The organism is Alphaproteobacteria bacterium, from assembly GCA_017308135.1.
In the GTDB taxonomy this organism is placed as follows: domain Bacteria; phylum Pseudomonadota; class Alphaproteobacteria; order CACIAM-22H2; family CACIAM-22H2; genus Tagaea.
In genome coordinates this window covers 504,192-614,560 of the sequence record JAFKFM010000009.1, presented here as the reverse complement: position 1 = coordinate 614,560, position 110,369 = coordinate 504,192, and the positions used below count along the sequence as shown (strand labels likewise).

The 110,369-nt window shown below is 65.5% G+C and carries 118 protein-coding genes and 2 tRNA genes (2 of these 120 cut by a window edge); 62 read left to right on the top strand and 58 right to left on the bottom strand.

Annotated features, from left to right (window positions below):
• The 3 genes from J0H39_16290 to J0H39_16280 all read left to right on the top strand — a co-directional run.
• On the top strand, positions 1 to 215 hold the final stretch of the coding sequence (locus J0H39_16290; protein MBN9498315.1) for an acetyl-CoA C-acetyltransferase. The gene continues 961 nt to the left of window position 1, outside the view; only the last 215 of its 1,176 coding nucleotides appear in the window; its start codon lies beyond the left edge, outside the window; its stop codon occupies positions 213 to 215.
• A 79-nt stretch (positions 216 to 294) separates the two neighbouring features.
• Positions 295 to 1,023 carry an acetoacetyl-CoA reductase gene (gene phbB / locus J0H39_16285; protein MBN9498314.1) on the top strand — a complete coding sequence of 243 codons (729 nt, stop codon included), beginning with the start codon at positions 295 to 297 and terminating at the stop codon, positions 1,021 to 1,023.
• 79 nt (positions 1,024 to 1,102) lie between these two features.
• Positions 1,103 to 1,972, top strand: coding sequence for an EamA family transporter (locus J0H39_16280; protein ID MBN9498313.1), 870 nt, complete (start codon positions 1,103 to 1,105; stop codon positions 1,970 to 1,972).
• Here the strand turns inward: J0H39_16280 and J0H39_16275 are convergent.
• Positions 1,962 to 2,387: a cupin domain-containing protein gene (locus J0H39_16275; GenBank protein MBN9498312.1), complete on the bottom strand. Its 426-nt coding sequence runs from the start codon at positions 2,385 to 2,387 to the stop codon at positions 1,962 to 1,964. The genes J0H39_16280 and J0H39_16275 overlap by 11 nt on opposite strands.
• The gene (locus J0H39_16270; protein MBN9498311.1) at positions 2,384 to 2,995 is read right to left on the bottom strand and encodes a glutathione S-transferase N-terminal domain-containing protein; all 612 of its coding nucleotides are present in this window, start codon (positions 2,993 to 2,995) and stop codon (positions 2,384 to 2,386) included. Before J0H39_16270 ends, J0H39_16275 begins: the two co-directional genes overlap by 4 nt.
• Before the next feature lie 90 nt (positions 2,996 to 3,085).
• Between J0H39_16270 and J0H39_16265 the strand changes: the two genes are divergently transcribed.
• The 5 genes from J0H39_16265 to J0H39_16245 all read left to right on the top strand — a co-directional run bounded on the left by J0H39_16265 (position 3,086) and on the right by J0H39_16245 (position 6,874).
• The gene (locus J0H39_16265; GenBank protein MBN9498310.1) at positions 3,086 to 3,829 is read left to right on the top strand and encodes a methyltransferase domain-containing protein; all 744 of its coding nucleotides are present in this window, start codon (positions 3,086 to 3,088) and stop codon (positions 3,827 to 3,829) included.
• A complete protein-coding gene (locus tag J0H39_16260) occupies positions 3,826 to 4,665 on the top strand; it encodes a 4-(cytidine 5'-diphospho)-2-C-methyl-D-erythritol kinase (GenBank protein ID MBN9498309.1) in 840 nt (279 codons plus the stop codon). Before J0H39_16265 ends, J0H39_16260 begins: the two co-directional genes overlap by 4 nt.
• A gap of 82 nt (positions 4,666 to 4,747) precedes the next feature.
• The gene (gmd, locus tag J0H39_16255) at positions 4,748 to 5,818 is read left to right on the top strand and encodes a GDP-mannose 4,6-dehydratase (protein MBN9498308.1); all 1,071 of its coding nucleotides are present in this window, start codon (positions 4,748 to 4,750) and stop codon (positions 5,816 to 5,818) included.
• Positions 5,802 to 6,761 (top strand): GDP-L-fucose synthase, encoded by a 960-nt coding sequence (locus J0H39_16250; GenBank protein ID MBN9498307.1) that lies wholly within the window; start codon positions 5,802 to 5,804, stop codon positions 6,759 to 6,761. Before gmd ends, J0H39_16250 begins: the two co-directional genes overlap by 17 nt.
• A 38-nt stretch (positions 6,762 to 6,799) precedes the next feature.
• A tRNA-Gln gene (locus J0H39_16245) sits at positions 6,800 to 6,874 on the top strand.
• Positions 6,875 to 6,896: 22 nt separating this feature from the next.
• Here the strand turns inward: J0H39_16245 and J0H39_16240 are convergent.
• From J0H39_16240 to J0H39_16225, 4 genes are all read right to left on the bottom strand, one after another.
• Complete coding sequence (locus J0H39_16240; protein ID MBN9498306.1) at positions 6,897 to 8,954, bottom strand: DUF945 family protein; 2,058 nt, start codon at positions 8,952 to 8,954, stop codon at positions 6,897 to 6,899.
• A 130-nt stretch (positions 8,955 to 9,084) separates the two neighbouring features.
• Positions 9,085 to 9,402, bottom strand: coding sequence for a DNA-binding transcriptional regulator (locus J0H39_16235; protein MBN9498305.1), 318 nt, complete (start codon positions 9,400 to 9,402; stop codon positions 9,085 to 9,087).
• Complete coding sequence (locus tag J0H39_16230; protein MBN9498304.1) at positions 9,392 to 9,769, bottom strand: type II toxin-antitoxin system RelE/ParE family toxin; 378 nt, start codon at positions 9,767 to 9,769, stop codon at positions 9,392 to 9,394. Before J0H39_16230 ends, J0H39_16235 begins: the two co-directional genes overlap by 11 nt.
• An 84-nt stretch (positions 9,770 to 9,853) precedes the next feature.
• Complete coding sequence (locus J0H39_16225) at positions 9,854 to 11,146, bottom strand: glucarate dehydratase (protein MBN9498303.1); 1,293 nt, start codon at positions 11,144 to 11,146, stop codon at positions 9,854 to 9,856.
• Positions 11,147 to 11,247: 101 nt separating this feature from the next.
• Between J0H39_16225 and J0H39_16220 the strand changes: the two genes are divergently transcribed.
• Positions 11,248 to 12,345, top strand: a complete 1,098-nt coding sequence (locus tag J0H39_16220) for an ionic transporter y4hA (GenBank protein MBN9498302.1) — start codon at positions 11,248 to 11,250, stop codon at positions 12,343 to 12,345.
• Between the two features lies 1 nt (position 12,346).
• On the opposite strand, the gene J0H39_16215 is transcribed toward J0H39_16220, so the two are convergent.
• The 4 genes from J0H39_16215 to J0H39_16200 form a co-directional block, all read right to left on the bottom strand.
• A complete protein-coding gene (locus J0H39_16215; protein MBN9498301.1) occupies positions 12,347 to 12,868 on the bottom strand; it encodes a DedA family protein in 522 nt (173 codons plus the stop codon).
• 60 nt (positions 12,869 to 12,928) lie between these two features.
• Positions 12,929 to 14,512: a DEAD/DEAH box helicase gene (locus J0H39_16210; GenBank protein MBN9498300.1), complete on the bottom strand. Its 1,584-nt coding sequence runs from the start codon at positions 14,510 to 14,512 to the stop codon at positions 12,929 to 12,931.
• 271 nt (positions 14,513 to 14,783) lie between these two features.
• The gene (locus J0H39_16205) at positions 14,784 to 15,518 is read right to left on the bottom strand and encodes a FadR family transcriptional regulator (protein MBN9498299.1); all 735 of its coding nucleotides are present in this window, start codon (positions 15,516 to 15,518) and stop codon (positions 14,784 to 14,786) included.
• Positions 15,519 to 15,555: 37 nt separating this feature from the next.
• On the bottom strand, positions 15,556 to 16,116 hold the full coding sequence (locus J0H39_16200) for a tetratricopeptide repeat protein (GenBank protein MBN9498298.1): 561 nt from the start codon (positions 16,114 to 16,116) through the stop codon (positions 15,556 to 15,558).
• A gap of 48 nt (positions 16,117 to 16,164) precedes the next feature.
• Here J0H39_16200 and J0H39_16195 point away from each other — a divergent pair, with 48 nt between their 5' ends.
• A complete protein-coding gene (locus J0H39_16195) occupies positions 16,165 to 17,070 on the top strand; it encodes a sugar kinase (GenBank protein MBN9498297.1) in 906 nt (301 codons plus the stop codon).
• Here J0H39_16195 and eda read toward each other — a convergent pair.
• Entirely contained in the window at positions 17,054 to 17,698 is a 645-nt protein-coding gene (gene eda / locus J0H39_16190; protein ID MBN9498296.1) for a bifunctional 4-hydroxy-2-oxoglutarate aldolase/2-dehydro-3-deoxy-phosphogluconate aldolase, read from the bottom strand. The two genes, J0H39_16195 and eda, sit on opposite strands and share 17 nt — an antisense overlap.
• A gap of 81 nt (positions 17,699 to 17,779) precedes the next feature.
• Here eda and J0H39_16185 point away from each other — a divergent pair, with 81 nt between their 5' ends.
• The 5 genes from J0H39_16185 (at position 17,780) to J0H39_16165 (ending at position 24,912) form a co-directional block, all read left to right on the top strand.
• Complete coding sequence (locus J0H39_16185; protein ID MBN9498295.1) at positions 17,780 to 21,943, top strand: PAS-domain containing protein; 4,164 nt, start codon at positions 17,780 to 17,782, stop codon at positions 21,941 to 21,943.
• Between the two features lie 35 nt (positions 21,944 to 21,978).
• Entirely contained in the window at positions 21,979 to 22,230 is a 252-nt protein-coding gene (locus tag J0H39_16180; GenBank protein MBN9498294.1) for a hypothetical protein, read from the top strand.
• A gap of 13 nt (positions 22,231 to 22,243) precedes the next feature.
• Entirely contained in the window at positions 22,244 to 22,558 is a 315-nt protein-coding gene (locus tag J0H39_16175) for a YbjQ family protein (protein MBN9498293.1), read from the top strand.
• Positions 22,555 to 23,097, top strand: coding sequence for a hypothetical protein (locus tag J0H39_16170; GenBank protein ID MBN9498292.1), 543 nt, complete (start codon positions 22,555 to 22,557; stop codon positions 23,095 to 23,097). The genes J0H39_16175 and J0H39_16170 overlap by 4 nt, the downstream gene beginning before the upstream one ends.
• Positions 23,098 to 23,211: 114 nt before the next feature.
• Positions 23,212 to 24,912, top strand: coding sequence for an EAL domain-containing protein (locus J0H39_16165; GenBank protein ID MBN9498291.1), 1,701 nt, complete (start codon positions 23,212 to 23,214; stop codon positions 24,910 to 24,912).
• 1 nt (position 24,913) lies between these two features.
• Here J0H39_16165 and J0H39_16160 read toward each other — a convergent pair whose 3' ends face one another.
• The 4 genes from J0H39_16160 to J0H39_16145 are packed head-to-tail and all read right to left on the bottom strand — an operon-like array spanning position 24,914 to position 31,789.
• The gene (locus J0H39_16160) at positions 24,914 to 27,013 is read right to left on the bottom strand and encodes a hypothetical protein (protein ID MBN9498290.1); all 2,100 of its coding nucleotides are present in this window, start codon (positions 27,011 to 27,013) and stop codon (positions 24,914 to 24,916) included.
• Entirely contained in the window at positions 27,010 to 29,766 is a 2,757-nt protein-coding gene (locus tag J0H39_16155) for a DUF4159 domain-containing protein (GenBank protein ID MBN9498289.1), read from the bottom strand. The genes J0H39_16160 and J0H39_16155 overlap by 4 nt, the downstream gene beginning before the upstream one ends.
• Entirely contained in the window at positions 29,763 to 30,644 is an 882-nt protein-coding gene (locus J0H39_16150; GenBank protein ID MBN9498288.1) for a DUF58 domain-containing protein, read from the bottom strand. The genes J0H39_16155 and J0H39_16150 overlap by 4 nt, the downstream gene beginning before the upstream one ends.
• A 29-nt stretch (positions 30,645 to 30,673) precedes the next feature.
• Positions 30,674 to 31,789, bottom strand: a complete 1,116-nt coding sequence (locus tag J0H39_16145) for a MoxR family ATPase (GenBank protein ID MBN9498287.1) — start codon at positions 31,787 to 31,789, stop codon at positions 30,674 to 30,676.
• Between the two features lie 64 nt (positions 31,790 to 31,853).
• On the opposite strand from J0H39_16145, the gene J0H39_16140 reads away from it, so the two are divergent.
• From J0H39_16140 to J0H39_16110, 7 genes are all read left to right on the top strand, one after another.
• On the top strand, positions 31,854 to 32,414 hold the full coding sequence (locus J0H39_16140) for a DUF1285 domain-containing protein (protein MBN9498286.1): 561 nt from the start codon (positions 31,854 to 31,856) through the stop codon (positions 32,412 to 32,414).
• Positions 32,411 to 33,073, top strand: coding sequence for a CoA pyrophosphatase (locus J0H39_16135; protein MBN9498285.1), 663 nt, complete (start codon positions 32,411 to 32,413; stop codon positions 33,071 to 33,073). The genes J0H39_16140 and J0H39_16135 overlap by 4 nt, the downstream gene beginning before the upstream one ends.
• Complete coding sequence (locus J0H39_16130; GenBank protein ID MBN9498284.1) at positions 33,070 to 33,357, top strand: hypothetical protein; 288 nt, start codon at positions 33,070 to 33,072, stop codon at positions 33,355 to 33,357. Before J0H39_16135 ends, J0H39_16130 begins: the two co-directional genes overlap by 4 nt.
• Positions 33,358 to 33,369: 12 nt before the next feature.
• On the top strand, positions 33,370 to 33,777 hold the full coding sequence (locus tag J0H39_16125) for a DUF2237 domain-containing protein (protein ID MBN9498283.1): 408 nt from the start codon (positions 33,370 to 33,372) through the stop codon (positions 33,775 to 33,777).
• Positions 33,778 to 33,786: 9 nt separating this feature from the next.
• Complete coding sequence (locus tag J0H39_16120; protein MBN9498282.1) at positions 33,787 to 35,004, top strand: CCA tRNA nucleotidyltransferase; 1,218 nt, start codon at positions 33,787 to 33,789, stop codon at positions 35,002 to 35,004.
• A gap of 196 nt (positions 35,005 to 35,200) precedes the next feature.
• Entirely contained in the window at positions 35,201 to 35,740 is a 540-nt protein-coding gene (locus J0H39_16115; GenBank protein ID MBN9498281.1) for a hypothetical protein, read from the top strand.
• Positions 35,741 to 35,781: 41 nt separating this feature from the next.
• Complete coding sequence (locus tag J0H39_16110) at positions 35,782 to 36,945, top strand: hypothetical protein (protein ID MBN9498280.1); 1,164 nt, start codon at positions 35,782 to 35,784, stop codon at positions 36,943 to 36,945.
• 9 nt (positions 36,946 to 36,954) lie between these two features.
• On the opposite strand, the gene hemF is transcribed toward J0H39_16110, so the two are convergent.
• Together hemF and J0H39_16100 are read right to left on the bottom strand one after the other, a co-directional pair.
• On the bottom strand, positions 36,955 to 37,833 hold the full coding sequence (gene hemF, locus J0H39_16105) for an oxygen-dependent coproporphyrinogen oxidase (GenBank protein ID MBN9498279.1): 879 nt from the start codon (positions 37,831 to 37,833) through the stop codon (positions 36,955 to 36,957).
• Positions 37,830 to 38,294 carry a tRNA methyltransferase gene (locus J0H39_16100; GenBank protein ID MBN9498278.1) on the bottom strand — a complete coding sequence of 155 codons (465 nt, stop codon included), beginning with the start codon at positions 38,292 to 38,294 and terminating at the stop codon, positions 37,830 to 37,832. Before J0H39_16100 ends, hemF begins: the two co-directional genes overlap by 4 nt.
• A 401-nt stretch (positions 38,295 to 38,695) precedes the next feature.
• On the opposite strand from J0H39_16100, the gene petA reads away from it, so the two are divergent.
• The 3 genes from petA to J0H39_16085 are packed head-to-tail and all read left to right on the top strand — an operon-like array spanning position 38,696 to position 41,315.
• Positions 38,696 to 39,265, top strand: a complete 570-nt coding sequence (gene petA / locus J0H39_16095; protein MBN9498277.1) for a ubiquinol-cytochrome c reductase iron-sulfur subunit — start codon at positions 38,696 to 38,698, stop codon at positions 39,263 to 39,265.
• 41 nt (positions 39,266 to 39,306) lie between these two features.
• Entirely contained in the window at positions 39,307 to 40,548 is a 1,242-nt protein-coding gene (locus J0H39_16090) for a cytochrome b N-terminal domain-containing protein (GenBank protein ID MBN9498276.1), read from the top strand.
• On the top strand, positions 40,548 to 41,315 hold the full coding sequence (locus J0H39_16085) for a cytochrome c1 (GenBank protein MBN9498275.1): 768 nt from the start codon (positions 40,548 to 40,550) through the stop codon (positions 41,313 to 41,315). Before J0H39_16090 ends, J0H39_16085 begins: the two co-directional genes overlap by 1 nt.
• A gap of 85 nt (positions 41,316 to 41,400) precedes the next feature.
• On the opposite strand, the gene J0H39_16080 is transcribed toward J0H39_16085, so the two are convergent.
• On the bottom strand, positions 41,401 to 41,787 hold the full coding sequence (locus J0H39_16080) for a response regulator (GenBank protein ID MBN9498274.1): 387 nt from the start codon (positions 41,785 to 41,787) through the stop codon (positions 41,401 to 41,403).
• Positions 41,788 to 41,925: 138 nt separating this feature from the next.
• On the opposite strand from J0H39_16080, the gene J0H39_16075 reads away from it, so the two are divergent.
• The 3 genes from J0H39_16075 to J0H39_16065 are packed head-to-tail and all read left to right on the top strand — an operon-like array spanning position 41,926 to position 45,727.
• Positions 41,926 to 42,828 (top strand): S-methyl-5'-thioadenosine phosphorylase, encoded by a 903-nt coding sequence (locus tag J0H39_16075; protein MBN9498273.1) that lies wholly within the window; start codon positions 41,926 to 41,928, stop codon positions 42,826 to 42,828.
• Positions 42,829 to 42,836: 8 nt separating this feature from the next.
• Complete coding sequence (locus J0H39_16070) at positions 42,837 to 44,882, top strand: bifunctional aldolase/short-chain dehydrogenase (protein ID MBN9498272.1); 2,046 nt, start codon at positions 42,837 to 42,839, stop codon at positions 44,880 to 44,882.
• Positions 44,879 to 45,727 (top strand): VOC family protein, encoded by an 849-nt coding sequence (locus J0H39_16065; protein ID MBN9498271.1) that lies wholly within the window; start codon positions 44,879 to 44,881, stop codon positions 45,725 to 45,727. The genes J0H39_16070 and J0H39_16065 overlap by 4 nt, the downstream gene beginning before the upstream one ends.
• On the opposite strand, the gene J0H39_16060 is transcribed toward J0H39_16065, so the two are convergent.
• Positions 45,724 to 46,398 carry a dienelactone hydrolase family protein gene (locus tag J0H39_16060; GenBank protein ID MBN9498270.1) on the bottom strand — a complete coding sequence of 225 codons (675 nt, stop codon included), beginning with the start codon at positions 46,396 to 46,398 and terminating at the stop codon, positions 45,724 to 45,726. The two genes, J0H39_16065 and J0H39_16060, sit on opposite strands and share 4 nt — an antisense overlap.
• A 225-nt stretch (positions 46,399 to 46,623) precedes the next feature.
• Between J0H39_16060 and J0H39_16055 the strand changes: the two genes are divergently transcribed.
• The 3 genes from J0H39_16055 to J0H39_16045 all read left to right on the top strand — a co-directional run bounded on the left by J0H39_16055 (position 46,624) and on the right by J0H39_16045 (position 50,320).
• Entirely contained in the window at positions 46,624 to 48,930 is a 2,307-nt protein-coding gene (locus J0H39_16055; GenBank protein ID MBN9498269.1) for a trypsin-like peptidase domain-containing protein, read from the top strand.
• A gap of 2 nt (positions 48,931 to 48,932) precedes the next feature.
• Positions 48,933 to 49,652, top strand: coding sequence for a hypothetical protein (locus tag J0H39_16050; protein ID MBN9498268.1), 720 nt, complete (start codon positions 48,933 to 48,935; stop codon positions 49,650 to 49,652).
• Between the two features lie 290 nt (positions 49,653 to 49,942).
• Complete coding sequence (locus J0H39_16045) at positions 49,943 to 50,320, top strand: hypothetical protein (protein ID MBN9498267.1); 378 nt, start codon at positions 49,943 to 49,945, stop codon at positions 50,318 to 50,320.
• On the opposite strand, the gene ychF is transcribed toward J0H39_16045, so the two are convergent.
• The 7 genes from ychF to J0H39_16010 form a co-directional block, all read right to left on the bottom strand.
• Positions 50,317 to 51,417 (bottom strand): redox-regulated ATPase YchF, encoded by a 1,101-nt coding sequence (gene ychF, locus J0H39_16040; protein MBN9498266.1) that lies wholly within the window; start codon positions 51,415 to 51,417, stop codon positions 50,317 to 50,319. The genes J0H39_16045 and ychF overlap by 4 nt on opposite strands.
• Positions 51,418 to 51,425: 8 nt before the next feature.
• Positions 51,426 to 52,010 carry an aminoacyl-tRNA hydrolase gene (locus J0H39_16035; protein ID MBN9498265.1) on the bottom strand — a complete coding sequence of 195 codons (585 nt, stop codon included), beginning with the start codon at positions 52,008 to 52,010 and terminating at the stop codon, positions 51,426 to 51,428.
• A 36-nt stretch (positions 52,011 to 52,046) separates the two neighbouring features.
• Positions 52,047 to 52,766, bottom strand: a complete 720-nt coding sequence (locus J0H39_16030; protein ID MBN9498264.1) for a 50S ribosomal protein L25/general stress protein Ctc — start codon at positions 52,764 to 52,766, stop codon at positions 52,047 to 52,049.
• A gap of 75 nt (positions 52,767 to 52,841) precedes the next feature.
• The gene (locus J0H39_16025) at positions 52,842 to 53,774 is read right to left on the bottom strand and encodes a ribose-phosphate pyrophosphokinase (protein MBN9498263.1); all 933 of its coding nucleotides are present in this window, start codon (positions 53,772 to 53,774) and stop codon (positions 52,842 to 52,844) included.
• A 166-nt stretch (positions 53,775 to 53,940) separates the two neighbouring features.
• Positions 53,941 to 54,741 (bottom strand): pyrroline-5-carboxylate reductase, encoded by an 801-nt coding sequence (locus tag J0H39_16020; protein ID MBN9498262.1) that lies wholly within the window; start codon positions 54,739 to 54,741, stop codon positions 53,941 to 53,943.
• 97 nt (positions 54,742 to 54,838) lie between these two features.
• Positions 54,839 to 55,342 carry a YbjN domain-containing protein gene (locus J0H39_16015; protein MBN9498261.1) on the bottom strand — a complete coding sequence of 168 codons (504 nt, stop codon included), beginning with the start codon at positions 55,340 to 55,342 and terminating at the stop codon, positions 54,839 to 54,841.
• Between the two features lie 209 nt (positions 55,343 to 55,551).
• The gene (locus J0H39_16010; GenBank protein MBN9498260.1) at positions 55,552 to 55,818 is read right to left on the bottom strand and encodes an accessory factor UbiK family protein; all 267 of its coding nucleotides are present in this window, start codon (positions 55,816 to 55,818) and stop codon (positions 55,552 to 55,554) included.
• 65 nt (positions 55,819 to 55,883) lie between these two features.
• Here J0H39_16010 and rfaD point away from each other — a divergent pair, with 65 nt between their 5' ends.
• The 8 genes from rfaD (at position 55,884) to J0H39_15970 (ending at position 62,070) form a co-directional block, all read left to right on the top strand.
• Positions 55,884 to 56,873 (top strand): ADP-glyceromanno-heptose 6-epimerase, encoded by a 990-nt coding sequence (rfaD, locus tag J0H39_16005; GenBank protein ID MBN9498259.1) that lies wholly within the window; start codon positions 55,884 to 55,886, stop codon positions 56,871 to 56,873.
• Entirely contained in the window at positions 56,873 to 57,661 is a 789-nt protein-coding gene (locus tag J0H39_16000) for a prolipoprotein diacylglyceryl transferase (protein MBN9498258.1), read from the top strand. Before rfaD ends, J0H39_16000 begins: the two co-directional genes overlap by 1 nt.
• Before the next feature lie 35 nt (positions 57,662 to 57,696).
• Positions 57,697 to 58,692 (top strand): SAM-dependent methyltransferase, encoded by a 996-nt coding sequence (locus tag J0H39_15995; protein MBN9498257.1) that lies wholly within the window; start codon positions 57,697 to 57,699, stop codon positions 58,690 to 58,692.
• Between the two features lie 2 nt (positions 58,693 to 58,694).
• Positions 58,695 to 59,468, top strand: coding sequence for a peptidoglycan editing factor PgeF (pgeF, locus tag J0H39_15990; GenBank protein ID MBN9498256.1), 774 nt, complete (start codon positions 58,695 to 58,697; stop codon positions 59,466 to 59,468).
• Positions 59,465 to 60,313 carry a hypothetical protein gene (locus tag J0H39_15985; GenBank protein ID MBN9498255.1) on the top strand — a complete coding sequence of 283 codons (849 nt, stop codon included), beginning with the start codon at positions 59,465 to 59,467 and terminating at the stop codon, positions 60,311 to 60,313. Before pgeF ends, J0H39_15985 begins: the two co-directional genes overlap by 4 nt.
• A gap of 72 nt (positions 60,314 to 60,385) precedes the next feature.
• Positions 60,386 to 61,012 carry a hypothetical protein gene (locus J0H39_15980; GenBank protein ID MBN9498254.1) on the top strand — a complete coding sequence of 209 codons (627 nt, stop codon included), beginning with the start codon at positions 60,386 to 60,388 and terminating at the stop codon, positions 61,010 to 61,012.
• A 184-nt stretch (positions 61,013 to 61,196) separates the two neighbouring features.
• Positions 61,197 to 61,643, top strand: coding sequence for a phasin family protein (locus J0H39_15975; GenBank protein ID MBN9498253.1), 447 nt, complete (start codon positions 61,197 to 61,199; stop codon positions 61,641 to 61,643).
• An 85-nt stretch (positions 61,644 to 61,728) separates the two neighbouring features.
• Complete coding sequence (locus J0H39_15970; GenBank protein ID MBN9498252.1) at positions 61,729 to 62,070, top strand: tRNA-binding protein; 342 nt, start codon at positions 61,729 to 61,731, stop codon at positions 62,068 to 62,070.
• Here the strand turns inward: J0H39_15970 and J0H39_15965 are convergent.
• From J0H39_15965 to J0H39_15950, 4 genes are read right to left on the bottom strand one after another with little or no spacing between them, the layout of a single operon-like run.
• Positions 62,067 to 62,705 carry a 2OG-Fe(II) oxygenase gene (locus J0H39_15965; GenBank protein MBN9498251.1) on the bottom strand — a complete coding sequence of 213 codons (639 nt, stop codon included), beginning with the start codon at positions 62,703 to 62,705 and terminating at the stop codon, positions 62,067 to 62,069. The two genes, J0H39_15970 and J0H39_15965, sit on opposite strands and share 4 nt — an antisense overlap.
• Positions 62,706 to 62,709: 4 nt before the next feature.
• On the bottom strand, positions 62,710 to 64,035 hold the full coding sequence (locus tag J0H39_15960) for a HAMP domain-containing protein (GenBank protein MBN9498250.1): 1,326 nt from the start codon (positions 64,033 to 64,035) through the stop codon (positions 62,710 to 62,712).
• Positions 64,035 to 64,721, bottom strand: a complete 687-nt coding sequence (locus J0H39_15955; GenBank protein ID MBN9498249.1) for a response regulator — start codon at positions 64,719 to 64,721, stop codon at positions 64,035 to 64,037. Before J0H39_15955 ends, J0H39_15960 begins: the two co-directional genes overlap by 1 nt.
• A 36-nt stretch (positions 64,722 to 64,757) precedes the next feature.
• Positions 64,758 to 65,267 carry a MarR family transcriptional regulator gene (locus tag J0H39_15950; protein MBN9498248.1) on the bottom strand — a complete coding sequence of 170 codons (510 nt, stop codon included), beginning with the start codon at positions 65,265 to 65,267 and terminating at the stop codon, positions 64,758 to 64,760.
• A 141-nt stretch (positions 65,268 to 65,408) separates the two neighbouring features.
• Between J0H39_15950 and J0H39_15945 the strand changes: the two genes are divergently transcribed.
• The 3 genes from J0H39_15945 to J0H39_15935 all read left to right on the top strand — a co-directional run bounded on the left by J0H39_15945 (position 65,409) and on the right by J0H39_15935 (position 67,461).
• Positions 65,409 to 66,296 (top strand): branched-chain amino acid aminotransferase, encoded by an 888-nt coding sequence (locus J0H39_15945; protein MBN9498247.1) that lies wholly within the window; start codon positions 65,409 to 65,411, stop codon positions 66,294 to 66,296.
• A 4-nt stretch (positions 66,297 to 66,300) separates the two neighbouring features.
• Complete coding sequence (locus J0H39_15940; GenBank protein MBN9498246.1) at positions 66,301 to 66,570, top strand: hypothetical protein; 270 nt, start codon at positions 66,301 to 66,303, stop codon at positions 66,568 to 66,570.
• A 96-nt stretch (positions 66,571 to 66,666) separates the two neighbouring features.
• On the top strand, positions 66,667 to 67,461 hold the full coding sequence (locus J0H39_15935) for a MipA/OmpV family protein (protein ID MBN9498245.1): 795 nt from the start codon (positions 66,667 to 66,669) through the stop codon (positions 67,459 to 67,461).
• Here J0H39_15935 and J0H39_15930 read toward each other — a convergent pair.
• From J0H39_15930 to J0H39_15875, 12 genes are all read right to left on the bottom strand, one after another.
• A complete protein-coding gene (locus J0H39_15930; protein ID MBN9498244.1) occupies positions 67,458 to 67,928 on the bottom strand; it encodes a hypothetical protein in 471 nt (156 codons plus the stop codon). The genes J0H39_15935 and J0H39_15930 overlap by 4 nt on opposite strands.
• A 10-nt stretch (positions 67,929 to 67,938) precedes the next feature.
• Positions 67,939 to 68,397, bottom strand: a complete 459-nt coding sequence (locus tag J0H39_15925; protein ID MBN9498243.1) for a molybdenum cofactor biosynthesis protein MoaE — start codon at positions 68,395 to 68,397, stop codon at positions 67,939 to 67,941.
• Between the two features lies 1 nt (position 68,398).
• A complete protein-coding gene (moaD, locus tag J0H39_15920) occupies positions 68,399 to 68,650 on the bottom strand; it encodes a molybdopterin converting factor subunit 1 (protein MBN9498242.1) in 252 nt (83 codons plus the stop codon).
• A complete protein-coding gene (locus J0H39_15915) occupies positions 68,647 to 69,903 on the bottom strand; it encodes a molybdopterin molybdotransferase MoeA (protein MBN9498241.1) in 1,257 nt (418 codons plus the stop codon). Before J0H39_15915 ends, moaD begins: the two co-directional genes overlap by 4 nt.
• Positions 69,903 to 70,400 carry a molybdopterin-guanine dinucleotide biosynthesis protein B gene (gene mobB / locus J0H39_15910; protein MBN9498240.1) on the bottom strand — a complete coding sequence of 166 codons (498 nt, stop codon included), beginning with the start codon at positions 70,398 to 70,400 and terminating at the stop codon, positions 69,903 to 69,905. Before mobB ends, J0H39_15915 begins: the two co-directional genes overlap by 1 nt.
• A gap of 8 nt (positions 70,401 to 70,408) precedes the next feature.
• The gene (pgsA, locus tag J0H39_15905; GenBank protein ID MBN9498239.1) at positions 70,409 to 71,044 is read right to left on the bottom strand and encodes a CDP-diacylglycerol--glycerol-3-phosphate 3-phosphatidyltransferase; all 636 of its coding nucleotides are present in this window, start codon (positions 71,042 to 71,044) and stop codon (positions 70,409 to 70,411) included.
• A 33-nt stretch (positions 71,045 to 71,077) separates the two neighbouring features.
• Positions 71,078 to 72,985, bottom strand: a complete 1,908-nt coding sequence (uvrC, locus tag J0H39_15900; protein MBN9498238.1) for an excinuclease ABC subunit UvrC — start codon at positions 72,983 to 72,985, stop codon at positions 71,078 to 71,080.
• A 339-nt stretch (positions 72,986 to 73,324) separates the two neighbouring features.
• Positions 73,325 to 73,684: a dihydroneopterin aldolase gene (locus tag J0H39_15895; protein MBN9498237.1), complete on the bottom strand. Its 360-nt coding sequence runs from the start codon at positions 73,682 to 73,684 to the stop codon at positions 73,325 to 73,327.
• A complete protein-coding gene (locus J0H39_15890) occupies positions 73,681 to 74,436 on the bottom strand; it encodes an SDR family oxidoreductase (GenBank protein MBN9498236.1) in 756 nt (251 codons plus the stop codon). Before J0H39_15890 ends, J0H39_15895 begins: the two co-directional genes overlap by 4 nt.
• Positions 74,433 to 75,632, bottom strand: coding sequence for an MFS transporter (locus J0H39_15885; protein MBN9498235.1), 1,200 nt, complete (start codon positions 75,630 to 75,632; stop codon positions 74,433 to 74,435). Before J0H39_15885 ends, J0H39_15890 begins: the two co-directional genes overlap by 4 nt.
• Entirely contained in the window at positions 75,629 to 77,755 is a 2,127-nt protein-coding gene (gene uvrB, locus J0H39_15880; protein MBN9498234.1) for an excinuclease ABC subunit UvrB, read from the bottom strand. Before uvrB ends, J0H39_15885 begins: the two co-directional genes overlap by 4 nt.
• A 146-nt stretch (positions 77,756 to 77,901) precedes the next feature.
• On the bottom strand, positions 77,902 to 79,770 hold the full coding sequence (locus tag J0H39_15875; protein ID MBN9498233.1) for a potassium transporter Kup: 1,869 nt from the start codon (positions 79,768 to 79,770) through the stop codon (positions 77,902 to 77,904).
• A gap of 141 nt (positions 79,771 to 79,911) precedes the next feature.
• Between J0H39_15875 and J0H39_15870 the strand changes: the two genes are divergently transcribed.
• From J0H39_15870 to J0H39_15840, 7 genes are all read left to right on the top strand, one after another.
• On the top strand, positions 79,912 to 81,318 hold the full coding sequence (locus J0H39_15870; GenBank protein MBN9498232.1) for a DUF4118 domain-containing protein: 1,407 nt from the start codon (positions 79,912 to 79,914) through the stop codon (positions 81,316 to 81,318).
• On the top strand, positions 81,315 to 82,004 hold the full coding sequence (locus tag J0H39_15865) for a response regulator transcription factor (protein ID MBN9498231.1): 690 nt from the start codon (positions 81,315 to 81,317) through the stop codon (positions 82,002 to 82,004). Before J0H39_15870 ends, J0H39_15865 begins: the two co-directional genes overlap by 4 nt.
• 157 nt (positions 82,005 to 82,161) lie before the next feature.
• A complete protein-coding gene (locus tag J0H39_15860; GenBank protein ID MBN9498230.1) occupies positions 82,162 to 83,364 on the top strand; it encodes an aspartate transaminase in 1,203 nt (400 codons plus the stop codon).
• The gene (locus J0H39_15855) at positions 83,361 to 84,290 is read left to right on the top strand and encodes a 2-dehydropantoate 2-reductase (GenBank protein MBN9498229.1); all 930 of its coding nucleotides are present in this window, start codon (positions 83,361 to 83,363) and stop codon (positions 84,288 to 84,290) included. Before J0H39_15860 ends, J0H39_15855 begins: the two co-directional genes overlap by 4 nt.
• A gap of 9 nt (positions 84,291 to 84,299) precedes the next feature.
• Positions 84,300 to 86,033 (top strand): ABC transporter ATP-binding protein, encoded by a 1,734-nt coding sequence (locus J0H39_15850; GenBank protein MBN9498228.1) that lies wholly within the window; start codon positions 84,300 to 84,302, stop codon positions 86,031 to 86,033.
• Positions 86,030 to 86,794, top strand: a complete 765-nt coding sequence (locus tag J0H39_15845; protein ID MBN9498227.1) for a hypothetical protein — start codon at positions 86,030 to 86,032, stop codon at positions 86,792 to 86,794. The genes J0H39_15850 and J0H39_15845 overlap by 4 nt, the downstream gene beginning before the upstream one ends.
• Positions 86,795 to 86,922: 128 nt before the next feature.
• The gene (locus J0H39_15840; GenBank protein MBN9498226.1) at positions 86,923 to 87,390 is read left to right on the top strand and encodes a DNA starvation/stationary phase protection protein; all 468 of its coding nucleotides are present in this window, start codon (positions 86,923 to 86,925) and stop codon (positions 87,388 to 87,390) included.
• Between the two features lie 13 nt (positions 87,391 to 87,403).
• On the opposite strand, the gene pyk is transcribed toward J0H39_15840, so the two are convergent.
• A complete protein-coding gene (pyk, locus tag J0H39_15835) occupies positions 87,404 to 88,834 on the bottom strand; it encodes a pyruvate kinase (GenBank protein MBN9498225.1) in 1,431 nt (476 codons plus the stop codon).
• Between the two features lie 7 nt (positions 88,835 to 88,841).
• Complete coding sequence (locus tag J0H39_15830; protein ID MBN9498224.1) at positions 88,842 to 90,077, bottom strand: glycerate kinase; 1,236 nt, start codon at positions 90,075 to 90,077, stop codon at positions 88,842 to 88,844.
• A gap of 63 nt (positions 90,078 to 90,140) precedes the next feature.
• On the opposite strand from J0H39_15830, the gene J0H39_15825 reads away from it, so the two are divergent.
• The 3 genes from J0H39_15825 to J0H39_15815 are packed head-to-tail and all read left to right on the top strand — an operon-like array spanning position 90,141 to position 92,412.
• A complete protein-coding gene (locus J0H39_15825) occupies positions 90,141 to 90,941 on the top strand; it encodes an N-formylglutamate amidohydrolase (protein MBN9498223.1) in 801 nt (266 codons plus the stop codon).
• Positions 90,938 to 92,083, top strand: coding sequence for a carboxylate-amine ligase (locus J0H39_15820; GenBank protein MBN9498222.1), 1,146 nt, complete (start codon positions 90,938 to 90,940; stop codon positions 92,081 to 92,083). The genes J0H39_15825 and J0H39_15820 overlap by 4 nt, the downstream gene beginning before the upstream one ends.
• A gap of 35 nt (positions 92,084 to 92,118) precedes the next feature.
• A complete protein-coding gene (locus tag J0H39_15815; protein MBN9498221.1) occupies positions 92,119 to 92,412 on the top strand; it encodes a DUF1244 domain-containing protein in 294 nt (97 codons plus the stop codon).
• On the opposite strand, the gene rpoH is transcribed toward J0H39_15815, so the two are convergent.
• Both rpoH and J0H39_15805 read right to left on the bottom strand, forming a co-directional pair.
• Positions 92,409 to 93,302 carry an RNA polymerase sigma factor RpoH gene (rpoH, locus tag J0H39_15810; GenBank protein MBN9498220.1) on the bottom strand — a complete coding sequence of 298 codons (894 nt, stop codon included), beginning with the start codon at positions 93,300 to 93,302 and terminating at the stop codon, positions 92,409 to 92,411. The genes J0H39_15815 and rpoH overlap by 4 nt on opposite strands.
• A 45-nt stretch (positions 93,303 to 93,347) precedes the next feature.
• A complete protein-coding gene (locus J0H39_15805) occupies positions 93,348 to 94,298 on the bottom strand; it encodes an RluA family pseudouridine synthase (protein ID MBN9498219.1) in 951 nt (316 codons plus the stop codon).
• Here J0H39_15805 and J0H39_15800 point away from each other — a divergent pair.
• From J0H39_15800 to J0H39_15780, 5 genes are all read left to right on the top strand, one after another.
• Complete coding sequence (locus J0H39_15800) at positions 94,297 to 94,638, top strand: hypothetical protein (GenBank protein MBN9498218.1); 342 nt, start codon at positions 94,297 to 94,299, stop codon at positions 94,636 to 94,638. The two genes, J0H39_15805 and J0H39_15800, sit on opposite strands and share 2 nt — an antisense overlap.
• Positions 94,635 to 95,666, top strand: coding sequence for a low specificity L-threonine aldolase (locus J0H39_15795; GenBank protein MBN9498217.1), 1,032 nt, complete (start codon positions 94,635 to 94,637; stop codon positions 95,664 to 95,666). Before J0H39_15800 ends, J0H39_15795 begins: the two co-directional genes overlap by 4 nt.
• A gap of 77 nt (positions 95,667 to 95,743) precedes the next feature.
• Positions 95,744 to 95,819 (top strand) — tRNA-Glu (locus J0H39_15790).
• 57 nt (positions 95,820 to 95,876) lie between these two features.
• Positions 95,877 to 96,365, top strand: coding sequence for a DUF2938 domain-containing protein (locus tag J0H39_15785; GenBank protein ID MBN9498216.1), 489 nt, complete (start codon positions 95,877 to 95,879; stop codon positions 96,363 to 96,365).
• Between the two features lie 367 nt (positions 96,366 to 96,732).
• On the top strand, positions 96,733 to 97,089 hold the full coding sequence (locus tag J0H39_15780) for a PRC-barrel domain-containing protein (GenBank protein ID MBN9498215.1): 357 nt from the start codon (positions 96,733 to 96,735) through the stop codon (positions 97,087 to 97,089).
• A gap of 48 nt (positions 97,090 to 97,137) precedes the next feature.
• Here J0H39_15780 and J0H39_15775 read toward each other — a convergent pair whose 3' ends face one another.
• Positions 97,138 to 97,434, bottom strand: a complete 297-nt coding sequence (locus J0H39_15775) for a hypothetical protein (GenBank protein MBN9498214.1) — start codon at positions 97,432 to 97,434, stop codon at positions 97,138 to 97,140.
• 370 nt (positions 97,435 to 97,804) lie between these two features.
• Between J0H39_15775 and J0H39_15770 the strand changes: the two genes are divergently transcribed.
• Positions 97,805 to 98,011, top strand: coding sequence for a cold-shock protein (locus tag J0H39_15770; protein ID MBN9498213.1), 207 nt, complete (start codon positions 97,805 to 97,807; stop codon positions 98,009 to 98,011).
• A gap of 56 nt (positions 98,012 to 98,067) precedes the next feature.
• Here the strand turns inward: J0H39_15770 and J0H39_15765 are convergent, their stop codons facing one another.
• From J0H39_15765 to phaZ, 5 genes are all read right to left on the bottom strand, one after another.
• The gene (locus J0H39_15765) at positions 98,068 to 98,382 is read right to left on the bottom strand and encodes a BON domain-containing protein (protein ID MBN9498212.1); all 315 of its coding nucleotides are present in this window, start codon (positions 98,380 to 98,382) and stop codon (positions 98,068 to 98,070) included.
• Positions 98,383 to 98,408: 26 nt separating this feature from the next.
• Positions 98,409 to 98,591 carry a CsbD family protein gene (locus tag J0H39_15760; protein ID MBN9498211.1) on the bottom strand — a complete coding sequence of 61 codons (183 nt, stop codon included), beginning with the start codon at positions 98,589 to 98,591 and terminating at the stop codon, positions 98,409 to 98,411.
• A gap of 92 nt (positions 98,592 to 98,683) precedes the next feature.
• Positions 98,684 to 99,673: a hypothetical protein gene (locus J0H39_15755; GenBank protein MBN9498210.1), complete on the bottom strand. Its 990-nt coding sequence runs from the start codon at positions 99,671 to 99,673 to the stop codon at positions 98,684 to 98,686.
• A gap of 33 nt (positions 99,674 to 99,706) precedes the next feature.
• Complete coding sequence (locus J0H39_15750; GenBank protein ID MBN9498209.1) at positions 99,707 to 100,849, bottom strand: hypothetical protein; 1,143 nt, start codon at positions 100,847 to 100,849, stop codon at positions 99,707 to 99,709.
• Positions 100,850 to 100,966: 117 nt separating this feature from the next.
• Positions 100,967 to 102,178, bottom strand: a complete 1,212-nt coding sequence (phaZ, locus tag J0H39_15745) for a polyhydroxyalkanoate depolymerase (GenBank protein ID MBN9498208.1) — start codon at positions 102,176 to 102,178, stop codon at positions 100,967 to 100,969.
• A gap of 37 nt (positions 102,179 to 102,215) precedes the next feature.
• Here phaZ and J0H39_15740 point away from each other — a divergent pair, with 37 nt between their 5' ends.
• Positions 102,216 to 102,884, top strand: coding sequence for a glutathione S-transferase family protein (locus J0H39_15740; protein ID MBN9498207.1), 669 nt, complete (start codon positions 102,216 to 102,218; stop codon positions 102,882 to 102,884).
• Positions 102,885 to 102,893: 9 nt separating this feature from the next.
• Here J0H39_15740 and J0H39_15735 read toward each other — a convergent pair whose 3' ends face one another.
• Positions 102,894 to 103,805, bottom strand: coding sequence for a LysR family transcriptional regulator (locus tag J0H39_15735; GenBank protein ID MBN9498206.1), 912 nt, complete (start codon positions 103,803 to 103,805; stop codon positions 102,894 to 102,896).
• Positions 103,806 to 103,905: 100 nt separating this feature from the next.
• Here J0H39_15735 and J0H39_15730 point away from each other — a divergent pair, with 100 nt between their 5' ends.
• The 3 genes from J0H39_15730 to J0H39_15720 are packed head-to-tail and all read left to right on the top strand — an operon-like array spanning position 103,906 to position 106,278.
• A complete protein-coding gene (locus J0H39_15730; GenBank protein MBN9498205.1) occupies positions 103,906 to 104,562 on the top strand; it encodes a type 1 glutamine amidotransferase domain-containing protein in 657 nt (218 codons plus the stop codon).
• 18 nt (positions 104,563 to 104,580) lie between these two features.
• Entirely contained in the window at positions 104,581 to 105,228 is a 648-nt protein-coding gene (locus J0H39_15725) for a glutathione S-transferase family protein (GenBank protein ID MBN9498204.1), read from the top strand.
• 36 nt (positions 105,229 to 105,264) lie between these two features.
• Positions 105,265 to 106,278, top strand: coding sequence for an aldo/keto reductase (locus J0H39_15720; protein MBN9498203.1), 1,014 nt, complete (start codon positions 105,265 to 105,267; stop codon positions 106,276 to 106,278).
• Position 106,279: 1 nt separating this feature from the next.
• Here the strand turns inward: J0H39_15720 and J0H39_15715 are convergent, their stop codons facing one another.
• The 5 genes from J0H39_15715 to J0H39_15695 form a co-directional block, all read right to left on the bottom strand.
• Positions 106,280 to 107,302, bottom strand: a complete 1,023-nt coding sequence (locus J0H39_15715; GenBank protein MBN9498202.1) for an aldo/keto reductase — start codon at positions 107,300 to 107,302, stop codon at positions 106,280 to 106,282.
• A 76-nt stretch (positions 107,303 to 107,378) separates the two neighbouring features.
• A complete protein-coding gene (locus tag J0H39_15710) occupies positions 107,379 to 108,179 on the bottom strand; it encodes a phytanoyl-CoA dioxygenase family protein (protein MBN9498201.1) in 801 nt (266 codons plus the stop codon).
• Complete coding sequence (locus J0H39_15705; GenBank protein ID MBN9498200.1) at positions 108,179 to 109,015, bottom strand: carbohydrate ABC transporter permease; 837 nt, start codon at positions 109,013 to 109,015, stop codon at positions 108,179 to 108,181. Before J0H39_15705 ends, J0H39_15710 begins: the two co-directional genes overlap by 1 nt.
• Before the next feature lie 10 nt (positions 109,016 to 109,025).
• A complete protein-coding gene (locus J0H39_15700; protein MBN9498199.1) occupies positions 109,026 to 109,901 on the bottom strand; it encodes a sugar ABC transporter permease in 876 nt (291 codons plus the stop codon).
• Positions 109,902 to 109,971: 70 nt separating this feature from the next.
• A protein-coding gene (locus J0H39_15695) for a carbohydrate ABC transporter substrate-binding protein (GenBank protein ID MBN9498198.1) crosses the window boundary here: on the bottom strand, positions 109,972 to 110,369 show its end. The gene runs 973 nt beyond the window's last position; only the last 398 of its 1,371 coding nucleotides appear in the window; its start codon lies off the right edge, out of view; its stop codon occupies positions 109,972 to 109,974.

Sequence of the window (110,369 nt, the reverse complement as noted above, 5' to 3'; positions counted from 1 at the left end):
AAGCCATCGCGGTCAACAAGGATCTCGGCTGGGACACCAGCAAGGTCAACGTCAACGGCGGCGCCATCGCGATCGGCCATCCGGTCGGTGCGTCGGGTGCGCGCGTGCTGACGACGCTGCTCTACGAAATGGGCCGCCGCGACGCGAAGAAGGGCCTCGCCACGCTGTGCATCGGCGGGGGCATGGGAATCGCGATGTGCGTCGAGCGAGCCTAAGCGAACGAACCGGCGGACGGGGCGCGCCGGCGCCCCGTCTTCCGAAAAATAGAACCGGCATCGAACGGGAGATGGGAACATGGCGGGACGGGTTGCGATCGTTACGGGCGGCACGCGCGGCATCGGCGAAGCGATTTGCGTGGCGCTGAAAGACGCCGGCTACAAGGTAGCGGCGAATTACGGCGGTAACGACGCGGCCGCGGCGGATTTCACCAAGCGCACGGGCATTCCGTCGTTCAAATGGGACGTCGCCGATTTCGCGGCTTGCGCCGCGGGCGTGAAGGACGTCGAAGCCAAGCTTGGCGGGCCGGTCGAAATCGTCGTGAACAACGCTGGCATCACGCGCGATGGCACGATGCACAAGATGACCTTCGATCAATGGGAAGCGGTCATCCGCACCAATCTCGGCTCGTGCTTCAATATGAGCCGCGCGGTGATCGAAGGCATGCGCGCGCGCAAATTCGGCCGCATCGTTAACATTGGATCCATCAACGGTCAGGCGGGCCAGTACGGCCAGGTGAACTACGCCGCCGCGAAGTCGGGCATCCACGGCTTCACCAAGGCGCTGGCCCAGGAAGGGGCCGCCGCCGGCATCACCGTCAACGCGATCGCGCCCGGCTATATCGACACCGACATGGTGCGCGCGGTCCCGCCGAACGTGCTCGAAAAGATCGTCGCCCGCGTGCCCGTCGGGCGCCTGGGTAAGGCGTCGGAAATCGCGCGCGGCGTGCTGTTCCTGGTCGCGGACGAGGGCGGGTTCATCACCGGCTCGACGCTGTCGATCAACGGCGGCCAGCACATGTATTGATCCGCGATCCCGGATCGTGGATAGGAAGGGGCCGCCGGGCGACCGGCGGCCCTTTGATTTTGGAGCGCATGGGCGGGACATGAATATCCGGGTGGCAACATCGATCGGGGCGGGCGCCATCGCATTGTGGTCGTCGCTCGCGGTGTTGACCGCGATCGCCGCCCCGCCGCCGTTCTTCGCCTGCGCCGTCGCGTTCAGCATTGCCGCGGGGTTGGGTCTCGCCAAATGCCTGTGGCGGGGCGAAAGCGTCGTGGCGCCGTTTCGCCAGCGCCCCCAAGTCTGGGCGCTCGGGATTTACGGGCTATTCGGTTATCACGCCGCCTATTTTGCCGCGTTGGCGCTGGCGCCGCCGGTCGAGGCGAATCTGCTCAATTATCTTTGGCCGCTGCTGATCGTGTTGTTCGCCGGATTGCTACCGGGCGAGCGTCTGCGCTGGTTCCATCTCGCGGGGGCCGCGTTGGGCCTCGCCGGTTGCGTGCTGGTCGTCGGCGCGGGCGCAGGCGCCAGCGGTTTCGAAGCGTCGCAGCTTTGGGGCTATGGCTTCGCCTTCGCCGCCGCGATCATCTGGTCGAGCTATTCGGTCTTGTCGCGCCGGTTCGGCGACGTGCCGACCGATGCGGTCACGGCGTTCTGCGCGGGCACGGCGCTCCTCGCGGCACTCTGCCATCTGATCTTCGAAAGCGCCTATACGGGTACGGCCGCGCAATGGGCCGCACTGATCGGCATGGGCTTCGGCCCCGTCGGTCTCGCCTTCTATTTGTGGGATGTCGGCATGAAGAAGGGCGACATCAAAGCGCTGGGCGCCGCGTCCTATCTCACACCCATCCTGTCGACCGGCTTGCTGGTGATCGCGGGCGGCGGCCATGCGACGCTCACACTCGCCATCGCCTGCGCGCTGGTCGTGGGCGGCGCGGTGCTGGCATCGAAGGACGTAATTTTCAAACGCTAGGCGCCCAGCCCGGCGGGGCCATTTCGAAGCCCGCGAATTCGAAGGCGGGGCCCACGGTGCACCCGACCAGAGTCCACGCCCCCAGGCTGCGCGCGCTTTGCCAATGCGAGTCGGGTACGAGAAGCTGCGGCGCCTCGCCCTTGTCGAGTGCGGGCCCGAGGATCTGCGTCGTGCGCGTTTTGCCGTCGGCCGAGAGAGCGAGTTCCAGCGGCGCGCCGGCGTAGTAGTGCCAAATTTCCGCCGCGTCGACGCGATGCCAATGCGACACCTCGCCGTCGCGCAACAGGTAGTAGATCGCGGTCATGGCCCCGCGCGTGCCGTCCGGGGCCGCATGCCGGAACGTTTCGCGATAGGCCCCGCCCTCCGGATGGGGGGCGAGGCCGAGTTTCGCGACGATGTCGTCGGCCGTGATCATCCTTGCGGCACGGTCGCCTTGAACGAGGGGCGTTCCTCGAGCTTGGCGATCGCGGTGGCGAGTTTCGGGCGCGTGGCCAGCACGTCGCCGAACACGTTGCGGAACTTCATCCAGCCCAGGCCGCAAGCGACGGCGATCTGGCCGACATTGAGCGGACCGGACAGAACCGACGGATCGCTCTCCAATTGATCGAGGCCTTGCAGGACCTTCTTGGTCTGGCCGTCGATCCATTCCTTCCAATGCAATTCCTTGGGGCGCAAGCCCAGCTCGTAGCGCACCAGAATGCCCGCATCGGTGATGCCGTCGCCCAACGCTTCCAGGCACAGCACCTTCCAGCGCGCCGGGCCCGATTCCGGAATCAGTTTGGCGCCGGAATGGAGGCTGTCGAGATAGGCGCAGATCACGCGGCTGTCGAACAGCTTGTCGCCCGCATCGGTGACCAGCGTGGGCACTTTCATCAGTGGATTGTCGGGGGCGAGTGCCGCGTTGGGCTGGTCGGGGCGCACCGCCATCGGCAGTTTTTCGATCTTCGAATCGAGACCCGCTTCGATCGCGACGATCATCACCTTGCGGACATAGGGGCTGGCGGTGCTGTAGGCGAGCTTCATGGACGGTTCCTTATCGTTATTCGAAGGCGTGAAATTAGCGCGATCCGCGTCCGCTCTCAACGAGGGCGCAGTTCTGCTAAACTCGCGGCTATGTGGACCGACGTCGTCGATTTGCGCGATTTCTACGCCTCGCCTTTGGGCCAGGTGGCGCGCCGCCATGTGGCGGGGCATTTGCGCGCGGTATGGCCCGATGTCGCGGGACAATCGGTGCTGGGCCTGGGCTATGCCGTGCCATATTTGCGTCCGTTCAAATCGCAAGCCTCGCGCGTGCTGGCGATGATGCCCGGCCCGCAAGGCGTGATGCATTGGCCGCCCGAAGGCCCCAACGCGACGGCCTTGGTCGAGGAAGAAGGCCTGCCGCTGCCCGATATGTCGATCGATCGCGTTTTGCTGGTGCATGCGCTGGAACACGCCGAGTCCTTGCGCGTGCTGATGCGCGAGATCTGGCGCGTCTTGTCGCCCGCCGGCCGCGTGCTGATCGTCGTGCCCAACCGGCGCGGCATCTGGGCGCGGCTCGACCGCACGCCCTTCGGCCACGGGCACCCTTATACGGCCGGGCAGTTGTCGCGGCTGTTGCGCGAGAACCTGTTCGTGCCGCAGCAAACGCGGATGGGCTTGTTCATTCCGCCGCTCGGTGGATCGCTGTGGCTGCGCACGGCCAAGGCCTGGGAAGGCGCGGGGCGGCGATTTTTCCCGGCGCTTGCCGGTGTCGCGATCGTCGAAGCGACCAAGACGCTCTACGCGCCCACGCCGGTCAAAAAACGCGTGCTGCTCCGCCGGCCGTCTTGGGTGCCGGAGGGCATGCGCCCGATTCCCAGCCCGCGCCAGCGATGAACCCCCCGCCTTCATTCATACAAGAATTCGCGCCCGCGAAATTGAATCTGTCGCTCGCCGTCGTGGGCAAGCGCGCGGATGGCTATCACTTGCTCGAATCGCTCGTCGCCTTCGCCGATATCGGCGATCGGCTGACGGCCGAAGCTGCGCCGTCGTTTGCGCTGAATATCGACGGGCCGTTCGCCGCGTCGCTCGAGGCGGGTGCGGATAATCTCGTGGCGCGGGCGGCGCATCTTTTCGCCGAACGCCTGGGGCGTCGCGCGGATGTCGCTTTGCGCCTCACCAAGAATCTTCCCGTTGCCAGCGGCATCGGCGGCGGCTCTGCCGATGCGGCGGCCACGCTGCGGGCGTTGTCGAAACTCTGGGCCGCCCCCATTCCCGCCGATCTGCCCGCCAAGCTCGGCGCCGACGTGAAGGTCTGCGTCGCCGGCGTGCCGGCCTGGATGTCGGGCATCGGCGAGATCGTCGAACCCGCCGGCGCCTTGCCCGGCTGGGGCGTCGTGCTGGTCAATCCGGGCATCGCATTGGCCACGCCATCGGTGTTCAAGGCGCGATCGGGTGCGTTCTCCGTCGGGGGGAAGTTCGCGCCGAACCTCTCCAACCTCGCCGCCGCCGGGAACGATCTGGAAGCCCCGGCGATCGCCCTGGTCCCCGCCATCGCCGACGTGCTGGCGGCGCTGCGGGGCCTGCCGGACGTAAGGCTTGCCCGCATGTCCGGCAGCGGGGCGACGTGCTTTGGCCTGTTCGACCGGCCGGAAAGCGCCGCCCTGGCCGCCAAGGCCTTGAAAGCCCAAGCGCCTTCGGCCTGGTGGATCGCAGCGGGCAGGGTGGCATAAGCCCGGGCCCCGTGCCGTTGTCGGCGGCCCGAATGGGTGCTAAACCCCCGCCCCTCACCAGAGTTTTGGTCCGGAAAGCCCTATGTCCCAGAAAGTCGCGCTGATCACCGGTGTCACCGGCCAAGACGGCGCCTATCTCGCCGAGTTGCTGCTCCAAAAGGGTTACATCGTCCACGGCGTGAAGCGCCGGTCGTCCTCGTTCAACACGGGGCGCGTCGATCACCTTTACGCCGACCGGCACGAGCATGGCGTGCGCTTCTTCATGCATCACGGCGATCTGACCGATTCGACGAACCTCATCCGCCTGGTGCAGCAAACGCAGCCCGACGAGATCTACAATCTCGCGGCGCAAAGCCATGTCGCCGTCAGCTTCGAATCGCCCGAGTACACGGCGAACGCCGACGGGATCGGCACGCTGCGCCTGCTCGAAGCGATCCGCATTCTGGGCATGGAGAAAAAGTCGCGCTTCTATCAGGCGTCGACATCCGAGCTTTACGGCCTGGTGCAGGAGCGCCCGCAGCGCGAGACGACGCCCTTCTATCCGCGCAGCCCTTATGCGGTCGCCAAGCTCTACGGCTATTGGATCACGGTGAACTACCGCGAAGCCTATGGCATGCACGCGTCGAACGGCATTCTGTTCAACCACGAAGGCCCGACGCGCGGCGAGACGTTCGTGACGCGCAAGATCACGCGCGCGGTGGCGGCGATCAAGCTCGGCCTGCAAAAGAAGCTCTATCTCGGCAATATCGATTCCTCGCGCGATTGGGGCCATGCCCGCGATTACGTCGAAGGCATGTGGCTGATGCTGCAGCAGGACACGCCCGACGATTACGTGCTCGCGACCGGCGAAACGCAGACCGTGCGCCTGTTCGTCGAACTCGCCTTCAACGAGATCGGCCGCCCGATCGAATGGAAGGGCAAGGGCGTCGACGAAAAGGGGCTGGACGCCAAGACCGGCGAGGTTCTGGTCGAAATCGATCCGCGCTATTTCCGCCCGACGGAAGTCGATTTCCTGCTCGGCGATCCGACCAAGGCGCACACTAAGCTCGGCTGGAAGCACAAGACGACCTTCCCGCAGCTGGTGCAGGAAATGGTCGCGTCCGATCTCAAAATCGTCGAGCGGGAGCGCCACCGCAATGACCGCAGCGGCTGAGTTCGATCTTTCCGGCAAAAAGGTCTTCGTCGCCGGCCATAAGGGCATGGTCGGTTCGGCGATCGCGCGCCGCCTCGCGCGGGAAAACTGCACGATCCTGACGGTCGACAAGCGCGAACTCGATCTTGGCGATCAGGCCAAGGTCCATGCCTGGCTCGCCGCCAACAAGCCCGACGCGGTGTTCCTGGCGGCGGCGCGCGTGGGCGGCATCCACGCCAACAACTCGCGCCCGGCCGAGTTCCTTTACGACAATCTCGCGATCCAGAACGCGGTCATCCACGGGTCCTATCTCGCGGGCGTCAAAAAGCTGCTGTTCTTGGGCTCGACCTGCATCTATCCGCGCTTGGCGCCGCAGCCGATGCACGAGGACGCGCTGTTGACGGGCCCCTTGGAGCCGACCAACGAGTGGTACGCGATCGCCAAGATCGCCGGCCTGAAGATGTGTCAGGCCTATAAGAAGCAATACGGCGTCGATTTCATTTCGTGCATGCCGACCAATCTCTACGGGCCGCACGACAATTACGATCTCGAAATGGGCCATGTACCCGCCGCGACGATCGTCAAGGTGCATCGCGCGGTCACCACGAACGCGCCGACCGTGCCCGTGTGGGGCGACGGCACGCCGCTCCGCGAATTCCTGCACGCCGACGATCTGGCCGACGCCTGCGTGTTCCTGATGCAGCGCTATTCGGGCACGGACGCGTTCAACGTCGGCACGGGCAAGGAAGTCTCGATCCGCGAATTCGTCGAAACGGTCGCGAAAGTGGCGGGCTACAAGGGCAGACTGGAATTCGACACCAGCAAGCCCAACGGCGCCCCGCGCAAGCTGACCGACCCGTCGCGCCTGATGGCGCTGGGCTGGAAGCCCAAATACGACCTCGAAACCGGCTTGGCCCAGGCCTATCGCTGGTACGTGGAAAACCGGGCGCCGAAAGCGGCTTGATCGCGGACGCGTCCGGCGTTAGACAGTCGCGCGCCTGCTGGGGCGTCGCCAAGCGGTAAGGCACCGGTTTTTGGTACCGGCATTCCTAGGTTCGAATCCTAGCGCCCCAGCCACGCTCTCCTATATCGCCGACCGTCAACGCCGCCGTCCCGGATCGGTCGGCGTGATCCGCACGAGCGCTTCGGTGTGCGCGGGCTCGATCGTCGCGACCCATACGAGATAGCGCCCCGGCAAAGGTCGCGCGATCCGCACCAAAGGGTCGAAATCGCGGCCCGGCGCGTCGTCGTTGCAGAGCCAAGCCCCGCCGGGCGTGCGGACGATCAAGCCGATGTCGGCGCCCGACGACGTCGATGCGTGAATGAAGAACTCTTCGCCACCTGCGGCATAATCGACCGATAGAGTCGGGCGCGCCGCGTCGATATGACCCGTGCAATCCGGCCCCAATCGACCGTCCATGAGATCGTCACCGCCGGCTTGCACCAATTGCAGAAAAGGCGCCCCGGCCGAAAGATTTGCCTGGGTGAAGGCGCGCCTTGCGGTCGGAGCGCCTTGAGGGTTGGGGACTTCGCGCCGCGCTGCGGCGGTCGGCCACATCGCTTGTTTCAGCCCGTCAGCCGCCATCGCGCCGAGGGCAAAAGTTTGCAACAGATCGCCCGGCCGGCCGTTGAGACCGAACTGGCCGCGCGTGAGGCCCGCTTCGATGCGCAGAATGTCGCCTTCGATCGCGACGAGCGGCGTTTGCGCCAACACCGCCTTCGCCCGGGCGAAGCGTTCGCGGGCCGCCCGTTCCTCGGCGGTGCCAAAGCTGCGATTTTTGTCGAATGCCGTTTCGAGCCGCGCCGCCGCGACGAGCAACGCTTCCATCGCATCGAGGCTGGCGGTGAAGGCGAGACGCGCCTCCAGCCATTCGAACAACGGCGCGAAACGATCCTTGGGCAACACGACACCGGCCGCCGGCCGGGCTTGCATTGTCAGCTTCAGATCGTCGGGCGCTCGTACGGAGAGCGACAGCCGGTCGACCGCGAATTGCGGACCCGCGGCCACCAATCGCGCACTCAGTTGGGTCAACCGCTCGATCGCCGCCGGATCCGGTTTGCCGAGCGTGGCGACGACGGAATCGAGCGTTCCGATCCAGGCGTTGAACGCCTCGCCGTCCAGATCGCGCAGCGAGACGTCGAGTGCCAAAGCGGGCAGCGCGATGTCGGCGATGGTGGCGGGGCCGATCGTGATGGCGGTGGTCGTATCGACCTTTTCGCCTTTGCGGGTCGTGGTCGAACGAAGATCGAAGGCCGCCAACGTGGCCCGCAACTCTTGAAGCTTGTCGGCGCGCAAATCCGAGAGGTTGAAGGTCAAGCCCTTCAATTCCGATGCGAAGTCGCCGGTCCAGATGAAGGGCCATTCCTGCTTCGCATCGAACGTCAGGCGGTAGGGGCCTGCCGTGACGGTTCCCGAACTCGGCGTCTTCGCCTCGACCTTAAGCGCGCCGATCTCCAGCGCGCCGGTCAGGCGCTGACCATTCGCGATGTCGATCGTACCTTTCAGCTTCGCGTCGCGAATCTCCCCGAAACCGGGCAAGGCGCCGGCTTGAAGGCGGGAAAGCGTCGTTTCGAGCGTGGCGCGCGCCGCGTCGCCGGCGATCCACACAAAGCCGCGATAGCCTTCGATGGCGGCGACGGGCTCGTCCGCGTCGTCGAGTTCGCCGATCCGGCCGTCATAGTCGACGAACCGGAACGCCGCGCCGACCTCGCCCGTCCATTCGACGATCGCGTCGACCGTCAGCCAGGGCGCTTGGCCGGGATATTTCGGAAAATACTTCCGTTCCTCGTCCGGCAGAGGCTTCTTGAAGTCGATGCGCGCGGCGGCGAATTTCCCGACCCACGGGCCATGGCGAACGGGGATGCGTCCGGCGAGGCGGATCTCCTTAAAGCCTTCCTTCTTCGCGATCTCGTCGAATGCGGCGCGCAACGGGTGCTCGCGCGACGGGCGCCATGCGATGTCGTAGATCAGTTCGCCGTCGAAAAGCCGCTTGTCGTAGGCGAAACGCGTGACCGACACGCCGTCGATTTCCAGCAATCGCCGTTCGTACAGTGCGACCTGGGTCGATACCAATCCGCCGATGAAATGCGAGACCCCAAGATAGGCCGCAATGGCGGCAATAACGAGTGTGACTCCGCCGATCAACGCTTTCCGCATTCGATCCCCCGAATCCGTTCCGGATAACCTTAGGGAAATCGATATAATATTTAAATCGAATAATGGTGCGCGGCCGCGGCCACCACCGCCTACCAGCGCGGGCGTTCCAGGCGGCCAAGCGCAGCCGGATTCAAGCGACCGCCGAGAGGCCTTTCTTGGCGACCAATGTCAGCAGTTTCAGCGACGGACCGGCCGGCCGCTTCTCGCCGCGTTCCCACTTGCTGACGAGACCGGTCGTGACGTTGAGGTAACGCGCGAACACCGCCTGGCTCGCGTGTTCTCGCGTACGGATACGGCGAATCTGGGTCGGCGACAATTCCTTGACCGGCGTCAGGCACAATTCGTCGAAGGCCGCCATCGTCCGCTTGTCGACGATTCCGGCGTCCGCGAGGCCGAGCGCGGTTTCATGAACGCTCGCCATGGTATTGCTTCGATAGCTACGCTTCACGGCACTTTACCTCGGTGATTGTTCGGTTCTTTAGCGCGGCTTTGATCTGTTCATCGGACATGGCGAGCATGATATCGGCCAAATTACGAATTGCTCTCAGCTCTTTCGAGTCGATGTTGTCTTTGTCCTTCTTGGCAAATCCGTGAACGAAGAACGCCTTGTCGCCGCGACGATACAAGATGATGCTTCGAAAGCCGCCCGATTTGCCCTGACCCGCACGCGCGATCCGCTGCTTGATGACCCCGCCGCCGAGATCGGCGTCGATAGTTCCCGCTTCCGCGCGCTTCACGACCTCGCAAAGATCGGAATCGGCGATGTCCTCGGCATTCGCAAAGCGGGAAAATGGCTTTGTCTTAAAGACACGCATCCCAGGCCGCTTTCGACGATATAGCACCTAGAGCTATAGCACTAAGGGCCAGATCTGACAATGGCGAGCCCGTGGATGCGTGGCCTACCAGCGCGGGCGTTTGGGGTTCCAGTCGGGCCAGTATTTGCGCATCTCGGTCACGTCGTCGCGCTTGCGCAGGCCGCATTTCTTCCAATTCTCGTGCATCCGCGCGAGTGCGCCGCGATCGAGCGTCACGCCGAAGCCCGGCTTGTCGGTGACGCGCACGCAGCCGTCATGGAACTGGATCAAGCCGCCTTCGATCACGTCGTCATTCGCCCACGGGTAATGCGTGTCGCACGCGTAGGAAAGATTGGGCGTGGCGGCGGCCAGATGCGCCATCGCCGTCAGGCTGATGCCCAGATGCGAGTTCGAATGCATCGACAGGCCGATATCCCAGGTCCGGCACATCGCCGCGAGTTCGACCGTCGCGCGCAAGCCGCCCCAGAAATGATGGTCGGCGAGGATGACCTTCACCGCCCCCTTGGCGATCGTCTCGGGCATATGCTCGAACGCGACCGTGCACATATTGGTCGCGAGCGGCAGCTTCGTCTTGTTCTGCACCGAAGCCATGCCCGAAATCGTCGGCGTGGGATCTTCGAGATATTCGAGAATGCCTTCGAGCTGCGGCAGCAGCTTCAGCGTCGTCTCGACCGTCCAGGCCGCGTTGGGATCGATGCGCAGCGGCATCTGCGGGAAGGCGGCGTGCAGCGCCTTCGACGTTTCGACCTCCAACGCCGGATCGAACACGCCGGCTTTGAGCTTCAATGAGCCGAAGCCGTAGCGCCCGGTCATCTCGCGCGCTTCGCGCAACATTTCCTCGGGCGTTTGCACGTTGCCCCAAGGATCGTTCCAGCCGTCGTCGAAATCCTTATGCCCGGCGAATTTGTAGAACAGATACGCGCTGAACGGCACGTCGCGCCGGCAAGCGCCGCCGAGCAGATCGTAGACCGGCCGCCCGACGACATGGCCCATCGCGTCGAACGCCGCGACCTCCAACGCGCCGAACACGCGCGGCAACATGGTGACGAGGGCTGTACGCGGCGAACCATCGGCGGTGGGCGGCGAGAGCCGGGCGAGCGTATCGCGCACCTGCGCTTGCATGGCGTTGATGTCGAACACGTCGATCCCGGCCAGCGCGTTTCCGCATTCGGCGAGCAGTTTTACCGTCGGATCGTCGCCATAGGTTTCCGACAGGCCGATCGTGCCGTCGTCGAGCACCATCTCGATGACGGAGCGCAAGGCCCAGGGTTCGTGCAGGCCGCCGGCGTTGAGCAGCGGCGGATCGCGGAAGGCGATCGGCGTGACGGTCACGTTTTTGATGCGGGACAAGTGCGTTTCCTCGTGGATGATCGGCATGCGCGTTGTTATTCGGCTTGATCATCCACCCGGCGTGCCGCAAATTCCAGATCAATTCCACGGCGCCGCGCATGCCCCGTGCGCAACAAGGGTCCCCCGCCATGGCGCTGCACAATATCGACTCCGTTTCGCTCCCGTCGGTCGTCACGCCGCTGCTCGCTTCCGTGCTGATCGTCCTGAAGACGACCGGGATCGTGTCGGATAGCGCAGCCCTGGTGCTGATCGTCGCGGCGGTGCTGCTGGGGGCTTGCGTCTTCGCCGCCGTGCATCATGCCGAAGTGCTGGCGGCACGGGTTGGCGAGCCGTTCGGGTCGATCATCCTGGCGGTCGCGGTGACGATCATCGAAGTGGCGCTGATCGTGTCGATCATGCTGGCCGCGGGGCCGGGCGGCGAGGTCGTGGCGCGCGACACGGTGTTCTCGGCGCTGATGATCGTGCTCAACGGCGTGATCGGCCTGTGCCTCGTGTTCGGCGGCAAGCGCCATCACGAGCAATCCTTCCAGCTCAACGCCGCCGCCGCGTCGCTCGCCGTGCTGGCAACGGTCTCGATCCTCGTGCTCGTCCTGCCCAATTACACGCTAAACGGCAAGGCGGGCGGCTATGCCGCCGTTCAGCTGCTATTCGTCGGCGCGGTGTGCCTCGTCATCTACGGCGTGTTCATCTTCATCCAGACGATTCGCCATCGCGACTATTTCATGGACGAAGCGGACGATCCCGAAGCCGGCGTGCCGCATAAGCCGCCCGTCAAGGTCACGCTCGTCAGTGTCGTGTTCCTGCCGTTGTCGCTGCTGATGGTCGTGCTGCTCGCCAAGACGCTGTCGGGGCCGCTCGAGGCGGGGATCGCCGCCGCCGGCCTGCCGCAGGCTTTCATCGGCGTGGTCATCGCCGCGATCGTGCTGCTGCCCGAAGGTATCGCCTCGGTGCGCGCGGCCCAGCTCAACCGGCTGCAGAACGCGGTCAATCTCGTGCTGGGTTCGGCCCTCGCCAGTATTTCGCTGACCGTGCCGGTCGTCGCGGTTCTGTCGGTCGTCGGCGGGCTCGACCTCACGCTCGGCCTGCCGCCCGAACATATGGTGCTGCTGATCCTGACGCTGTTCGTCTCGACACAGACCTTGGGCACGGGCCGCACCACGGTGCTGCAAGGGGCCGTGCATCTGGGCATCTTCGCCGTGTTCGTGTTGCTGGCGGCGCTGCCGTAACTCAGTCGAACAGGAATTTGATTCCGAAGGCGCCGGGCGCGAGCAGGCCGGTCGCCCAGATGAACGCCGAGGCGACGTTCGCGGCCTGGAACGGCCAGAACTTCATCCGGCAGGTGCCCGCGACGATGGGCACGGCGGCGCGCAACGGCCCGAAGAAGCGGCCGAAGAAAACGCTGAGCGTGCCGAAACGTTCGAAAAAGCGCATGCCGCGCGGCAGCAATTCGGGCTGCTTGGTGAACGGCCAAACATGGGCGAGGCGGTCGCCGTAATGCCAGCCGACCCAGTACGAAACCCAATCGCCGAAGATGGCACCCAACGCGGCGGCGGCCCAGATCGGCCAGAAATTAAGGTCGGTCGCGCCGATCAACGCGCCGATGCCCACCAGCATCACCGTGGCGGGAAACAGCAGCGATAGAAAAGCGAGGGATTCGCCGAAGGCGAGGACGAACACGATGGGGGCGGCCCACACACGGTTCGTCTCGACGAAATTTACGACCAGGTCGGCGAACTCGGCGATCGTCATGATCGCCGAGTGTGCCGTGCGTTCGGTCGCGGGACAATTGTCTCTTTGCTTGGCGTCCCGTTACTTGGTCAAGCTGCGGACGAAATCCGCATGCGCGCCGGCGTGGCCGCCATGGCCGCCGCCCTGGTGACCGCCGGTGCGCTTGCCTTGGCCGCGATGATTGCCGCGCTTCGGCCCGCCGCGATGCGGACCCTTGCCGTGGCCCTGATGGCCATGGGGGGCATCGGCGCGGCGATGATGTTCGTGACGCTGGCCCTGCGGCTGCTGGCCTTGAGCCGGTTGACCTTGCGTCTGCTCGGCGCGCGCTTCTTGCGGCCGGGCTTCGCCTTGAACCTGGGCGTGACGCGGCTCGCCGTGACGTTGCTCGCCGTGACGGGGACCGCCGCGATGGCGTTGGCCGCCATTGCGATGCGGGCCGCCATGGCCGTGGCCGTGGCGACCGCCACGGAACGAACGCGGGTCGCGCTCGGCCGGTTCGTTCAGCGAAGCGCCTTCCGGCATCGCGGGCATGGGGATGCCTTCGGGGGCGGCGACGAACGGCACTTGCAGCTTGGTCAGGCGTTCGATGTCGCGCAGGAAGGCGCGCTCGTCCGGCGCCACCAACGCGATCGCGATGCCCGACTTGCCCGCGCGCGCCGTGCGGCCGATGCGGTGCACGTAAGCCTCGGGCACGTTCGGCAGTTCGTAGTTGATGACGTGCGACACGCCGTCGACGTCGATGCCGCGCGCGGCGATATCGGTCGCGACCAGCACCTTGATATGGCCGTCGCGGAACGAATCGAGCGCGCGCTCGCGCTGGTTCTGGCTTTTGTTGCCGTGGATGGCGGCGCACGGGATGCGCGCGAAGTCGAGGAACTTCGACACGCGATCCGCACCGCGCTTGGTGCGCGTGAAGACGATCGCGCGCGTGCAATCCGGCGATTGCAGGATGGCGCCGAGCACGCCGCGCTTGGCTTGGTTGTCCAGCGCGATGGCGCTCTGTTCGATGCGCTCGATGGGCTTCGACGCCGGGGCGACCGCGATTTCCTGCGGGTTGCGCAGGAAGTTCGACGCGAGCTGGCGGATTTCCTTGGGCATCGTCGCCGACAGCAGGATCGTCTGGCGCTCGCGCGGCAGCATCGCCATCAGGCGGCGGATCGCCGGCATGAAGCCGAGATCGAGCATCTGGTCGGCTTCGTCGAGCACGATGACTTGCGTGTGCGCGAGCGTGGCGGCACCCGTGCTGATATGGTCGAGCAGGCGGCCGGGGGTGGCCACCAGAATGTCGAGGCCGTTCGCCATCGCGCGGATCTGGCCGCCGGGCGCCACGCCGCCGACCACGACCGCGGTGCGCGGACGGACATAGGCGCCGTAGCTGCGCACCGAATCCTCGATCTGCGAGGCGAGTTCGCGCGTGGGTGCCAGGATCAGCACGTGATTGGCGCGTGCCGGGGCGCGCTTGTTCTCGGCCGCGAGGCGCGCGAGCAGCGGCAGCACGAAGGCGCCGGTCTTGCCGGTGCCGGTCTGCGCGATGCCGACGACGTCGTTGCCGGCGAGAATTGCGGGGATCGCCGCTTCCTGGATTTTGGTGGGGGTGACGTGCTTTTGGTCGGCGAGGGCCCGCAGAATGGCTTCGGGCAGGCCGAGATTGGTGAAGTCGGTCATTAGGTACAAAAACTCTCGTTCGCCCGGCGCGCGGAATCATCCGCGCGGGGCAGGGTCGTTCGATGGAAGCGTGACGTGGAACAGCCGCCGGGGAATGGTCCCTGAAAGGGACTCGCGAAAACCGGGGCTAAACGAACGAGACCCGAAAATCGAAACCGCGACCCCGGGCGCAACGAGGCGCCATCCACGTTGGGTCCGCGGATGGCGCGTGTATGAGGTATCGCCGTGCGAAAGGCAAGCGAAAGCCGCGCATGGCCGCTGCGCGTTCCGGCTAATCGTCTGCGGCGGCTTGGTTTTGGGCGTGTTTGAGCGCCGTTTTTATGTCGCTGCGGGCGTCCTGGATCAGGAAACGCAGCGCTTTTTCCGCCGCCGCCGGTTTGCGGCCCGCGATCGCGCGCAAGACCGCCCGATGCAGGCCGACCGCTTCATGGGCCCCCTCGGCCGAGCGGACGGAATGATGGAAGGATACGTTGAGCAACGCGCCCAGCAGCGGGGCGAGCGAGGCGACGAACTGATTGCCCGCCGCCGCCAAGATCGATTGATGGAACTCGAGATCGGCGGCGACGTAATGGCCTTTGTCGTCGACGGCGTCGGCCATCAAGGTCAGCGCCGCTTCGATCCGCGCGATATCGGCCGGCGTGGCGCGCTGCGCGGCCAAGCGCGCCGCCATCGGCTCGATCGTCAAGCGCAGCTCCAGCAGATCGTCGAGGAAGCGCGCATCCACGCCGGCGGCGACGCGAAACGCGACCACGTCGGGATCGAATTGGTTCCAATCGGCGAAGGGCCGCACGCGCGTGCCCCGGCGCGGGCCGGTCACGACCATGCCCTTGGCGGCGAGCGTCTTGATCGCCTCGCGCACTACGGTGCGGCTCACGCCCAATTCGGCGCCGATTTCGGGTTCGGTGGGCAAGGCGGCACCCGCCGCCATGCGGCCGCGGATGATTTTGCGCGCGATCTTCGCGACCGCATCGCCGTGAATCCCGGCCGCGCGTTTTCCCCCGGACATGACGCGATGATGACCGGTGCGGCGCGCGGTGTAAATGTCAGTTCGGCCGTGCCTGAAACAACTCGCGCAAATCGTCGGCGGCCAGCGCCAGATCCGAGAGATGCGGATTGAGCGCCAGCGCTTTCTCCCACGCGGCGAGCGCCGCCGCCGGCTGGCCTTGGCGCAAGGCGATCTGCCCGAACCCGGCGAGCGCCCCGTAATGGCGCGGCTCGCGCGCCAGCGTTTCCAGAATATCGGCGACCGCGTCGGCGTCGCGCTCCTCGATGAAGGCGAGGGTGGCGCGCTTATTATAGGCCTCCGCCCAATCCGGCCAGCGCGCGCACAGATCGTCGAGCAGTTCGCGCGCGGTGCGCCCGTCCTTGGCGATGATCTTGCCGATCGCCTCGTGCATCGTGTCGACGGCGCTGGCGTCGGGGTGATCGGTCCAGATGCCCCAGATCAGATCGCCGATATCCTCGGCCGAGCGCTTCAGCTTGCGCGCGGCGATTTCCTCGAACAGCCGGTCCAGGCGTTTCGAGACACCGCGCGGCGGCGGCTTTTCGCACAAAGCGATCAGCCGTTTCAGGGCGGCGGCGATATCGGGCTTGGTCTCAGGCATCGACGGAAATCGTAGCATGCGCGCGTTTCGGGCTATAGTCGCGTGCGTATGACAATTCCACGACTCGTCTCCGTCGGGGCGACCTGCCTCACCACCATCTACCGCGTCGATGCGATCCCGGCCGCCCCGGGTAAGGCGTTGGCCCATCAGGCCGCGCGCGTTACCGACGGGATGGCGATTTCCGCGGCCTGCGCCTTCCAGCGCCTGGGCGGGAACGCCGCGATTTGGGCGCGCGTCGGTGCGGACGCGCAAGGCCGGGCGATGAAGGCGGAACTCGCCGAGACCGGCGTGAATGTCGATGCGATCCGCGAATGCCCGGGCGGCAATTCATCCCATGCCAGCGTGACGGTCGATGCCAAGGGCGAGCGTATCGTGATCGTCTATCACGATCCGGGTCTCGATCCCGATCCGGCCTGGCTGCCGCTCGCCGATCTGGCGAAGGCCGATTTCGTCCATTCGGATGTGCGCTGGATCCAAGGCTCGGTCCATGCGTTGACGGCGGCGCGCGCGCGCGGGCTTCGCGTGATGGTCGATGCCGAGACGACCGCGCCCGATATTCTCGCCACCCTCGTGCCGCTCGCCACGCATGCGGTGTTCTCCGATGCCGGCCTCGCCGTGCATACGGGCATCGCGGACGTGGAAGAAGGTTTGCGCGCGGTCGTTGCGCGCAAAACCCATGCGCATGTCGGCGCGAGCTGCGGCGCCAAGGGCTATTACTGGATCGAAGACGGCGCCTTGCGCCACGTGCCCGCCCCGCGCATCGACGCGGTCGACACACTGGCGGCGGGCGACGTATTCCACGGCGCGCTCGCCTTGGGCTTGGCGGAAGGGCGCAGCATCGCGCAAGCGGCGCAGCTGGCGTGTGCGGCCGCCTCGCTCAAATGCACGAAATTCGGCGGGCGCCTGGGTTGCCCCACGCGCGACGAAGCCGAAGCGTTTATGCGGGGCGCTTGAACGACGCGGCTTGACGGGCCAGCGTTTCGATCGCTTTCCAATCGCCCTTGGCGATCGCGTCGCCCGGCGTCACCCACGATCCGCCGACCTGCAGGCAGTTGGGCTGCGAAAGATGGGCAAGCACGTCGCCCGGCTTCACGCCGCCGGTCGCGCAGAACACGAGATCGGGGAACACCGGCTTGATCGCCGCGAGCCACGGGATCGCACCGATCACGTTGGCCGGGAACAGCTTCAATTCCTTGAAGCCCATTTCGCGCGCGAACATCGCTTCGCTGGTCGTCTCGATGCCCGGCAGGAACGGGAAATTCGCCTGGCGGACGGCCTTCAGCAATTCGGGCGTCATGCCCGGCGACACCCCGAATTGGGCGCCGGCCCCCATCGCGCGATGCAGGTCGGTGGCGTTGAGGATCGTGCCCGCGCCGACGATCGCCTCGGGTGCCGCGACGCGCATCGCTTCCAGCCCTTTGAGGGCGGCCGGCGTGCGCAGCGTGATTTCGAAGACCTTGATACCGCCCGCGACCAGCGCCTTGGCGATATCCCCGGCGGCGACCGGATCGGCCACGGTCAAAATCGGCATCACCGCGCCCTGGGCCATAATTTCGCGCATCGGCAAATACTTGGCGGCCATCGCCTGCGTTCCTTCCCTCGATGTTTGCGGGCGGACCCTAGGCGCCGCCCGGTCCGCTGTAAAGTGCGGGAACGTCCGCGAATGTCTGACGACCGGAACTTTTCGCGTTATCCTTGGACCGCGATGGAACCGTCCGCCCCGCCGCCCCGTCTTGCCGGAACCCGGCCGCGCCGTTTGTTGGCGGGCGTGATCGGCGTGTGTTTGGCCGCACTGGCGGGCACCTGGACGATCCGCGAATGGTATGCGGATCACGCGATCCGGCGCGCGGCTGAAGAAGCCGCCGCCGAGGTCGAGCGCGCCGTCCGTCTCTACGCGGCCAGCATCGAACGGACCGTCGCCGTCGCGGACGCCGCCGTGCGCGCGACGCGCGGCGCGCTGCGCCGCGAAGGCGACGCGATCGATCTCGATCGCGTGCTCGCCGGTTACATCGACGGACCGGGCGGGATTTTCGACATCGTCGCTTTGGACGCGAACGGCAGGGTGATCGCGATTTCGGAATCGCCCGACGCGCGCGGGCGGGATCTCTCGGATCGCCCGAGCGTCAGGGCGCTGGCGCAAGCGCAAGGCGACCCGCTGTATGTCGGTCCGCCCGCGACGGGCGTGGACGGCGATCCGCGCGTGCCCGTCGCGCGCCGGATGCTCGACGACAAGGGCGCGCAGATCGGTACCGTCATCGTCGAACTGACGCCCGAGACCTTCGTGCGGCCAATCGACCGTACGGCGTTGAAGCCAGGCTCGACCGCCAATGTCGCGGGCGTGGACGGTATCGTGCGCGGGCGCATCGATTCCGAAGGCCGGGTCAGTTTCGGCCAGGATGTTTCCGCCTCGCGCGTGTTCAAGGAAGCGGTGGAACGCGGCTTCGCGGTGGGCGAGGTGATCGGCGCTATCGACGGGATACGCCGCCAGACCGCGTGGCAGCGCATTACCGGGGCCGAACTCGTCGCGCATTTCTCGGTCGATCTCGATCACGCGATCGCGCAAACCGTGCCCGCGCGGCGCGAGGCGACATGGCTGGCCGTCGCGGCCAGCGCGTTCATTCTTCTGTTGGGCGGGCTGCTGCTGCGCGCGATCGCGGGGTTGACGGCCACGCAAGCGCGTTTGGCCGACGGCGAAGCGCGGTTCCGCGATTTCGCGTCGTCGTCGTCCGATTGGTTCTGGGCGACGGACGCCGTCGGGCGTGTCGCCTATATTTCCGGCAACGCGCGCGACTACGGCATCGATATCGAAGCGCATCTGGGCAAGCGCGGCCAGGATATCGCGGCGCCCTTGCCCGGCGCCGCGCACGACGCGATGCGCGACGCGGCGCTGGCGCGCAAACCCTTCCGCAACGTGGTGCGCGAATTGGCGCGGCGCGACGGCACGAAGATCTTGATCTCGTTCTCGGGCATGCCGGTTATCGACGCCCACGGCAGTTTCGGCGGCTATCGCGGGGCCGCGCGCGACGTGACCGACGAAGCGGCACAGCGTCAGCGCATCGAATCGCAAGCCCGTCAGCTCGCCGAATTGTCGGCCTTCGTGCCGGGCGTGCTCTACCGTTTGGCGCGCGCGCCCGACGGCACGATCTCGTTCCCCTATATGTCCGGCCGCGCGCTCGACCTGCTGGGGATCGAAGCCGATGCGGTGATGCGCTCGGCGCGCGTGTTGTTCTCGGTCGTGGCGCGCGAGGATTTGCCGCGCGTGCGCCGTTCGATTTCCGACGCGACCGCGCAAGGAACCGAGTGGATCGCGGAATTCCGCGTCGAGCCCAAGGGCTTCGGCCAGTCGCGCTGGGTGCGCGGCCACGCGACACCCACGCGCCGCGACGACGGCACGATCGTGTGGGACGGTTTGCTGCTCGACGTGACGGCGGAGAAAATGGCGCTCGAAGCGCTCGCCGCCAGCGAGCAGCGCTTCCGCGACGGCATCGAAAGCATGAGCGACGGTTTCGCGCTCTACGACGCGCAAGACCGCCTCGTCGTGTGGAACCGGCGCTACGAGGACATCTTCCCCTATATTCGCGGCCGGCTGCGCGAAGGCATTCCCTATGCCGAGATCGTCGGCTGGGCCGCCGAATGGCCGGGCTACGGTTTCGACGCATCCCAGCGCGCCGAGTTCATCGCCGCGCGGCTGTCGCGCCGCGAGCGTCTGGGCCAAGTATTCGAGCTTTCCTCGGCCGGCGGCACATGGCTGCAACTCGTCGAAACGCCCGCGCGCGAAGGGGCGCTGGTCGCCATTGCGCGCGACGTGACCGACCAGCGCGCGGCGCTGCTCACCGCCGCCTTGGCCGAACGGCGCTTCCGCGACGGGATCGCGGCGATGGGCGAAGGCTTCGCGCTTTACGACGCCCAGCGCCGCTTGATCGCGTGGAACCAGCGTTTCGAGGAGATGTTCCCCTATCTCAAAGGCCGCCTGGAAGCGGGTATGTCGCACGAGACGCTGCTGCGTCTCGATCACGAAATGGGCGAACTCGAGGAAACGGTCAGCGTCGATTCGTGGCTCGCCGCCGCCGACCGCCGCCGCCGCTTGGCGGGCGTACCCTACGAGATCCGCTTCAAGGGCGGGCGCGTGGTCGAAGGCACGCAGCGCGCGACGGTCGAAGGCGGACGCGTCGTCACCTATCGGGATGTGACGGCGGCAAGGCGCACGCTGAAGCTGCTCGCCGACAACGAGATCCGCTTCCGCGACTTCGCGCAAGTCACGTCCGATTGGTTCTGGGAAACCGACGCCGAGCATCGCTTCTCGTTCGTGTCCGATCCGCGCGGCAAGCTCGGGCTCGATCTGTCGCGCACGCTGGGGCGCACGATGCTTGATATCGTCGCCGACGATCCCGCCACGACGCGCGCAGCACTGGGCGAACACGCCGCCACGCTCGCCGCCAACCGGCCGTTCCGCGATTTCGTCCATTCGATCGATACGGGCTCGGGGGCGCGTGAATGGGTGTCGGTTTCCGGCATTCCGGTGTTCGACGACGAGAACCGCTTTGTCGGCTATCGCGGGGCGGGGCGTATCGTCACCGCGCAAGTCATGTCCGAACGGCGCTTGGCCGCCGCGCGCGACGAAGCCGAGCGCGCGCGCGAAGCGGCGGAAAAGGCGAACCGCGCGAAGTCGGAATTCCTCGCTTCGATGAGCCACGAAATCCGCACGCCGATGAACGGCGTGATCGGCATGACCGCGATGCTGCTCGATGCCGCGCTCAGCGACCAGCAGCGCCGCGCGGTCGAAACGATCCGCGATTCGGGCGAATCGCTGCTCCACATCATCGACGACATCCTCGATCTGTCGAAGCTCGAAGCGGGCCGGATGGATCTGGAGAAACTGCCCTTCGATCCGCGCAGCCTGGCGCAAGGCGCGCTCGACGTCGTCGCCCCGCGCGCCAAGGCCAAGGGGTTGACGCTCGACTTCCGCGCCGATGCGCACACGCCCGAAACCGTGACCGGCGATCCCGGCCGTTTGCGTCAGGTGCTGCTGAACCTGCTCGGAAACGCGGTGAAGTTCACCGAATCCGGCCGCGTGACGCTCTCGTTGGCGGGCATGCGGCACGACGGCGACGGCCGCCAGCACCTCGTTTTCGAAATTCGCGACACCGGCATCGGCATCGCGCCGGAACGCTTGAGCGAGCTGTTCCGTGAGTTCAGTCAGCTGGATTCGTCGATTACACGCCGCTACGGCGGCACGGGGCTGGGCTTGGCGATTTCCAAACGTCTCGTCGAGCATATGGACGGGCGGATTTCGGTCGCGAGCGCCGCGGGGGCGGGCTCGACCTTCCGTGTCGAATTGCCGTTCGACGCGACCTCGGGCGCGCAAGTCGCGCGGGCGGCGGGTTCGGCCGACGGCAATCAAGCGGCGGAAATGCTGCGCCGGCGCGCGGCGTCGGGCCCGGCCTTGCGCGTGCTGCTGGCGGAGGACAATTTGACCAATCGCCTCGTCGCGATCTCGATGCTCGAAACCGTCGGGATCGCGGCCGACGTCGCCGATAATGGTTTGCAGGCGCTGGCGGCGGTCCGCGCCAAGCCTTACGACCTCGTGCTCATGGATATCCATATGCCCGAGATGGACGGGCTTGCCGCCGCGCGCGCGATCCGCGCCTTGCCGGGCCCGGCGGGTGCCGTGCCGATCGTGGCGCTGACCGCCAACGCTTTCCAAAGCCATGCCGACGAATGCCGGGCGGCGGGGATGAACGATTTCCTGTCCAAACCCTATCGCAAGGCCGCCCTGCTGGAGACGATCGCGCGGCATGTGGGTGCCGCGGAGCGCGCGGCGGAGTAGCTTGGCCCGTGCCGTTGGGCTAGTTTCCAAGGGTTATGGCCGGTTCCGTTTCCAGCGCCCCGCCGCTCCCCGCGAGCGCCCAAGTCGCCACGAAGGCGCGCCCCAGCGCCGACGTGCCCACGGCGCGCCGCCCGAATTCCGGCCCGCCGATGACAGCCGAATCGATCGAGGCGCGCGCCAAGGCCGCGTTCGTCGCGCGCGACGATGCGCGAATCGCCCGCGATCAAGCCCAAACGCGCGCGGCGCTGTTCGCCGTGGGGCAACGCAACGTCGATTTCTTCGCTTAGAGAGGATGCGCCCATGATCATCACCACCACCGACGGCGTCGAAGGCAAGCGCATCGTCGCCTATCTCGGCGTGATTTCGGCCGACGTCGTCATGGGGTCGAACGCGATCCGTGATTTCTTCGCCTCGGTGCGCGACTGGGTCGGCGGGCGCGCGGGCAGCTACGAAAAAGTGCTCGCCGACGCGCGCCGCGAAGCGGTCGAGGAATTGGCCGAGAAAGCCGCGAAGCTGGGCGCCGATGCCGTGATCGGCGTCGATCTCGATTACCAAAGCGTGGGCGGAACGATGCTGATGGTCGCGGCCAACGGCACGGCCGTGAAACTCGGATGAACGCCGGTTTCCGCCGGGGGGCGTTGCTGATGGGATTGCTCGCGTCGATTCTAGGCCTGTTGGGTTGCGGCGACCGGCCGACCAGCCAGGTCGTGTTTTACACCGGCGCCAATTCCTGGCAGGCCTTGCAAGCGTCGTCGCGCGACGGTGCGGTCCATGTCGGCGCGATGGGCGGGGCCTACGGCGAAGCGCCCGACGCGCTCGCCGCGCGCGCGGCCGGAATTCTTCGCGACAATTTTTCCGATCCTTGGCTCAAATTCGAAACCGACGCGACGCGCACCGCGAATCCGTTCCGCCTGGTGTTCGTGTTCGAAGCGCGGGTAGTCCGCCAGCCGGATTTTTACGGCGTCTGTGCCGGCAAACCCTTGCGATTCGAAGCCGATCCGAAGAACACGAATATCCACGCCGTGCTGTGCGGGCCCAACGGTCCGGTCACCGGCGTGCATGGCTGGATGCGCCGGATCGACCGCGCCGACGACCCCAGTTTCGCAAAATTGATCGTCCAGATCGGCCGTCAGGCGATGCAGGGCTCAACTTAATGGCGTCAGGCGCTACATAAATCCGCCTTGTGACCGTCGCGCGCGTTTAACTCTTTCTTATGCCGTCGGGCGGGATAAGGTTTCTTGGAATATCACCAAGGAAGCCGACCCCACGTGACGGATCCGACCGAGATCGAAATACGCCTGATCGATCGCTTGCCCGAAGCGGTGCTGGTGCTGAACGCGGAGCGTCGCGTGATGGCCGCCAATCGCATGGCCAAGCGCCTGCTCGGCGGCGATCCGTCCGGCCAGTCGCTGATCGAACTCGTGCCCAACGCCGACGCCGTGCCCGATATCTGGAACGTGACGGGCGAGACGACCGCGCAATTCGAAGCGCATGCGCTGTCCAAAGACGGGCGCGCGTTTCCCGCTTACGTCTCCGTCGGCGCCGCCTTGCCCTATTTCCTGGTGACGCTGCGCGACCTGACCGATCAGGCCGCGATCGAGCGCCAATTGGTCGAACGCACCTTGCGCGATCAATTGACCGGCTTGCCCGCGCGCGCGCTGTTTCTCGAACAGGTCGAGCAAGCGCTGCTGCGCCGGCGCGTCCACGGCTCGACCAGCGAAATCGCGGTCGTCTGCCTCGACATCGATCGCTTCAAGGTGATCAACGATTCGCTCGGCTATCACGCGGGCGACGAATTGCTGATCGCCGTTGCGCGCCGGCTGGAGGAAGCGCTGGGGGCGGGCTACGCGCTCGCGCGCTTGGGCGGCGACGAGTTCGGCTTCCTGGTCGAGTGCAATCGCAAGGCCGAGGCGGCGATTTTGGCCGACGCCGCGCTCGACGCGTTCAAGGACGGCTTCACGCTGGGCGCTTCGCTGCCCGGCCGCCAATTGGCGGTGGGGGCTTCGGTCGGCCTTGCCTTCGCCGATCCGGGGATCGCGCCGCGCGCACCCACGCTCGTCTCCAACGCCGACGTCGCCTTGCATCGCGCGAAGACCGGCGGCGGTGCGCGAATCGAGATTTTCGAGCCCGCGCGCCATGGCGACGCGCTGGGGCTTCTGGAAATGGAACTCGCCTTGCGCGAGGCCGTGGACAAGAACGAGTTCGAAATCGTCTATCAGCCGATCGTCGACCTCGACGGCGGGCGGATGCGCGGCGTGGAAGCGCTGCTGCGCTGGAACCGGGCCGGCAAATTTGCCGTCCCGCCGGGCGTGTTCATCCCGATCGCCGAGCAATCGGGGTTGATCATGCCGATCGGCCGCCATGTGCTGGCGCAGGCCTGCCTGCAAATGGCGCGCTGGCGGCGCGACTACGGCGCGGCGGCGCCCGATTACGTGGCGGTCAACGTTTCCGCGCGCCAGCTCGCGCGCGAGGATATGCCCGCCCTCGTCGCGTCGACGCTGGAAGCGGCGGGACTCGATCCTTGCCATCTCGAACTCGAACTCACCGAAAGCGCCGTCGTCGACAATCCGGCCGCCGCGCGCAAGCTGCTCGACGCGGTCGTCTCGCTGGGCGCTTCGCTCGCCATCGACGATTTCGGCACCGGCCAGTCCTCGTTGTCGCTATTGCCTTCGCTGCCTTTCGCCAAGCTCAAGATCGATCGCAGCTTCGTGGGCGAAATGGACGTCGATCCCAACAGCTTCGAAATCGTGCGCGTCATCATCGGTCTCGCGAAGGCGCTGGGCTTGCGCATGGTCGCCGAAGGGATCGAGCGCGACAGCCAGTCCAAGCTGCTGCTCGATCTGGGCTGCGTGCTGGGCCAGGGCTTCCTCTATTTCCGGCCGCTGCCCGCGCGCGAAATCGAACGCCTCTGCGCCGCGATCAAGGGCCCGGCCAGTGCGGCGATCGAACCCGGCAAAGTGGTCGCGTGAATTAGCGTCCTTCGCGGCGCCAGGCGATCAGCAACAGCGTGAGTGCCGCAAGGAACGTGAGCAAGCCCGGCATCAGCGGGGTTTGCGCCACACCGGCCACGACGTAATCGCCGTTGGCGCGGAAGCCGATCCAATGGCGCGTCGCCGAAATCTGCCCGCCCATGTCGCGGCCCGGGCGCACACGGCGCAATTCGGGCGCGCCGTCTTGCAGCCAAGCGATCTGGCCGCCGCTCGCCTCGGCCGCGGCGCGCATCAATTTGTCGGTCGTGCGCACATCGGCCGTTTCGGTCGGGTTGACCGCGCCGACGGCCGCGAGCGTGGAACGTTCGCCGTCGGTCAGGCGATAGAGGCCGGGTTTCTCCGCGACGAACACGGCCGTCTGCCGCCCGCCGCGCGAATCGGTCAGGCGCAACTCGGCCGAAAAATCATCGGGGCCTTGCACGCGCACGGGCGTCGAGACGGGATCGATCGCGCGGCGCTCGACCTCGACCCGGTTGCCGCGCACGCGCGCCTTCAGATCGTTCTCTTCGAGCTCGGGCTCCTTCATCAGCCAGTGCGCGACGCGGCGCAGCAGCTCGGCATGCGGGCCGCCGCCGTCATAGCCGCGCGCCCAGAGCCAGATATTGTCGCTCATCATCTGCGCCACACGGCCTTCGCCCACGCGGTCCAGCAACAGCAGCGGCCGCTCGCCCACGCCGTTCATCAGCACCTGGCCGCGGCGCGGCTCGGTATCGACATGGCGGAACCAGCGGCCCCATTCGGGCGTGGTGCCCGCCCCGCCGGGCAGATCGGCGGTCACCGGATGGCGCCGCCCGACCGGCGACAAGCCGGGCAGATACGATTGCTCGAATGTCTGGCCCGTCGGGATGCCGGGCATGATCTGGCCCAGCGGCGAATTGAACAGCGAATTCGGCGACGAGAAATTGGGGCCCACCGCGATCAGCAAGGCGCCGCCGCCGCGCACATAGCGCACGATATTGTCGAGATAGATCTGCGCCAGCACGTCGCGCCGCCGATAGCGGTCGAAGATCACAAGGTCGAACTCGCGCAGCTTCACCTCGAACAATTCGCGGATCGGGAAGGCGATCAGCGACAGCTCGCTCACCGGCGTGAAATCCTGCGCCTCCGGCGGGCGCAGAATGGTGAAGTGGACGAGATCGACGGCGGGGTCCGATTTCAGCAGATTGCGCCAGGTGCGCTCGCCCGAATGCGGTTCGCCGGTCACCAGCAGCACGCGCATGCGGTCGCGCACGCCGTTGACGACCACGACTTGGCGGTTGTTCTCCAGTGTCAATTCGCGCGGGCCCGGCTCGACCTCCAATTCGAAGATCGTCGTGCCTGGCTTGTCGATCTGGAACTCGACTTGCGTCGCCTCGCCCACCGGCGCTTGCACCGTGCGGAAGGGCACGCCGTCGCGCTTGATTTCGACGCGCGCCATCTGGCGCGCGGCACCCGGGCGCGGCGGCTCGCCTTCCTCGACCCTTATGGTCAGGAATTGCTGCTTGGCGACGATGGCGAAGGCGGGCGCTTCGTCGATCACCAAACGCCGGTCGATCTCGTTGCGGTTGCCCGCCAGCAGCGTGTGAATCGGGCCCGGCAGGTTGAGGCGCTGGATTTCCTCGGCAATACCCTTGGGCGCGTCGTGGACTTGGCCGTCGGTGACGACCGCCACGCCCGCGATGCGCCCGCGCGGCACGTCGGCGACCGCGCGTTCGATCGAGTCGAACAACCTTGTGCCGTCGGTGCCCACGCCGCCCGCACCGGCGCGCACCACGCGCACTTCCATATCGCGCTCGCGGCCCAAGCGATCGCGCAGCGCGTTGGCCGCGCGTTCCGCCCGCTCGGCGCGTTCGCCGATGCGCATCGACGCGGATTCGTCGACCACGACCAGCGCCACGTCGGGCAGCGATTGGCGTTGCTCGATCACCGCCAGCGGATTGGCGAGTGCGAGCAGCAAGCCCGCCAGCGCCGCCAAGCGCCACCCGGCGCCGCGCGCCTTGGCGAACAGCGCGTAGCCGACGACCGGCACGGCGATCAACGCCAGCAGCGCCAGCGCCCAGGCCGGGATCAATGGCGCGAAGGCGATCGAATATTCGGTCATCGGCGCATGCGATCCAGGATCGCGTCGACATGGACCTGATCGGCTTTGTAATTGCCGGTCAGCGCGTACATCACGAGGTTCACGCCGAAGCGCACGGCCAATTCGCGCTGGCCTTCGCCACCGGGCACGGCGGCGAACATCGCGCGGCCATTGCCGTCCAGCGCCCAGGCCGACGCCCAATCGTTCGCGCCGATGATGACGCTGGACACGCCGTCATTCTCGGTCGCGTCGGGCGCTTCGACCCAGACGGGGGCCCCCGTCACGCGGCCGGGAAATTCCTGCAGCAGATAAAACGCCTTGGTCAACACATGCGCGGGCGTGATGCGGCCCAGGCGCGGCAAATCCAGCGGACGCAGGATTTCGCGCAAGCGCTGCGCCGCCGGGCCGTTGCCGGCGGGGCCGATGAAATCGGCCTCGCGCGTGTCGAACAGGATCATGCCCCCGTCGGCGAGGAACCGCTTCACGCGTTGCAGCGCTTGGTCGCTGGGCCGGGGCACTTGCGGCGACACGGGCCAATAGAGCAGCGGATAGAAGCTCAGTTCGTCGCGCTCCACATCCACGCCCATCGGCGGCGCGGCATCGACCGCCGTGCGGCGCGCGAGCACGACGCCCAGGCCCGACAAACCGGCGCGGCTCACGTTGTCGATCTCGTCGCGCCCTGTCGTCACATAGGCGAAGCGCGTGAACAACGCGTTCTCCAGCCCCGTGCGTTCGTCGAATTGCGCTTGGGGGGCGGCGGGCGGGCGCGTCTGCGCATCCGCGTTCGTAGCACCCAGTGCGAATGTGGCGAGCAACACCGCACCGGCGGCGGAACCGGCGCGCCGGAAATTCAGCAGCCCGCGCAAGAACAGCGCGATCAGCAGATCGCCGACGACCAGCAGGAACGCCGCGATCAGCAGCGGCGGCTTGAAATCGACCTCGCGCGCGGGCGCGTAATCGGCGCGCGATACGCCGATCGGCAAGCTGCGCAAAGCGATCGGCGCTTCCATGCCTTGCGACAGGTTCAGCGCGCGCCGTGCGGTATCGGTGCCGTAATGGCCGGGCGGCGTGCGCGCCGACGCGGCTTGTGTGGCCAGCGCCTTGGCTTGCACGCCCGTCGCGGCGGGGAAGGGCGACACAAGCCGCCCGAACGCGTCGAGCGTGGCGACGGGGGCCAGCACCGCATCGCCGCCCGCATCGCCCGCGATCCCCTGGGAAAGCCCCAGCAAGCGGCGCAGCATTTCGACGTAAAGCCCCGAGAGCGGCAAATTCGACCATTCTGGCGAGGCGGTGACATGGACCATGACGAGCCAGCCTTCGCCGCGCTTGTCGGCCGTAACGAGGGGTGTTCCGTCGGTCAACCGCGCCCAGGTTTTTTGCGCGAGGTCGAGCGAGGGTTCGGCCAACACTTGGCGGCGCACGCGCAGATCATCGGGGACTTCCAGCCCCGCGAAGGCCGAGTCCGCGTCGAACGGCGCCAAGCCCAAAGGCTGATCCCAGGTCATGGCGCCGCCGAAGGCGCGCCCGCCCAAGCGCAGCGGAACGGGCACGAAATCGTCGTCGGCCTCGACGATGCGGGGGCCCGCGAAGCGCACGACCACGCCGCCGCGCCGCATCCAGGGTTCGAGTTGGGCGCGTTCCGCATCCGACAAGCGGCCCAGATCGGCGAGCAGCAGCACCGAGATTTCGCGCTGGAGCAGATCGGTCAATTCGCCCGCGCGCACTTCGGCGAAGGGCTGCAACGCGCGCTCCAGATAGAATTGATCGGCGAGCAGCGGCTGGTTCTGTTTTTCCTGCCCGCCCGACGCGACGATGCCGACGGGGCGGCGGCGCCAGCGCTCGTCGATCAGCGCGATCGATCCGGCGGTCGCTTGGCCTTCCACCTCGATGCGCGAGATCCGATTGCGCAATTCGGCCGGGATCGACAAGCGGGCGGTCGCTTGCGCCGCACCCGCTTCGAACAGCAAACGCTCGCGCGCCAGCAAGCGACCGTCGTCGCCGCGCGCCACGACGGCGCTGTCGATCGTGCCGCCGCTATCGGGGCGCGCCACGGTGACCGCGATCGCTTGCGCTTCGGACGATGGCGGCAGGATCAATTGCGCGCGGCGTTCGGGCGGGTCGGCGATATAGGTGACGGGGCCGATGCGTTGCAGCCGTTCGACCAGCGGATTGGTGTTCGGGTCTTCCAGCCCGTCGCCGAGATAATAGATCGCGGCGGCTTGCGCCGGCGCGTTCGCGTCCAACGCGGCCAAGGCCGCCGCGCGATCGGCTTGCCACGGCTTGGGCTCGAGCGCGCCGAGCAGCGAACGCGTTTCCTGCACCGTCGCCAAACGGCTGAGGCGCGGCGCTTCGCCGGAAAGATTGGGCGACGTGCTGAGCACCGTCACCGCGCGCACTTCGCGTTCGGCGCGGTCGAGGATTTGGTCGATCACCGTGCGCCGCCCGGCCCAATTCGCGGCCGACGCCCAATTGTCGTCGATCACGATCATCACCGGGCCGCTCGCCCCCAGCCGCGCCGCCGGATTGATGACCGGCTGGGCCAGTGCGAGGATGATCAACGCCGCGATCAGCAAACGCAGCAGCAGCAGCCACCAGGGCGTCTGTGCAGGCGTTTCCTCCTTCGGCTTCAAGCGCAGCAGCAGCGCGATCGCCGGGAAGGCGGCGCGGCGCGGCGCCGGTGGCGTCACGCGCAGCAGCCACCACAGCACGGGCAGGCCCGACAGGACGATCAGCCACCACGGCGACAGGAAGGCGAAGGCGGCGAAGAAACTCATCGTCCCGGGCCCTCCGCCAGCGCCAGCCACAGCGACATCAGCGGCAATTCGGGCCCGCGATCGGTGCGGTGCTGGTGATAGACCCAGCCATAGCCGCGCGCGAGATCGCGCAAGCCCGCGACATGGCTTTCGAACGCTGCGAGATAATCCTCGCGCACGGATTCCACGCGGCTGACCAGCAGCGCGCCGTCATCCTCCAAGCCTTCGAAGCGCGTGCGTCCCGAATAGGGCAAGCCCGCCTCGGCCGGATCGATGATGTGGACGAGATGCCCGCGCACGCCGGCTCCCGCGATCGATTTGATGCGTGCGTCGATTTCGTCGAGCGGGGCGAGGAAATCGCCGAACAACGCGCAACCCGCATGGCGCGGCAAACGCTGCGTGCGCGGCAAGCCGCCCGAGACTTGCGGCAAGGTCAGCATCAATTCGGCCAGGCGATTGACCGCGAATTTGCCGTGGGCGGGCGGGGCGCCGGTGCCCAGCAACGCCACGCGCTCGCCGCCGCGCGCCAGCAATGCGGCCAAGGCGAGCAGCAGCAATTCCGCGCGCTCCTGCTTGCGCGGCAGGCGCCTATCCGACGCCCAATCCATCGACGGCGAACGGTCGAGCCACAGATAGACGGTCTGTGCGGCTTCCCACTCGGTCTCGCGGACATAGACATGCGCAGATTTGGCGGTCTGGCGCCAATCGATGCGGTCGATCGTGTCGCCGGGCATGTAGCGGCGGAACTGCCAGAAGGTTTCGCCTTGGCCCGCACGCCGGCGCCCATGCACGCCTTGCGCGACCGTGGAGGCGACGCGATCGGCCGCGGCCAGCAACGCGGGCAATTTGCTCGCGAGCTGTTCGGCGGCCAAGCGCGTGCGCGTGGCCGTATCCGTCACCTTGCCGCTTTGCGTCGCCGCCGAAGCGCTCACGCGAGGGGCGCCACCAGCCGCTCGATGATGTTGTCGATCGTGATGCCTTCGGCGCGCGCGGCGAAAGACAGCGCCATGCGATGGCGCAGCACGGGGCCGGCCAGCGCCACGACGTCGTCGATCGACGGCGACAAGCGCCCGTCGAGCACGGCGCGCGCGCGGGCGGCCAGCATCAACGCTTGGCTGGCGCGCGGACCCGGGCCCCAGATCACGTGCTTCATCACCTCGTCCACGTTCGTTTCGGCCGGACGGCCCGAACGCACGAGTTTGAGGATCGCTTCGACCACCGATTCGCCCACGGGCACGCGGCGGATCAGCGTCTGCGCGGCTTTGAGTTCGGCGGCGGTCAGCGCTTGCTTGGGCTTCTCGTCATCGACGCCAGTCGTCGCGATCAGCATGCGCCGCTCGGCGTCCAGATCCGGGTAGTCGACATCGACCTGCAACAGGAAGCGGTCGAGCTGCGCTTCGGGCAGCGGATAGGTGCCTTCCTGTTCCAGCGGGTTTTGCGTCGCCAGCACGTGGAACGGATCGGGCAACTGGTGATAGACGCCGCCGACCGACACGCGGCGTTCCTGCATCGATTGCAGCAGCGCCGATTGGGTGCGGGGGGAAGCGCGGTTGATTTCGTCGGCCATCAACAACTGCGCGAAGACCGGCCCTTTGAGGAACCGGAATTCGCGCTTGCCGCTGTCGCTTTCCTCCAGCACTTCCGACCCGATGATATCGGCGGGCATGAGGTCGGGCGTGCATTGGACGCGCTTAGTGTCGAGGCCCAGCACGGTGCCGAGCGTGTCGACGAGCTTCGTTTTGGCGAGGCCGGGCACGCCGATCAGCAGCACATGGCCGCCGGCCAGCAGCGTGACCAGCGTTTGATCGATCACGTCCTTCTGGCCGAAAATGACGCGGCCGATACCTTCGCGGACTTTGGCGAGCGAGGTGCCGAGCGTTTCGAGCTCGGCCAGCAATTTATCGGGGTCTTCGGAAAGCGCGGGGGGTGCGACGGGAGCGTTCACGAGCGTTCGACCTTTCTCGGCAACGATGGCAAAACCTGTCCCTGAAGAAGAGTTTGGCGGTGCGGCGGGGGAGAGTCCAGCACCACTGGGTTTCGGCATGTCTGCGGCTATATCTCCCGTCGTTTCGGCGGTTTAAGATCGGTACGGATGTAGAGCGAAAGCCATGCCAGACGAGTCCACCCCCCAGATATCCACAGCGCTCGCGGGACTCGCGGCCCCGCGCGCCAAGACGGGCCCGGTCGAATCCGGCCCGGACGAAAGCTGCGGCGATTTCGGCCTGTCGATCGCGCGCGACGGCACATGGTTCCATCGCGGTACGCCGATCGGCCGGCTGGGGCTGGTCAAGCTGTTCGCGCGCGTGTTGCGGCGCGAAGCGGACGGGTCCTATTGGCTGGTCACCCCCTATGAACGCGGCACGATCGACGTGGCGGACGCGCCCTTCGTCGCCGTCGATGTCGATTTCGCGGGCGAGGGCGCTTCGCAGACCGTCACCTTGCGGACCAATTTGGACGAAACCGTGGCATTGGGCCCCGAGCATCCGTTGCGGGTCGCCGAGACGCCGGAGGGCGCGCGCATTCCTTATGTGTTGATAGCGCGCGGATTGGAGGCGCGAATCGCGCGCGCACCGTTCTATCGTCTGGTCGAACGCGCGGTCGAAACGCCCGGCGGCGGCCTGGGCGTGTGGAGCCAGGGCGCGTTCTTCGAATTGGGCCCGGTAACATGAGTGTTTCGTCCGATTGGATCCGTGCGCGTCTGGCGCAGACCGAGCCCGGCATTCGCCGGGCCGGGATCCGTATCCGCGGCGATCACGACGGCAATCCGGGTTTGGGACCGGCGCCGGACAAGCCCTTGCGCCCGGCGGCGGTGCTTGTGCCGCTGATCGCGCGGCCGGAAGGTTTGTCGGTGCTGCTGACCCAGCGCACCGCGCATCTGCACGATCATGCGGGCCAGGTGAGCTTCCCCGGCGGGCGGGTCGATGCCGGCGATGCCGACGCGCTCGCCGCCGCCTTGCGCGAGACCGAGGAGGAAATCGGGCTCGCGCGCAAACATATCGAAATCGTCGGCCGGCTCGACACGTATCAAACGCGTACGGCTTATCAGGTGACGCCGATCGTCGGCATCGTCACGCCGCCCTTCGATCTGGTGCCCGACGCATTCGAAGTCGCCGACATCTTCGAAATGCCCTTGGAATATGCGCTGAACGCGCGCAACCACGAACGGCATTCGAAGATTTTTCAAGGCATCGAACGGCATTTTTGGGTGCTACCCTATCGCGATCGTTACATCTGGGGAGCGACCGCGGGCATGCTTGTGAATCTCTACGAAGCGTTGACCGGCGAAGCGGCGGTTCCGCAACCGCCGGGATCGGCGTCGCGCGAATGACGCGGATCCTGCTTCAGATCGTTCTGCCGCTGATCCTGCCGTTCATCGTCTATGCGGCGTGGCTGTCGGTCGAACAGCGGCGCGCGGAAAAACTCGGGCGCGGCGAAGCGCCGACTTGGGCGGAAGCCCCGCTGGTGTGGCTGGCGGGGGCGGGGCTCGGCCTCGTGCTGATCGCGACGGCGGGGTTTGCGTTGCTGCAAGGCGGCGATAAATACGACGGGCAATACGTGCCCGCGCGCATCGAAGACGGGCGCATCGTGCCCGGCCATATCGAACGGCCTTAACGGAGCGAAGCGATGGACGGCGAACGCGACGAGCGCGGCGGCGGCGGACCCAAGCGGGCCAAGAACGTGCTGGGCCTGCCGCTCGCCGATTGCAGCCATGCCCCGCTGACCGGCTTTTTCCGCGACGGCTGCTGCAACACCGGCCCCACGGATCGCGGCGTGCATACCGTGTGCGCGGTGATGACGGCCGAATTCCTCGCCTTCTCCAAATCGCGCGGCAACGATCTGTCGACGCCGATGCCGCAATACGGGTTTCCCGGTTTGAAGCCGGGCGACCAATGGTGCTTGTGCGCCGCGCGCTGGCAGGAGGCCTTTCTGGCCGGCAAGGCGCCGAAGGTGAATTTGCGCGGCACCCATGTCGCCACGCTGGATATCTGCGCGCTCGACGATCTGAAGGCGCACGCCGCCGAAGACGTCTAAACTCCCGTTATGGATTCGACGCTCGACAAGCTGCCGTCATGGGCCGACGACGCGCCCGCGCGCGCCGTGTTGGCGGCCTTGGGGCCCGACGCGCGCTTCGTCGGCGGCTGCGTGCGCGATGCGCTGATCGGCGCCGTGCCGTTCGACATCGATATCGGCGTGCCTTATCCGCCCGAGGAAACGATCGCCAAACTCGCCGCCGCGAAATTGCGCGCGATCCCGACGGGGATCGAGCACGGCACGGTCACCGCGCTGACCGGCCCGGGGGCGCAAGCGGCGAAATACGAGATCACGTCCTTGCGCCGCGACGTGGAAACATTCGGCCGCCATGCGCGCGTCGCCTTCGACGCCGATTGGCGCGAAGATGCCGCGCGCCGCGACTTCACCATCAACGCGCTGTCGCTCGATCAAGCGGGCGCGCTCCACGATTATTTCGACGGGCGCGCCGATCTGGAAGCCGGCCGCGTGCGCTTCATCGGCGATGCCGCGACGCGCATCCGTGAAGACGTGTTGCGTATTTTGCGTTTCTTCCGTTTTCACGCGCGGTTCGCGCGCGGGGATTTCGACGGCGCATCGCTGGCGGCGTGTCGAAACGGCGCCGTGCTTCTGCCCAATCTGTCGGCCGAGCGTGTGTGCGGCGAGATGTTCCGCCTGCTCGCCGGACCAAGCGCTGCGCCGATGCTGGCGGCGATGCGCGAGGCGGGGCTTTTGGCGCATTGGCTGCCGGAAGCGGATGCGGCGGGTATTGCGCATATCGCCGCACTCGACGCGTTCGAAATCAAGTCGGGTGTCGCCGCCGATCCGATCCGCCGGCTCGCTTGTTTCGCCCTCGATACGCGCGATTTCGCGCGACGCTGGCGCTTGTCGAACGCGCAGGCCGCACGGCTCGAACGCTTGGTCCGGCCGCCGGCGCGGATCGACGCGGGCGGCGATGCGGCGGCGCTTGCGCGCGCGTTCTATTGGTTGGGGGACGATGCGCGCGATCGCGCGTTGATCGACGCGGCTTTGTTCGCCGATCCGGTACAGGCCGAAACCGTTTTCGCCGCCGCGAAAAAATGGGCGCGCCCGGTCTTGCCGATCGGCGGCGAAGATTTGCGCGCCGCGGGCGTGGCGCCGGGCCCCGCGATGGGCAACGCGTTGCGCGCGGCCGAACGCGCTTGGGTGGATTCGAATTTCTCTCTATCAAAAGAAAATCTACTGGCGCGCGCCGCAAAAAATGAACCGTAAAAATCTTCGCGCCAATCGTGCGTCGTTTCATACATAGGTATCGGCACCAAAAGATTGGCTACTTGAAGCGCCGATTCGCCGTGGATTTTTTAGGTTAACGCGCCCGCCCGCCGCGCTTTGCGCGTGCATCCGACCTGCGATTTAGGTATATGCGCAACGTCTCGCTTCCTCGTCGTTTCGGTCCGACTCGATATCGATGCTCGATTTCGCAGCCTCCGCACGCGCTGAAAGCCGGCGATTGCCTTTGCCGCCCGAAGACGGCACCTTCGCCGAAATGATCGCGCGCTGGAATGCGCAGCGGGGCGATTTGCCATTGCCGGCGCGCGGAATGGTGACGTTCGAGGCGATGTTGCCGATGGTCGGTCGCGTCAATCTGATCGATGTCGAGCCCAATCCGGCGAGCCCAAGCGGCTACGATTTCGTCTTTCGGCTGATCTGCACGGCGCGCGATCTGCGCGGGCGAATGCCGCCGCGCACGGTGGCGGAAGTGAAGCCCGCGATCCACGCCCTGACGATGGCGGCGGATTTCGCCGCTTGCGTGCGCGAGGGCGCGCCGACGGTCACGGAGGTCCATCTGTCCGACGGCGTTATGGAAGCATCGTTCCGCCGCCTGCTGCTGCCTTACGCGGCCGAAGCGGGCGAGACGCGCGTGGCGATGCTCGCGGCCTGCCTGCTCGACGGGCATGGCGTGCGCGAAGTGCTGCAAAGCCCGCGCTTCTCCGGCGGGCAGAGCTGAATTCTCAAGGCTGGGGCCCATCGGGCTGCGGAGGGCTTTCCTTGATCGATGAAATTAAGGCCTGGTTCGGCCGGGGAAAATATCGCCGACTTCTGCTGACGCGAGAGAACGCCAAGAGCTTGGTCGATTGGTTCGGTGCGCTACCTCAGAACGCCGAGGCGACCTTTAGCCGTGAGTCGGCTCTACGTGAATTCCCCAATCAACCGCTTGATCACACTTTTGATCGGCGTGTTCGAGAGGCGGTCCATAATGCGGTTGCCGCAAATGTGAGCTTCGATCGAAATTCACAACCGGACCCGATCGTATTGGGTAGCAGCGTGGATTTCCAGGAGACGCTCGTCGAAGGCCTGCGCGGGGTCTCGATCGACGCTGGCGGACGTTACGAGTTTCAGAATCTAAAGATCGGGCATATCGACGTCAGGCATCCATGCGACCTGAAACTGAAGGCCTGCCAAGTCGGCCGACTTAGAGTCCGTGAGAATATGAGGATCAAGCTAAAACTCCATCATTGCACGATCCGGCGGATTGTATTTGAGCCCAGCGCCTTGCGTGTTTTTCGGTCGGTCGGCGGATACGCGCTGGATCTCGCCTTGCCGGCAGCGAATGAAGGCAATCCGTTCGTGGGCGAAGTCACGATCACTGATACTCAGTTTCCGGCCCGTTCTTGGGGCTTGCCGCTCTTGACGGCGCAAGCTTATCGCAACATGCAGGCGCACCTGACGGCGTTGAAAAATGTGCCGTTGCGCGATCATTTTCATGCACTTGAACTGCGGTTTGAGCGCACAGAAGGTGGGTGGAATTTCCAGGGGCTGATGAGCTGGATCTACGATTGGACATCCAATTATGGCCAGTCCGCTGGCCGTCCAATGGTGTGGCTTTTTGTGTTGGCCGCATTGAGCGCGGCATTTTCCTATTGCTTCGACTTGGCTGTTTTCGTCGAGGAGAGCCCGAAAGGTTGGCGGGAGATTTTCACCCTGTGTGAGCCGACAGCCTATCGCTTTGATGTGACATGCAATGCGCTGAAGGCCGCTTTTCTGTCTGTGTCGCAGATCACCAACCCGCTCGGACTTTTTAACAAGGAACCGATCATCGTGGCCCGGGATTGGTGGTGGGCTCTCGCTTTGACAGTACAGGGCCTTGTGTCGGCGGTACTCGTTGCGCTGACCTTGCTCGCGATCCGCCGAAAGTTTCGAACTCAGGAATAGCGGCCCTGATTACGGCCAGCCGACGTCGGGCGGCAGGCTCATCAAGATCGCCTCGACATTGCCGCCGGTTTTGAGGCCGAAGGTCGTGCCGCGATCGTAGAGCAGGTTGAACTCGACATAGCGCCCGCGCCGCATGCGTTGATGCTCGCGCTCCTCCGCCGTCCAGGGTTCGCGCATATGCGCGCGAACCAGCGGCGGGAACGCGTCGAGGAAGGCGAGGCCCACATCGCGGGTGAAGGCGAAATCCTTCTCCCAATCGCCCGTGCCGTGCTTGTCGCCGAGATTGTCGAAGAAGATGCCGCCCACGCCGCGCGGCTCGTTGCGATGGGGCAGGAAGAAATATTCGTCGCACCATTTTTTGAAGTGCGGGTAGTAGGCGGGATCGTGCTTGTCGCACGCGGCCTTATACGCGGCATGGAAATGCGCCGTGTCGGGTTCGTGCGGCACCATCGGCGTCAAATCGCCGCCGCCGCCGAACCAGGCTTTGGTCGTCACGATATGGCGCGTGTTCATATGCGTGGCCGGCACTTTGGGCGAGCGCATGTGTGCCACCAGCGAAATGCCCGACGCCCAGAAGCGCGGATCCTCGGCCGCCCCCGGCATGTTCTTGGCGAATTCGGGCGCGAAGCTGCCGAACACGGTCGAGATATTCACGCCGACTTTTTCGAACACGCGGCCCTTCATCAGCGAGATCGTGCCGCCGCCGCCGGGTGCGCCCGAATGATCGGTGCGCGCCCAGTCTTTGCGCTCGAACCGTCCGGCCGGCATCGCGGCATGGGAACCCACATCGAGCTCGTCCTCGATCTTCTCGAATTCGGCGCAGATCCGGTCGCGAAGTTCGCGAAACCAGGCTTGGGCGCGGGCTTTGCGGGCGTCGATATCGGTCATGATGTTCGCTGTTCGGGAAACGCGCCGAGCTGGCGCAAGGCTTCGCCCGCCGCGATCCCGGCGGCGATGGCGACGTTGAGGGAGCGGGTCCCGGCCGCGACCGGGATCACCACCCGCGAATCGGCCGCGTCGTGGACCGCGTCGGGCACGCCCGCGCTTTCCCGGCCCAGCAGTAACGTATCGCCGGGGGCGAAGCGAAAATCGGGCAGGGGGGTGGCGCCCTTGGTGGTCAGCAGGACCAGCCGAGGCGGGCGCGCGGCCGCCATATAACGTGTCCAGCTCGTATGGCGGGCGAGGTCGACCCGGTCGAGGTAATCCATGCCCGCGCGGCGCAATTTGGGCTCGGACCACACGAATCCGCAGGGTTCGACGATATCCACGCCCAAATCGAAACAGGCCGCCAGGCGCAAAATCGTCCCAACATTGGGGGCGATATCGGGCTCGTAGAGCGCAAGGCGGATCGGGGCCGGCATGGCGGGACCCTACAAGGGGGCGGGGCCGGGGGCAAAGTGCCGTCTTCGCAGGGCGTTTTTGGGGAATAGCCCTCCAAGACTTTGCATCCGGCCGGACGATGTTCTATACCCGCACCGCCGGTGACCGGGGGGCGGGGTGCTGGCGATTCGTCGTGACCCAACCCCCCGTTTTCGGCATTTCCGGGGGCCTGCGGCAACGCGTCGCAGGTCTCGATCGTGCGCCGGTCCACTCTACCCCTTAAGCAGTGGGGTCTTGGATTGTGGGCGCACGTCCCGGCGTGGCAAATTCGGGCGTGTTTTCGCCCGGCGCCGCGTCGGGCGGGCGAAAAGGTTTGAATTCGCGAAGGGCGGCTTCCCTTCGCGGAATGGGATCACGAGAGGGACGAGGCATGGCTCAGCCGGGTTCGACCACCATTACCGAAGGGGAAGGCCGCAAGCACCCCGACGGCACGACGCGCCGGGACTTTTTGTATCTGTCCGCCGGCGCCTTCGCCGGGACGGGTGCGGCCCTTACCGGGTGGGCGTTCATCCACTCGATGAACCCCGCCGCCGACGTGCTGGCGCTGGCCTCGACCGAGGTCAATTTGGCGCCCATCGCCGTCGGTCAGGCGATCACCGTCACCTGGCGCGGCAAGCCCGTGTTCGTGCGTCACCGCACGGCCGAGGAAATCGCCAAGGCCAAGGAAGACGACAAGGCCGCTTTGCCCGACCCGCAGCCCGATTCGCGCCGCGTGCAGAAGCCCGAATGGCTCGTCCTGATCGGCGTGTGCACCCATCTGGGTTGCGTGCCGCTCGGGCAGAAGCCGACCGACGCCAAGGGCGATTTCGGCGGCTGGTTCTGCCCCTGCCACGGTTCGCACTACGACACGTCGGGCCGCATCCGCCGCGGGCCGGCGCCGCTGAACCTGGCCGTGCCGAGCTATGCTTTCACCAACGACACCACCATCCGGATCGGCTGAGGCGCATCATGGCCAAGTACGATTACGTTCCTTCGCCCTTCATGGCGAATTCGATCGTGAAGTGGGTGGACCATCGTCTGCCGATCTTCTCGCTGATCGACCACGAGCTCATCAAATATCCCGCCCCGCGCAACCTGAACTACCTGTGGAACTTCGGGTCGCTCGCCGGGATCATGCTGGTGGTGATGATCCTCTCCGGCATCTTCCTCGCCATGAACTACAACCCGTCGACGGCGGGCGCGTTCGACTCGGTCGAGCGCATCATGCGCGACGTGAACTATGGCTGGCTGATCCGCTACATCCACATGAACGGCGCCTCGATGTTCTTCATCGTGGTGTATATCCACATCCTGCGCGGCCTCTATTACGGCTCGTACAAATATCCGCGCGAGATTTTGTGGTGGCTCGGCATCGTCATCTTCATCGCGATGATGGCGACGGCGTTCATGGGTTACGTGCTGCCCTGGGGCCAGATGTCGTTCTGGGGCGCCACGGTCATCACGAACCTGTTCTCGGCCTTCCCGATCGTGGGCGAGCATATCGTGCTGTGGCTGTGGGGCGGTTTCTCGGTCGACAACCCGACCCTCAACCGCTTCTTCGCGCTGCACTACCTGCTGCCCTTCGTGATCGCGGGCGTGGTGCTGCTGCATCTCTGGGCGCTGCATGTCCATGGCTCGAACAACCCGCTCGGGATCGACGCCAAGGGCCCGCAGGACAAGATCCCGTTCCACCCGTACTACACGGCGAAGGACGCGTTCGGCCTGGCGGTGTTCCTGATCTTCTTCGCCTATTTCGTGTTCTTCAGCCCCTACACGCTGGGTCATCCGGACAATTGGATCGAAGCCAATCCGCTGGTGACGCCCGCGCATATCGTGCCGGAATGGTACTTCCTGCCGTTCTACGCCGTGCTGCGCGCCGTACCCGATAAGCTGGGCGGCGTGTTGCTGATGTTCGGCGCGATCGCGATCCTGTTCCTGCTGCCTTGGCTCGACACCAGCCGCGTGCGCTCGGCGCGTTTCCGCCCGGTCTATCGCGTGTTCTTCTGGCTGTTCGTCGTCTGCTGCTTGGCGCTGGGCTGGGCGGGGCAGATGCCGGCCGAAGGCGTGCCGCTGCTCGTCGGGCAGTTCGCGACGGTCTGGTACTTCGCGCATTTCCTGGTGATCCTGCCGTTGCTCGGCTGGTTCGAACGTCCGCTGCCGCTGCCCGCCTCGATCGCCGAGCCGGTCTTGGGCGGGGGCAAAGCGGGTATGGTTGCGGCGAGCAAGCCGATGGAGAAGGCGTAATGCGCACGGCGAAACTTCTGATCGCTTCGGTTCTGGCGTTTGGCTTGGGGCTCGGCGCGGCTTCGGCCGCCGAGACGCCCAAGGTGCCGACCCAGAAATGGGCGCATACCGGCTTCTTCGGCACCTTCGATCGCGCGGAATTGCAGCGCGGTTATCAGGTCTACAAGGAAGTCTGCGCGGCGTGCCACGCGATGCACCAGATCCGCTTCCGCAACCTGGCCGGTATCGGTCTGTCGGAAGCCGAGATCGCGGCCATCGCGAAGGAATACGAGGTCACCGACGGCCCGAACGACGAAGGCGAAATGTTCCAGCGCCCGGCCCGCCCGTCGGATCGCTTCAAGTCGCCCTTCCCGAACCAGCAGGCGGCGCGCGCGGCCAATGGCGGCGCTTACCCGCCCGATCTGTCGCTGATCGTGAAGAACCGCGTGGGCGGCGAGAACTACATCTACGCGCTGCTGACCGGCTACAAGGAAACGCCGCCGGCCGGCGTCACGCTGATGGAGGGGATGAACTACAACGACTGGTTCCCCGGCCATCAGATCGGCATGGCGTCGCCGCTGTCGGACGACCGCGTGACCTACGCGGACGGCACCAAGGCGACGTTGGCGCAGCAAGCGCACGACGTGTCGGTGTTCCTCACCTGGGCGTCTAGCCCCCATCTCGAGGCGCGCAACTCGCTGGGCGTGAAGGTGATGCTGTTCCTCATCATCCTCGCGGGCTTGCTCTACGCCACGAAGCGTCGCGTGTGGCGCGACATCAAGCACTAAGCTTTCAAGCCTTCGGGCTCGAACGGGAAAGGCCGGCGGATCGCTCCGCCGGCCTTTTTCGTTGGCGCACCGAGCTGGCGTGAATTCAACCGATGGCTAAGCGCTCCACGGCCGCGGCGAGTTCGGCGGGGCCGGCTTGCTTGGCGAGGATTTCGTCGGCCCCGGCAAGCCGCATCGCGCTGCCGCCGGCGCGATAGGAATCGAAATTCCCCGACATGCCCAGGATCGCGATGTTGCGGCTGCGCTTGCGGATCGAGGCGACGGCTTGAATCCCGTTCTCGCGCGGCATCACCAGATCGACGATCGCGACGGCGGGCGCCATGCCCTTGTCGATCTCCGCCAGCGCTTCGTCGAGCGTTTCGGCCGCGACCACCGCGAAGCCGCGCTTTTCCAGCACGGCGGTGGCGATTTCGCGCCAGGTGCGGTCGTCGTCGAGAATCAGGATCGTTTTCGGCGTGGGGGTGCTGTTCATCGCGGTATGTTTACGCCATTCGCGCCGCGTCCGGAACCATGCACATGTAAAATTTGCAGCCGGTTGAACGACCGGCGGAATCGGCTATACCAACCCCCGAAAACGCGTTTCCGCAGGATCGAACCGGGAGCCTCGCTTATGTCCGCCACCGCCTCGCACAGCGCCACGCCGCCCAAGCTCGGGGTCATCGGCGGATCGGGCGTTTACGACATTCCCGGTCTCGCGAATGTCCGCTGGCGGAAGGTCGAAACGCCGTGGGGCGATCCGTCCGACGAGCTGATGTTCGGCGAGCTCGACGGGCAGGAAATCGTGTTTCTGCCGCGCCACGGCCGCGGGCATAAACTGTCGCCGACGGACCTCAATTTCCGCGCCAATATCGACGCGTTGAAGCGCGTGGGCGTGACCGAGATCGTCTCGGTTTCCGCCGTCGGCTCGCTGAAGGCCGAATTGCCGCCCGGACATTTCGTCATCATCGATCAGTTCATCGACCGCACCTTCGCGCGCGAGAAGAGCTTCTTCGGCACGGGCCTCGTCGCCCATGTGTCGATGGCGCATCCGGTGTGCGGGCGCTTGGGCGACCATCTGGAGGAATCCTGCAAGGCGCTGAAGCTGCCTTACACGCGCGGCGGCACCTATATGGTGATGGAAGGCCCGCAATTTTCCAGCAAAGCGGAGAGCGAGCTTTACCGGTCCTGGGGCTGCTCGGTCATCGGCATGACCAACATGCCCGAGGCGAAGCTCGCGCGCGAGGCCGAGCTTTGCTACGCGACCGTCGCGATGGTGACCGATTACGATTGCTGGCACCCCGATCACGACCACGTCACGGTCGACGCGGTCATCAAAGTGTTGCTCGCCAATGCCGACAATGCGCGCGCGTTGGTGAAGGCCGTGGCGCCGAAGCTCCAATCGCGCACCCATGTTTGCGACAAGGGCTGCCATACGGCGCTGGAAGCCGCCCTGATCACCGCACCCCAAGCGCGCGATCCGAAAATGGCCGCGAAGCTCGACTGCGTCGCCGGCCGCGTTTTGAAGAAGGCTTGAATTTCGATATGAAGAATCTCTACTCCGACGCCGACGCCAAGGCCGCCATCGCGCATTACACGGCGAAATACGCCGCCAAAGGCTGCAACGAAGATCTGGCGATCCGCACCTACACCACGCGCCTGCTCGGCGGCGTGGGGCAATTGGTGCTGCATGGCGGCGGCAACACGTCGGTCAAGACGCGGATGAAGGACCAGTTCGGCGACGACGTCGACGTGCTCTGCGTCAAAGGCTCGGGCTGGGATATGGGCCAGATCGAACCGCCGGGCCTGCCGGCCGTGCGCCTCGATCCGCTGCGCCGCTTGGCGACACTCGACAAGCTGACCGACGAAGACATGGTCAATTTCCAGCGTGTGAACATGCTGGATTCGTCGGGCCCCAACCCGTCGGTCGAGACGATCTTCCACGCGTTCCTCGCGCCCAAATTCATCGACCACACGCATGCCAATGCCGTGCTGTCGGTTTCCGATCACGCCAACGGCATGGACATTCTGCGCGAGGTCTATGGCGACAAGGCGCCGGTCGTCGAATATGTGATGCCGGGTTTCGCGCTCGCCAAAATGGCGGGCGAGGCGGCGGCGAAAGCCAAGGGCGCTTGGGGCTTGGTGCTACACAAGCATGGCATCTTCTCGTGGGGCGACACCGCGAAGGAAGCCTATGACCGCATGATCGCGCTGGTGACGATGGCGGAAGAGCGCATCGCCAAAGCTGGTCGTCGCGCGTTCCCGGGCGTGACGTTGCCCGCGAAGATCGCCTCGGCGACCGATGTGGCGCCGATCCTGCGCGGTGCCATCGCCGCGGGCGAGAAGCGCTTCGTGATGGAATTGCGCAACACGGCCGACGTGATGAACTTCGTCAACGGCGCCGAATTGTCGCGCTATTCGCAAGCCGGCGTCATCACGCCCGACCATGTGATCCGCACCAAGAACCGCCCGATGATCGTGCCCGCCCCGAAGGCAGACGATCTGGCGGGGTTCGCCGACGCGGTGAAGCAGGCGCGCGCGCAATACGACGCGGACTACACCGCGTATTTCGAGCGGCATAACGCGCGTGTCGGCGGCATCAAGAAAATCCTCGATACCGCCCCGCGCGTCGTGCTGGTGCCGGGTCTTGGCGCCTTCTGTGCCGGCATCACCGCCAAGGACAGCGCCATCGCCGGCGATCTGGTCGAGGCCGCGGCCGCGACCATCGCCGACGCCGAAGGGATCGGCCCGTTCGAAAGCGTGACCGAGGGCGATCTGTTCGACGTCGAGTACTGGTCGCTGGAACAAGCCAAGCTCGGCAAATCGGCCGAGAAGCGCTTGCAGCGCCATGTGGCGCTCGTCACCGGCGGCGGTTCAGGCATCGGTGCGGCGAGCGTTGCAGCTTTCGCGGCGGAAGGCTGCGAAGTCGTCGTGCTGGATCGCGACGGCGAGGCGGCCAAAGCGGTCGCCAAGAAATTCGGCGGTTTGGGCCTCGCCTGCGACGTGACGAAGGAAAGCGACGTGCGCGCGGCGTTCGATGCGGCCGCGTTGCGCTTCGGCGGCGTCGATATCGTCGTGTCCAATGCCGGGGCGGCGTGGGGCGGCAAGATCGGCGAGGTCGACGACAAGACGATGCGCGAATCCTTCGAACTCAATTTCTTCGCGCATCAAACCGTCGCCAAGAACGCCGTGCGCGTGATGAAGGCGCAAGGCATGGGCGGCTGCCTGTTGTTCAACGTGTCGAAGCAGGCGGTCAATCCGGGCCCGGATTTCGGGCCCTATGGCTTGCCCAAGGCGGCGACGATGTTCCTGCTGCGCCAATACGCCGTCGATTACGGTTCGATCGGCATTCGCGCCAACGGCATCAACGCCGATCGCATCCGCACCGGCCTGCTGACCGACGCGATGATCGCCACGCGCTCGAAGGCGCGCGGCCTGACCGAGAAGGATTATATGGGCGGCAATCTGCTCGGCCGCGAAGTGACCGCGCAGGACGTGGCGCAAGGTTTCGTCGCGCTGGCGCTGGCGCGCGCGACGACCGGCGCCGTGCTGACCGTAGATGGCGGCAACATCGCCGCGGCTTTGCGATGAAGCCGCTCGCCGGGATCGACCATGCGCTCGTCGGCGTGGCCGATCTCGAAGCCGCGCGCGAATTGTGGACGCGGCTGGGTTTCACGCTGTCCCCGCGCGGCCGTCACAAAGGCTGGGGAACCGGCAATTACTGCGCGATGTTCGCACATGACTATGTCGAGTTGCTCGGCATCGTCGATCCCGCCGGCTTCGACAACGGCTTGAACGCGATGCTGGCGGCGCAAGGGCCGGGCTTGCTCGGCTTCGCGGTGGCGACGGGCGATATCGACGCGGCTTCCGCGTTCCTCGCCAAAGGCGGCATTCCGCATGAACGGAAATCTTTATCCCGATTGCTGGAATTGCCCGAAGGCGATGTCGAGCCGGCGTTCGACCTCGCCATGCCGCAAAAGCCTTATCCGGCGGGCATGAAGCCCTTCGTTTGCGCGCATCTCACGCGCGATCTGGTGTGGCGCCCGGAATGGATGCGCCATGCGAATACGGCGACCGGGATCGCGTCGCTGACCTTCGTGGCCGACGATCCCATCGCGTTGCGCGATCCGTTCGAAACGATTTTGGGCTTGGGGGCGGTGACCGCGACCGACGATACGCTCGCCGTGCGCTGGGGCACGGGCGCCCCGCTGATGATCGTGAAGCCCGACGATTTGTCGTTCCTGCATCCGGCCGTCGCGTCGGACGAGCCCGTGCGGATGGGCTTCGCCGGCATGACGATCGCGGTCGCCGACGGGGCCGCCGCGCGCGCGGCGTTGAAGGCGGGCGGATTCGATTACGAAAAGGATCTCGCCGGGGCCGTGCATGTGGCCCCGGACGAAGCCGGCGGTCTCGCCCTTAGTTTCGAGTCCGTTTAGCCCGCGTAGCGGCGCAGGAATTCCTTGGTGCGTTCGCGCGCCTTGTCGGCCGACGGCTTGTCGTAGGCGCCGCGCGCTTCGCAGCTGAAACCGTGCCCGGCGGGATAGACGAACAGATCGGCGTCGGGCAGGGCCCGGCCGACTTTCTCGACGTCCGACATCGGGATCGAATGGTCGGTCTCGCCGAAATGGAACAGGACCGGGCAGCGCGCGGTCTCGTTCAGATGTTGGACGACCCCGCCGCCGTAATAGGAGACGCAGGCGTCCAGGCCGGTGACGCGGGTGGCCGCGAGCCAGGCCAGCGTGCCGCCCCAGCAATAGCCGATAACCGCGATTTTGGTGCAGCCGGCCCGTTGCAGGGCCAGGGCGCAGGCCGCCACGTCGGTCACGGCTTTGTCGTTGGGGACCTTGCCGCGGATATCGCGGCCCTTGGCGATGTCGTCCTCGCCATAGCCAAGCTCGATCCCGGGGGTCACCCGGTCGAACAGAGCCGGCGCGATCGCCAAATACCCGTCATACCCATAGGAATCCGTGGTTTTCCGGATGTGCTCGTTGAGCCCGAAAATCTCCTGGAGGATCACCAGTCCGGCCTTGGGCTTGCCGGGCGGGTCGGAACGCCACGCCTGGAACTTATGCCCGTCCGCCGCCTGTAGCTCGATCGGATGACCCATCCGTTTCCCCGTTGTTCTTGCGCGGGATTCCGCGCCGGATTCGCCGTTCGCGACTATGGCGGTCCGGCCCCGAGTCGGGCAAGCGCGGGGTGGGGGAGTGGAATTTCCCGCAGATGATTACCTCTATGACTCATAGATCGAAAAATCATTTACTTCCGATATGCTCTCGCTATAGGTAGTAAGGGACAAATACGAAACATCGAGAAGTCTTACGGAGAGGCGCGTATGCGGGGGGCAGCGGGTTTCATCGGGTTTCGACGCGCGCTTTACGGCGCCGTTTTGGCGTTGATGCTGGCCGGTTGCCAACAGGACGGCGGCCCGACCGTTTCGGGACAGGCGGCATCGCCCAACGTCGATGGCGTCAGCTACTCGATCTTCTTCAACCAGGGTCAGCATGTCGAAAGCCTGGCAAAGGCCGAACGGCATTCGGATGTGGCCAAGGTCTTCGCCGGCCATCGCGCGTTTTTCGACGCGGGCCGGATCGAACGCCATCGCGCGGCGCTTACCGCCGCCGCCGACGGCTTGAAGGCGCCGCACCGTGAAATCGCCGCGTTGAACCGCGCGACGCTCGACGCCGCCGACCCGATGGACCCCGCGCAATGGCGCGCGTTGCGCGATGCGTTGACCCAAGCCGACGTGATCGTCGCGGCGATCGATCGGGAAACGCTGTTGTCGGAGCCCGAGTTCAAGGAACCGATCTTCGACGCGCTGCGCGAAAGTGCGGCCGCCGCGCGCGCCAAGATCGCGGCGGCGGCGGTCGATGCCTATCGCGCCTACGACCATTTCGGTCAGCCGGCCTTCGTGACGGCCTATCCTTTCGTGCCCGATCCGCGCGGCTTCAAAGCCGCCAATCTCGATGCGATCATTTCGCGCCTGAACGCGGCGAGCGGCGAACAACTCGCGCATTTCGCCAAAGTGAACCGCGAGGCGGGTGCGCTGGACGAGGCGACGACCGAGAAAATCTCGAACCTCGTTCTGGCGGCGCATCTGCGCGCCTCGGGCGGGGCGCGCGATCTGCGCGCCGTATTGGGCGGGGTCAACGCCGTGCGCGCGGCGGGGTTCGAGCCCAAGAAGATCGACGGGACGCGCATTGGCTTCGCGCAGGCGACCAGCCGGACGCTGCTCAGCACCGGCGCCATCGAGTTTCCGGCCGAGGTCGATATCGACATGCCGTTCGAGGCGACCAAGATCGACCTCGACAAGGCGATCGAGGATCCGATCGCCGAGACGGCGGATTATCTAATCGTGTTCGACGTGGCGCTGGCGCGCAATAACCGGCGCGTCGCGGGCATGGATCCGATCAGATCGCGCGCCATCGTCGACACGCGCCGCGAACCCAATCCGCAATTCGCCATCCGCCAGACCGAAATGCAGGCGGCGCAGATGGCCTATCAGTCGCAACAGATGCAGCAAGGCATGAATCGCTACAGCCACCAGAACGCCGGCATTTTCGGCCTGATCGGCATGATGGCGGATATGGCGGCGACGTCGGCGTCGAAAAAGAAATTCGACGAAGCGATGGGGGCGCTGCAATCCACGCCGCAGATGATCGATGTGCCGGTCTTTCAGGACTACAACTACAACCAGGCGCGCGTGCAGGCCTCGCGCGCGATGACGGTCAATTACTACGTCATCGATCGGCGCGCGCAGACCTATTTCAAATCGACCTTCGACGTCACCGAAAACCAGGATTTCCGCGTCAATTACCAGGTCCAAGACACCGATCCGCAGGCCGCGCAGATCAAGGCATCGGCGCATAAAGAGGAAGACGTCGACGAATGGGAGCGCGCACCGATGAAGGTGAAGCTCTCCCAATTGGTCGAGCATTATCTACGCAATCAGTCGCGCGAGCAGAAGATGCCCACGCTTGTGGCGCTGCGCGAGGAGATGCTGAAAGACAAGAACACCGCGATCGCCAGCTTCCGCGCCAACCGCGTCGAAGATAGCCGGCGTACCGACCATCGTATGGAAAGCGTCGTGGCGATCTATGCCTCGGGCGGCAATTCCATGGGGTCGGGCTTTTACGTGACCCCCGATCTCGTGATGACGAACTATCACGTCGTCAAGGAAAGCCGGCTCGTCGAGATGCGTCTTTCGAATGGCCAAGAAACGTTCGGCCGCGTCGAAGGCTCCGATGTGCGGCTCGATCTGGCGCTGATTCGGGTCCAGAATCGCGGCAAGCCGGTGCAGTTTTACGAAGGCAATAATCTCGATCTTGGCGGCCAGCTGGAAGTGATCGGCCATCCGCGCGGTGCGATGTTCAGTTTGACGCGGGGCGTCGTCAGCGCCGTGCGCCGCGCGCCATCGATCAACGGTGTCGGCGGGCAGCCCTTCTGGCAGGTCCAATACGACGCCGCCACGAGCCCCGGCAATTCGGGCGGTCCCGTGTTTCTCGGCGATCGGGTCGTCGCGGTTGTTTCCTGGGGACGAGGCGACGCGCAGAATCTCAACTTCGGCACCCATTATCGGGAGGTATTGGATTGGCTGAAGGAAAAGAACGTTCAAGTCGTCACGCAGCGTCAGGGATCGTGAACATGGATCGTCGGCATTTCCTTCTCGGCTCCGGCGCGCTCGCCTTGGGCGCTTGCCAACCCACGCCGCAGCTCGGCATGGTGCGCGATCCAGCGACGGGCCTGTCCTTCGGCTCGGTCGTGGAGAAGCACGTCGTGTTCGACGCCAATCAAGTGCGCGACCGGCGTTTGCGCGTCTTCACGCGCAACACCTCGGGCGACACGGCATTCGATATGAGCAGCTTCGCGACCCAAATCGGCCAAGGCTACGCCTCGCGCGGGTTCGAACCGGTCACCGGCCCGGATTACGGCTTGCGCGTCGACGTGAACGTCGTGCGTTCCAGCCAGATCAGCGAATCCTATATGACCGAGTTCGGCTTCCTGGGGGCCGCCGCCGGCGGCATCGCGGGGCGCCGCTCGAACGTATCGCAAGGGACGGCGATCGGAATCGTATCGGGGGCCGCGCTCGGCGCGATCATCGGCAGCTACGTGACCAACGACACGTATATCGTGATCGCGGCGTTCTCGCTGTCGGTATTCGATTCACGCACCGGCACCACGCAGCGCGGCATCACCTTCGAAGGCAGCCCGCGCATGGTGGAGCGCGACACGGATTTCCGGCCGCCGCGTCAGATCATCCATAATCAGTTCGCCGTCTATGCTGGCGGCCGGATGACGAGCCAAGCGCAGATCGCCGACCAAGTGCGCCAGCGCGCCGCGCGCATCGCCGCCGATCTGATTTGACCGGCGGCGCAGCACACAAGATGGACCGAGTTATGATTTCGGCCGCAAGCTTACGACGGCTTTTGACGTGTCTGATTGCCGTCGCCCCGATGCTGCTGCTCGCGGCTTGCGCGATACCGTCGCGGGCCGTTTTGATGACCGTTCCCGACGCCGTCGCGCCGGCGGTACGCGAAAATCCGGAGTTGGCTGGATCGATGGCGGTCGGAAGCGTTTCCGGCGGGCAGGAATCGATGCCTTTATGGGTATCGAAAGTCGGCGATTCCGAGTTCCGGGAGGCTCTGGATAGTTCGTTGACGCTCAACGGACTGCGCGCGACGGATGCCGCCGCGGCGCGACTGGTCGTGGATGTCGAACTTCTCGCCCTCGAACAGCCCTTCGTGGGAATCTCGCTGACGGTCACGCCGCGCGTGCGCTATCGCGTCGTCGAGCGGGCGTCGCAAGCCGAAATTTTGAACGAAGAACTCGTGACACCCTATACGGCGAGCTTCGGCAGCGCCTTTATCGCCGCCGAAAGGTTGCGGTTGGCGAACGAAGGCGCCATTCGCGAAAGCATCAAGGCGTTCCTGCTGAAATTCGTCGAGCGTTGGACGGCCCGCGCAACGGCGTCGTCGGGCGCGGCGCCCGCGAATGTCGTGCCATTGCGCGACGCCGCGCGGCCCGGTTCCTAAACGTTGAAGCGGAACAAAAACACGTCGCCGTCCTGGACCAGATAGTCGCGCCCTTCGGTGCGCGCCTTGCCCGCTTCCTTCGCCCCTTGCTCGCCGCCGAGCGTGACGTAATCGTCATAGGCGATGGTTTCGGCCGCGATGAAGCCGCGCTCGAAATCGGTGTGGATCGCGCCGGCGGCTTCGGGCGCCTTCGCCCCTTTGCGCACGGTCCAGGCGCGCGCTTCCTTCGGCCCCACGGTGAAGAAGGTCTGCAAGCCGAGCAACCCGTAGCCCGCGCGGATCACGCGCGCGAGGCCGGTCTCTTCCAGGCCCAGCGAGGCGAGGAATTCCTTGCGCTCTTCGTCGGTCGGCAATTGCGAAATCTCGGCTTCGATCGCCGCCGAAATCACGACCGAAGACGCACCTTGCTTGGCCGCCATCTCGGCGACCTTGGCGCTCAAGGAATTGCCCTTGTCGGCCGATGCTTCCTCGACATTGCACACGTAAAGCACGGGCTTCGACGTGATGAGCTGAAGCTGGCGATAGGTCTCGGCGAGTTCGGCCGACGGCTTCACCGTGCGCGCGGGCTTGCCGTCGCGCAGCGCCGCCAGCACGGGCTCGACGACTTCGAGGGCCGCCTTGGCTTCCTTGTCGCCGGTCTTGGCCTTCTTCTGCAAATTCGGCAGGCGCTTTTCGAGGCTGTCCATATCGGCGAGCATCAGCTCGGTCTCGACCGTCTCCGCGTCGCGGATCGGATCGATCGAACCTTCGACATGGGTGATGTCCCCGCCTTCGAAGCAGCGCAGCACATGGGCGATGGCGTCGACCTCGCGGATATGGCCCAGGAACTGGTTGCCGAGCCCTTCACCCTTCGAGGCCCCGCGCACGAGGCCGGCGATATCGACGAATTCGAGCTGCGTGGGCAGGATCTTCTGCGATTTGCCCAGCTCCGCGAGCTTGTCGAGGCGCGGATCGGGCACGGGCACGCGGCCCACATTCGGCTCGATCGTGCAGAAGGGATAGTTGGCGGCGGCGGCCGCGGCGGTCGCCGTCAGCGCGTTGAACAGCGTCGACTTGCCGACGTTGGGAAGACCCACGATGCCGCAACGGAAACCCATCTCGTCCTCTATTTCGTTTTCGGCGGCTCGAGGGCGCGCACGATCTTGTTCATGAAGCCGGCCTCGTCGCCTTTCAGCAGCGTGGCCAGGTTGTCGGCGATCGCGTCGACCATGTCGTGCACCCAGGCCATGTCGCCCTTGCCGAAATCGTGGAGCACGTAATCGGCGACGAGATCCTTGTCGCCGGGATGGCCGATGCCCAAGCGCACCCGGACGTAATCCTTGGTGCCGAGATGGGCGTCGATCGACTTCAATCCGTTATGCCCGCCATGCCCGCCGCCGATCTTGGTGCGCAGTTTGGCGGGCGGCAAATCGAGCTCGTCGTGGATCACCACGATGTCGCGCGGATCGATTTTCAGGAACCGCGCGGCCTCGCCCACGGATTGGCCGGACAGGTTCATGTAGGTCAACGGCTTCAGCGCGACGACTTTGTCGCCGCCGATCAGACCTTCGCAGGTCTCGCCCTGGAAGCGGCGCTTCCACGGCCCGAAGCTGAAGGCGGACGCGATCGCGTCCAGCGCCATGAAGCCGATATTGTGCCGGTTTCGCGCGTATTCGGGGCCCGGGTTGCCGAGCCCGACCAGGAGCTTCATGGCCCGGACCCCGATACGTGTCGAACCGACGCCGCCTTACTTCTTGGCGGCGGGCTTGGCGGCGGCGGCGGCCGGTGCTGCGGCCTTCGCATCGCCGGCCTTGGCGGCCGGTGCGGCGGCACCCGCGGCCGGTGCGGCAGCGGCGGCGCCTTCCGCCGCGGCGGCGGTCGGGGCGACTTCCGCTTCCTTCTGCACCGACGGGGCGCGCAGCGCCAAGACGGTGAAGTTGCGCGCGATCGTCGGCTTCACGCCGTCGGGCAGCTTGATCGATTCGATATGCACCGAATCGCCGATGTCGAGGCTGCCGAGATCGATGACGATCTTCGACGGGATCTTCTCGGGATGCGACCACAATTCGATCGTGTGGCGCACGAGGTTGACCACGCCGCCGCGCTTCAAGCCCGGCGACTTGTCGGCGTTCTCGACCTTGACCGGCACTTCGACGCGCACGCGGCTCGCCGAGCCGACGCGCTGGAAGTCGACATGTTCCGGACGGTCGTTGACCGGATGGAACTGGATATCGCGCGGCAGCACGCGATGGGTTTTGCCCGCGACGTCGACTTCGTACAGACGGGTGAAGAACCCGGTCTTCGACGCTTCGCGCATGATGTCGCGCGGGTCGAGCGAGATCAGGGTCGGGGTCGTCTTCTCGCCGTAGATCACGGCGGGCACGCGGCCCGCGCGACGCACAGCTCGGGCGGCCCCTTTTCCAGCCCCTTCACGCGGCTCGGCCGCGAGTTTGTTGATGGTAGCCATCTTTCGTTTTCCTTCTCTCTCGGTTGCCGGTGCCGGACCTCCAGGGTTGTCCCAAGCACCGGGATGTCCGATCCCTCAGTCGAAAAGACTGGAGACCGAACGCTCTTCGTTGATGCGCCGCATGGCTTCCGCCAGCAGCGGCGCGATCGGAATCTGTCGGATGTTCTTGGTCGCCCGGATCGCGTCGGTGGCGACGATCGAATCGGTGATGACCAGTTCCTTGAGCGGCGAGGCGGCGACGCGCTGCACCGCACCGCCCGACAACACGCCGTGGACGACATAGGCCCACACTTCGGTCGCACCTTCCTCCATCAACGCGACGGCCGCGTTGCACAGCGTGCCGGCGGAATCGACGATGTCGTCGATCAGGATGCAGGTGCGGCCCTTCACGTCGCCGATGATGTTCATCACTTCGGAGACGCCCGCGCGTTCGCGGCGCTTGTCGATGATGGCGAGATCGGCTTCCAGGCGCTTGGCGACGGCGCGCGCGCGCACGACGCCGCCGACGTCCGGGCTGACCATCACGAGGTCTTTGCCGTGGAAACGCTCGCGGATGTCCTTGGTGAAGGTCGGCGCCGAAAAGAGGTTATCGAGCGGAATATCGAAGAAGCCCTGGATCTGACCCGCATGCAGGTCGAGCGTCACGACGCGATTGGCGCCGGCTTCGGTGATCAGGTTCGCGACCAGCTTGGCCGAGATCGGCGTGCGCGGGCCGGACTTACGGTCCTGGCGGGCATAGCCGTAATAGGGCAGCACCGCGGTGATGCGTCGCGCCGAACCGCGCCGCAGCGCATCGATCGCGACCAGCAATTCCATCAGATTGTCGTTGGCGGGGTAGGAGGTCGATTGCAGGACGAACACGTCCTCGCCGCGCACGTTTTCGAGAATTTCGACGAACACCTCCTGGTCGGCGAAGCGGCGCACATTGGCGTGCGTCAGCTGCAGATCCAGGCTTTTGGCCACCTGCTCGGCGAGCGGGCGATTGGAATTCCCGGCGAGGAGTTTCATGACGACCGGACCGAGCCCTTTAAGGCGTTGAAAAACCGTCGAAAAAACGACATGCCCGCGACCCGAGGAGACTCCCGGGATACGCGGGCGGCGGGAAAATAACAGCGAGGGGGCGGCCTGTCCACCGCCGGTTTAACGCCGGTGTAACGGGGGTTTTGCCCGGTTTTTAAGCCAATTCCCGGCCCCGGCGCTGGGCGGCGGCGACCGCTTTTTCCATGAGGTCGGGCAGGCCCCCGGGGCCCATCAGCACGTCCAGCGCGGCTTGGGTGGTGCCACCGGGCGAGGTGACGTTCTTGCGCAATTGCGCCGAGGTTTCGGTCGACTGGCGCAGCAATTCGCCGGCCCCCGACACGGTGGCGCGGGCAAGTCGCGTTGCGAGGTCTTCGGAGAGGCCGGCTTTCACGCCCGCCGCCGCCATCGCCTCGGCCAGCAGGAACACATAAGCGGGGCCCGAGCCGGACACGGCGGTCACCGCGTCGATCAAGGCTTCGTCGTCGACCCAGCCCACTTCGCCGACGGCACCCATCAGCTTGGCCGCGAGGTCGCGCTGCGCTTGGCTGGCGCGCGCATTGGCGACGCAAACCGAAATGCCGCGTCCGATCGCGGCGGGCGTGTTGGGCATCGTGCGGATGACCGCGACATCGCCCAGATGCTTTTCAAGGAACTCGATCCGCCGGCCCGCGGCGATCGACAGCACCAGCGCCTTCGCGGCCATCGCGCGATAGGGCGGCAGCACGGTTTCCATGACTTGCGGCTTGGTCGCGACGATGATCGCGTCGGGCACGAATCCCACCGGGATTTCGTCGATGCGCTTCACGCACGTCACGTCTTTCTTGCCGCGAAACGGCGCGTCGCCGTCGCCGGGTTCCACCGTTACGAACGGTCCCAACGCGGGATCGGCGCGCCAGCCTTCGAGCATGGCGCCGCCCATCTTGCCGCAGCCGATCAACAGAATGCTGGTGCGCATCGCTTCACTCCCGTTCCGTGCGGAACGGGTGTGGCCGAGGCAGGCGCGAAAATCAATCGTCGAACTTAGGCTTCGCGTGCTTTCGAGGGGCGAAGCTTTACGCTTCGCCCATCGGATCGAGGCACGCAGCGGCGACCGCTTCGGCCGGATCCTTGCCGCCCCACACGACGTATTGGAACGCCGGGTAGAAGCGCTCGCATTCCGACAGGGCGACATCGACCAGATCTTCGATCTGTTCGACCGTGGCGCCGCGCGCCCCGCGCAACGGAACCGCATGCCGGAAGGTCGGCAGGCCTTCGTCGCCCGACAGGTCGAAATGGCCGAGCCACAGGCGCTCGTTGGCCAGCGCCAGCAGCTCCGCGACCACGCCGCGGCGATGTTTGGGCAGTTTGAGGTCGAGCGCGCAGGAGAAGTGCAGCGCGCTCATATCCTCGTTCCAGGCGAAGTAGATGCGGTAGTCGCACCAGCGCCCGGGAACCTGCGCCACCAACTCCTCTTCGGCCGAACGATCGAACGGCCATTCATTGGCGGTGACGATTTCTTCGATGATATCCAGAGGGTTAGATGCGTATTCGGAAGTCTGTACCGAGACGTCGACCATGCCCTGTAGACTCCCAATCGGGATTTACCCTTTCGGCGTCCGTCAGGCGCAAGTCCGCGATGGAGGGGGCTTGCGACTCGACGTTCAACCACTAGGGTTAGGGTGCCAAACGAGAGTCAAGGGATCAAGCACTTTGCCCGGACGACCCACAAGATTTTGAATTCTTGCACAGGGTCCGGCGAATCGAACGCTAGATTTGGGGGGCGAACTTAGGCGCCGCTGCTCTTCAACCGATTGATTTCCGATTCCAATTCGGCCAAACGCGCCGCCAAGCGCTCGTTCTCGATGCGCGCATTCGACGCCATTTCCTTCACGGCCTCGAATTCCTCGCGCGCCACCAAATTTTGCGTTTGCAGCCAGCGCTCCAGCACCAAGCGCATCTGGCCTTCCACTTCCTGGCGCATCGCCGTGAAGGCGGAAAGTGCGCCGGTGGCCGCGCGCGACAAATCGTCGAGGATTTTATTGTCGGTCTGCATGATCGAAATATGGCGAGGGCCCCGCGCCGTTGCAACGGCCATCGTGTCGCGCCTATAAGCGGCCCATGATCGTGGTCACCGGCGGCGCCGGCTTCATCGGTTCGAATCTTCTCGCGGGTCTCGAAGCGCAGGGTGCACGCGAACTCGTCTGCGTCGACTGGTTTGGTACTGGCGACAAATGGAAGAACGTCGCCAAGCGCGTGCTGGCCGATGTGGTGCGCCCCGAGGAACTCGGCGATTTCCTCGCCGCGCGCAAAGGCAAGATCGAGACGATCTTCCATATGGGCGCCAATTCGGCGACCACGGAAACCGACGTGGACTCGATCGTGCGCACGAATATTCGCGCCACGCTCGATCTGTGGGATTGGTGCGCGGCCAACGGCGCGTCGTTCATCTACGCGTCCTCGGCCGCGACCTATGGCGATGGCACGCAAGGCTTCGACGACGATTCGTCGCCCGCCGCCCTCGCGAAGCTCCAGCCGTTGAATCCCTATGGCTGGTCGAAGCATATGGTCGATCGGCGCGTGGCCGATCTGCTGCGCGACAAAAGCGCCGCGCGCCCGCGCCAGCATGTGGGTTTGAAGTTCTTCAACGTCTACGGCCCCAATGAAGGCCATAAAGGCGGCATGCGCTCGGTCGTGCATCAGGTGCAGCCGGTCGCGGCGAAGGGCGAGGCGTTTCCGCTGTTCCGCTCGCATCGCGAAGGCATTCCCGATGGCGGGCAGCAGCGCGATTTCATCTGGGTCGGCGACGTGGTCGACGTGATGCTGTGGCTGCGCGACCATCCGAAGGTCTCGGGCCTGTTCAATCTGGGTACGGGCCACGCGCGCAGCTTCCTCGACCTCGCGACCGCCGTGTACGCCGCACTCGGCAAGAACGCGCAGATCGCCTGGCGCGACACGCCCGAAGCGATCCGCGACAAGTATCAGTATTTCACCCAAGCGAAGATGGAGCGCCTGCGCGCCGCCGGTTACACGCGGCCCTTCACTTCGTTGGAGGACGGCGTGCGAAAATACGTGCTCGATCATCTCGTCAAAGAAGATCCTTACGTCTGATGGCGCTCGCCTTTCCCGATATCGATCCCGTCGCCATCGCCATCGGCCCGATCGCGATCCGCTGGTACGCGCTCGCCTATATCGCCGGCATTCTCGGCGGCTGGCGTTATGCGGGCTATCTCAACGCCGGGCCCTGGGCGCTGGTGACGAAGGAGAGGCTCGACGATTTCGTCGTCTGGGTGACGTTCGGCGTGATCGCCGGCGGGCGCTTGGGCTATGTGCTGTTCTACAAGCCCGGCTACTACATCGCCGAGCCGCTGGAAGCGCTGTATCTGTGGAAGGGCGGGATGAGCTTCCATGGCGGCGCCTTGGGCGTGATCGTCGCGATCGTGCTGTTCGCGCGCAAAGAGAAGATCTCGCTCTTCCGCCTCGGCGATCTGGTCACGCAAGCGGTCCCCATCGGCTTGTTCTTCGGCCGCCTCGCCAATTTCGTGAACGGCGAATTGTTCGGAAGGCCCGGCGACGTTCCTTGGGCGATGGTCTTCCCGCATGGCGGGCCGGAACCGCGCCACCCCAGCCAGCTCTATCAAGCCTCGCTGGAAGGTTTGGCGCTGTTCGCCGTGTTGTTCGTCGTTGGCCGCACGCAATATGCGCGCGCGCGCGACGGGTTCGTCGCGGGCGCTTTCCTCGCGGGCTATGGCGTCGCGCGCATCATCGGCGAATTCTTCCGCGAGCCGGACGCGCATCTGGGCTATCTGCTCGGGCCCATCACGATGGGCATGGTGCTGTCGCTGCCCATGCTGGCGGCCGGGGCGTGGCTGATGTCGCGCCCGCCCAAGCCCGCGTGAGCGGCTTCCGCGACATCCTTTCGAAGCGCTGTCCGATGACGGTGCATGATTGGATGGAAGCCTGCCTCGCCGATCCCGAACACGGTTATTACCGGCGGGGCTTGCGCGTCGGCGCGCAGGGCGATTTCACGACGGCCCCCGAGATCTCGCAGATCTTCGGCGAGATGCTGAGCCTCGTTCTCGCGCAAATCTGGCTCGATCAGGGCGCCGACCCGAAGGCGATCCTCGCGGAGTTGGGGCCGGGGCGCGGCACGCTGATGCACGACGCCGCGCGCGCTTTCGCCAAGGCGACCAAGACGCGCCCGCCCGTGCATCTGGTCGAGATCAACGAGAGTTTCCGCGCGGCCCAAGCGGCCAAGCTCGCCGCGTATGCGCCCGCGTGGCACGACGATATCGCCGCCTTGCCCGACAAGCCGGTGCTGTTGCTCGCCAACGAATTCTTCGATGCGCTGCCGGTGCGCCAGTTCCGCCGCGTCGGTGCCACATGGGTCGAACGGATCGTGACGCCGGATTTCCAATTCGCCGATGGCGCCGAAGTCCCGCCGCCCGTCGCACACGACGTGCCCGATGGTTCGATCGTCGAGACCTGTCCGGCCGGCGAAAAGATCGCGCACGCGATCGGGTCGCGCATCGCCAAGCAGGGCGGGGCGGCGCTGATCGTCGACTACGGATCGCCCGTGTCCGGCTGGGGCGACACGATTCAAGCCGTGCGCGACCATAAGAAGGTCGATGTGTTCGACCGGCCGGGCGAGACGGACCTCACCGCCCATGTCGATTTCACCGCGTTGGCACGCGCGGCGGAACGAGGCGGTTGTGCGGCCCATGGCGCTGTGGGGCAGGGCGATTTCCTGCGCCGCGTCGGGGCGCATGCGCGCGCGGCGTCGTTGAGTGCGGCCAACCCGGCCGCGCGGACGAATATCGAAACGGCGCTGCGGCGCTTGATCGAGCCCACGGAAATGGGCACGCTCTTCCGCGTTCTGCTGCTACTGCCGAAGGGTTCGGCGCCGCCGATACCGATGGACGGACACTGACAATGGCCCCGATCACGATCGGCGCGTTCAACGACATCGAAGGCGTGCGTCACGCGTTTTTCACGCGCGAGGGCGGCGTCAGCGAAGGGCTCTACACCTCGCTCAATTGCGGCCTTGGCTCGGGCGATACCCCCGATGCCGTGCGCGAAAACCGCAAACGCGCGATGGCGGCGATCGATTTGCCGGAAACCGCGTTGACGACGCTCTACCAAGTCCATGGAAGTAAGGTCGTCGAACTCGATGCACCCTTGCCGGAAGGCGCGCGTCCGCAGGCCGATGCGCTGGTGACGCGCACACCCGGCGTGGCGCTGGGCGTCTTGTCGGCCGATTGCGTGCCGGTGCTGTTCTGCGACCGCCACGCCAAGGTGATCGGCGCGGCGCATTCGGGCTGGAAGGGGGCGATCGGCGGCGTGCTCGACGCGACCGTCGAGGCGATGGCGAAACTCGGCGCCGATCCGGCGCGTATCGTCGCGGGTATTGGCCCGTGCATCGCGCAACGCTCCTACGAAGTCGGCCCCGAATTCCCGGCCCCGTTCATTGCGGAGGACGAGGCCAACGCGCGCTTCTTTGCACCCTCGCGCAAAGACGGCCATCACATGTTCGATCTGCGCGGCTATGTCGGCGCGCGTTTGCGCCGCGTGGGTATCGGCGAAATCCAGGCCGTGCCGAACGACACCTGCGGCGAGGCGGATCGCTTCTTCTCCTATCGCCGCGCGTGCCTGCGCGGGGAGAAGGATTACGGCCGCGGCCTGTCGGCGATCGCGCTCGAAAAATGAAGCGCGTTCTCGCCTTGCTGCTGGGCTTCGCCGTTCTGCTCGCCGCCTGCGGGCCGATCCCGCGCCCATTCCGGCAGGACGAGAAGGATGCGACCAGCAATCCGCTGCTGCGCCTTCCCGATCAGGGCGGCATCGTCGTGCCGCCGGCGGCGGGCCTGCCCGATGCGCAAGGCCGGGCCCTCGCCGATGCGGTGGCGGAGGCGTTGCGCGCCAACGACATTCCCGCCAATACGCGGCTCGGCAATCGGCAAAGCTTGATCCTCGATCTTTTCGTCGCCGACAGACCGGGGGCGGGCGTTTCGGTCGAAACCCATCTCGTCGATGCCGACGGCAAATTGTTGACCGACGATACGCTGACCGATGCGCGCCCGCGCGGCGGCGATGCGCCCGCCGATTGGATGGGCATCGCCAAACGCGTGGCGACCGCCATCGTGCAGGCGATCAAGCCCGAAACGCTGGCGCAGCGCGAGTTGCTGCCGGTGCGCATCGCAACACCGGAAGGTGCGCCCGGCCAGGGCGGCTTGGCGCTGGCGCAGGCCTTGGCCTATCACCTCGACCGCGCTGGCGTGAAGGTGACCGACGACAAGCGCATCGCGGCGCTGGACGTGACGGGGCAGGTGACGCAAACGCCCGTCGCACCGGTGCAAGGGCAGGAGACGCGGCGCCTCGCGGTCGTCTGGCGCGTGGCGAACGGGGCGGACGAACTCGGCCGCGTCGACATGGCCAACCCCTTGCCGCTGCGCATGATCGAACGCCAATGGGCCGAGATTTCGTTCCAGATCGCCGCCGCTTCGGCCGAGGCGATCCGCGAAATCGTCGAGCGCAATCGCGTCGCGCCGAAATAAGCGTAAAGCTACGGGTTTGACATCGCCGCGCGGGCGCCTACCTAATTGGCGTTCCCCCGGACGGAGATCGCCATGGCCGCCAAGCGCAAGAAGATCGACGCCGCACCGCCTGCGACGCCCGAAGACGCGGCGCTGGATGCCGCGCTGCGTTTGGCCGAAACGCGCAAATGGTCGGAGATCGCGCTGCCCGAAATCGCCGAAGAAGCCGGGCTGTCGCTGGCCGACATGCTGCGCGCGGCCCCATCGAAGCCCGCCTTGATGGCGGCCTTCGCGCGGCGGATCGACAGCGCGATGCTCGCCGCCAAAATCGACGCCGACGGCTCGGTGAAGGACAAACTCTTCGAAATCCTGATGCGGCGTTTCGACGCGCTCGCCCCCCACAAGGCGGCGGTGAAAAACATCCTGGCCGATTTGCCGCGCGCGCCGGTCGCGGCGCTGTGCGCGCTGCCGTCTTTGTTGCGGTCGATGCGCTGGGCGGCCGAGGCGGCCGGGGTGCGGACCACCACGCCGCTCGCACCGTTGAAGATCAACGCGCTAGCCGCCGCCTATCTTGCGACCCTGCGTATCTGGCTGGACGATGACAGCGCAGATGCAGCAAAAACGATGGCGGCCCTCGATAAATCGCTCGGCCGCCTCGAAGCTTTAGCATCGAGTTTTTCGGCATTTCTGAAGCGCCGGACGGAACAAGCCAAAAGCTGAATTGTCTTTTTGCGGCGCACAATTTCACTTGACTTTCGGTATTCCGCCGGACAGAATTCGCCCATTGCAGCGGTTTTCCGCCGCCGCGACAGAAACGGGTTTGCCTCCGTTGTGCCCGTAATCGGGTGTGCTCCAGGCCGGCTCGAACCGCAGCGTGCAGCTGCCTGGGGTAGGAGGAATCAGCATGAAGGGAACCAAGATGCCGTTCGGTGAATTCGACCTCGCCAAGATGTTCGAGATGCCCAAGCAGATGGGCGACTTCAAATTCGCGCCGCTGGATATGGAAGGCCTCGTCGCCGCCCAGCGCAAGAATATGGAAGCCTTGGCCCAGGCCAATCAGCTCGCCGTCGAAAGCTTCCAGGCCGTCGCGCGCCGCCAGTCGGAAATCTTCCGCTCGGTGCTCGAGGAAGCCTCGGTCGCCGCGCGCGAAGTGATGGCCGCCGGCTCGCCGGAAGAAAAGGCCGCCAAGCAGGCCGACCTGATGAAGGACGCCTTCCAGCGCGCGATTTCGAACACCCGCGAAATGAGCGAACTGCTCGCCAAGTCGCAGTACGAAGCTTTGGACGTCGTCCAGAAGCGCGTGCTGGAAAGCCTGGACGAGATCAAGTCGCTGATCGCGAAGAAGAAGTAAGCCCCTGGCGCGCAAGCGCCCGGCAGGCTAACGAATGAACCCCGGTCGCTTTCGCGCGGCCGGGGTTTTTCGTTGGAGCGAGGCGATGGGCGACACGATCAAGTACGAAGATTTCGAGCGCGTCGATATTCGGGTGGGCACGATCATCGAAGCGGTCCCGTTCCCCGAAGCGCGCAAGCCCGCGATCAAGTTGAAAATCGATTTCGGGCCCGAACTCGGCGTCAAGAAATCCTCGGCGCAGATCACCGTGCATTACGCGCCCGACGCGCTGGTCGGCCGTCAGGTCGCGGCGGTGGTGAATTTTCCGCCGCGCCAAATCGGCCCGTTCATGAGCGAGGTTTTGACGCTCGGCTTCCCCGACGCCAACGGCGCGGTCGTGCTGATCGGCCCGTCGCTTTCGGTGCCGAATGGCGGGAAGCTTTTCTAACCGAACAGCTTCTTGAAGAACGCCGAGACGCGGTGCCGCGTCGTGTTCTTGCGCAAGGCCGCGTCGTCGACCAGCCAGTTCATTTGCATCACATGGCGCGGGCCTTCGTAGCTTTCGTGGCCGTGCCAGGCGTCGCGCGTGCAGCGGAAGGCGAGCATGTTGCCATCCACCGGCTCGATCTCCGCCGTGAAGTTCTCCAGCGTTTCGGGCCCGCGCAGCAAACGCAGCTTGCCGCCCTTGTCCTGCCAACCGCCGGTGCGCTTGTTCATATAGACCAGCACCGTCACGACCTTGTCCTTCGAATCCGTATGGATCTTGCCGTCGCGCGCGCGGCAGCGGTCGCGGAAGGTGATGATCGTGGGATGCGGCTTCAGGTTCAGGCCGAACTTGGTTTCGATCGCCGCGCGGAACGCGTCGGATTCAAGGGCGGCGACGAAATCCTTCACCGCGGGTTTGAGCGGGCCGACTTCCGACAGCGGGAACGAGCCGGGCTTGCCGATCGCCGGCCAATCCGCGTTGATCGCGTCGAGGGCGTCCGCGTTCACGAAAGCGGGGACGAGCGCATGATCGAACGGCACGGCGTTCTTCGGCGTGGCGTCGAGCTTGGCGAAGTCGAAAATCTGTTCGGGCGTCATGGTCTTAAACTGGGATTCGGATACGGGCGCGCAAGCCGCCCATCGGCGATTCTTCCAGGCGGATATCGCCGCCATGGCCGCGCACCACGTCGCGCGCGATGGTGAGGCCGAGACCCACGCCGCCCGTTTCCGCGTTGCGCGACGGGTCCAGGCGGAAGAAGGGTTTGAACACGTCCTCGCGCGATTCGGCGGGAATGCCGGGGCCGTCGTCGTCGATGACGATTTCTATATCGGTTTCGCGCCGTTCGGCGGTCACGCGCACCTGTGCCGCGTGGCGCGCGGCGTTGGCGATCATGTTGTTGAGGCTGCGTTTGAGCGCGTGCGGCCGGCCGGCGCAAGGCAGCGCGCCCGGGCTTTCATAGGCGACCGCATTGCCCGCCCGGCGATGGCTTTCGACGATCTCGCGCAAAGTCGGCTCGATGTCGATCGCCTCGATCTTCTCCTCGCCTTCGCCGCGCACGAAGGCGAGATAGGATTCGACCATGCGCGCCATGTCGTCGACGTCGGATTTCAAACCCGGCCCCGACGGATGGTCGCCCAGCATGGCGAGTTCCAGCTTCATGCGCGTGAGCGGCGTGCGCAGATCGTGGCTGATGCCCGCGAGCATTTCGGTGCGCTGCGCGATATGGCGGCGGATACGCTCGCGCATCGTCATGAACGCGGCGGCGGCTTGGCGCACTTCGGCCGCGCCATGCGGGCGGAAATCGGCGTCCTCGCGGCCCTTGCCGAAAGCCTCAGCCGCTTCGGCCAGGCGCTTGATCGGGCGCACCTGATTGCGCATGAAAATCGACGCGATCGCGATCAGGATCAGCGAGCTTCCGCTCATGAACAGCAGGAAGACATAGACATTGGTGGTGAACACGCGCTGGCGCGTGGTTTCCAGCACCAGCACGCCCCCCGCCAGCTGCACTTCGATATGCACGTCGGCGGGATCGCCCCACGCGTCGAGCCAATAGGGCCGGCGCACGCGCTCGTCCAACGCGCGTACGAGATAATCCTCGAGGATCGTTTCGGGATCGACCGGGCCTTTGCGTTCCAGGATCGCGCCGGGCTTCCAGGTGTAGACCGATCCGGTGGCCAGATGCATCGTCTCGAACAACCAGCGCCGGTCGGCATCGCCCGGATAGCGGCCCATCGCCTGGACGACGGTCGCGACCTCGCCCGCCACGGCGTTGGACAGGCGGCGCGACACGGTCTGCCAGACGCGTTCGTAGAACACGAAACCCGCGACGATCTGCACCAGGATCAGCGGCGCCACGATGATGATCAGCGTGCGCGCGTAAAGCGTGCGCGGCAGGAATTGGCGGATGGCTTGGCTCAGCGGCCCCATTATTCGGCCCTCAATACGTAGCCGGCCCCGCGCACGGTTTGCAGATGGCGCGGGTTGCGCGGATCGTCTTCGATTTTCGGGCGCAGGCGCGTGACGGTCACATCGACCGCGCGCGCCCCGCCGGTCAGGCGCGAGCGGCGCAGCAATTCCTCGCGCGCCACCGGCACGTTGGGCGACGCGGCGAGCACTTCCAGCAGCGAGATTTCGGCGGTGGTCAAACGCACGACCTCGCCGCCGCGCGTCAGTTCGTCGCGCGTCAGGTCGAATTTGAACGGGCCGAAGGTCACGCTTTTGGGGGCGGGCGGGCCGGGCGGCGGGGCGCGGCGCAGCACGTTGCGCACGCGCAGCAGCAGCTCCTCCGGCTCGAACGGTTTGGGCAGATAATCGTCGGCGCCGATCGACAGCCCCGCGATGCGATCGGCCGATTCCGCGCGTGCGGTCAGCAACACGATCGGCGTTTGGCGTTTGGCGTCGCGCAGGCGCTTGGTGAAGCTCATCCCGTCTTCGCCGGGCATCATCACGTCGAGCACGACCAAGTCGAATTCCACGGCGTCGAGCTGCGCCTGCGCTTCCTTCGCGTCGGCGGCCGTGGCCACGCGATAGCCGCGATCGGCCAAGAACCGCCGCAGCAGTTCGCGGGTTCGCGTGTCGTCGTCGACGACGAGGAGATGGGCGCCTTCGCTCATTTGCGAATCGAGGATACTACGCTTCCGGTGTCGCGGTCATGGCCGCTTGGGCGGCTTCGTGGTGTCGATATCCGCGACTTTGGCGCGGTCGCGCTCGTCGATCAGGTTCTGCATGACCCGGCGGAACCCATCGACCGCCCCGGCCCCGGCGGCGCGATAGGCGGTGGCAATGCGTTTGCGCTGGTTTTCGGTCAGGCGGCGCTCCAGCTCCGCGCCCTTTTCGGTCAATTCCAGGCGGCGCTGGCGGCGATCGACCGGGCCCTGCTTCTGCGCGATATAGCCTTCGCGCACCAATTCCCCCAGCACGCGCGACAGGCTTTGCTTGGTGATGCGCAAAATCGCCAGCAATTCGCCTACGCTGATCCCGGGATAGCGTCCGACGAAATAGACGACGCGGTGATGCGCCCGGCCCAGCCCGATCTGCGCCAGCATCCGGTCCGGCTCGCCGGTGAAATCGCGATAGGCGTAGAACAGCAACTCGATCCCGAGACGGAGATCCTCGTCGCGCAGAAACAGGTGCTGCATTCCGGGACGCAATTCAGGCATGACCACTCGGCATGAAAAAGATACGACAGTGATGTTGACATATATGACGCAAGAGTGTTTCTTAGCGCAAGCCTGAATATACGCTCCATTGCGTAACATAAGGGCGAAACGCAACGAAGTTACCAATATCGGGAGTGACCCATGGCACTCGTGCCCTTCGACGATCGCGACGGCTGGATCTGGTACGACGGCAAAATGATTCCGTGGCGCGACGCCAAGTTCCACGTCCTCACCCACGCCATTCACTACGGCTCGGCGGTGTTCGAGGGCGAGCGCGCCTATGGCGGCAAGGTCTTCAAGCTGCGCGAGCATTCGCAGCGCTTGATCGATTCCGGCCGCATCCTGGGCTTCGAGATTCCCTATACGGTCGACGAGATCGACGCCGCGACCAACGAAGTCGTCGCCGCGAACGGCGCGCCGGATTGCTATGTCCGCCCGATCGCCTGGCGCGGGTCGGAGATGATGGGCGTGTCCGCCCAGCAATCGAAGATCCATCTCGCCATCGCGACCTGGGCCTGGGGCAATTACTTCGCCGACAAGGACAAGGGCATTCGCCTGACCTGGGCGAAGTATTCGCGCCCCGCCCCCAACACCGCGCCGACCAAGTCGAAGGCCGCCGGGCTTTATATGATCTGCACGATCTCGAAGCACGAAGCGGAATCGGCCGGCTATGCCGACGCGCTGATGCTCGATTGGCGCGGCCAGGTCGCGGAAGCGACGGGCGCGAACGTGTTCCTCGCCATCGACGGCGTGCTGCACACGCCCAAGCCCGATTGCTTCCTCGACGGCATCACGCGCCGCACGGTGATCGGCCTCGCCAAGAACCGTCAGATCCAGGTCGTCGAACGCGCGATTTGGCCGGACGAACTCGCCCGTGCCCAGGAAGTGTTCCTGACCGGCACGGCAGCGGAGATCACGCCGGTGTCGGAAATCGGCGAATACAAATTCACGCCGGGTGCGATCACCAGCGCGCTGATGGACGATTTCGGCCGGGCGACGCGCGGCGAAATCGACGTGCCGATCGCTTGATAAGATGACGCCGGAAGCGCTGCGCGCGCGTTACGAAGCGCGCGTCGCGGCGCTGACGGCGGCGACCGCTCCCGCCGCAAAAGGGGGGCGGGTGCTCGATCCGCTGTGGCGGGTTTTCGGCCTCGATTCCGGCACGCTGGCCGAGATCGAGCGAAAGCGCGAGATCGCCAATTCGGCGCGCGCTTATCTCAAAGCCGAATTGGTTGCCGAAGGAATGGCCCCGGACGAAGCCGCGATCCGCGTGGCGGAACTGCGGGATTCGCCATCGGCGTAACGATTTGTGATTCGTGGCGGATTCGCCGATTGCGCCTTGAAGGTGCACGTCCCGGCGCCATATCCCGCTTGTCGTTCCCGATCGAGGTTGCCCTCCATGCGCCGTCTGTTCGCCGCCGTAATTTTCGCCGCCGCCGCCATGCCCGCGCTCGCGCAGGCGCCGGCCGAAACGCGCGGCGATTGGCGCGTCAATCTCGGCGCCATCGGCTTCGCCACGCCGTCCTACGAAGGTTCGAACAGCTACAAGGCGCGCGCCTTGCCGCTGGTCGATATCGAATGGCGCGACACGGTGTTTTTGAGCGCGGAGCGCGGCCTGGGCGCCAATGTCGTCACGTTGCGCGATCCGGGCGGGCGCGGCGCCTTCCGGGCGGGGCCGTTCGTCAATTATCGCTTCTCGCGCGATGAAGGCGACGACGACGATCTGCGCGGCATGGGCGACGTGAAGGACGGCGTCGATCTCGGCGCTTTCGCCAGCTACGATTTCGGGCCGCTGGGCTTGCGCGTCGCGGGGCGGCGCAACGTGTCGCATTCGGAACTCGGCGGCACGATCGATCTGGGCCTGCGCTATCGCTTGCCGCCGATCGGCCGCACGATGTTCGGCTTCGGGCCCAGCGCGACCTGGGCCGATTCCGATTACATGCAAAGCTATTTCGGCGTGACGGCCGCACAAGCGACCGCGTCGGGGATGCGCGCTTATTCGCCGTCGTCGGGCTTCAAGGATGTCGGCCTGTCCGCCAACGCGATGCACCCGCTCGGCGGCAATTGGGCGCTAACCGGCTTCGGCGGCTACAAGCGCTTGATCGGCGACGCGGCGGACTCGCCGCTGGTCAAGGATCGCGGCACGCCCAACCAATTCCGCGTCGGGCTCGGGATCAGCTATCGCTTGTTCTAAGCGTCGCTGGACACGCGCGCGCGCTTGCCGAGATAGATGTCGGCGAGGTCGAGGAACACGATCGTTCCCAGGCCGAACACGCCGTTGATCGTCAGCCCGCGCCACATCGTGGCAAGGCCGAACGCGGGCGACGGATTGCCCTTCATCGGCGCGACGACATACCAACCGACGATGTTGCAGATGATCGCGCCGAACAGGAAGCCGTAGATCAAGCGCGGGCGGCCCGGCTTGAACATGCCGCGAAACGCCGCGATCAAGCAGCCCCACAACCCGCCCCAGAACGCGAGCTGGACGATCGCCGGCAGGCCGAAGGCCGGCACCGGGCGGGTACTCCACGGAAAATTCGGCGCGAAGCCCAGCAGGTGCAGAACCAGGATCGTGCCCTGATGGAAGGTCAGCACCGACAGATACGCGGCGGCGAAACCGATCAGCAGCGTGCGCGGCGCGAACGAGACTCCGGCGGGCATTGGCGGACTCCTATTGGGATTTGTTCCAACGCGCGGCGGCCGCGTCGTCGGTTGTCTTCGCATCGACCCATTGCGGGCCTTTGTCGGTGTCTTCCAGCTTCCAGAACGGCGCGCTAGTCTTCAGCCAATCGATCAGGAAATGGCACGCCTCGAACGCTTGTTCGCGATGGGGCGAGGCGGCGGCGCACAACACGATCCGGTCGCCCGGTTCCAAGCGGCCATAGCGATGCACGATCAACGTCGCGGAAAGTTGCCAGCGCGCATGCGCCTCGGCCTCGACGCGCGCAAGCTCCTTCTCCGTCATGCCGGGATAATGCTCCAGCGTCATCGCGCCGATTTTGGAATCGCCCGCGATATCGCGCACCAGCCCGACGAAGCTGGTGACCGCACCGATATCGTGCCGGTCGCGCGTCAACGCCGCGAGCTCGGCGCCGATATCGAAATCCTCGCGTTGGACGCGTACGGCCATGTCAGCCCCCCGTGACCGGCGGGAAAATCGCGATCTCGTCGCCGTCGGTGACCGCGTGATCCGGCTTCACATAGGTCTGGTTGACCGCGACGCGCACGACGTTGCGGTTCTTCAGCGCTTCGGCATGGCCCGGCGAACGCTGGGCGAGGAAATCGAGTAAGCCGCCCACGTCGGTCACGCCATCGGGCAAGGCGATGGTTTCCTCGCCCGTGCCGACGCGCGTGCGCAACCAAGCGAACCACAAGACCTTCATGCCAGCAGCTCCGAGAAGGGCAGGAATTCGACGCGCGTGCCGGGGGCGACGTCGGCGGTGTCTTCGGCGAGTTCGATCAACCCGTCGCTTTCGACCAGCGAGGTCAATATACCCGCCCCGTCGAGCGGGAAGGGGCGCAAAATCGGCGAACCATCGGCGGCGTATGTAACCGACGCGCGCACCCATTCGCGCCGTCCGGGCTTTTTCTTGATCGCCGTTTCGCAGGCCAGCTTGAAGCGCAACGGGGCCGCATCGGCCGCACCCCCCAAGCGCGACAGCACCGGGCGGGCGAAGCGCAGATAGGTCACGATCATCGCGACCGGATTGCCGGGCAGGCCGATAAAGGCCGTGCCCTTCACATTGCCCAGCGCCACCGGGCGGCCGGGACGGATGGCGAGGCGCCAGAAATCCAGCGCGCCATTGGCCGTGACGGCGGCGCGCACATGATCTTCCTCGCCCGTCGACATGCCGCCCGAGGTGACGATCGCGTCGTGATCGCCGGCGGCACTGGCCAGCGCGTCGCGCAAGGCCGCCGCGTTGTCGGGCAGAATGCCGAGATCGGAGACGATCGCACCCGCCTGTTCCAGCAGCGCCATCAGCGCATAGCGGTTGGAATCGTAAACCGATCCCGGCGGCGTCGCGGTGCCGGGTTCGCGCAATTCGTCGCCGGTCGAGAACACGGCGATCCTCAACTTCGCGAACACCTTCGCTTGCGTCAGGCCGACCGACGCGATCAAGCCGATATCGGCGGCGCGCAAACGATGCCCGGCGTGCAGGATCGTCTTGCCCGTGTGGATGTCCTCGCCGGCTTGGCGGCGATTGGCGAAACGCTTCTGACCCGGCGGGAAGATCGCGACATCGCCCTCGACGCGCACGTCTTCCTGCATGAACACCGTGTCGGGGCCTTGCGGCATCGCGGCCCCGGTGAAGATGCGCGCGGCGATCCCGTGCGGAACTTCGCCGCTATGCGGATGCCCGGCGGCGATGCGCGGGCCGATCTTCAATCGCGTTTCGCCGTCCGCCGACAGGTCGTCGAAATAAACGGCGTAGCCGTCGACGGCGGCATTGTCGTGCGGCGGCACGTTGCGCGGCGACACGATATCCTCGGCGAGCACGCGGCCGCGCAATTGCCGTAACGGCAATGTCACGACCGAAGCGATGGGTTTGAGGCGCGCCGACAGGATGCGCAGCGCTTCGTCGGCGCGCAAAACGTCGCCGCCCGACGCGAAACAATCGTCGGCGAGGCGGCCCATCAGCCCAGCCCCGTGCGTTGCCGCACGAAGGCGGCGATCGCGGCGATGTCGTTCAAATCGAGCAGCGGCACGCCAAGGCCCGCGATCTTCGCGTCCGACGCGACCGCGACGATATCGGGATCGTCGGGCGCCAGCAGCGCCTTGCCCAAAGCCGGGCGATGGATTTCCAGCTTGTCGTGCTTGTGGCGCTTGAAGCCTTCGATCAGCAGCAGATCGACCGGCGCCAAGCGCGGCAGCAATTCCTCGATCGTCGGTTCGGCGGCACCCCGCAATTCGTGCAGGATCGCGTAGCGATTGGCCGACACGATCGCGACTTCGGTGGCGCCGGATTGGCGATGCACCCAGGAATCCTTGCCCGGCGTGTCGAGGTCGAATGCGTGATGCGCGTGTTTAAGGGTGGAGACGCGCAAGCCCTGCGCGGTCAGCGCCGGGATCAGCTTCGACAGCAGCGTCGTTTTGCCTGCACCGCTCCAGCCCGCTAGGCCGAACACGCGCATCGGCGCCCTCACGCCGAACGGCGCCGGGCGACGTCCGGACCGGATTCGGGTCCCGGCTCAGGCTTCGTATCCTGTTGGGGAACGGGCGTGTCGTCGGCGTGTTTCAGGCCGATGCGCAAATAATCGTAGCCGGTATAGAGCGTGAGGGCCGCCGCGATCCACAACAGCACTTCGCCGATCGCCTGCGACGGGATGAACGCGGTCGCCTCCGCGTCCGACACGATCAGGAAGCCCAGCGCCACCATCTGCGCGGTGGTCTTCCATTTGGCCAGCGCCGAGACCGGCAAGCCCACGCGCAACTCGGCCAGGAATTCGCGCAAGCCCGAGACGAGCACTTCGCGCAGCAGGATGATCAGCGCGGCGACCACGGTGATGTGGCTCATCCGGCCGAAGGCGACCAGCAGCAGGATTACGGCCGCGACCAGCAGCTTGTCGGCGATCGGGTCGAGCATCCGGCCGAGCTTCGATTGCTGCGCCCAGACACGGGCGAGATAGCCGTCGAGCCAATCGGTGGCAGCGGCGATGCCGTAGATCGCGCAGGCGACATAGCGCCATTCGTCGCCATCGACCCAGAACAACGCCGCAATGACCGGAATCGCGGCGATCCGCGAGAAGGTCAGCCACATCGGCAGCGAGTAATACATCGTGCGTGTCCCGGGCGTTAAGGCGCCGGGAGTTTACCCGCCGCTATGGAAGTGGTCATAGATTTTTTTGGCGGCGTCGGGCCCCACACCCGGTACGGCGGCGAGATCGGCCAAACCGGCGCGTTTGACCGCCGCGGACGAACCGAAATGCAGCAAAAGGGCTTTTTTGCGGCGCGGCCCGATCCCCGGGATGTCGTCGAGGGCGGAGCGTTGAATCGCCCCCGCCCGGCGCGTGCGATGGCTGCCGATGGCGAAACGATGCACTTCGTCACGCAAGCGTTGCAGATAGTAAAGAACGGGGTCGCGCGGTTCGAGTTGGAAGGGCGCGCGGCCCGGCACGAAAAACCGCTCGCGGCCCGCGTTGCGGTCCGGCCCCTTCGCCACGCCGACCAGATTCAGGTCGTCGATGCCGAGTTCGGTCAGCACGCCGATCGCGGCGTTCAACTGGCCTTCGCCGCCGTCGATCAGCACCAGATCGGGCCACGTGCCGCCGCTGCGATCGGGATCTTCGCGCAACGCGCGGCCGAAGCGCCGTTCGAACACTTCGCGCATCATCGCGAAATCGTCGCCGCCGGCCGCGACGTCCGACTTGCCGTCGCCCTTGATGTTGAATTTCCGGTACTGGTTCTTGATGAAGCCTTCGGGTCCCGCGACGACCATGCCGCCGATCGCATGCGCGCCCTGGATATGGGAGTTGTCGTAGACCTCGATGCGCTTGGGCGGCGCGTCCAGGCCGAAGACTTCGGCCACACCGGCCAGCAGTTTGGCTTGGGCACCCGTCTCCGCCATGCGCCGCGCCAAGGCCTCGCGTGCGTTGGCCAGCGCATGTTCCACGGGTTTGCGTTTGGTCCCGCGCTCGGGCACCAGAATGCGCACGCGCCGCCCGGCTTTGGCGGTCAGCGCTTCTTCGATCAATTCGCGCTCGGGCGGTTCGTGGCTCAACGCCAGCAAGGGCGGGGGCGGCTTGTCGTCGTAGAACTGGCCCAGGAACGCCTGGACGATATCGGCCTCGTCCTGCGATTTGTCGTGGCGCGGGAAATAGGCGCGGTTGCCGTAATTGCGCCCGCCGCGGAAGAAGAACACCTGCAAGCAGGTCTGGCCGCCTTCCGACGCCAACGCGATCACGTCGCAATCGCCCAGATCGTCGACATTGATGTCCTGGCGCGCCTGCACGGCGGTCAGCGCGCGGATGCGGTCGCGATACATCGCGGCCGTTTCGAAATCCATCGCGTCGCTGGCCGCCTGCATTTTCGCGGCGATCTTTTCCTGCGCGTCGCGGCTGCGCCCGTCGAGAAACGCTTTGGCTTCGCCGATCAGCGTCGCGTAATCCGCTTTGCTGATGCGGCCCACGCAGGGTGCCGAGCAGCGCTTGATCTGATAAAGCAGGCACGGCCGCGTGCGCGTGGTGAAGATCGAATCGTTGCAGCTGCGCAATAGAAACGCGCGCTGCATCGCCGTCAGCGTCTGATTGACCGACCCGGCCGAGGCGAAGGGGCCGTAATAGCTGCCCTTGCGATCGCGGCTGCCGCGATGCTTGGTCACTTGCGGAAAATCGTGATCCTCGATCAGCGCGATATAGGGAAACGACTTGTCGTCGCGCAGCAGCACGTTGAAGCGCGGCTTCAGGCGCTTGATGAGGTTGCTTTCCAGCAGCAACGCCTCGACCTCGGTATGGGTCGAGACGATCTCCATCTTGCGCGTCTCCGCCACCATGCGCAGCAGACGGTGCGGCATGCGGTGGAACTGCAGATATTGCGAGACGCGGCGTTTGAGATTGCGCGCCTTGCCGACGTAAAGCGCGTCGCCCTTGGCGTCGAGCATGCGATAGACGCCCGGCGTGCCGGGCATCGTCGTCAACGCGTCGCGCAGCACCGTCGCCCCTTGGGCGGCGGCGGCGGGCGGCTCGTCGAAGACGATGTCGTCGGCGTCGGTCTCGCGCATGGCGTTTGCGTTAGCCTTCTCAGCCGCTTGGTTCAAGCTGTGGCCGATGGGCCGCAGCGCTGCACGTTCCTGAAGCAGCGAATTTGCGGTGCTTTCGCTATCCACGGAACCTGTGGATAAGTTTGTGGAGAATGCCGCCCGGAACCCGTCGAATCGGCCGTTCTCAACGGCTCTCAACGACTTGCTACGTTTTTAGGCAGTAATTTCTAAGCTGTTGAAATTCCTGAATACCCGTCTCAATTTATGTCAGCGAATGGTAACCTTTGATTCAGAATTGGCGGTTTTCCGCCGTTTTTGTGACAGTCGCCGCCCCGTGTGCACAACTGAAAGAGGGCCGGATTATCCGCGTTTTCGTTGGATTTCCACGCCAACGGCCGCCGCATCGGGAACGATATCCAGCTTTTCGACCCGCACGCGGACGTCGCGCGCATCGGCCGGCGTCAGGCAAATTTGCGCCACGCGCTCGGCCAGCGTCTCCACCAGATTGATATGCCCGGCATCGACGAAGGCGCGGATGTGGTCGATCAGGAAATCGTAGCGCACGACTTCGCCGATTTTATCGTCGGCGATCGGGTGATCGACGACGGCGAGCTCGATATTGATCCGCACGCGCTGGCGATTGCCGGTCTTCTCGCGACGGAACACCCCGATATTCGCTTGCAGCACCAGATCGCGGATCAGCAGCAGACGCGTGCTCATTCGTCGAGACCCGCTTTGCCCGCCGGGCTCCAATTCAAATGCTGGCCGCCATCCAGCGCCAGCATCTGGCCGGTGAAGGACGGGCTCGCCAGAATGAAGCGCAACCCCGCCGCCATTTCGTCGAGCGTGGCGCCGCGCTTCAGCGGCACGGAGGCGACTTGGGCGTCGAACTGCGTCTGGCTTTGGCGCGGGCTGGGCAAGGTCGGGCCCGGGCCGATCGCGGCGACGCGCACGCGCGGGGCCAGCGCCAGCGCCAAAGTTTGCGTCAGCGTCCACAGCCCGGCCTTCGACAGCGTATAGCTGACGAAATGCGGGGTGAGATTCCACACGCGCTGATCCAGCAGATTGATCGCGACACCTTCCGCGTTCGCCGGTAAGCGCCGCGCGAGTTCCTGGATCAGCACGAAGGGCGCGCGCAAATTCGCTTCGAGATGCGCGTCCCAGCTGGCGCGCGTCGCGTCGCCGATCTCGTCGCGTTCGAACAGCGAGGCGTTGTTGACCACGACGCCCAGCGGCCCGAGCACTTCCTGCGCCGCGTTTGCGAGATTCTGAACGTCGGATTCCTTGGCGAGGTCGGCTTGCAGCGCCACGCCGCCGATTTCGCGCGCCAACGCTTCGGCTTCCGTGCGGCTGGTCGAATAATGGATCGCGACCTTGAAGCCGTCTTGCGCCAGCGTACGCGCGAAAACGGCGCCCAGGCGCTTGGCCGCACCGGTGACGAGGGCGGTCCGGGGGATGGCGGGGGAAATCATGCGCCGGAATTAGCCGCTGGCAGCGATGCGCGCAACTGCCAAACGCCGATCAGGATCGCGGGGATCGTCGCCAGCGCGTAGGCGCTCGCGTAACTGCCCGTCGCCAGCACGATCCCGGTGAAGGCGGAGGGCAGGATCGCCACGCCGCCGAAGGTGAACAAGCCGCTCGCCCCCACGATCTCGCCCGCGCGGGCGGGACCCACCAGACGCGCGACCTCGCCCAGGAACACGCCGTTCCAAGCCATCGCCGTGCCGCCGAAACACGCGGCGAACAGCGTCAAGACGGGAAGCGGCAGATGCCCCGCGCCGAACGCGATGATCACGCCGAACACGCCCATCGCGATGCCAAGCCAGCCGATCACCTGCGCCGGTTTGCCGGTGCGATCGGCGACGATACCCCAGACGATGCGTCCGACCGCCCCCATCGTCAGCGCCACGGCCAGCACGAAACCGGCGGTGACGATATCGAGAGCCGCGGCTTCGATCAGGAACACGATGGTGAAGGTCGACATCACGCCTTGCAGCCCGCCATAGGCGACCGACAGGATCGACAGGCGGCGCAGATCGCGATCGGTCAGCAATGTGCGCATCGGCTGGATCAACGCCGCGCGCAACGACGGGGCGCGCGCGATCAACGCGCCTTCGTCCATCTTCCGGCGCAAGGGCGCCACGGCCAGCGCCATCGCCAGCACCAAGGCGCCCGCGACGGCGCAGGCTTCGCGCCAGCCCAGTGCCAAAGCGAGCGACGGCAACGCCGCCGCCGCCAGCATATTGCCGGCGGGCACGCCGGTTTGCTTGATCGAGAAAATCAGATTGCGATACCGGTCCGCGCCGGTGCGCGACAGGATCACCGACGAGGCCGGCGTCGTCGGCCCGTAGCCCAACGCCGCGAAGATTCCCGCCAGCACGAAGCCCCAGACCGTGCCGATGGCGATCGCGAACAGCGACAGTGCCGAAAACACCAGGCAAAGCTGACTCGTTCCCATCGCGCCGAAACGCTGCAGCCAAGCGCCCGACGTCGCCGTCACGATCGCGGACAGCGCGTAGACATAGGCGACGTAGATGCCGACGAAAGCGGGCGGCAGGCCCAGCGCGTCGGTCGCCAAGGGCGCGATCACGGGGCCGGACAAGCCCGCACCCGACACCGCGGCTTGAATGGCGAAGGTGACCGCGACGATCGCGACGATGCCGTTCACTTCCGCGCACCGCCCCGTTGCGGGCGGCGCGCGCGGCCTTTGCGCGAATTGACGGCCCCGGCGGTGGAACGCGGCTTGGGCGCGCCCGGCCCGGCCTTATAGGACGCTTGCGCGGCTTCCGAAACGCCCGACGGCAGTTCCAGTTCGAAGGATTCGAGACGCTTGATCTCGTCGCGCAGGCGCGCGGCTTCTTCGAATTCCAGATCGGCGGCGGCTTCGCGCATGCGCGCTTCCAGGTCGCTGATATGGGCGCGCAGATTATTGCCGACGAGATGCGCCACACCGTCGTCGCCGGTATCGACCGTCACGCGGTCGCGCTCGTAGACCGAGGCGAGCACGTCGCCGATCTTCTTGCGGATGCTTTCGGGCGTGATGCCGTTGGCTTCGTTGTAGGCGACTTGCTTCGCGCGGCGGCGCTCGGTTTCGGCCAACGCCGCCTTCAGCGAATCGGTCATCTTGTCGGCGTAGAGCAACACGCGCCCGTCGACATTGCGCGCCGCGCGGCCAATTGTTTGAATCAAAGATGTCCGCGAACGCAGATAGCCTTCCTTGTCGGCGTCCAGAATGGCCACCAGCGCGCATTCGGGAATGTCGAGGCCTTCGCGCAGCAGGTTGATGCCGACCAGCACGTCGAAGGCACCCAGGCGCAGGTCGCGGATGATCTCGATGCGCTCCAGCGTTTCGACGTCGGAATGCAGATAGCGTACGCGCACGCCGTTCTCGTGCAGATATTCGGTCAGATCCTCGGCCATACGCTTGGTCAGCGTGGTGACGAGGGCGCGCATGCCTTTGCGCGCCACTTCGCGCAACTCGCCCAGCAGATCGTCGACCTGGCGTTCGGTCGGGCGGATCTCGCAAGTCGGGTCGATCAGCCCGGTCGGGCGGATGACCTGTTCGACGAACACGCCGCCGGTGCGCTCCAATTCCCAATTGCCCGGTGTCGCCGACACGAACAGCGATTGCGGGCGCATCGCATCCCATTCCTCGAATTTGAGGGGGCGATTGTCGATGCAGGACGGCAGCCGGAAGCCGAATTCCGCCAGCGTCGATTTGCGCATGTAGTCGCCTTTGAACATGCCGCCGATCTGCGGCACCATCACATGGCTTTCATCGACGAACAGCAGCGCGTTCTTGGGCAGATACTCGAACAGCGTGGGCGGCGGCTCGCCGGGTTTGCGGCCCGTGAGGTACCGCGAATAGTTTTCGATGCCCGCACACGAGCCCGTCGCGGCCATCATCTCGATATCGAACGTCGTGCGCTGTTCGATGCGCTGCGCTTCCAGCAGCTTGCCCGCTTTGTTGAGTTCGGCGAGGCGGTCTTTGAGGTCGATCTTGATCTGGCTGATCGCCTGATCGAGTGTGGGCTGCGGCGTCACGTAGTGCGAATTGGCGTAGAGCTTGGCTTCCTTCAGCTCCGCCTTCTTCTCGCCCGTCAGCGGATCGAATTCCCAGATCGCCTCGATCTCGTCGCCGAACAGCGACACGCGCCAGGCGCGATCCTCGTAGTGGGCGGGGAAAATCTCCACGCCGTCGCCGCGCGCGCGGAACGTGCCGCGCGCGAAGGCGGCTTCGTTGCGCTTGTAGTGCAGCTTCACCAATTCGCGCAGCAGGTCGTTGCGGTCCAGGCGCTGACCCTGCTTGATCGTCAGCGTCATCGACGAATAGGTTTCGACCGAGCCGATACCGTAGATGCACGACACCGACGCTACCACGATCGTATCGGGCCGTTCGAGCAAAGCGCGCGTTGCCGAATGGCGCATGCGGTCGATCTGCTCGTTGATCGAGCTTTCCTTCTCGATATACGTGTCGGTGCGCGGCACATAGGCTTCTGGCTGGTAATAGTCGTAATAGCTGACGAAATATTCGACCGCGTTGTTGGGGAAGAAGCTTTTGAACTCCCCGTATAACTGCGCGGCCAGCGTCTTGTTCGGCGCCAGGATCAGCGCCGGGCGCTGCAAATTCTGGATGACATGCGCCATCGTGAAGGTCTTGCCGGAGCCGGTGACGCCCAGCAGAACCTGATCGCGATCGCCCTTCAGCAAGCCGTCGGTGATCTGCCCGATCGCTTGCGGCTGATCGCCCGCCGGCTTGAAATCGGATACGACTTCCAGCCGCGTGCCCATCCCGCCCGTTTCGCCCGCGAGCGGCGGGGCGGGGTTGATCGTGTAGTCGGGCGGCGGGGCGGAGATTTTCTGGATCGGCATTTTCATAGACGGCATGGGGCCCGGGGAATGTAACCCCCGGGCCGCGCCGGTCAACGTGTCGTTTTCTACAAGCTGACCTGCGCGCCGATTTCGACCACGCGCCCCGCCGGAATGCGGAAATAATCGGTGGCGCCGACGGCGTTGCGCGACAGGAACATGAAAATCTTGCGCTGCCAGCCCGGCAGGGACCCGCGCTCGGCGGCGGTCAGTGCGCGGCGCGACAGCACGAACGAGGTCGTCATCACGTCGAAATCGATTCCGTGGCCCGAAAGTTCGGCCAGCGCCTTGGGTACGTCGGGCGCCTCCATGAAGCCGAAATTCAGCGTGACCGAAGCGAAACGGTCGTCGAGGATTTTGACCTTCGCGCGATCGGCGGGCGCGACGCGCGGAATCGACGCAGTCGCCACGGTCAAGATCACCACGCGCGCATGCAGCGATTTGAAATGCTTCAGCGTGTGCAGCAGCGCGACCGGAGCGGCGTCGGGGTTGCCGGTCAAATAGACGGCCGTGCCCGGCGCGGTCAGCGGCGGGCGCTCGCGCATCGAACGCATCAGCGTGTCGAGCGGCAGCGAGGCTTCCTTGTCCTTCGCGGCGAGCACCGCCGTGCCGCGCATCCAGGTGCGCATGATCGCGACCAGCGCAACGGCGACCAGCAGCGGCACGAAACCGCCTTCCAGAACCTTGGTCATATTGGCCCCCAGGAAAATCGCGTCGACCGCGAGGAAAGGCAGGAACACCGCGGCGGCGGCCCAAAGCGGCCAGCGCCACAGCCCGCGCGCCACGACGAAGGCGAGCAGTACCGTCACGATCATCGTGCCGGTCACCGCGATTCCGTAGGCGGCGGCAAGCCCCGAGGACGAGCGGAAGGCGAGGACCAGCGCGATCACGCCGGCGAGCAGCAGCCCGTTCACCAGCGGCATGTAGATCTGGCCTTCCAGCGATTCCGACGTGTGGCGCACATCCATGCGCGGCAGAAGTTTGAGCTGGATCGCCTGGCGCGTGATCGAATAGGCGCCGGTGATCACGGCTTGGCTGGCGATGATCGTCGCGGCGGTGGCGATCGCCACGACCGGGATCAGCGCCCATTCGGGATACATCAGGAAGAAGGGATTCGCGGCGGCTTGCGGGTCGCGCAGCACCAAGGCGCCCTGGCCGAAATAATTCAGCGCCAAGGCCGGGAACACGACGCTCGACCACGCGAAGCGGATCGGCCCGCGTCCGAAATGGCCCAGATCGGCGTAGAGCGCCTCCGCGCCCGTCACTGCCAGGAACGCGGCCCCCAGAATGGCGAAGGCGACGATCGGGCCTTCCTTGGCGAAGGCGACCGCGTGGCGCGGATCGAGGGCGGCGAGGATCGCGGGCTCGGCGGCGATGGATACGATCCCGCCGATCGTCAGCACCGCGAACCACACCAGCGTGATCGGGCCGAACCAGCCCGCTACGGCCGCCGTGCCGTGGCTTTGCGCGGCGAATAGCAGCACGATGATCGCGAGCGTGATCGGCACGACGTAAGGCTCGAAAGCCGGCGTCACCAGATTCAAGCCTTCGATCGCCGACAGCACCGAGATCGCCGGCGTGATCATCGCGTCGCCGTAGAACAAGGCGGCGCCCAGCGCGCCGAGGATCACGAGCCCCGAGGCCGCGCGCGGGCCCGACACGCGTTTGGCCAGCGCCAGCAGCGACAGCGTGCCGCCTTCGCCCGCATTGTCCGCGCGCAGCAACAGCACGACGTATTTCAGCGTGACGATGAAACTCAGCGCCCAGAAGATGAGCGAGACCGCACCCAGCGGCCCCGCCGTATGGCCGCCGACGGCGAGCGTTTCGCGCAGCGCGTAAATCGGCGAGGTGCCGATATCGCCGTAGACGACGCCGATCGAGCCGAGCGACAGCGCGAGGAAACCGGTTTTGGGTGAAACGGAAGCGGACGCGGACATGGTTGAACCTGCCTTGGGGTGAAGTGGCGGGTTCACCCTCGCGCCGATGCGCATAAAGCCGCGATGGGGATGCAAGGGCATCCGCATAAGGAACGCGTAAAGACGATGGACTCGCGGCCCCCAACCGGGCGAAATCCCCCGATGAAGCGTATCGTCGGATACTCGATCCTTTACGTGGCGCTTGCGGCCCTGGCGGCGTTCGCGGCGGACGACGCGTTGCCGCCGGCGAGCGTGCCCATGTTGTTCCTGGTCGCGGTCATCGCGGCGGCTGCGCAGTTGGGCCTGCGCGCCGGGATCGGAACGGCGCTGCTCGGTTTCGTCGTGTGCAATTTCCTGTTCGTCGAACCGCGCTACACGCTGCGCGTCGATCACGCGCATGACGCGCTGGCCTTGGGTGTGTTGCTAATCGCGGGGGCGGCGACCGGCTTGCTCGCGGGGCGCGCGCGCGAACAAGCCAATCGCGCCCAGTCGCGCGCGTCGATGCTGGCCGAACTCGCCGCTTTCGCCGAGGAAGTCGGGCGCGCGCGCGATGCCGCCGGAATACGCGCGCGTGCGCTTGCGCATCTTTCGGCGGCGGGGGCCGATCCGGTGCTGCTGCTCGAACGCGACGGCCGCTTGGAAGTGCAAAATGCGGCGACATTGACCGCCGACGATCTTGCCGCCGCCGAGCGCGTCCATCGCCGGCATGTAACGCAAGAAGGGGCGGCGCGCGGCTGGGCGGGCAGCCGCTTCGATTTCGTGCCGATCCACGGCGGCGCGCTGGGTGCGCGCGCGGATTCCGCCGGCGGCGCCATGCTCGCCGCGATCGCCGCCCAGGCCGATGCCGCGATCGATCGCTTGGCGCTGGCGGGCGAGGCCGAGCGCGAGAAACTGCGCGCGGCGTTGCTGTCCTCGCTTTCGCATGATCTGCGCACGCCGTTGGCGACGATCCGCGGGGCGGCGTCCACCTTGCGCGAATTGGGCGAAAAGCTGCCGCATGCCGCACGCTTCGATCTTGCCGTCGCGATCGACGAGGAAGCGGCACGCCTCGCCCGCCATGTCGACAATCTTTTACAGATGACGCGGCTGCGCGCGGGCCTCGATCTGCGCCCCGATTGGATCGACGCCAACGACGTGGCGCATGGCGCCGTCGCGCGGGCGCGTCGCGCGTTTCCGGATCGGACGATAAATTTGAATCCCGATCCGGCGCATCCGCTGGTCAAGGCCGATGCGACATTGCTGGAGCAAGCCGTGTTCAATTTGATCGACAACGCGGCGAAGTTTTCGCGCGATGCCGTGCGCGTCGTCGTGCGCGGCGACGGCGAAGGTCTGGTCTTCCGGGTCGACGATTCCGGCCCTGGCATCGTGCCGGGCGATCTCGCCCATGTGTTCGAACCGTTTTTCCGCAGCCCCGGCACGGGTGCGGACGGCACGGGGCTGGGCCTCGCCATCGTCGCCGGGATCGCGCGCGCCTTGGGCGGCGATGCGTCCGCGGCGAGCCCGGGAGCGGATGGGGCCGCGACCAGCGTGACGATCCGCCTGCCGCAAGCGAGAATGCCCTCCGTATGAACGCGCAGGCGCATATCCTGGTCGTCGACGACGAAGCGCAGATCCAGCGTTTCCTCGGCCATGCGCTGACCGCGTCGGGCTATACGGTCGCGGCGGCGCTGGACGGCAAGGCGGCGCTGAAGCTGTTCGCGAGCGGCGGCTTCGATCTCGCCATCGTCGATCTGGGCCTGCCCGGAATCGACGGTCTGACCGTGATCGGCCAGATCCGCCAGACATCCGATCTGCCGATCATCGTGCTGTCGGCCAACGACACCGAGGATCGCAAGATCGAAGCGCTCGACATGGGCGCCGACGATTTCGTCGGCAAGCCTTTCGGTATCGGCGAATTGCTCGCGCGCGTGCGGGCGTGTTTACGCAAACGCCCGGGCAACGCCGCGGCGCAGGAACGGCTGGAAGTGGGCGGGATCGCGCTCGACCTCGCCGCACACAAGGCGATGCGCGATGGCGAAACGCTGCGCCTCACGCCCAAGGAATTCGAGCTGCTCGCCTTGCTGATGGCGAATGCGGATCGCGTGATGACCCACCGCCAAATCCTGGAACGGATTTGGGGCAAGGCGCATGTCGAAGACGTCGCCTATTTGCGCGTCTTCGTCGGCCAGTTGCGCCAGAAAATCGAAGCGATCCCGGCCGAGCCCAAGCGGATCGTGACCGAGCCGGGGATCGGCTATCGCTTCATGGCGGCGTGAATCCTGTCCAGCCTGTGGACCGGGCGTCACGCCACGTTCCAAATCGGGGCGGAAGGCCTTGTTCCGGGACAATTTGCGCCGTTTGGGCGTTGCCTCGGGCGGCCCAGGGGACTAGGTTTCGCCGGTCTTTTTTTCCAAGCTAGGAGCCTCGAGTCCGATGTCGATCGTCGCCGACCGTCTGCAGCGCGTGAAGCCTTCGCCCACCATCGCCGTCACCATGAAGGCGGCGGAGCTGAAAGCGGCGGGCAAAGACGTGATCGGCCTGGGGGCGGGCGAGCCCGATTTCGATACGCCGGCGAATATCAAGGCCGCCGCGAAGGCCGCGATCGACAAGGGCGACACGAAATACACGGCCGTCGACGGCACGGCCGCGCTGAAGAAGGCGGTCGCCGCCAAGTTCAAGCGCGAGAACGATCTCGACTACGCGCCGAACCAGATCAGCGTGGGCACCGGCGGCAAGCAGGTGCTCTACAACGCGCTGATGGCGACGTTGAACCCGGGCGACGAAGTGATCATCCCGGCGCCGTACTGGGTTTCGTATCCCGACATGGTGATCCTCGCCGACGGCAAGCCGGTCGAAGTCGCGTGCTCGGAAAACCAGGGCTTCAAGCTGACGCCGGAGGCTTTGGCCGCCGCGATCACGCCCAAGACCAAGTGGCTGATGCTCAACTCGCCGTCGAACCCGACGGGTGCGGCATACACGCGCGAAGATCTGCGCGCCTTGGCCGACGTGCTGCTCAAGCATCCGAACGTCTGGATCATGACGGACGACATGTACGAGCATCTCGTCTACGACGATTTCAAGTTCACCACGATCGCGCAGGTCGAGCCCAAGCTCTACGACCGCACGCTGACCGTGAACGGCGTGTCGAAATCCTATTGCATGACCGGCTGGCGCATTGGCTATGCCGGGGGCCCCGCACCGCTGATCAAGGCGATGGCGGCGATCCAGTCGCAATCGACGTCGAACCCCAGCTCGATCAGCCAGGCCGCCGCGGTCGAAGCGCTGAACGGCCCGCAGGATTTCATCCCGGCCAATAACAAGGTGTTCAAGGAACGCCGCGACCTGGTCGTGAAGATGCTGAACGAGGCGAAGGGCCTGCGTTGCCCGATGCCCGAAGGCGCCTTCTACGTGTTCCCGTCTTGCGCCGGCACGATCGGCAAGCGCACGCCGCAAGGCAAAATCATCGAAACCGACACCGATTTCGTGACCTATCTGCTGGAAAGCGTTGGCGTCGCGGTCGTGCAGGGCTCGGCCTTCGGCCTTGCCCCGTATTTCCGCATCTCCTACGCGACCGCGACGGAAACGCTGCGCGACGCTTGCACCCGCATCCAAAAAGCCTGCGCGGCGCTGACGTGAGGATCGTCTTCGTCGGGGCGGGGGGCGTCGGGGGCTATTTCGGCGCCAAGCTCGCGCAAGCAGGCGCGGAAGTCTCGCTCGTCGCACGCGGGGCCCATCTCGACGCGATCAAGCGCCAGGGCGGGTTGAAGATCGTGACCGCCGCGGGGGAATCGCTTGCCCCCGTGCGCGCGTCCGACGATCCTTCCAAACTCGGCCCCGCCGATCTGATCGGTATCGCGACGAAGCTGTGGGACACCGAAAGCGTCATCGGCCAGATCGCACCGTTGATGACGCCGGCGACGCGCGTCGTGTCGTTCCAAAACGGCATCGAAGCGCCCGACATGTTGCGCGAGGCGTTCGGCGCCGAGCGCGTGCTGGGCGGGATCGCGCAAATCTCGACGGTGATTTCGGAGCCGGGCACGATCAAGCAGACCGGCGCTTTCGCGCGATTGACCATCGGCACGTTCGGGCCGACGCAAGATCCGGTCGCGGTCAAGTTCGCCGATCTCGCCAAATCGACCGGCGTGGACGTGGCGCTCAGCCCCGATATCTCGCGCTCGATCTGGGAGAAATTCGTCTTCCTCGCCTCGTTCGCGGCGATCACGGCGGTCACGCGCCTGCCCAAGGGCGGCGTGTGGTCGCGCGAGGAAACGCGCGCGCTGTTCCGCGCGTTGGTCGCCGAGGCGGTGGAGCTCGCCCGCGCCGAAGGCATCGCGTTCGGCGACGATCAGATCGACAAGGTCATCGCCAATGTCGAGGGCATGCCCGACGGCATGAAGGCGTCGATGCTGCACGATCTGGAAAAAGGCGGGCGGCTGGAATTGCCCTGGCTGTCGGGGGCCGTCGTGCGCCGCAGCCGCGCCAAGGGCATGGCGGCGTTGAGCCACGCTTTCGTCGTCGCCGCTTTGGCGCCGTATGCCGAAGGGCGGCCGTCGTTCCGGTAGGATAGCGCCATGTTTCTGCGCGAGATCGACACGCTGCTGCGCAAACACGATCCGCGCTGGCGCACGGGCCTGCTGATCATTTTTCTGATCGCCTGCGTGCAGTCGATCGCGGTGGTCACGCGGCCTTTGCCGATCAACGCGCTGGTCACACCGCCGCCGCCCGATTCCTGGTGGGGCCAGGTCGAGGCCTGGGCGCTGGCCACGCCGTTCGGCAGCATCGACCGCGTCTGGTTCTACGTGGCGCTGGTCTTCGTCGCCGAAGCGGTGGTGCTGTCCTTCTTCCTGCTATCCGAATACCGGACCTCGCGTTTGTCGGAACGCATCATCCGCTCGATCCGCGGCTCGATCGCGTTGAACTTGCTGCGCGGGCCCTATCAAAAACTGTCGAAGATGGGGGCGGGCGGCGTGCTCGCCGCCGCGTCGGGCGACGTGGAAGCGGTGCAGCGTTTGCTGCGCGAAGCGCTGGTGCATGCGGGTGTGGCCGTGTTGCAGCTCGGCCTGATGCTGACGATCATCTTCTTCGTCGAGAAATGGCTATTTTACATTCTGGCGATCGAGATCGCGATTCTGGCGGGCGCCATCGCGCTCTACGCCAATTGGCGCAAGAAGAAGTACCTGATCAAGATGGCGCTGGATCAGGGCTATCTCGGCTATCTCGCGTCGCTCTATTCCAAGAATCTCGATCTGCGCTTCACGGGGCTGGGCTCGGCCTATCTCGTGCGCTTGCTCACGACCGCGCGCAAGCTGATGGGCCTGAATCTGCTGCTGTGGCGCCGCCACGGCACCTATCACGGCATCATCGAATTCGTGATCGGTATGTCGGCGGCGATCTGCCTCGTGCTGCTGATCGTCACGTCGAAGGACGGCCCGCCGCCGATCGGCAAGTTCCTGGTCTTCGCCTATTACACGATGCTGATCTTCCCGAATTTGAGCCGCATCGGCGAAGCCTGGCCGATGATCAACGACGCGCGGCTCGCGTTGCAGCGCATTTCGGCCTCGACCGACGGGCTTGACGCCGTGACGGCGGAAAAGGGCGCGCGCGCGCCCGCGACCTGGGGCGAGATCCGCTTCGAGGACGTGTCGCTGCTGTCCGATCGCGGCGAAGTTTTGCTGCAACCCTTCAGCTTCACGATCCGGCCGGGCGACAAGATCGGCCTGTTCGGCGATTCGGGGGCGGGCAAAACGACCGTGCTGTTCCTGTTGCTGGGCATGCATCGGCCCAGTTCCGGCCGCGTGACCATCGACGGGCGCGACGTGACCACGTTGTCGCTGACCGACCGCAAGCGGTTGTTCTTCTTCGGCCGCGCCTCGACCGCCTTCGTGCAAGGCACGGTCGCCGACAATATCGCGATCCATCGCGTTCTCGACCGCGAGACCTGGGATCGCACGCTGGACCGCGTGAAGATGGACAAGCGCGTCGCCGCTGAGCCCGAGGGCGTGAACATGGCCATGGGCGACAAGGGCGAGCCGTTTTCGGGCGGCGAGCAGCAGCGCGTGGCCTTCGCGCGCGCGTTGTTGACCGACGCGCCCTGTTTGATTTTGGACGAAACGCTGGCCTCGCTCGACGAGGATACCGAGATGTTCATGCTCGGCCGTCTGCTCGACGAATACGCCGAGAAAACGGTGATCTGCGTTTCCCACCGCAAGCACGTCGCCACGCTGTTCACGCGGATGATCCGCGTGCGGCGCGGCGGCATCGTCGAAATGATCGAAACGCCCAAAGAAACGGGAGCGACCCTATGACCGACGCCTTCGCCAACGCCCAAGCCCTGTGGACCGCGCGCCTTGCGGGCAAGCGCATTTCCGGCTGGCCCGGCGGCGCGCCCGGCACGCCCGCCAACGTCTATGCGATCCACGACGCGGCCGCGCGCATCTCCGGCAAGCCCATCACCGGCTGGAAGGTCGCCAATATCACGCCGCAGCAGCAGAAGGGCAGCGGCATCGGCCGCCCGGTCTGCGCGCCCCTGATGGCCGAATGGTCGCAACCTTCGCCGGGCAAGTTTCCGCGCGCCGCGTTCACCGACGCGTTCATGGTCGAATGCGAATTCGCGTTCGAACTCGGCGTGGATATTCCGCCGCGCGCGACGCCCTATACCCGCGCCGAAATCGTCGCGCGCATCGCCAGCGTGCGTCCGGCGATCGAATTCATCGACAAGCGCGTCGTGCCGGCGGTGCCTGTCGAAGCTTTCTCCGATTTCATGGCGAGCGGCGGTTTCGTGTTCGGCAAGCCGGTGACGCCCGGCGGCGATCTCAATTTCGGCGCGTCGGAAATCGTGCTGACGATCGACGGCAAGGAAGCCGCGCGCGGGACCGGGGCCGCGATCAAGGGCGATCCGCTGCTCGCGGTCGTCGATCTCGCCAACGCGCCGCCGCCCTGGACGAATTTGCGCGCGGGCCAGATCGTCACGACCGGGTCGTGCACGGGCGTCGTAAAAATTCCGGGCCCCTGCACCATCAAGGCCGATCATGGGCCCTTGGGGAGCGTTGAAGTCGCCTTCGTTTGACGCCTATGCTGATACCGCATGGCGGCGCTGATCCGGTGCCCTTTGCGCGCCGGACTTGGCTCCTTATATCCTTGGAGTAACCGGAATTATTCCAAGGAGATTTCTAAATGTCTGATGGAGATGGAAAAATGAAGGTCGATATCGGCTTGAAGGACAATTCGCGCAAGGCGGTTGCTGCCGCGTTGAGCAAGGTTCTGGGCTCGACCTATGTCCTGTACCTGAAGACGCAGGGCTTCCACTGGAACGTGACCGGCCCGCAATTCATCCAGCTGCACGAGATGTTCGGCGCGCAATACGCCCAACTCGCCGCCGCGATCGACGAATTGGCCGAGCGTATCCGCGCGCTCGGCGAACCGGCCCCCGGCTCCTACGCTCAATTCAAGAAGCTGTCGGTGATCGAAGAGCAGACTTCGATCCTGCCGCCCGAGAAGATGCTCGCCGAACTCGTCGCCGATCACGAAGCGCTGACGCGCCTCGCGCGCGAAACGCAAGGCATTGTCGAGGAAGTCGGCGATACGGAAACAGGCGACCTGATGGTCGGCCGCATGAAGGAACACGGCAAGACCGCGTGGATGCTGCGCGCGCACCTTTCCTAAGCGAGAGCGACGCTCACACCCACGCGATACGTAGAATATTGGTCGCCCCCGGCGTGCCGAAGGGCACGCCGGCGGTGATCGCGATGGTCTGGCCGGGATCGGCGAAACCTTCCTCGCGCGCCACGCTGACGGCCTTTTCGACCATATGGTCGAACACCGAAAATTCCTCCGACTCCACGCAATGCGTGCCCCAGCACAGCACCATGCGGCGCGCCGTGCGCTGATTTTGCGTCAGGCAAAGGATCGGCGCTTCCGGCCGCTCGCGCGCCGCGCGCAGCGTGGTCGAACCCGACGTGGTGAAGGTGACGATCGCCGCCGCTTTGATCGTCGCGGCGACTTGCGCTGCCGCCGCCGTGATCGCGTCCGACGCGGTCGCTTCCGGCTTGGCGTGATCGGCGTCCATGATCGGGCGATAGGAAGGATCGCGTTCGACGCGCGCGATGATGCGGCCCATCATTTCGACCGCTTCCAGCGGATAATCGCCCGACGCGGTTTCCGCCGACAGCATCACGGCGTCGGCACCGTCATAGACGGCGGTGGCGACGTCCGACGCTTCCGCGCGCGTGGGGGTGGGCGCATGGATCATCGAATCCAGCATCTGCGTGGCCACGATCACCGGGCGGCCGAAACGCCGGCAGCTGCGCACGATGCGCTTTTGCAAGGTCGGCACGTCCTCCGGTGGCATTTCCACACCCAAATCGCCGCGCGCGACCATCACGGCGTCGGTCAGTTCGACGATCTCGTCCAACCGGTCGATCGCGGAGGGTTTCTCCAGCTTCGCGCAAACGCCCGCGCGGCCTTGAATGATCTTCTTCGCCTCGGCGATATCGTCGGGGCGCTGCACGAAGGACAGCGCGACCCAATCCACGCCCAGATCCAGCGCGAAGGCGAGATCGCGGCGATCCTTATCGGTCAGCGCGGAAATCGGCAGCACGGTGCCGGGCACGTTCACGCCCTTGCGGTCGGAAATCGTGCCCGCGACGATCACCTCGCATAGCGCGTGCTCCAGCGAGGTTTCGAGCGCCCGCAAGCGCACGCGCCCGTCATCGACCAGCAGATCCTGGCCAGGCGACAGGGCCGCGAAAATCTCGGGATGGGGCAACGTCACGCGATCCGCGTTACCGTCGCCCTTGGCCAGTTCGAAGCGGAACTTTTGGCCCTTCTGCAACTTGACCGGTCCGTCCTTGAACGTGCCGACGCGCAGCTTGGGCCCTTGCAGATCGGCGAGGATCGCGACCGGCCGTCCGGTGCGCTTCTCGATGTCGCGCAGCGTATCGTAACGCTTGCGGTGATCCTCGGGTGCGCCGTGGCTGAAATTCAGCCGGAACACATCCGCGCCCGCGCGGAACAGGGCTTCGATTGTCGCGGGGTCCGACGTGGCCGGGCCCAGCGTGGCGACGATCTTGGTGGCACAATTGCGGCGCAAAGCCGTTTTCCTTCCCATCCGGTTCTTATCTCTCGATCAGTATAGCGCGAAAATCGTTGACGTTCGTATGCGTCGGACCGGTTACGACCAGATCGCCGAGTTTCGCGAAATACGTATAGGCATCGTTATTGGCGAGATAGGCGGCGGCGTCCGGCCCGCGTTTCAACGTGTCGGGCGTGACGATGGCGCCGGCATTGTCCTCGGTGCCGTCGATTCCGTCGGTATCGCCCGCGATCGCATAGACGCCCTTCATCCCGTCGAGAGCGACGGCGAGGCCCAGCGCGAATTCCGCGTCGCGCCCGCCGCGGCCCTTGCCGCGTACCGTCACGGTCGTCTCGCCGCCCGACAGGATGACGCAGGGCGCTTGTACGGGGCCCTTGCCGGCACGGATCGCGCGCACGAGGTCGGCCTGATCGCGCGCCACGTCGCGGCTTTCGCCTTCCAGATCGGGGCCGAGCGAATGCACGGCATAGCCGAATGTCTTCGCCAATGCCGCCGCCGCGTCGAGCGACTGGATCGGGGCGGCGATCAGCTTGTAGTCGGCATTGGGCAAATGCTTGGGCGTTTCCGACGCCGGATCGGCCAAGCGCGCGGCGATTTCCGCCGGCGGATCGATCTTGTATTTGGCCAGCACGGCGCGCGCTTGGGCGAGCGTCGTCGGGTCCGCGACCGTGGGGCCGGAGCCGATGGTCGAGGGATCGTCGCCGGGCACGTCCGATATCGCCAGCGTCAGCACGCGCGCCGGAGCGGCGGCCTGGGCCAAACGCCCGCCGGCGATCGAGGACAAATGCTTTCGCACCGTGTTCATCTCGACGATGTTGGCGCCCGATTTCAGCAAGGCTTGCGTCAGCTCACGCAGCGCTTCGAGCGTCACGGGGGCGGCGGGCAAGCTCAACACCGCCGAACCGCCGCCGGAAATCAGCGCCAGCACCAGATCGTCGGGGCCGAGGCCCTTCACGCGGTCGAGCATCCGCGCGGCCCCGTTCATCCCCGCCGCGTCGGGCACGGGATGGGCGGCTTCGACGATCTCGATCTTCTTGCACGGCGCGCCATGGCCGTAGCGCGTGACGACCAGGCCGGACATGTCGGCGTCCCAATGATCCTCGACCGCCTTGGCCATGGCGGCGGAGGCTTTGCCGGCACCGATCACCACCGCGCGGCCCTTGGGGCGGGGCGGCAGAAAGGCGGGGACCCGGAGCGAGGGCTGGGCGGCGTCGATCGCGGCCTTGAACAGGGCGCGCAGTTGTTCTTGTGGACTCATCGTGAAGCCACGTTAGCAGTTTTGGCGGCGAAATCGCAAAAGCGGCTATAGTCGTTTTCCGCCATGTCCCTCGATTCTTCGCCTTTGTTGGGCGTCGACGACGCCCCCGCCGCCCAAACCGTCAACCCGGACGGCAAAGCCGATCTGTTGCTGATCTGCGATCACGCGCGCCGCGACGTGCCCAAAGCGCTGGGCGATCTGGGTGTGCCGCGCGCCGAATGGGACCGGCACATCGCCTTCGATATCGGCGCCGAAGCGGTCGCCAGAATTCTTTCGGCGCGCTTCGACGCCCCCTTGGTCCATTCGGGCTATTCGCGCCTGGTCGTCGATTGCAACCGGCGGCCCGACGATCGCACCTGCATGCCCGAAGTGTCGGACGGCACGCCGATCCCCGGCAATTTGGGCCTGCCCGACGATGCGCGCGCCAAGCGCTTGGCCGCACTTCATGCGCCCTATCATGAAGCCGTCGCGGCGATGATCCGGCGCTACCGCGATCAAGACCGCGTGCCGATCGTGCTGTCGATGCATTCCTGCACGCCGGTGTTCAATGGGTTCGAACGGCCCTGGCATATCGGCGTGTTGTGGAAATCCGATCCGCGCTTGCCGGTCCCGTTGATGAAGGCGTGCGCGGCGCAGCCGGGCGTTGCGGTCGGCGACAACCAGCCTTACGACGCGCGCGACGGCCACGGCTACACGATGCGCACGCATTGCGAATTGGCCGGCATTCCGCATGCGCTGATCGAATTGCGCCAGGATTTGATCGACACGCCGACCGGTGTGGCGAAATGGGCGGCGATTTTCGGCGATGCGCTGGCGCAGGCGCTGGCCGCGCCCGATCTCGATCGGATTCAGGTCTACGCATGACCGCGCCGGATTTCACCATCGGGATCGAAGAGGAATATCTCCTGGTCGATCCCGTCACGCGCGATATCGCGCGTGACCCGCCGGCCGATCTGGTGGCGCAGACCGAAACGGCGCTGGCTGCGCGCGGCATGCCGGGTCAAGTGTCACCGGAATTCCTGCGCGCCCAGATCGAAGTGCAGACGCGCGTGTGTACCAGCGTGGCCGATGCGCGCGCCCAGCTTGTCACGTTGCGAAAGACGGTGGCGGAAGTCGCCGCGCGGCATGGGCTCGCCCCCATCGCCGCGTCGACCCATCCTTTCGCCGAATGGCGCGGGATCGGTGCCACCGACCGCGAACGCTATCGCGCGCTGGAGCGCGATCTTCAGGGTGTCGGCCGCCGCTTGGTGATTTGCGGGCTGCATGTCCATGTCGGTATCGCGGACGAGGAATTGCGCGTCGATCTGATGAATCAGGCCGGGTATTTCCTGCCGCATCTTCTGGCGCTGTCCACATCGTCGCCGTTCTGGCGCGGCGAGGATACGGGGCTCGCGTCGTATCGGGTTGCCATTTTCAACGAACTTCCGCGCACCGGCTTGCCCGATCATTTCGAAAGCTGGGGCGAATATCGCCGCCAAGTCGATCGGCTCGTCGCCGCCGGGCTGATCGACGACGCGTCGAAATTGTGGTGGGACATCCGCCCCTCGGCGCGCTTCCCGACATTGGAAATGCGCGTGACCGATATGTGCACGTCGCTCGATCACGCGATCTCGATCGCGGCGCTGTACCGGTCGCTGATCTCCATGCTGTGGCGTTTGAAGACCGCGAACCAGCGCTGGCGCATCTATCCGCATATGCTGGTGAAGGAAAATCGCTGGCGCGCGCAGCGCTATGGCACCGACGAAGGCCTGGTCGATTTCGGCAAGGGCAAGGTCGTGCCCGTCGTGGACCTCGTCGAAGAAATGATCGCGCTGGTGCGCGCCGATGCCGAGCGTCTGGGCTGCCTCGCGGAAGTCGAGAACGTCCGCAATATCCTGCGCGACGGCACGTCGGCGCATCGCCAACGCCGCGCTTACGCCAAGGCCGTGGCCGCCGGGGCGGACAAGGCCCAAGCGCTGGCGGCGGTCGTGGACGATTTGATCGCGGGCACGGTGGCGGGGCTGTGACCCCGACCCTATATTAGGGACCAAGGAGACCCGCCATGGACGACAAAACCCGCACCGAACTCGAAGCCGCCGCGTTCCGCCGTCTGGTCGCGCATTTGCGCGAACGCACCGACGTGCAGAATATCGACCTGATGAATCTGGCCGGGTTCTGCCGCAACTGCCTGTCGAAATGGTATCTCGCCGCGGCGAAGGACAAGGGCGTCGAACTCACCGATCCGCAGGCGCGCGAAATCGTCTACGGCATGCCCTATGACGAATGGAAGGCCAAGCACCAGAAGGAAGCGTCGAGCGACCAGAAGGCGAAATTCGCCGACGCGCAGAAGCACTAAGACGAAGCCGTTTCCTTCGCGCCTTCTTCGTCCAGCACGTTCTGCTTCACCGCGCGCTGAAGCTTTTCGAACGCCCGCACTTCGATCTGCCGCACGCGTTCGCGGCTGATGCCGAATTTCTGCGAGAGATCCTCGAGTGTGGCGGGCTCGTCCTTCAAACGCCGCTCGGTCAGGATGTCGCGCTCGCGCTCGTTGAGCGTCACCAGCGCCCTGTCGAGCAAAGCCTGACGGCGCTTGCCTTCCTCGTCCTCGGCGAGGCGGACTTCTTGATTGTCCGTCTCGTCCACCAGCCAATCCTGCCATTCGCCGTCCCCGTCGCCGTCGCTGCGTACGGGCGCATTCAGCGAATTGTCGGGGGCGGCGAGGCGCCGGTTCATCTGCACCACGTCTTGCTCGGGCACGCCCAACTGGGTCGCGATCTTTTCGACCGCTTCGGGCGGCAGATCGCCTTCGTCGAGCTGGCGCATCTGCGCCTTCATCCGGCGCAGATTGAAGAACAGCTTTTTCTGCGCGGCCGTGGTGCCCATCTTCACCAGCGACCAGGAGTGCAGGATGTATTCCTGGATCGCGGCGCGGATCCACCACATCGCATAGGTCGACAGGCGGAAGCCGCGATCGGGATCGAAGCGCTTGACCGCCTGCATCATGCCGACATTGCCTTCGGACACGAGTTCGGACAGCGGCAAGCCATAGCCGCGATAGCCCATGGCGATTTTCGCGACCAAGCGCAGATGCGCGGTCACCAGCCGGTGCGCCGCATCGGCATCACCGGTTTCCCGCCAACGCTTGGCGAGCATGAATTCCTCTTCCGGCTCCAGCAGCGGGAACTTGCGGATATCCTGCAGATATCGCGTCAGGTTCCCGTCCGGCGCGGGCAATCGCGACTTCACGTGTGCTGTGCTCCTGATGCGCGGGGTCGAGCGCCCCGCGCGACGCTATTCTTGCACGCGCGAAGGGCCGCGCAAAAGTGCGAGATACCGTAGAAAATCCGGCGCGTATGGCCGCACGAACCGTAAGGTTTCTCCGCTTTCCGGATGGCGGAACCCCAGCGTGAACGCATCCAACGCTTGCCGGCCGAAATCGGGTAAGCCCGCGACTTTGCGGGCATAAGTCGGATCGCCCAGCAGCGGGCAGTTGATCGAGGCGAGATGCACGCGGATTTGATGGGTGCGGCCGGTCGCCAAGCGGCATTCGATCAACGCAGCCCTGCTTTTCGCCAAAATCTCGAGCGTGCGATAGCGCGTCAGCGCTTCCTTGCCGCCGCTTTTGACGACGGCCATTTTTTTCCGGTCGCGCGGGTTGCGGCCGATATTGCCCTCGATCTCGCCCGAGGCGGGGCGGGGCACGCCCTTGACGATGGCGGCGTAAACGCGCTCGACCGAATGTTCGGCGAATTGCGCGGCGAGATCGCGATGCGCCGCGTCGGTTTTCGCCGCGACCATCAGGCCGCTCGTATCCTTGTCCAGCCGATGGACGATCCCGGGGCGCTCCACACCGCCGATACCCGACAGCGAGCCTTTGCAATGCGCCAGCAGCGCATTGACCAGCGTGCCGCCCGAATGGCCGGGAGCGGGGTGCACGACCAGGCCGGCGGGCTTGTCGATCACGATCAGATGCGCGTCCTCGTAGACGACATTCAGCGGAATTTCCTCGGCCGCTTGGCTGGAAGCGACCGGATCGGGGATTTCCAGCGTCACCGTTTCGCCCGCTTTGACCTTGCGGGAGGGGTCTTGTACGGTCGCGCCGTCGATGCGGGCATGGCCCGCTTCGATCAACGCCTTCACGCGGCTGCGCGAAGTGCCGGCGGTCGACCCGTCGGCCAGCACGCGATCCAGCCGCGTTCCCGCCAATTCCGGTCCGATCTCGATTACGCTGGATTCCGACATGCGCGCCTTGAAGACGATCGTGATTTTCCTCGGCGTGCTCTGCATCGCCGCCTTCGCCTTTCTGATTTATGTGGTTATCGGCGGTGTGGGCAAGCCTTCATCGCCGGAGACGCCGGTCGCCGCGACATCTTCGCCCGCCCCCCGCCCGCCGATCGCGGGTTTGAGCTGGGGCGATGTCGCGATTTCCGCACCCGAAGGCTCGGTCCTCGCGGGCGCGTTCGCGGCGGGCGATCAGATCGTGGTGCATGTGAACCCACCGGACGCCGCGCCGTTTCTGGTCGTGATCGACCCGAAAGCCGGGCGCGTGACCGGCCGCATTCTGCTGGGGGCCCGCCCGTGAATTTCGCGTCCGACAACACCGCGCCCGTCCATCCGCAAGTGATGGCGGCGATCAATGCCGCCAACGCGGCCCCGTCGATGCCCTATGGCAACGACGCGCTGTCGCGCGACGTGGAAGCGAAAATCGCCGCGATCTTCGAACGGCCCGCGAAAGTGTTCCTCGTATCGACGGGCACGGCGGCGAACGCGCTGTCGCTCGCCGCGATGACGCCGGTCTGGGGCTCGATCTATTGCCACGCGGCCGCACACATCGAAGAAGACGAATGTGGTGCGCCGGAATTCTACACCGGCGGCGCCAAGCTCGTTGGGCTCGACGGCGAACACGGCAAGATCGCCGCCGCCGATCTCGACGCGGCGTTGAACGCGGCGGGGGCGGGCGTGGTGCATCACGTGCAGCCCGCCGCCGTATCGCTCACCAACGCGACGGAAGCCGGCACGATCTATTCGCCGGCCGAAATCGCCGCGCTATCGGCCATCGCGCGCAAGCACGGGCTGAAGGTCCATCTCGACGGCGCGCGCTTCGCCAACGCGCTGGTCGCAAGCGGTTGCACGCCCGCCGAAGCGACATGGAAAGCGGGCGTGGACATCCTGTCGTTCGGCGGCACCAAGAACGGCTGTCTCGCGGTCGAAGCGATCGTCGTGTTCGACGAAGCGCTCGCGGCCACGCTCGCCTTCCGGCGCAAGCGCGCGGGGCATCTGTTCTCCAAGCATCGCTATCTCGCCGCCCAGATGGCGGGTTATCTCGACGGCGATTTGTGGCTCGCCCTCGCGCGCCAATCGAACGCGGTCGCGGCGAAGCTGGGGGCCGGGCTTGCGGCGTTGCCGGGGGCGAAGCTCGCGCACCCCGTGCAGGCCAACGAGGTTTTCGTCGATCTGCCCGAGGCGGCGATCGTCGCGATCGAGCAAGCGGGCTTCAACGTCTATCGCTGGTTCGGGCCGGGCACGCAGCGTTTGCGCCTCGTCGCGTCGTGGAACAGCCTGGAAGCCGACGCCGAACGCCTGGTCGCCACCGCCAAAGCCGCGATTTAAAGGGCAAATCGCGGGGCCCGGCGGCGGCTTGCGTCGCGCGCGCCAATGGGCTACATGCTCAGCCCTTCCGAAGGCCTGTCCCCATCGTCTAGAGGCCCAGGACGGCACCCTCTCACGGTGCAGACCGGGGTTCGAATCCCCGTGGGGACGCCAGCGGCACGCCGCTTCAAAAATAACGCGAACGCGATCACGTCGAAGGGGAAGCGCGCGATGCTGGAACTGATTTTCAAAGCGATCGTGATCGGCGTTGGTGCCACCGCGCTGATGGATCTCTGGGCGATCTTCCTCAACGTCGCGTTCAAGATGCCGTTGCCGAATTGGGCGCTGGTCGGACGTTGGTTCTGCGGGTTGACGGGCGGCAAAGTCTTTCACGACGACATCACCGCCGCCGCACCTTGGCCCCACGAATTGGCGATCGGTTGGATCGCGCATTACGCGATCGGCATTCTCTACGCGGGCGCACTGATTTTCTTCGCCGGGTCCGAATGGCTGGCGGCGCCGGCTTTCCTGCCGGCGTGGATTCTCGGCATGGTCACGATCGGCGCCGGGTGGTTCCTGTTGCAGCCGGGCATGGGGGCGGGCTGGGCCGCGTCCAAACGCCCCAATCCGATGCAAGTGCGGCTCTTCAATATTCTCGCCCACACCGTCTTCGCGATCGGGCTCTACGGCTCGGCCTTGGTCGTCGCGCGCTTGAGTTAGCGGCACACACGCCAAAATTGCGCGTGACGGCAAGCGCGCGCCGTAAATTTCCGCGCGAAGCCGCGTGCGGCACGTGGAATCCGAGGCTGCCGGTTTTGCGATCGAGCTTCTAGTCTTTCGGGAATGGGCCGTCATTCGGACGCGCCCGATTTCGATCGGTCCGCCGGTTGCGGATTCGATCGGCTCGCGCCGGCGGCGGCGGCAAAGCCGCCCGACGATCGCCGGCCGAACTTCCCCGAAAAGGAGACACATTATGCGCTACGCATCTCACGCCGTTCTGGTCGCCGCCGCGATCGCGCTTGCCGCACCGGCTTCGGCGCAAAGCGTTACGCCCCAGCCGCCGATCCAGCAATCGCCGACGGCGCCGATGACAGCGCCTTCGGCGCCGGCACCGCTCTCGCAATCGCCCGCCACGCAGTCTTCCGGCCCGTTGACGCGCGTCGATGCGGCGACCGTCGCCGGCGGCCAACGCTCGTCGGAGGTCGTGGGCAGCAATGTGGTCAACGAGGCGAACGAGACGGTGGGCAAGGTCGACGATCTGATCGTCACGTCCACGGATCGCGCACCGGTGGCGGTGCTGTCGGTGGGCGGGTTCCTCGGCATCGGCACGCGCTATGTGCTGGTGCCCTACAGCGCGATCGAAAAGCGCGAGGATCGCCTGGTCTTGCGCGGCGCCACCAAGGATAGTCTGAAGGCGCTGCCGGAATTCAACTATCGCGGCTGAACGTTCGGCGCCCGCCGGCCGGGGGGACCGGCCGGCGAGCGTCGTGACTTACTCGGCGCCGAACACGGCGGCGGCGTGCGCGCCGCCTTTGCCGTGGGCGGGCATGCGCACCGCTTCCAGATCGTCTTCCAGCGCGATGCGCTCGTGGCGTTCGTGGTCGCTGCGGATCCGGTACTGGAACGAAGCGCCCAGCGGCGGCAGCGCGCCGACGACGCGGTAGAGATTGGTGTTCTGCGGATGATGCCCGAAGCCGCGCATCAGCTTCACGGCCTGGCCGATCTTGAAAACATGGATCACGGGGCGCTTGGGGAAGGCGGCGGGTTTACGGGCGGCGGCGAAGCTCATGAAGATACCTTTCGTAAATGACGAAAATCCGCATCGCACGACGCATCGTCGATGCGTGCGCGCGTCGAAGTCTTTGATTTTTTTCGATTTTCCGGCGTCCGACCTTTCGATGGCAACGGACAGCACCGGGAAATTCTTCGGGCAAGAACGAAACGCACCCTACCCGAAGCGGGCCCGAATAGATACCGGCGAATGCGCTGCGAACGAATCGGATTGCCCGAAACGCGATTGTCGGGCATGTTGCGCTTCGTCAAGCAGGTTGGGCGTATTTCCTGATGGCCCCCCTGGTGCCCTCGAAGAATTCCCCGGAACCGAAATTGATGCTTGCTGCGATGGTCGCGGCGAGTTGTTTATCGTTGAGGAAAAATACATGGCGATCGGTACGGTCAAGTGGTTCAACGCCACCAAGGGCTACGGCTTCATTCAACCGGAAGACGGCAAGGCTGACGTGTTCCTGCACATTTCGGCGGTCGAACGCGCTGGCATGCAGAGCGTCGGCGAAGGCCAGAAGCTGAGCTACGAGCTCGAGACGGGCCGCAACGGCAAGACGTCGGCGGTCAACATCCGCGCCGTCTGAGATCGAAAGGGGCGGCCTTGGCCGCCCCTTTTTGCTTCCCGCGTATTCGGGCGGGATTATTTGACGACCAAATTATTGTGGACGCGGGTCACGCCCGCGACCTGCGCGGCCACTTCGCCCGCGCGCGCCTTCGCCGCCGTGCTGTCGACGAAGCCGCTGAGCTGAACCGCACCTTTGAACGTCTCGACGTCGATCTGCGTCAGCTTCAGATCCTTATCGCCCAGGATCTGCGCGCGGACCTTGGTGCTGATCACCGAATCGTCGATATATTCGCCCGCACTTTCGCGGGTCGGGGTGGCCGTACACGCGGCCATCGTGGCACCGGCCAGCGCCAGCATCAGCGCCGCGGCGAATTTCGCGGATCGTTGCATCGTGATTCTCCTTTCGGCGCGAAGGCTCAATGCTTCACGGCGTCGCGCAGCTTGTCCTTGGCGCCGCCGATCGCGTTTTGAACCTTGCCGACCGCCTTCTCGGCGCGGCCTTCGACTTCCAGCTTGCTGTCGCCCAGCGCCTTGCCGGCGGCTTCCTTGACGCCGCCCTTGATCTGCTTGGCGATGCCTTCGACGCGATCCTTGTCCATGGGCTTTCTCCTGTTCGGGTGGGGCGACGGCATGTCGCCGCCGATCACCATCGAACTTAGGAAAAAGCCCCGACGCGCCGTAGCCTCGGAAACTACGCGGAAGCCTTGGCCCATTCGGCGCGCATCCAGTGCGCGCAAGCGACGTTGTTCGCGAAGATCGAATAACCGTGTCCCGCACCGTAATCGATATTCGGGATGAACTCGCACGAGATCATGGCGAGCGGGCTCTTCTCGTCCGCCGCGTGATGCGCGAACAGTTCGCGCAGGACGCGCTTCCACGGTTCGAGCTTCGCTTCGTCCCAATCGGCGACATATTGGCCGGGTTCCGGCCGCACGAACGGATATTGGATGCCGCGCCCATAGCTGCCGTCGGGATGTTTGGCGCGCGTATTGATCGGGTTGGCGGGGATCGTCGCGCGCGCATGGGCGTGCGCCACGTAATTCGCCGCGATCCATTGCGCGCAGACATTCCCCGGTTTCGCGGGGTCGAGCACGACCTTGCCGGTTTCGACGTCCTCGCGCATGGCTTGCACGTCCTGCTCGACCGGATTGTCGATCTTGAAAATGACGTGACTGTGGTCGAGCGTCATGCGGAACGGAATCCCGCGCGCTTCGACCAAGGCGGCGACGCGCGCCACGCGGCCGTAATGCTCCGACCACATATTGACGTGGACTTCGAAACACGGCGTCACGCCGTGGCGCATGCCGAAATCATGGGCGCGCAGGTAGAATTCCGCGACTTCCGCGTCGGTCAGCACATGGCCGTCGGCGTGCTGCGTCATCAATTGCACGTTATGGACAAGGCTGCCGAGCAGGCGCGCCTTGACGATATTGCGCTCGAACAACGCCTCGTCCCGGCCCGCCGTGTAAAACCAGCCACTGGCGAGCACGGGCAGATCGCATTGCTCGCTCGCCTTCAGCAGGTCGCGGAATTCCTCGTCGGGCGGCGAGCGGTCGATATAGTCGAACACGCCCGCATCCTTGATCATCCGCACTTTGGTGGCGATGTCGGGGATCGCCGCATCGGAATGCGTGGCGCCGCCGCCGGTACAACCGAATTTCAACTGGGGAATACGCGTCATAAGACGCGTATCCTCCCAGCATCGGCGTGTTTATCAAGTGTAGAGATAGCCGACCGGATTACCGTCGAGGCGCAACGGCCGCACTTGCGTGCGCGCGATGATCTTGCCGCCCAGCCCGTCGATCGCGTCGCGCTGGGCCGGCGTCCATTTGCGCAGATTGTCCATGCCGTCGAGCAAGCCCAGGCGCAGCACTTGGCTGTCTTCGCCGAGTTCGACGAGTGTCGCCGCGTTGGCGCCGGTGGTGACGACGTCGCCCGCGCTCAGATCGATCGTCTTGCCGTCGGCGTCTTTGAAACGCGCCGTGCCGCGGATGACGCGATACATCGCGACCGCGCCTTTGGCGAGGATCGCTGGATCGGCGCCGCCGCTCGACGATTTGGGCAGCAGCGAATGTTCGCGCGGATCGGTCGCGATGATATGGCCGGTCACGAGATTTCCGCTTGGCGCCTCGATCCTCAGATCGCGGACATAGACCGGCGCGTCCGACTTGATCGGCGCGCCGAGGGGCAACGGTTTGTAAAGCGCATCGAGCGATAGCGCGTCCTGCACCCAAAAATCGGCGCCCTTCGGCCGATCGTGCAGCGCATGCCCGAACGCCGTGCGCGGCGTTTCGGCTTCGTTGACCGCGTCGCTCGGCACGATCGTCGGGTTGGGGAAGCTGGTCGGGTCGGTGATGAAGGCTTCGAGGAACTTGCCCGAATAACCCATCGTCATCGCGTCGGGCACCGCCGATTGAGGCGTGGCGAGGTTCGCTTCGGTGTCGAGCCCCGACCACGTATAGAACAATTGGCGATGCACGATGGCGCTTTGCAGCATCACGGCACCGGGCCCGACATAATGCAGCCGCCCGTCGTAATCGAAGGTGAACATCCCCGACGTCACCAGCACGAATTGGAATCCGCCCGGCGGCAGATGCATATGGAAATCGGTCGGGCCGGTATCGGGCCGATGGATCGGCAGATTGGTCGCGACTTCGTGCAGCAGAAAGGTCTCGTTGTTCGCCTGGAACCCGTTCTCCGCGCGGCTATACAGCGCTTGCGGGCGATAGGTCGCGTTATAGGGCGCGTCGCGGTGGCGATCGACCGCGACGAAAGCGCTGCGGTTCAGCCGCAAGGGGTCGCCGGCGGGGTGTTCGAGAGAGGCCAGTTTCGCAGCGTCGATAACCTGCATATTCATGGCGGTCTCCACGATTGGGATACCGCCATTGTGCAGTGCACAATGGCGCACTGCAACGTCAAAGATTGTGCATTCTTTAGGAAATCGACGCCCAAATTTTGGAGCGGTGGCGTGCGTTTACTCGTTCGACAGGATCGTGTTGCGCACCAGCGGGTAGATCTGCCCCGCCCAGCGCCGCCCGGCGAACACGCCATAATGCCCCACGCCGGCTTGCATATAGTGCTTCTTGCGATAGGGCCGTAACCCGTCGCACAGATCATGCGCCGCGACCGTTTGGCCCAGCGCGCAGATATCGTCGCGCTCGCCCTCGACCGTGAACAGCGCCGTGCGGCGGATCGCCTTGGTGTCGACCTTGCGGCCGCGCCATTTGAGTTCGCGGCGCGCCAGTTCGTATTTCTGAAACACACGCTCGACCGTTTCCAAATAGAACTCGGCCGTCAAATCCAGCACGGCGAAGTATTCGTCGTAGAAATTCTTGATCGTGTTCGCCTGCTCGGTATCGCCCTTGGCGAGGGCGCGCAGCAAATCGGATTGCGCTTTCAAATGCCGCTCGGCATTCATGCTCATGAACGCGGTGAGTTGCAGGAAACCGGGATAGACGCGGCGCATGGCGCCCGCGAAGCGCAGCGGCACATAGCTGATCAGATTGCGCTCGAACCAGCTCATCGGTTTGCTGGTGGCCAGGTGATTGACCTTGGTGGGATTGACCCGGCAATCGATCGGCCCGGCCATCAGCGTCATGCTGGCGGGCTGGGCGGGATTGTCGTCCTCCGCCATGATCGCGGCGGCGGCCAGCGTCTGCACGCAAGGCTGGCACACGGCCAACACATGCGAGCCGGGGCCCATTTTCTCAAGGAACTTGATGATGTGCTCGACATATTCGTCGAAGCCGAAACGGCCGTTCCACACGCCCACGTCGCGGGCATTCGCCCAATCGGTGATATGCACGTCGTGATCGGGGAGCAGCACGCGCACCGTCTCGCGCAGCAGCGTGGCGAAATGCCCGGAGAGCGGGGCCACGACCAGAACTTTGGGCTGAACGGGCGCGCCTTCTTTGACGAAGCGCAACAGCGTGCCGAACGGCGTGGCCGTCACTTTTTCCTCGACGACCGGCACCATCTCGTTGCCGAGCATGACTTGGTCGATGCCGAAAGCGGGGCGGCGATGGCTCAACGCCGCGCGGCTCATCATCTCGCACAACGCCCCGGCCGCCCGCCAATTATCGGCGGTTTCGGTCTCCCCGAAGGAGAAGCCGCGACCCGCCGCCGCCGCGAAGGCCCGCGCCGGGAGAAAGGAATCGGCAGCCGATTGATAAAGCGAGTAGAGCATCACGGCGATCGGCTCGAATTTTGCTTTCAGAATGGTCATGGCAAAAGCGCCCATGACCAGTACTCTGACCATCAGTAGCAAGAACTATTCCTCGTGGTCTTTGCGCGGCTGGCTGCTGTGCAAGATGGCCGGGCTGGAATTTACCGAGAAGGTCGCGTCGCTGGACGATCCGTCCACCCGCGCGGAATTGCTGCTTTTATCGCCGTCTTTCCTCGTGCCGTGCCTGGAACATGGGCCGGTCAAGGTGTGGGACACGCTGGCGATCGCCGAATATTTGCACGAGGTGAAGCCGGATGCGGGTCTGTGGCCGGCCGACCAAGCCGCGCGCGCCCATTGCCGCGCGGTTTGCGGCGAAATGCATTCGGGTTTCGCGAATCTGCGGTCGGCACTGCCGATGAATCTCAAAACCCGCCACGAGCAATTCAAGGTCTGGGCGGGCGCGCAGGCCGACATCGAACGCGTCGCCGCGATCTGGCGCGAATGCCTGAAGCAATATGGCGGGCCGTATTTGTTCGGCAAGAAGCCGACGGCGGCGGACGCGATGTACGCGCCCGTGTGCACGCGCTTCGCCACGTATAACGTGAAGCTCGACGGGCCTTGCGCCGCCTATCGCGACACGATGCTGAAATTCCCGCCGCTGGTCGAATGGACCGAAGCGGCGAAGGCCGAGCCCGAGGAAGTCGAAGAACTCGACGTCGAGTTCTAGGCGGCCCCTCTACTCAACCGCCGCCGCGATCTCACGGCACACGTCGGCGACGACTTGGCGCAGCCAGCGATGCGCCGGGTCGTTGCGATAGCGCACATGCCACGCCATCTGCACCGGGAACGTGCCCAGATCGACCGGGGCGGGCATGAATTTGAGGCGCTTGTCGTGCGTCAGGCGCCGGCAGATCTGCGTGGGCAAGGTCGCGCAATAATCCGTCGCCGCGATCATTTCGGGCACCGCCAGGAAATGCGTGACCGACACGGCCACCTCGCGCTTCAAGCCTTGGCGTTGCAGCGCTTGGAATAACCCGGCGCGCAAACGCCCGGGCGGCAGCACGTTGACGTGCTTCATCCCTTCGTATTCGCGCTTGGTGATGCGCTTGCCGATGCGCGGATGGTTGGCGCGCACGACGCATTGTAAACTGTCGCTCATCAAATGCTGGACGATCAGATTGTCCGGTGGGTCGATGATGCGCCCCAGCGCCATCGCGGTCTGGCCGGAGATCACGCCCGTTTCGGCGAGATCGGTGCCGTAGGGCACGAGGCGCAGGCTCATCTTCGGCGCTAGATCGCGCAGCCGCGTGACGATCGACGGCACGATCGCGAATTCGACGTAGCTGTTGGGCGCCATGACGATCTGACGCGCCGCCTTGGCGGGATCGAAATCGCGCTGGCCCAAAATCAGATCGTCGAGCCGGGCGAGGGCGCCGGAGATCGCGGGCGCCAATTCCAGCGCCTTGGGCGTGGGCTGCATGCCGTAACGCTCGCGCACGAACAGCGGATCGTTGAGCGTGACGCGCAGCCGGCTCAAGGCGTTCGACAAGGCGGGCTGGGTGATGCCGAGCCGGACGGCGGCGCGCGTGACGTTGCGCTCCTCCATCAAGGCCAGGAACACGGGCAGCAGATTCAGGTCGTAGCGCATCCAGTTATATTGCTGCGTGAATATCTAAAATCAAAATAATAAATTTTTAGAATAGCTGGGGCGGGAACATGATCGGGGCATCCAAAAGGAGTTGCCCCACATGTCCAAGATCCTCTTCGTCCTCACCAGCCACGACCGGATGCTCGACGGCACACCGACCGGAATCTGGCTGGAAGAACACGCCGTTCCCTATCTCGCCTTCACCAAGGCGGGCCACCAAGTGACGGTCGCGTCGATGGCCGGCGGCAAGGTGCCGGTCGATCCGAAAAGCGATCCCACGCCCGCGCAGATCGTCGAATGGCGCGATGCGATCGCGCAACTTGCCGATACGCCCGCCTTCGACACGCTCGACGCCGAGGCCTTCGACGTCGTCTACCTGCCCGGCGGTCACGGCACGGTGTTCGACATGCCCTATGACCGCAAGCTGCACGATCTGCTGTTCCGCTTCGATGCGACGAACCGCCTGATCGCGGCCGTGTGTCATGCGCCCGCCGTGTTCGCCGGGATGCGCCGCGCGGACGGTACGCCCTTCATCGCGGGCCGCCATGTCGCCGCCTTCACCGATGCGGAGGAACGCGCGGTCGACGGCACGGACAAGGTGCCGTTCCTGCTGGAAACGCGCCTCAAGGAACTCGGCGCCATCCATCACGCCGCCCCCGATTGGACGCCGAACGTCTATCGCCATGGCCGCCTTATCACTGGCCAGAACCCGCAATCCTCGGCGGCCGTCGCCGCGGAAGTTCTCTCCCTGATCTAACGAAAAGGAACCAACCCCATGATCACCTTCTATGCCTATGGCGCCCCGAACCCCTACAAGGTTCAGATCGCGCTCAACGAACTCGGTCTCGAACACGAAACGAAGATCGTTAAAATCTGGGAAGGCGAGGGCCAGTCCCCCGAATTCCTGGCGCTCAACCCCAACGGCAAGGTGCCGGTGATCGTCGATCACGAATCGGGGCTGACGATCTCGGAATCCAACGCGATCCTGCTCTACCTCGCCGAGAAGACCGGCAAGCTGCTGCCGACCGACGCGAAGAAGCGTCAACGCGCGCTGGAATTGCTGTTCTTCCAGGCGTCGGGCGTGGGGCCGATGTACGGCCAGCGCGCTTGGTTCACGATCTTCGCGCCCGAGAAGCCGGCCTATGCGATCAAGCGCTATATGGCCGAGGCCGAGCGCCTGAACCGCGTGATCGAGACGATCCTGCCCGACGACAAGCCGTGGTTCCTGGGCGACGAGTATTCGATCGTCGACATCGCCTTCATGGGCTGGGTGTGGACCGCCGTGCAGATGCACTTCCCGATCGACGCCTATCCGAAGCTGAAGGCGTGGTTCGACCGGATGCTGACGCGCGATGCCGTGCGCCAAGGTTTGGTCACGCCCAACAAGCTGCCCGATTTTCCCGCCCCCGCGATGGCCGCGTAAGCGCGGCCGCCCCCTCTCTCCCAAAAGGTTACGACAATGGCTCTCAAAGACATCCTTCCCGGCAAGCTCGGCTTCGGTACCGCACCGCTCGGCAACATGTTCCGCGCGATACCCGAAGCGGAAGCGCGCGCGACCGTCGATGCCGCGTGGAACGACGGGATCCGCTACTTCGACAACGCGCCCTTCTATGGGGCGGGTCTCGCGGAAATCCGCATGGGCGAAGCGCTCGCCGGGCGCAAACGCGACGATTACGTGATCAGCACCAAGGTCGGGCGCCTGATCCTCGACGAAATCGAGGACGTCAGCGCGCGCGACCTGGGCGAGAAGGGCGACGTGTTCAAGCATGGCCGTCCGAACAAGATCGTCAACGACTACTCGGCCGACGCGACGTTGCGCTCGATCGAGGACAGCTTGAAGCGCCTCAAGACCGACCGGATCGAGATCGTCTGGGTCCACGACGTCGCGCAGGATTTCTACGGCGACGAATGGCTCGACGTTTTCGAAACGGCGCGCAAGGGCGCCTTCAAGACGCTGGATCGCTTGCGCGACGAAGGTGTCATCAAGGCCTGGGGCTTGGGCGTCAACCGCGTCGAGCCGATCGAATTGCTGCTGGGCCTGGAGAAGAACCGTCCCGACGGATTCCTGCTCGCCGGGCGCTATACGTTGCTCGATCACGGCCGCGCCTTGCAGCGCGTGATGCCGCAGGTGGCTTCGCGCGGATTGGGGATCGTCGTCGGCGGGCCCTATAGCTCGGGTGCTTTGGTCGGCGGCCCCAATTTCGAATACGCGCCGATGACGCCGGAAATCCGCGCCAAAGTCGCGGCGATCAAGGCGCTCGCCGACCGCCATGGCGTGAGCATGAAGGCGGCGGGTTTGCAGTTCGCGCTGGCCCATAAGGCCGTCGCGGCGGTGATCCCGGGCGCAAGCCAGCCGGGGCGCATCGCCGAGGATCGCGCGGCGCTCAACGAAAAAGTGCCGGCCGCGTTCTGGCAGGAGCTGCGCGCGTCGGGCGTGATCGACGTCGCCGCACCCCTGCCGGGCGGCGCTTAATTCAGCGCTTCTCGTTCAGCATCGGGAAGCCGCGCTGGTGCCACACGGGGTAGGCGGGCGTCACATCGCTCGCCGCCTCGAGTGCCGCCCGATGCTCGGCCGACAGGCTCCAGCCCACGGCGCCGAGATTGTCCTGCAACTGTTTCTCGTCGCGCGCGCCGATGATCAGCGTCGAGACGGTCTTCTGCTGCAACAGCCAGTTCAACGCAATCTGCGGGATCGTCTTGCCCGTATCCTTCGCCACGATGTCGAGCGCATCGACGATGCGGAACAGGCGCTCTTCCTCGTAGCGCGGGCCCGTCCCCGGAATCTGCGCAGCGCGTGTACCCGCCGGCACGGGCTGGCCGCGCCGGATGCGGCCGGTCAGCTTGCCCCAGCCCAGCGGGCTCCACACCACCGCGCCCACGCCCTGGTCCTGGCCCAGCGGCAGCAATTCCCATTCGTAGTCGCGGTTGAGCAGCGAGTAATAGGCTTGATGCGCCACGTAGCGCGGATAGCCATAGCGATCGGACGCGGCCAGCGATTTCATCAAATGCCAGCCCGAGAAATTCGAGCAGCCGATATAGCGGATTTTGCCCGCCTTCACGAAGCCGTCGAGTGTGGCCAGCGTTTCCTCGACCGGCGTGTTGTAGTCCTGGCCGTGCAACTGGAACAGATCGATATGATCGACCTGCAAACGCTTCAGCGCTTTGTCGACCGCTTCGGTGAGGTATTGCCGCGACGAGCCGTAATCGTTGGGGCCGGGGCCGGTGGGGAAGGTCGCCTTGGTCGAGATCAGCACCTTGTCGCGCTTACCCTTGATCGCCTGGCCGAGAATTTCCTCGGCGAGGCCGGCCGAGTAGCCCGACGCGCTGTCGAACATGGTGAGGCCGTGATCGAGGCAGATATCGACGAGACGCGACGCACCCGCCGCGTCGGTCGAGCCCCAGGCTTTGAAGAAATCGCCGCTGCCGCCGAACGTGCCCGTGCCGAAGCTCAAGGCCGGGACGCGAAGCCCCGAATGACCGAGACGCCGATATTCCATAGGTCGATCCTCCCTGCGATTGCGGCGGTCACGATAGCGAGGGCCGGGCGGAACCGGCAATCACGCGCGGCGCAACTCAGGAATGCGCGTGGCCGACGTTGAAATCGTTGCGGCCGGTGCGGTCCTGGCCTTTGAGCAGCCAAATCGGCCGTGTCGAGAAATCGACGCGGTAGCCGCTGGCGTCGCCGGGCTCGATGATGTCGCGCCCGAACACCGACGATCCGGGCATATAGCGGATGGCCACGCCCGCGCGCCGCTTCGGGCTGCGATTGGGGTTGGAGCCGTGGATCGCGAAAATATCATGCATCGACATTTGCCCGGCTTCCAACTCGATATCCGCGGCGGTCGCGGGATCGAAGCCGGGATCGGCGACGCGCTGGTTGAGCACGACGTCGTCGCGGTCTTCGCGCATATGGGGCATCAGCGTGCGCGACGCGTGCGAGCGCGGCACGATGCGCAGGCACCCGTTCTCGACCTTCGAATCGTCCAGCGCCACCCAGACCGTGCAGGTCGCCAGCGGCCGAATCGGCCAGTAATGCCCGTCCTGATGGAAGGGCACTTCCATCCCGTTGCCGCCGGGTTTGCAGAAAATCTGGCAGCCCCACAAGATCACGTCGGGGCCGATCAGTTGCGACACGGCGTCGACGATCGCGGGATCGCGCGCCATGTCCAGGAAATCGGCGCTGCCTTTGACGCCTTCGGCGTTCTTGCCTTCGATATGCGCGCTGACCAGACGTTCGGGGCGAATGCCGGGATTCTCGGCGATCAAACGATCGAGTGTGCCGCGCAGGCTTTCGAGCCGCGCGGGCGGCAGACGCAAGCCGGGGACGACATAGCCTTCGCGGTGGTAATGCGAAATCTCGGCGTCGCTGAGCATCACGTCTTGACGGAGCCGGAGGTGAGATCGGCGGCCATATAGCGGCGGAAGGTGTAGTAGATCGCCGCCGGCGGCAGCGCGTAGATGACGCCGGTGGTCATCAGCAACTCCCACGGCGAATCGTCGGCCGACAGGAACGCGCCCAGCGCCACGGCGAGCGTCGTGTCCACGTCGCGCGACAACAGCAGGAAGGCGTAGAGATATTCGTTCCACGCCAGCAGCAGCGCATAGGTGCCCACGGCCACCATCGACGGCGCCATCAGCGGCACGAAAACATGGCGGAACAATTGCGGCGCTGTGGCGCCGTCGACGATCGCGGCCTCGTCCAATTCCAGCGGCAATTTGTCGGCCGCCTGTTTCAGCACCCAGATCGCATAGGGTGTGGCGATCGTCACCATCGCCAGGATCAGCGCCCATTGGGTGTTGAGCAGGCCGTAGGTCGCCATCGCCTTGTACATCGGCAGCGCTAGGAACGCGGCGGGCACGAAATAGGTCAGCAGCGCCATGTTCATGATGATGCGCCCGCCGCGCACGCGCAGGCGGCTGATCGCGAAGGCCGCCGCCGTCGCCACGAAGAGCGTGAGCAGGCCGACCGCCAGCGCGATGATCAGCGAGTTCCACATCTGGTGCCAGAGATTGTTGAGATAATAGTGCTTCTGGCCGAAGACGAGTTCGAAATTGCGCAAGGTCGGATTGTCGGGCCAAAGTTTGCCCTTGAACGCGGCTTCCTTGGGCGACAGGGCGAACAGCATCATGTGGTAGAGCGGAATCGCCGTCCACAGGAAGACGGGAATGCCGATCAGCAGCAGGCGGGCTTCGCCGACGATTTTGCGCATTTCCCGGCTCCTACTTCGACAAGCGGCGCATCATGTAGACCATCATCGGCAGCATCACCGGCAGCGCGCACATGATCGACGCCATGGCGAGATCGACGCGGTCGAGCCGGATATAGCGGATGCCGAGCGTGGCCAGCACATGCGTGAGGTCGGCGGGGCCGCCGCCGGTCAGCAGATAGACGCTGTTGAAATCGCCCAGCGTGAAGAACATCGAAAGGATCGTGCAGGTCACGTAAAGCTGGCGCATCGACGGCCAGGTGATGTGCGCGAATTTCTGCGCGTTTGAGGCGCCGTCGATCGACGCGGCCTCGTACAATTCCTTGGCGATGGCGAGGCGCCCGGCGAGCAGGATCAGCGTCCAGAACGGCAGCGACTTCCAGATATGGACGACCATGGCGAGGCTCATCGCCAGGATCGGATCGTTGAGCCAATTGGGCCCGTCTTCGAAGGTCAGATTGAAATAAAGCTGGTTGATGACGCCCCATTCCGGATTCAGCATGAAGCGGAACGACAGGATCGTGGGGATCGACGGCACGGCCCAGGGCAGGATGAACAACAGCCCCAGAATGCGGATCCACCAGCGCGGAATGGCGAAGAAACCCGATAGCAGCAGCGCCACGAACATTTTCAGGTTCACGGCGATCAGCAGGAACAAGACCGTGTTCACCGCCGCGCGCAGGAAGATCGGGTCGTGGAAAATCTCGACGTAGCTCTCGATATTGTGGCCGAGCCAGAAGCCGTAGCCGACCGGGTAGAGCACGAACACGACGAACACGACGAGATAGGGCGCCACCAAAAGCGTGCCCCACCATTGCCAGCCGCCGTCGTCCTTTTTGGGCGACGCAGCGGCGGAAACGATCGGTGCGGTGTTGGCGGCGGTGGTCATGGCGTCGCTCGCATCTGGAAAAAAGGCCTCCACCATCCTTGCGGATGGCGGAGGCCCCGCGTGTTCCGGCTCAGCCGGCGACTTGCTTGATGCGCGCGATCATCTCGTCGACCGCGCGATCGACCGCCCATTTTTCGCTGGCGACGCGGTTCATCGCCTTGGCCCAGACGTTTTCGTTGTTGAGGATCGTGAACTTCCAGTTCTTGGTGAACTCGAAGGGCACGGTGCCCGCCGCGAACTGCGCCTGCACCGCTTGGCGATGCTTGTCCGCGCGCCAGAACGCGGCTTGCTGCGCGTTCTTGGTGACGGGGAACCAGCGGCCCAGCGCGCCTTCCACGTACGGCGTCAGGTTTTCTTCCTGCAGCAGGAAGGCCACGAACTCCTTGGCGCGGTTCTTGTTGCGCGCCTCGGAGAACACGACGCCGGTCTTGACGGCGGCGCGATAGACCATCGGCTGGCCGTTGGGAC

Bases quoted from the DNA above. Each gene is read 5' to 3' on its own strand.
- J0H39_15980 (MBN9498254.1), top strand. From the start codon at position 60,386: ATGGCCGCCAAGCGCAAGAAGATCGACGCCGCACCGCCTGCGACGCCC.
- J0H39_16205 (MBN9498299.1), bottom strand. From the start codon at position 15,518: ATGTCCGGGGGAAAACGCGCGGCCGGGATTCACGGCGATGCGGTCGCG.
- J0H39_16195 (MBN9498297.1), top strand. From the start codon at position 16,165: ATGACAATTCCACGACTCGTCTCCGTCGGGGCGACCTGCCTCACCACC.
- J0H39_16250 (MBN9498307.1), top strand. From the start codon at position 5,802: ATGACCGCAGCGGCTGAGTTCGATCTTTCCGGCAAAAAGGTCTTCGTC.
- J0H39_16240 (MBN9498306.1), bottom strand. From the start codon at position 8,954: ATGCGGAAAGCGTTGATCGGCGGAGTCACACTCGTTATTGCCGCCATT.
- J0H39_16120 (MBN9498282.1), top strand. From the start codon at position 33,787: ATGGATTCGACGCTCGACAAGCTGCCGTCATGGGCCGACGACGCGCCC.
- J0H39_16015 (MBN9498261.1), bottom strand. From the start codon at position 55,342: ATGGTCGACGTCTCGGTACAGACTTCCGAATACGCATCTAACCCTCTG.
- J0H39_15850 (MBN9498228.1), top strand. From the start codon at position 84,300: ATGTTTCTGCGCGAGATCGACACGCTGCTGCGCAAACACGATCCGCGC.
- J0H39_15800 (MBN9498218.1), top strand. From the start codon at position 94,297: ATGCGCGCCTTGAAGACGATCGTGATTTTCCTCGGCGTGCTCTGCATC.
- J0H39_16035 (MBN9498265.1), bottom strand. From the start codon at position 52,010: ATGAAGCTCCTGGTCGGGCTCGGCAACCCGGGCCCCGAATACGCGCGA.
- J0H39_15735 (MBN9498206.1), bottom strand. From the start codon at position 103,805: ATGCGCTACGACCTGAATCTGCTGCCCGTGTTCCTGGCCTTGATGGAG.
- J0H39_15700 (MBN9498199.1), bottom strand. From the start codon at position 109,901: ATGACCACCGCCGCCAACACCGCACCGATCGTTTCCGCCGCTGCGTCG.
- J0H39_16115 (MBN9498281.1), top strand. From the start codon at position 35,201: ATGCTCGATTTCGCAGCCTCCGCACGCGCTGAAAGCCGGCGATTGCCT.
- phaZ (MBN9498208.1), bottom strand. From the start codon at position 102,178: ATGCTCTACTCGCTTTATCAATCGGCTGCCGATTCCTTTCTCCCGGCG.
- J0H39_15930 (MBN9498244.1), bottom strand. From the start codon at position 67,928: ATGCCCGCCGGAGTCTCGTTCGCGCCGCGCACGCTGCTGATCGGTTTC.
- J0H39_15775 (MBN9498214.1), bottom strand. From the start codon at position 97,434: ATGAGCTTCGCCGCCGCCCGTAAACCCGCCGCCTTCCCCAAGCGCCCC.
- J0H39_15740 (MBN9498207.1), top strand. From the start codon at position 102,216: ATGGCAAAAGCGCCCATGACCAGTACTCTGACCATCAGTAGCAAGAAC.
- J0H39_16125 (MBN9498283.1), top strand. From the start codon at position 33,370: ATGGACGGCGAACGCGACGAGCGCGGCGGCGGCGGACCCAAGCGGGCC.
- J0H39_15840 (MBN9498226.1), top strand. From the start codon at position 86,923: ATGAAGGTCGATATCGGCTTGAAGGACAATTCGCGCAAGGCGGTTGCT.
- J0H39_15945 (MBN9498247.1), top strand. From the start codon at position 65,409: ATGGCACTCGTGCCCTTCGACGATCGCGACGGCTGGATCTGGTACGAC.
- gmd (MBN9498308.1), top strand. From the start codon at position 4,748: ATGTCCCAGAAAGTCGCGCTGATCACCGGTGTCACCGGCCAAGACGGC.
- J0H39_16170 (MBN9498292.1), top strand. From the start codon at position 22,555: ATGAACGCCGGTTTCCGCCGGGGGGCGTTGCTGATGGGATTGCTCGCG.
- J0H39_16060 (MBN9498270.1), bottom strand. From the start codon at position 46,398: ATGGGTCATCCGATCGAGCTACAGGCGGCGGACGGGCATAAGTTCCAG.
- J0H39_15845 (MBN9498227.1), top strand. From the start codon at position 86,030: ATGACCGACGCCTTCGCCAACGCCCAAGCCCTGTGGACCGCGCGCCTT.
- J0H39_16050 (MBN9498268.1), top strand. From the start codon at position 48,933: ATGGATCGTCGGCATTTCCTTCTCGGCTCCGGCGCGCTCGCCTTGGGC.
- J0H39_15955 (MBN9498249.1), bottom strand. From the start codon at position 64,721: ATGAGCGAAGGCGCCCATCTCCTCGTCGTCGACGACGACACGCGAACC.
- J0H39_16220 (MBN9498302.1), top strand. From the start codon at position 11,248: ATGGCGCTGCACAATATCGACTCCGTTTCGCTCCCGTCGGTCGTCACG.
- J0H39_16090 (MBN9498276.1), top strand. From the start codon at position 39,307: ATGGCGAATTCGATCGTGAAGTGGGTGGACCATCGTCTGCCGATCTTC.
- J0H39_16155 (MBN9498289.1), bottom strand. From the start codon at position 29,766: ATGAGTTTCTTCGCCGCCTTCGCCTTCCTGTCGCCGTGGTGGCTGATC.
- J0H39_16070 (MBN9498272.1), top strand. From the start codon at position 42,837: ATGAAGAATCTCTACTCCGACGCCGACGCCAAGGCCGCCATCGCGCAT.
- uvrB (MBN9498234.1), bottom strand. From the start codon at position 77,755: ATGGGCACGCGGCTGGAAGTCGTATCCGATTTCAAGCCGGCGGGCGAT.
- J0H39_16210 (MBN9498300.1), bottom strand. From the start codon at position 14,512: ATGACCGACTTCACCAATCTCGGCCTGCCCGAAGCCATTCTGCGGGCC.
- hemF (MBN9498279.1), bottom strand. From the start codon at position 37,833: ATGACCGATATCGACGCCCGCAAAGCCCGCGCCCAAGCCTGGTTTCGC.
- J0H39_16055 (MBN9498269.1), top strand. From the start codon at position 46,624: ATGCGGGGGGCAGCGGGTTTCATCGGGTTTCGACGCGCGCTTTACGGC.
- J0H39_15860 (MBN9498230.1), top strand. From the start codon at position 82,162: ATGTCGATCGTCGCCGACCGTCTGCAGCGCGTGAAGCCTTCGCCCACC.
- J0H39_16145 (MBN9498287.1), bottom strand. From the start codon at position 31,789: ATGCCGAAACCCAGTGGTGCTGGACTCTCCCCCGCCGCACCGCCAAAC.
- J0H39_16000 (MBN9498258.1), top strand. From the start codon at position 56,873: ATGGCGCTCGCCTTTCCCGATATCGATCCCGTCGCCATCGCCATCGGC.
- J0H39_15825 (MBN9498223.1), top strand. From the start codon at position 90,141: ATGTCCCTCGATTCTTCGCCTTTGTTGGGCGTCGACGACGCCCCCGCC.
- J0H39_16175 (MBN9498293.1), top strand. From the start codon at position 22,244: ATGATCATCACCACCACCGACGGCGTCGAAGGCAAGCGCATCGTCGCC.
- J0H39_16185 (MBN9498295.1), top strand. From the start codon at position 17,780: ATGTCTGACGACCGGAACTTTTCGCGTTATCCTTGGACCGCGATGGAA.
- J0H39_16085 (MBN9498275.1), top strand. From the start codon at position 40,548: ATGCGCACGGCGAAACTTCTGATCGCTTCGGTTCTGGCGTTTGGCTTG.
- J0H39_15925 (MBN9498243.1), bottom strand. From the start codon at position 68,397: ATGGCCGTACGCGTCCAACGCGAGGATTTCGATATCGGCGCCGAGCTC.
- J0H39_15995 (MBN9498257.1), top strand. From the start codon at position 57,697: ATGACGGTGCATGATTGGATGGAAGCCTGCCTCGCCGATCCCGAACAC.
- J0H39_15935 (MBN9498245.1), top strand. From the start codon at position 66,667: ATGCGCCGTCTGTTCGCCGCCGTAATTTTCGCCGCCGCCGCCATGCCC.
- pgeF (MBN9498256.1), top strand. From the start codon at position 58,695: ATGGCCCCGATCACGATCGGCGCGTTCAACGACATCGAAGGCGTGCGT.
- J0H39_16280 (MBN9498313.1), top strand. From the start codon at position 1,103: ATGAATATCCGGGTGGCAACATCGATCGGGGCGGGCGCCATCGCATTG.
- eda (MBN9498296.1), bottom strand. From the start codon at position 17,698: ATGGCCGCCAAGTATTTGCCGATGCGCGAAATTATGGCCCAGGGCGCG.
- J0H39_15975 (MBN9498253.1), top strand. From the start codon at position 61,197: ATGAAGGGAACCAAGATGCCGTTCGGTGAATTCGACCTCGCCAAGATG.
- J0H39_16080 (MBN9498274.1), bottom strand. From the start codon at position 41,787: ATGAACAGCACCCCCACGCCGAAAACGATCCTGATTCTCGACGACGAC.
- J0H39_16030 (MBN9498264.1), bottom strand. From the start codon at position 52,766: ATGGCTACCATCAACAAACTCGCGGCCGAGCCGCGTGAAGGGGCTGGA.
- moaD (MBN9498242.1), bottom strand. From the start codon at position 68,650: ATGAAGGTCTTGTGGTTCGCTTGGTTGCGCACGCGCGTCGGCACGGGC.
- J0H39_15720 (MBN9498203.1), top strand. From the start codon at position 105,265: ATGGCTCTCAAAGACATCCTTCCCGGCAAGCTCGGCTTCGGTACCGCA.
- J0H39_15815 (MBN9498221.1), top strand. From the start codon at position 92,119: ATGGACGACAAAACCCGCACCGAACTCGAAGCCGCCGCGTTCCGCCGT.
- J0H39_15765 (MBN9498212.1), bottom strand. From the start codon at position 98,382: ATGCAACGATCCGCGAAATTCGCCGCGGCGCTGATGCTGGCGCTGGCC.
- J0H39_16225 (MBN9498303.1), bottom strand. From the start codon at position 11,146: ATGCCGATCATCCACGAGGAAACGCACTTGTCCCGCATCAAAAACGTG.
- J0H39_15890 (MBN9498236.1), bottom strand. From the start codon at position 74,436: ATGATTTCCCCCGCCATCCCCCGGACCGCCCTCGTCACCGGTGCGGCC.
- J0H39_16265 (MBN9498310.1), top strand. From the start codon at position 3,086: ATGTGGACCGACGTCGTCGATTTGCGCGATTTCTACGCCTCGCCTTTG.
- J0H39_15985 (MBN9498255.1), top strand. From the start codon at position 59,465: ATGAAGCGCGTTCTCGCCTTGCTGCTGGGCTTCGCCGTTCTGCTCGCC.
- J0H39_16065 (MBN9498271.1), top strand. From the start codon at position 44,879: ATGAAGCCGCTCGCCGGGATCGACCATGCGCTCGTCGGCGTGGCCGAT.
- J0H39_15780 (MBN9498215.1), top strand. From the start codon at position 96,733: ATGACAGCGCCTTCGGCGCCGGCACCGCTCTCGCAATCGCCCGCCACG.
- rfaD (MBN9498259.1), top strand. From the start codon at position 55,884: ATGATCGTGGTCACCGGCGGCGCCGGCTTCATCGGTTCGAATCTTCTC.
- J0H39_15805 (MBN9498219.1), bottom strand. From the start codon at position 94,298: ATGTCGGAATCCAGCGTAATCGAGATCGGACCGGAATTGGCGGGAACG.
- J0H39_15755 (MBN9498210.1), bottom strand. From the start codon at position 99,673: ATGACGCGTATTCCCCAGTTGAAATTCGGTTGTACCGGCGGCGGCGCC.
- J0H39_16270 (MBN9498311.1), bottom strand. From the start codon at position 2,995: ATGAAGCTCGCCTACAGCACCGCCAGCCCCTATGTCCGCAAGGTGATG.
- J0H39_16010 (MBN9498260.1), bottom strand. From the start codon at position 55,818: ATGCAGACCGACAATAAAATCCTCGACGATTTGTCGCGCGCGGCCACC.
- J0H39_15715 (MBN9498202.1), bottom strand. From the start codon at position 107,302: ATGGAATATCGGCGTCTCGGTCATTCGGGGCTTCGCGTCCCGGCCTTG.
- J0H39_15895 (MBN9498237.1), bottom strand. From the start codon at position 73,684: ATGAGCACGCGTCTGCTGCTGATCCGCGATCTGGTGCTGCAAGCGAAT.
- J0H39_15875 (MBN9498233.1), bottom strand. From the start codon at position 79,770: ATGTCCGCGTCCGCTTCCGTTTCACCCAAAACCGGTTTCCTCGCGCTG.
- J0H39_15770 (MBN9498213.1), top strand. From the start codon at position 97,805: ATGGCGATCGGTACGGTCAAGTGGTTCAACGCCACCAAGGGCTACGGC.
- petA (MBN9498277.1), top strand. From the start codon at position 38,696: ATGGCTCAGCCGGGTTCGACCACCATTACCGAAGGGGAAGGCCGCAAG.
- J0H39_15750 (MBN9498209.1), bottom strand. From the start codon at position 100,849: ATGAATATGCAGGTTATCGACGCTGCGAAACTGGCCTCTCTCGAACAC.
- phbB (MBN9498314.1), top strand. From the start codon at position 295: ATGGCGGGACGGGTTGCGATCGTTACGGGCGGCACGCGCGGCATCGGC.
- pgsA (MBN9498239.1), bottom strand. From the start codon at position 71,044: ATGTATTACTCGCTGCCGATGTGGCTGACCTTCTCGCGGATCGCCGCG.
- J0H39_15785 (MBN9498216.1), top strand. From the start codon at position 95,877: ATGCTGGAACTGATTTTCAAAGCGATCGTGATCGGCGTTGGTGCCACC.
- J0H39_15820 (MBN9498222.1), top strand. From the start codon at position 90,938: ATGACCGCGCCGGATTTCACCATCGGGATCGAAGAGGAATATCTCCTG.
- pyk (MBN9498225.1), bottom strand. From the start codon at position 88,834: ATGGGAAGGAAAACGGCTTTGCGCCGCAATTGTGCCACCAAGATCGTC.
- J0H39_15965 (MBN9498251.1), bottom strand. From the start codon at position 62,705: ATGACGCCCGAACAGATTTTCGACTTCGCCAAGCTCGACGCCACGCCG.
- J0H39_15865 (MBN9498231.1), top strand. From the start codon at position 81,315: ATGAACGCGCAGGCGCATATCCTGGTCGTCGACGACGAAGCGCAGATC.
- J0H39_16140 (MBN9498286.1), top strand. From the start codon at position 31,854: ATGCCAGACGAGTCCACCCCCCAGATATCCACAGCGCTCGCGGGACTC.
- J0H39_15870 (MBN9498232.1), top strand. From the start codon at position 79,912: ATGAAGCGTATCGTCGGATACTCGATCCTTTACGTGGCGCTTGCGGCC.
- J0H39_16135 (MBN9498285.1), top strand. From the start codon at position 32,411: ATGAGTGTTTCGTCCGATTGGATCCGTGCGCGTCTGGCGCAGACCGAG.
- J0H39_15970 (MBN9498252.1), top strand. From the start codon at position 61,729: ATGGGCGACACGATCAAGTACGAAGATTTCGAGCGCGTCGATATTCGG.
- J0H39_16215 (MBN9498301.1), bottom strand. From the start codon at position 12,868: ATGACGATCGCCGAGTTCGCCGACCTGGTCGTAAATTTCGTCGAGACG.
- J0H39_15725 (MBN9498204.1), top strand. From the start codon at position 104,581: ATGATCACCTTCTATGCCTATGGCGCCCCGAACCCCTACAAGGTTCAG.
- J0H39_15960 (MBN9498250.1), bottom strand. From the start codon at position 64,035: ATGGGGCCGCTGAGCCAAGCCATCCGCCAATTCCTGCCGCGCACGCTT.
- J0H39_15710 (MBN9498201.1), bottom strand. From the start codon at position 108,179: ATGCTCAGCGACGCCGAGATTTCGCATTACCACCGCGAAGGCTATGTC.
- J0H39_15950 (MBN9498248.1), bottom strand. From the start codon at position 65,267: ATGCCTGAATTGCGTCCCGGAATGCAGCACCTGTTTCTGCGCGACGAG.
- J0H39_16160 (MBN9498290.1), bottom strand. From the start codon at position 27,013: ATGACCGAATATTCGATCGCCTTCGCGCCATTGATCCCGGCCTGGGCG.
- J0H39_16260 (MBN9498309.1), top strand. From the start codon at position 3,826: ATGAACCCCCCGCCTTCATTCATACAAGAATTCGCGCCCGCGAAATTG.
- J0H39_15915 (MBN9498241.1), bottom strand. From the start codon at position 69,903: ATGGGCCGCCTCGCCGACGATTGTTTCGCGTCGGGCGGCGACGTTTTG.
- ychF (MBN9498266.1), bottom strand. From the start codon at position 51,417: ATGGGTTTCCGTTGCGGCATCGTGGGTCTTCCCAACGTCGGCAAGTCG.
- J0H39_16020 (MBN9498262.1), bottom strand. From the start codon at position 54,741: ATGCGCACCAGCATTCTGTTGATCGGCTGCGGCAAGATGGGCGGCGCC.
- J0H39_15940 (MBN9498246.1), top strand. From the start codon at position 66,301: ATGACGCCGGAAGCGCTGCGCGCGCGTTACGAAGCGCGCGTCGCGGCG.
- J0H39_16180 (MBN9498294.1), top strand. From the start codon at position 21,979: ATGGCCGGTTCCGTTTCCAGCGCCCCGCCGCTCCCCGCGAGCGCCCAA.
- J0H39_16130 (MBN9498284.1), top strand. From the start codon at position 33,070: ATGACGCGGATCCTGCTTCAGATCGTTCTGCCGCTGATCCTGCCGTTC.
- J0H39_15705 (MBN9498200.1), bottom strand. From the start codon at position 109,015: ATGCGCAAAATCGTCGGCGAAGCCCGCCTGCTGCTGATCGGCATTCCC.
- J0H39_15760 (MBN9498211.1), bottom strand. From the start codon at position 98,591: ATGGACAAGGATCGCGTCGAAGGCATCGCCAAGCAGATCAAGGGCGGC.
- uvrC (MBN9498238.1), bottom strand. From the start codon at position 72,985: ATGCGCGAGACCGACGCCGACGACATCGTCTTCGACGAGCCGCCCGCC.
- J0H39_16025 (MBN9498263.1), bottom strand. From the start codon at position 53,774: ATGAAACTCCTCGCCGGGAATTCCAATCGCCCGCTCGCCGAGCAGGTG.
- J0H39_16200 (MBN9498298.1), bottom strand. From the start codon at position 16,116: ATGCCTGAGACCAAGCCCGATATCGCCGCCGCCCTGAAACGGCTGATC.
- J0H39_15830 (MBN9498224.1), bottom strand. From the start codon at position 90,077: ATGAGTCCACAAGAACAACTGCGCGCCCTGTTCAAGGCCGCGATCGAC.
- J0H39_16230 (MBN9498304.1), bottom strand. From the start codon at position 9,769: ATGCGTGTCTTTAAGACAAAGCCATTTTCCCGCTTTGCGAATGCCGAG.
- J0H39_16075 (MBN9498273.1), top strand. From the start codon at position 41,926: ATGTCCGCCACCGCCTCGCACAGCGCCACGCCGCCCAAGCTCGGGGTC.
- J0H39_15730 (MBN9498205.1), top strand. From the start codon at position 103,906: ATGTCCAAGATCCTCTTCGTCCTCACCAGCCACGACCGGATGCTCGAC.
- mobB (MBN9498240.1), bottom strand. From the start codon at position 70,400: ATGCGCGTGTTCGGCCTAGCGGGCTGGAGCGGTGCAGGCAAAACGACG.
- J0H39_16275 (MBN9498312.1), bottom strand. From the start codon at position 2,387: ATGATCACGGCCGACGACATCGTCGCGAAACTCGGCCTCGCCCCCCAT.